Annotated in this window: 103 protein-coding genes, 1 tRNA gene and 3 pseudogenes (1 of these 107 cut by a window edge); 67 read left to right on the top strand and 40 right to left on the bottom strand. The window is 67.6% G+C overall.

Annotated elements, in window-relative coordinates:
* The 5 genes from ASC87_RS07780 to ASC87_RS07760 all read left to right on the top strand — a co-directional run.
* Positions 1-273, top strand: partial view of an IclR family transcriptional regulator C-terminal domain-containing protein gene (locus ASC87_RS07780; RefSeq protein WP_056659218.1) — the 3' portion only. 501 nt of this gene lie to the left of the window's left edge; only the last 273 of its 774 coding nucleotides appear in the window; the start codon falls outside the window, past its left edge; its stop codon occupies positions 271-273.
* Between the two features lie 68 nt (positions 274-341).
* Positions 342-1139: an IclR family transcriptional regulator gene (locus ASC87_RS07775; protein WP_056659329.1), complete on the top strand. Its 798-nt coding sequence runs from the start codon at positions 342-344 to the stop codon at positions 1137-1139.
* 16 nt (positions 1140-1155) lie between these two features.
* Positions 1156-2082, top strand: a complete 927-nt coding sequence (locus ASC87_RS07770) for a DMT family transporter (RefSeq protein ID WP_056659215.1) — start codon at positions 1156-1158, stop codon at positions 2080-2082.
* 139 nt (positions 2083-2221) lie between these two features.
* Complete coding sequence (locus ASC87_RS07765) at positions 2222-3406, top strand: ATP/GTP-binding protein (RefSeq protein WP_056659212.1); 1185 nt, start codon at positions 2222-2224, stop codon at positions 3404-3406.
* Positions 3406-3921 carry a hypothetical protein gene (locus ASC87_RS07760; RefSeq protein ID WP_056659209.1) on the top strand — a complete coding sequence of 172 codons (516 nt, stop codon included), beginning with the start codon at positions 3406-3408 and terminating at the stop codon, positions 3919-3921. The genes ASC87_RS07765 and ASC87_RS07760 overlap by 1 nt, the downstream gene beginning before the upstream one ends.
* A 1-nt stretch (position 3922) precedes the next feature.
* Here the strand turns inward: ASC87_RS07760 and ASC87_RS07755 are convergent, their stop codons facing one another.
* On the bottom strand, positions 3923-4555 hold the full coding sequence (locus ASC87_RS07755) for a YitT family protein (protein WP_056659206.1): 633 nt from the start codon (positions 4553-4555) through the stop codon (positions 3923-3925).
* Positions 4556-4703: 148 nt separating this feature from the next.
* On the opposite strand from ASC87_RS07755, the gene ASC87_RS33590 reads away from it, so the two are divergent.
* The 8 genes and pseudogenes from ASC87_RS33590 to ASC87_RS07720 all read left to right on the top strand — a co-directional run bounded on the left by ASC87_RS33590 (position 4704) and on the right by ASC87_RS07720 (position 11053).
* Entirely contained in the window at positions 4704-6245 is a 1542-nt protein-coding gene (locus ASC87_RS33590; RefSeq protein ID WP_056659203.1) for a methyl-accepting chemotaxis protein, read from the top strand.
* Positions 6246-6454: 209 nt separating this feature from the next.
* Positions 6455-6796, top strand: a complete 342-nt coding sequence (locus tag ASC87_RS07745) for a hypothetical protein (RefSeq protein ID WP_056659200.1) — start codon at positions 6455-6457, stop codon at positions 6794-6796.
* A gap of 97 nt (positions 6797-6893) precedes the next feature.
* Complete coding sequence (locus tag ASC87_RS07740) at positions 6894-7373, top strand: hypothetical protein (protein WP_056659197.1); 480 nt, start codon at positions 6894-6896, stop codon at positions 7371-7373.
* Between the two features lie 79 nt (positions 7374-7452).
* Positions 7453-7879: pseudogene (locus tag ASC87_RS30630) on the top strand (tyrosine-type recombinase/integrase).
* Positions 7880-7980: 101 nt separating this feature from the next.
* A complete protein-coding gene (locus tag ASC87_RS07735; RefSeq protein WP_056659194.1) occupies positions 7981-8565 on the top strand; it encodes a hypothetical protein in 585 nt (194 codons plus the stop codon).
* Between the two features lie 195 nt (positions 8566-8760).
* Positions 8761-9018 carry a transposase gene (locus ASC87_RS33105; RefSeq protein ID WP_369820742.1) on the top strand — a complete coding sequence of 86 codons (258 nt, stop codon included), beginning with the start codon at positions 8761-8763 and terminating at the stop codon, positions 9016-9018.
* A gap of 16 nt (positions 9019-9034) precedes the next feature.
* Positions 9035-10168, top strand: a pseudogene (locus tag ASC87_RS07725) (IS3 family transposase); the annotation flags it as partial.
* Between the two features lie 408 nt (positions 10169-10576).
* Entirely contained in the window at positions 10577-11053 is a 477-nt protein-coding gene (locus ASC87_RS07720; RefSeq protein ID WP_056659188.1) for a hypothetical protein, read from the top strand.
* Positions 11054-11157: 104 nt separating this feature from the next.
* Here the strand turns inward: ASC87_RS07720 and ASC87_RS07715 are convergent, their stop codons facing one another.
* The 3 genes from ASC87_RS07715 to ASC87_RS07705 all read right to left on the bottom strand — a co-directional run bounded on the left by ASC87_RS07715 (position 11158) and on the right by ASC87_RS07705 (position 14165).
* Positions 11158-12954, bottom strand: coding sequence for a S8 family peptidase (locus ASC87_RS07715; RefSeq protein WP_056659185.1), 1797 nt, complete (start codon positions 12952-12954; stop codon positions 11158-11160).
* 122 nt (positions 12955-13076) lie between these two features.
* A complete protein-coding gene (locus ASC87_RS07710) occupies positions 13077-13700 on the bottom strand; it encodes a PEP-CTERM sorting domain-containing protein (protein ID WP_056659182.1) in 624 nt (207 codons plus the stop codon).
* 165 nt (positions 13701-13865) lie between these two features.
* Positions 13866-14165, bottom strand: coding sequence for a flagellar basal body protein (locus ASC87_RS07705; protein ID WP_056659179.1), 300 nt, complete (start codon positions 14163-14165; stop codon positions 13866-13868).
* Positions 14166-14320: 155 nt separating this feature from the next.
* On the opposite strand from ASC87_RS07705, the gene ASC87_RS07700 reads away from it, so the two are divergent.
* From ASC87_RS07700 to ASC87_RS07670, 7 genes are all read left to right on the top strand, one after another.
* Complete coding sequence (locus ASC87_RS07700) at positions 14321-14908, top strand: TauD/TfdA family dioxygenase (RefSeq protein ID WP_200954328.1); 588 nt, start codon at positions 14321-14323, stop codon at positions 14906-14908.
* Between the two features lie 226 nt (positions 14909-15134).
* Positions 15135-16229: an ABC transporter substrate-binding protein gene (locus ASC87_RS07695; protein ID WP_056659175.1), complete on the top strand. Its 1095-nt coding sequence runs from the start codon at positions 15135-15137 to the stop codon at positions 16227-16229.
* A gap of 1 nt (position 16230) precedes the next feature.
* On the top strand, positions 16231-19398 hold the full coding sequence (locus ASC87_RS07690; protein WP_056659172.1) for a response regulator: 3168 nt from the start codon (positions 16231-16233) through the stop codon (positions 19396-19398).
* 348 nt (positions 19399-19746) lie between these two features.
* Positions 19747-20874 (top strand): ABC transporter substrate-binding protein, encoded by a 1128-nt coding sequence (locus tag ASC87_RS07685; protein ID WP_235582096.1) that lies wholly within the window; start codon positions 19747-19749, stop codon positions 20872-20874.
* 567 nt (positions 20875-21441) lie between these two features.
* On the top strand, positions 21442-22326 hold the full coding sequence (locus tag ASC87_RS07680; protein ID WP_056659169.1) for a basic amino acid ABC transporter substrate-binding protein: 885 nt from the start codon (positions 21442-21444) through the stop codon (positions 22324-22326).
* A 19-nt stretch (positions 22327-22345) separates the two neighbouring features.
* Positions 22346-23098: an amino acid ABC transporter permease gene (locus ASC87_RS07675; RefSeq protein WP_056659167.1), complete on the top strand. Its 753-nt coding sequence runs from the start codon at positions 22346-22348 to the stop codon at positions 23096-23098.
* A 229-nt stretch (positions 23099-23327) separates the two neighbouring features.
* Positions 23328-24284, top strand: coding sequence for a porin (locus ASC87_RS07670; protein ID WP_056659165.1), 957 nt, complete (start codon positions 23328-23330; stop codon positions 24282-24284).
* Between the two features lie 40 nt (positions 24285-24324).
* Here ASC87_RS07670 and ASC87_RS07665 read toward each other — a convergent pair whose 3' ends face one another.
* From ASC87_RS07665 to ASC87_RS07655, 3 genes are all read right to left on the bottom strand, one after another.
* Complete coding sequence (locus tag ASC87_RS07665; protein ID WP_082568464.1) at positions 24325-25173, bottom strand: DMT family transporter; 849 nt, start codon at positions 25171-25173, stop codon at positions 24325-24327.
* Positions 25174-25235: 62 nt separating this feature from the next.
* Positions 25236-25769 (bottom strand): methylated-DNA--[protein]-cysteine S-methyltransferase, encoded by a 534-nt coding sequence (locus ASC87_RS07660; protein ID WP_056659159.1) that lies wholly within the window; start codon positions 25767-25769, stop codon positions 25236-25238.
* Positions 25766-27253 (bottom strand): DNA-3-methyladenine glycosylase 2 family protein, encoded by a 1488-nt coding sequence (locus ASC87_RS07655; RefSeq protein ID WP_056659155.1) that lies wholly within the window; start codon positions 27251-27253, stop codon positions 25766-25768. The genes ASC87_RS07660 and ASC87_RS07655 overlap by 4 nt, the downstream gene beginning before the upstream one ends.
* Before the next feature lie 119 nt (positions 27254-27372).
* Here ASC87_RS07655 and ASC87_RS07650 point away from each other — a divergent pair, with 119 nt between their 5' ends.
* From ASC87_RS07650 to ASC87_RS07640, 3 genes are read left to right on the top strand one after another with little or no spacing between them, the layout of a single operon-like run.
* Positions 27373-28764 carry a phosphomannomutase/phosphoglucomutase gene (locus ASC87_RS07650; RefSeq protein ID WP_056659152.1) on the top strand — a complete coding sequence of 464 codons (1392 nt, stop codon included), beginning with the start codon at positions 27373-27375 and terminating at the stop codon, positions 28762-28764.
* A 56-nt stretch (positions 28765-28820) separates the two neighbouring features.
* A complete protein-coding gene (gene waaC / locus ASC87_RS07645) occupies positions 28821-29741 on the top strand; it encodes a lipopolysaccharide heptosyltransferase I (RefSeq protein ID WP_235582095.1) in 921 nt (306 codons plus the stop codon).
* On the top strand, positions 29708-31027 hold the full coding sequence (locus ASC87_RS07640; protein WP_369820741.1) for a 3-deoxy-D-manno-octulosonic acid transferase: 1320 nt from the start codon (positions 29708-29710) through the stop codon (positions 31025-31027). Before waaC ends, ASC87_RS07640 begins: the two co-directional genes overlap by 34 nt.
* Here the strand turns inward: ASC87_RS07640 and ASC87_RS07635 are convergent.
* The 6 genes from ASC87_RS07635 to ASC87_RS07610 are packed head-to-tail and all read right to left on the bottom strand — an operon-like array spanning position 31024 to position 38446.
* Positions 31024-32364: a TolC family outer membrane protein gene (locus ASC87_RS07635; protein WP_056659146.1), complete on the bottom strand. Its 1341-nt coding sequence runs from the start codon at positions 32362-32364 to the stop codon at positions 31024-31026. The genes ASC87_RS07640 and ASC87_RS07635 overlap by 4 nt on opposite strands.
* Before the next feature lie 23 nt (positions 32365-32387).
* Positions 32388-32726, bottom strand: a complete 339-nt coding sequence (locus ASC87_RS07630; protein ID WP_056659142.1) for a rhodanese-like domain-containing protein — start codon at positions 32724-32726, stop codon at positions 32388-32390.
* A 7-nt stretch (positions 32727-32733) separates the two neighbouring features.
* Positions 32734-33387: a protein-L-isoaspartate O-methyltransferase gene (locus ASC87_RS07625; protein WP_056659138.1), complete on the bottom strand. Its 654-nt coding sequence runs from the start codon at positions 33385-33387 to the stop codon at positions 32734-32736.
* Positions 33388-33432: 45 nt separating this feature from the next.
* Positions 33433-36594 carry an efflux RND transporter permease subunit gene (locus ASC87_RS07620; protein WP_056659135.1) on the bottom strand — a complete coding sequence of 1054 codons (3162 nt, stop codon included), beginning with the start codon at positions 36592-36594 and terminating at the stop codon, positions 33433-33435.
* A 14-nt stretch (positions 36595-36608) separates the two neighbouring features.
* A complete protein-coding gene (locus ASC87_RS07615; protein ID WP_235582094.1) occupies positions 36609-37763 on the bottom strand; it encodes an efflux RND transporter periplasmic adaptor subunit in 1155 nt (384 codons plus the stop codon).
* A gap of 11 nt (positions 37764-37774) precedes the next feature.
* On the bottom strand, positions 37775-38446 hold the full coding sequence (locus ASC87_RS07610) for a TetR/AcrR family transcriptional regulator (RefSeq protein ID WP_056659131.1): 672 nt from the start codon (positions 38444-38446) through the stop codon (positions 37775-37777).
* A 190-nt stretch (positions 38447-38636) separates the two neighbouring features.
* On the opposite strand from ASC87_RS07610, the gene ASC87_RS07605 reads away from it, so the two are divergent.
* Positions 38637-39494, top strand: a complete 858-nt coding sequence (locus ASC87_RS07605) for an undecaprenyl-diphosphate phosphatase (protein WP_056659128.1) — start codon at positions 38637-38639, stop codon at positions 39492-39494.
* A 424-nt stretch (positions 39495-39918) separates the two neighbouring features.
* Here ASC87_RS07605 and trmB read toward each other — a convergent pair whose 3' ends face one another.
* Entirely contained in the window at positions 39919-40686 is a 768-nt protein-coding gene (trmB, locus tag ASC87_RS07600; RefSeq protein ID WP_082568463.1) for a tRNA (guanosine(46)-N7)-methyltransferase TrmB, read from the bottom strand.
* Between the two features lie 205 nt (positions 40687-40891).
* Between trmB and ASC87_RS07595 the strand changes: the two genes are divergently transcribed.
* Genes ASC87_RS07595 through ASC87_RS07585 form a run of 3 tightly spaced genes read left to right on the top strand, consistent with a single transcriptional unit; the run spans position 40892 to position 43595 of the window.
* Positions 40892-41419, top strand: a complete 528-nt coding sequence (locus tag ASC87_RS07595; protein ID WP_235582093.1) for a hypothetical protein — start codon at positions 40892-40894, stop codon at positions 41417-41419.
* A complete protein-coding gene (locus tag ASC87_RS07590; RefSeq protein ID WP_056659121.1) occupies positions 41416-41859 on the top strand; it encodes a hypothetical protein in 444 nt (147 codons plus the stop codon). Before ASC87_RS07595 ends, ASC87_RS07590 begins: the two co-directional genes overlap by 4 nt.
* Before the next feature lie 38 nt (positions 41860-41897).
* Positions 41898-43595, top strand: coding sequence for a hypothetical protein (locus tag ASC87_RS07585; RefSeq protein ID WP_157603890.1), 1698 nt, complete (start codon positions 41898-41900; stop codon positions 43593-43595).
* A 136-nt stretch (positions 43596-43731) separates the two neighbouring features.
* Here ASC87_RS07585 and ASC87_RS07580 read toward each other — a convergent pair whose 3' ends face one another.
* The 8 genes from ASC87_RS07580 to ASC87_RS07545 form a co-directional block, all read right to left on the bottom strand.
* On the bottom strand, positions 43732-44190 hold the full coding sequence (locus ASC87_RS07580) for a chemotaxis protein CheX (RefSeq protein ID WP_056659114.1): 459 nt from the start codon (positions 44188-44190) through the stop codon (positions 43732-43734).
* 5 nt (positions 44191-44195) lie between these two features.
* On the bottom strand, positions 44196-44570 hold the full coding sequence (locus tag ASC87_RS07575) for a response regulator transcription factor (RefSeq protein ID WP_056659111.1): 375 nt from the start codon (positions 44568-44570) through the stop codon (positions 44196-44198).
* 13 nt (positions 44571-44583) lie between these two features.
* Positions 44584-46668, bottom strand: a complete 2085-nt coding sequence (locus tag ASC87_RS07570) for an ATP-binding protein (protein ID WP_056659108.1) — start codon at positions 46666-46668, stop codon at positions 44584-44586.
* Positions 46669-46775: 107 nt separating this feature from the next.
* Complete coding sequence (locus tag ASC87_RS07565; protein WP_056659106.1) at positions 46776-47576, bottom strand: ABC transporter ATP-binding protein; 801 nt, start codon at positions 47574-47576, stop codon at positions 46776-46778.
* Between the two features lie 19 nt (positions 47577-47595).
* The gene (gene ntrB / locus ASC87_RS07560) at positions 47596-48495 is read right to left on the bottom strand and encodes a nitrate ABC transporter permease (RefSeq protein WP_056659103.1); all 900 of its coding nucleotides are present in this window, start codon (positions 48493-48495) and stop codon (positions 47596-47598) included.
* Positions 48496-48526: 31 nt separating this feature from the next.
* The gene (locus ASC87_RS07555; protein WP_157603900.1) at positions 48527-49750 is read right to left on the bottom strand and encodes a CmpA/NrtA family ABC transporter substrate-binding protein; all 1224 of its coding nucleotides are present in this window, start codon (positions 49748-49750) and stop codon (positions 48527-48529) included.
* Between the two features lie 266 nt (positions 49751-50016).
* On the bottom strand, positions 50017-50664 hold the full coding sequence (locus tag ASC87_RS07550) for an ANTAR domain-containing response regulator (RefSeq protein ID WP_056659097.1): 648 nt from the start codon (positions 50662-50664) through the stop codon (positions 50017-50019).
* Between the two features lie 93 nt (positions 50665-50757).
* Entirely contained in the window at positions 50758-50964 is a 207-nt protein-coding gene (locus ASC87_RS07545; RefSeq protein ID WP_157603889.1) for a hypothetical protein, read from the bottom strand.
* A gap of 285 nt (positions 50965-51249) precedes the next feature.
* Here ASC87_RS07545 and tsaD point away from each other — a divergent pair, with 285 nt between their 5' ends.
* Positions 51250-52278, top strand: a complete 1029-nt coding sequence (gene tsaD / locus ASC87_RS07540; protein WP_056659091.1) for a tRNA (adenosine(37)-N6)-threonylcarbamoyltransferase complex transferase subunit TsaD — start codon at positions 51250-51252, stop codon at positions 52276-52278.
* A gap of 14 nt (positions 52279-52292) precedes the next feature.
* Here the strand turns inward: tsaD and ASC87_RS07535 are convergent, their stop codons facing one another.
* Positions 52293-52727: an Hsp20/alpha crystallin family protein gene (locus ASC87_RS07535; RefSeq protein WP_056659088.1), complete on the bottom strand. Its 435-nt coding sequence runs from the start codon at positions 52725-52727 to the stop codon at positions 52293-52295.
* Positions 52728-53053: 326 nt separating this feature from the next.
* On the opposite strand from ASC87_RS07535, the gene rpsO reads away from it, so the two are divergent.
* The 23 genes from rpsO to ASC87_RS07420 all read left to right on the top strand — a co-directional run bounded on the left by rpsO (position 53054) and on the right by ASC87_RS07420 (position 74271).
* Positions 53054-53320: a 30S ribosomal protein S15 gene (rpsO, locus tag ASC87_RS07530; RefSeq protein WP_056659085.1), complete on the top strand. Its 267-nt coding sequence runs from the start codon at positions 53054-53056 to the stop codon at positions 53318-53320.
* A gap of 262 nt (positions 53321-53582) precedes the next feature.
* Positions 53583-55697 carry a polyribonucleotide nucleotidyltransferase gene (gene pnp, locus ASC87_RS07525; protein ID WP_056659082.1) on the top strand — a complete coding sequence of 705 codons (2115 nt, stop codon included), beginning with the start codon at positions 53583-53585 and terminating at the stop codon, positions 55695-55697.
* A 21-nt stretch (positions 55698-55718) separates the two neighbouring features.
* A complete protein-coding gene (locus tag ASC87_RS07520) occupies positions 55719-56705 on the top strand; it encodes an NAD(P)H-quinone oxidoreductase (protein WP_056659079.1) in 987 nt (328 codons plus the stop codon).
* 31 nt (positions 56706-56736) lie between these two features.
* Positions 56737-57477 (top strand): triose-phosphate isomerase, encoded by a 741-nt coding sequence (gene tpiA, locus ASC87_RS07515; protein WP_056659076.1) that lies wholly within the window; start codon positions 56737-56739, stop codon positions 57475-57477.
* A 45-nt stretch (positions 57478-57522) separates the two neighbouring features.
* Positions 57523-57942, top strand: coding sequence for a preprotein translocase subunit SecG (gene secG / locus ASC87_RS07510; protein WP_056659073.1), 420 nt, complete (start codon positions 57523-57525; stop codon positions 57940-57942).
* A 149-nt stretch (positions 57943-58091) separates the two neighbouring features.
* A tRNA-Leu gene (locus tag ASC87_RS07505) sits at positions 58092-58176 on the top strand.
* A gap of 69 nt (positions 58177-58245) precedes the next feature.
* A complete protein-coding gene (locus ASC87_RS07500; RefSeq protein WP_056659070.1) occupies positions 58246-58605 on the top strand; it encodes an NADH-quinone oxidoreductase subunit A in 360 nt (119 codons plus the stop codon).
* Between the two features lie 15 nt (positions 58606-58620).
* Complete coding sequence (locus ASC87_RS07495) at positions 58621-59097, top strand: NADH-quinone oxidoreductase subunit B family protein (RefSeq protein WP_056659068.1); 477 nt, start codon at positions 58621-58623, stop codon at positions 59095-59097.
* 12 nt (positions 59098-59109) lie between these two features.
* The gene (locus ASC87_RS07490) at positions 59110-59706 is read left to right on the top strand and encodes an NADH-quinone oxidoreductase subunit C (RefSeq protein ID WP_056659064.1); all 597 of its coding nucleotides are present in this window, start codon (positions 59110-59112) and stop codon (positions 59704-59706) included.
* On the top strand, positions 59706-60959 hold the full coding sequence (locus ASC87_RS07485; RefSeq protein WP_056659060.1) for an NADH-quinone oxidoreductase subunit D: 1254 nt from the start codon (positions 59706-59708) through the stop codon (positions 60957-60959). Before ASC87_RS07490 ends, ASC87_RS07485 begins: the two co-directional genes overlap by 1 nt.
* A 7-nt stretch (positions 60960-60966) precedes the next feature.
* Positions 60967-61470 (top strand): NAD(P)H-dependent oxidoreductase subunit E, encoded by a 504-nt coding sequence (nuoE, locus tag ASC87_RS07480; protein ID WP_056659056.1) that lies wholly within the window; start codon positions 60967-60969, stop codon positions 61468-61470.
* Positions 61471-61484: 14 nt separating this feature from the next.
* Complete coding sequence (nuoF, locus tag ASC87_RS07475) at positions 61485-62840, top strand: NADH-quinone oxidoreductase subunit NuoF (protein ID WP_056659320.1); 1356 nt, start codon at positions 61485-61487, stop codon at positions 62838-62840.
* A 25-nt stretch (positions 62841-62865) separates the two neighbouring features.
* Positions 62866-65178: an NADH-quinone oxidoreductase subunit NuoG gene (gene nuoG, locus ASC87_RS07470; RefSeq protein ID WP_056659053.1), complete on the top strand. Its 2313-nt coding sequence runs from the start codon at positions 62866-62868 to the stop codon at positions 65176-65178.
* A gap of 13 nt (positions 65179-65191) precedes the next feature.
* Entirely contained in the window at positions 65192-66256 is a 1065-nt protein-coding gene (gene nuoH, locus ASC87_RS07465; RefSeq protein ID WP_056659050.1) for an NADH-quinone oxidoreductase subunit NuoH, read from the top strand.
* 7 nt (positions 66257-66263) lie between these two features.
* On the top strand, positions 66264-66761 hold the full coding sequence (gene nuoI / locus ASC87_RS07460) for an NADH-quinone oxidoreductase subunit NuoI (protein WP_056659047.1): 498 nt from the start codon (positions 66264-66266) through the stop codon (positions 66759-66761).
* Positions 66762-66818: 57 nt separating this feature from the next.
* Positions 66819-67466 carry an NADH-quinone oxidoreductase subunit J gene (locus tag ASC87_RS07455; protein WP_056659042.1) on the top strand — a complete coding sequence of 216 codons (648 nt, stop codon included), beginning with the start codon at positions 66819-66821 and terminating at the stop codon, positions 67464-67466.
* Complete coding sequence (gene nuoK / locus ASC87_RS07450) at positions 67463-67801, top strand: NADH-quinone oxidoreductase subunit NuoK (RefSeq protein ID WP_056659039.1); 339 nt, start codon at positions 67463-67465, stop codon at positions 67799-67801. Before ASC87_RS07455 ends, nuoK begins: the two co-directional genes overlap by 4 nt.
* A gap of 3 nt (positions 67802-67804) precedes the next feature.
* Positions 67805-69847, top strand: coding sequence for an NADH-quinone oxidoreductase subunit L (gene nuoL, locus ASC87_RS07445; RefSeq protein ID WP_056659035.1), 2043 nt, complete (start codon positions 67805-67807; stop codon positions 69845-69847).
* A gap of 21 nt (positions 69848-69868) precedes the next feature.
* Positions 69869-71362, top strand: coding sequence for an NADH-quinone oxidoreductase subunit M (locus tag ASC87_RS07440; RefSeq protein WP_056659031.1), 1494 nt, complete (start codon positions 69869-69871; stop codon positions 71360-71362).
* 21 nt (positions 71363-71383) lie between these two features.
* Positions 71384-72862: an NADH-quinone oxidoreductase subunit NuoN gene (gene nuoN / locus ASC87_RS07435; RefSeq protein ID WP_056659028.1), complete on the top strand. Its 1479-nt coding sequence runs from the start codon at positions 71384-71386 to the stop codon at positions 72860-72862.
* Positions 72863-72879: 17 nt separating this feature from the next.
* A complete protein-coding gene (locus ASC87_RS07430) occupies positions 72880-73179 on the top strand; it encodes a DUF2818 family protein (protein WP_056659025.1) in 300 nt (99 codons plus the stop codon).
* Positions 73180-73187: 8 nt separating this feature from the next.
* Positions 73188-73790, top strand: coding sequence for an NUDIX domain-containing protein (locus tag ASC87_RS07425; protein WP_056659022.1), 603 nt, complete (start codon positions 73188-73190; stop codon positions 73788-73790).
* Positions 73791-73815: 25 nt separating this feature from the next.
* Positions 73816-74271 carry a DUF1178 family protein gene (locus ASC87_RS07420; protein ID WP_056659019.1) on the top strand — a complete coding sequence of 152 codons (456 nt, stop codon included), beginning with the start codon at positions 73816-73818 and terminating at the stop codon, positions 74269-74271.
* 6 nt (positions 74272-74277) lie between these two features.
* Here the strand turns inward: ASC87_RS07420 and ASC87_RS07415 are convergent, their stop codons facing one another.
* Together ASC87_RS07415 and ASC87_RS07410 are read right to left on the bottom strand one after the other, a co-directional pair.
* Positions 74278-75684: an FAD-binding oxidoreductase gene (locus ASC87_RS07415; protein WP_056659016.1), complete on the bottom strand. Its 1407-nt coding sequence runs from the start codon at positions 75682-75684 to the stop codon at positions 74278-74280.
* The gene (locus tag ASC87_RS07410; RefSeq protein WP_056659013.1) at positions 75681-76082 is read right to left on the bottom strand and encodes a DUF2069 domain-containing protein; all 402 of its coding nucleotides are present in this window, start codon (positions 76080-76082) and stop codon (positions 75681-75683) included. Before ASC87_RS07410 ends, ASC87_RS07415 begins: the two co-directional genes overlap by 4 nt.
* A 20-nt stretch (positions 76083-76102) precedes the next feature.
* Between ASC87_RS07410 and ASC87_RS07405 the strand changes: the two genes are divergently transcribed.
* Positions 76103-77347, top strand: a complete 1245-nt coding sequence (locus tag ASC87_RS07405; protein ID WP_056659010.1) for a YihY family inner membrane protein — start codon at positions 76103-76105, stop codon at positions 77345-77347.
* Between the two features lie 122 nt (positions 77348-77469).
* Positions 77470-77910, top strand: a pseudogene (locus ASC87_RS07400) (CBS domain-containing protein); the annotation flags it as partial.
* Positions 77911-78056: 146 nt separating this feature from the next.
* Here the strand turns inward: ASC87_RS07400 and ASC87_RS07395 are convergent.
* Entirely contained in the window at positions 78057-79142 is a 1086-nt protein-coding gene (locus ASC87_RS07395; RefSeq protein ID WP_056659007.1) for a porin, read from the bottom strand.
* Between the two features lie 262 nt (positions 79143-79404).
* On the opposite strand from ASC87_RS07395, the gene aroC reads away from it, so the two are divergent.
* On the top strand, positions 79405-80514 hold the full coding sequence (gene aroC / locus ASC87_RS07390) for a chorismate synthase (protein ID WP_056659003.1): 1110 nt from the start codon (positions 79405-79407) through the stop codon (positions 80512-80514).
* A gap of 15 nt (positions 80515-80529) precedes the next feature.
* Here aroC and ASC87_RS07385 read toward each other — a convergent pair whose 3' ends face one another.
* A complete protein-coding gene (locus tag ASC87_RS07385) occupies positions 80530-81756 on the bottom strand; it encodes a polyhydroxyalkanoate depolymerase (RefSeq protein WP_056659000.1) in 1227 nt (408 codons plus the stop codon).
* Positions 81757-81868: 112 nt separating this feature from the next.
* Here ASC87_RS07385 and ASC87_RS07380 point away from each other — a divergent pair, with 112 nt between their 5' ends.
* Together ASC87_RS07380 and ASC87_RS07375 are read left to right on the top strand one after the other, a co-directional pair.
* Positions 81869-82621, top strand: a complete 753-nt coding sequence (locus ASC87_RS07380) for a glutathione S-transferase family protein (protein WP_082568461.1) — start codon at positions 81869-81871, stop codon at positions 82619-82621.
* Positions 82622-82738: 117 nt separating this feature from the next.
* A complete protein-coding gene (locus ASC87_RS07375; RefSeq protein WP_056658997.1) occupies positions 82739-85381 on the top strand; it encodes a S8 family serine peptidase in 2643 nt (880 codons plus the stop codon).
* Here the strand turns inward: ASC87_RS07375 and ASC87_RS07370 are convergent.
* The gene (locus ASC87_RS07370; RefSeq protein ID WP_056658994.1) at positions 85356-85808 is read right to left on the bottom strand and encodes a cupin domain-containing protein; all 453 of its coding nucleotides are present in this window, start codon (positions 85806-85808) and stop codon (positions 85356-85358) included. The two genes, ASC87_RS07375 and ASC87_RS07370, sit on opposite strands and share 26 nt — an antisense overlap.
* A gap of 150 nt (positions 85809-85958) precedes the next feature.
* Here ASC87_RS07370 and dsbD point away from each other — a divergent pair, with 150 nt between their 5' ends.
* The 6 genes from dsbD (at position 85959) to ASC87_RS07340 (ending at position 93447) form a co-directional block, all read left to right on the top strand.
* Positions 85959-87833 carry a protein-disulfide reductase DsbD gene (gene dsbD, locus ASC87_RS07365; protein WP_056658991.1) on the top strand — a complete coding sequence of 625 codons (1875 nt, stop codon included), beginning with the start codon at positions 85959-85961 and terminating at the stop codon, positions 87831-87833.
* Positions 87833-88555 carry a DUF1624 domain-containing protein gene (locus ASC87_RS07360; RefSeq protein WP_056658986.1) on the top strand — a complete coding sequence of 241 codons (723 nt, stop codon included), beginning with the start codon at positions 87833-87835 and terminating at the stop codon, positions 88553-88555. Before dsbD ends, ASC87_RS07360 begins: the two co-directional genes overlap by 1 nt.
* A gap of 187 nt (positions 88556-88742) precedes the next feature.
* Positions 88743-91559, top strand: a complete 2817-nt coding sequence (locus ASC87_RS07355) for a response regulator (RefSeq protein ID WP_056658983.1) — start codon at positions 88743-88745, stop codon at positions 91557-91559.
* Positions 91559-91945 carry a response regulator gene (locus tag ASC87_RS07350; RefSeq protein WP_056658980.1) on the top strand — a complete coding sequence of 129 codons (387 nt, stop codon included), beginning with the start codon at positions 91559-91561 and terminating at the stop codon, positions 91943-91945. The genes ASC87_RS07355 and ASC87_RS07350 overlap by 1 nt, the downstream gene beginning before the upstream one ends.
* Positions 91942-92688, top strand: a complete 747-nt coding sequence (gene rlmB, locus ASC87_RS07345) for a 23S rRNA (guanosine(2251)-2'-O)-methyltransferase RlmB (protein ID WP_056658977.1) — start codon at positions 91942-91944, stop codon at positions 92686-92688. Before ASC87_RS07350 ends, rlmB begins: the two co-directional genes overlap by 4 nt.
* A gap of 231 nt (positions 92689-92919) precedes the next feature.
* Positions 92920-93447 (top strand): hypothetical protein, encoded by a 528-nt coding sequence (locus ASC87_RS07340; RefSeq protein WP_056658974.1) that lies wholly within the window; start codon positions 92920-92922, stop codon positions 93445-93447.
* Here the strand turns inward: ASC87_RS07340 and ASC87_RS07335 are convergent.
* Genes ASC87_RS07335 through ASC87_RS07320 form a run of 4 tightly spaced genes read right to left on the bottom strand, consistent with a single transcriptional unit; the run spans position 93438 to position 96760 of the window.
* Positions 93438-93977, bottom strand: a complete 540-nt coding sequence (locus ASC87_RS07335; protein ID WP_255358907.1) for a chromate transporter — start codon at positions 93975-93977, stop codon at positions 93438-93440. The genes ASC87_RS07340 and ASC87_RS07335 overlap by 10 nt on opposite strands.
* Positions 93974-94558: a chromate transporter gene (locus tag ASC87_RS07330; RefSeq protein ID WP_056658971.1), complete on the bottom strand. Its 585-nt coding sequence runs from the start codon at positions 94556-94558 to the stop codon at positions 93974-93976. Before ASC87_RS07330 ends, ASC87_RS07335 begins: the two co-directional genes overlap by 4 nt.
* Positions 94542-95753, bottom strand: coding sequence for an MFS transporter (locus ASC87_RS07325; RefSeq protein ID WP_056658968.1), 1212 nt, complete (start codon positions 95751-95753; stop codon positions 94542-94544). The genes ASC87_RS07330 and ASC87_RS07325 overlap by 17 nt, the downstream gene beginning before the upstream one ends.
* Positions 95750-96760 (bottom strand): D-2-hydroxyacid dehydrogenase family protein, encoded by a 1011-nt coding sequence (locus ASC87_RS07320; RefSeq protein WP_056658965.1) that lies wholly within the window; start codon positions 96758-96760, stop codon positions 95750-95752. Before ASC87_RS07320 ends, ASC87_RS07325 begins: the two co-directional genes overlap by 4 nt.
* A 98-nt stretch (positions 96761-96858) precedes the next feature.
* On the opposite strand from ASC87_RS07320, the gene ASC87_RS07315 reads away from it, so the two are divergent.
* Complete coding sequence (locus ASC87_RS07315) at positions 96859-97368, top strand: DUF1993 family protein (protein ID WP_056658962.1); 510 nt, start codon at positions 96859-96861, stop codon at positions 97366-97368.
* On the opposite strand, the gene ASC87_RS07310 is transcribed toward ASC87_RS07315, so the two are convergent.
* Complete coding sequence (locus ASC87_RS07310; RefSeq protein WP_157603887.1) at positions 97347-97736, bottom strand: hypothetical protein; 390 nt, start codon at positions 97734-97736, stop codon at positions 97347-97349. The two genes, ASC87_RS07315 and ASC87_RS07310, sit on opposite strands and share 22 nt — an antisense overlap.
* A gap of 107 nt (positions 97737-97843) precedes the next feature.
* On the opposite strand from ASC87_RS07310, the gene ASC87_RS07305 reads away from it, so the two are divergent.
* The gene (locus tag ASC87_RS07305) at positions 97844-100255 is read left to right on the top strand and encodes a penicillin acylase family protein (RefSeq protein ID WP_056658956.1); all 2412 of its coding nucleotides are present in this window, start codon (positions 97844-97846) and stop codon (positions 100253-100255) included.
* Between the two features lie 22 nt (positions 100256-100277).
* Here the strand turns inward: ASC87_RS07305 and ASC87_RS32690 are convergent, their stop codons facing one another.
* The gene (locus ASC87_RS32690; RefSeq protein ID WP_200954324.1) at positions 100278-100736 is read right to left on the bottom strand and encodes a hypothetical protein; all 459 of its coding nucleotides are present in this window, start codon (positions 100734-100736) and stop codon (positions 100278-100280) included.
* A gap of 124 nt (positions 100737-100860) precedes the next feature.
* Complete coding sequence (locus ASC87_RS07295; protein ID WP_056658953.1) at positions 100861-101736, bottom strand: RNA polymerase sigma-70 factor; 876 nt, start codon at positions 101734-101736, stop codon at positions 100861-100863.
* 128 nt (positions 101737-101864) lie between these two features.
* Here ASC87_RS07295 and ASC87_RS07290 point away from each other — a divergent pair, with 128 nt between their 5' ends.
* The 3 genes from ASC87_RS07290 to ASC87_RS07280 are packed head-to-tail and all read left to right on the top strand — an operon-like array spanning position 101865 to position 106034.
* Positions 101865-104333: a circularly permuted type 2 ATP-grasp protein gene (locus tag ASC87_RS07290; RefSeq protein ID WP_056658950.1), complete on the top strand. Its 2469-nt coding sequence runs from the start codon at positions 101865-101867 to the stop codon at positions 104331-104333.
* On the top strand, positions 104333-105214 hold the full coding sequence (locus tag ASC87_RS07285; RefSeq protein WP_056658947.1) for a transglutaminase family protein: 882 nt from the start codon (positions 104333-104335) through the stop codon (positions 105212-105214). Before ASC87_RS07290 ends, ASC87_RS07285 begins: the two co-directional genes overlap by 1 nt.
* 22 nt (positions 105215-105236) lie before the next feature.
* Entirely contained in the window at positions 105237-106034 is a 798-nt protein-coding gene (locus tag ASC87_RS07280) for a GNAT family N-acetyltransferase (protein WP_056658944.1), read from the top strand.
* Between the two features lie 18 nt (positions 106035-106052).
* Here ASC87_RS07280 and mltB read toward each other — a convergent pair whose 3' ends face one another.
* From mltB to ASC87_RS07255, 5 genes are all read right to left on the bottom strand, one after another.
* Complete coding sequence (gene mltB, locus ASC87_RS07275; RefSeq protein WP_056658940.1) at positions 106053-107153, bottom strand: lytic murein transglycosylase B; 1101 nt, start codon at positions 107151-107153, stop codon at positions 106053-106055.
* A 7-nt stretch (positions 107154-107160) separates the two neighbouring features.
* Complete coding sequence (locus tag ASC87_RS07270; protein ID WP_235582091.1) at positions 107161-109218, bottom strand: DUF3488 and transglutaminase-like domain-containing protein; 2058 nt, start codon at positions 109216-109218, stop codon at positions 107161-107163.
* Positions 109209-110222, bottom strand: coding sequence for a DUF58 domain-containing protein (locus ASC87_RS07265; protein WP_056658937.1), 1014 nt, complete (start codon positions 110220-110222; stop codon positions 109209-109211). Before ASC87_RS07265 ends, ASC87_RS07270 begins: the two co-directional genes overlap by 10 nt.
* A gap of 133 nt (positions 110223-110355) precedes the next feature.
* Positions 110356-111693 (bottom strand): type II toxin-antitoxin system HipA family toxin, encoded by a 1338-nt coding sequence (locus ASC87_RS07260; RefSeq protein WP_056658933.1) that lies wholly within the window; start codon positions 111691-111693, stop codon positions 110356-110358.
* 3 nt (positions 111694-111696) lie between these two features.
* Complete coding sequence (locus tag ASC87_RS07255; RefSeq protein WP_056658931.1) at positions 111697-111945, bottom strand: helix-turn-helix domain-containing protein; 249 nt, start codon at positions 111943-111945, stop codon at positions 111697-111699.
* Positions 111946-112288: the final 343 nt, after the last annotated feature.

Genomic DNA, 112288 nt, shown 5'->3' with positions numbered 1-112288 from the left:
GAGTTCTCGTCGTTCACCGCCCAGACGGTGGTGGACGTGGCCCGCTTCCGCGAACACGTGGTCGCGGCACGCACCCTGGGGTTCTGGATGACCGAGCAGCAGCTGGACCCCGCGCTGCGCGGCATCGCGATCCCGATCAAGGACCGCAAGGGCGAGTGCCGCGGCAGCATCGGCATGACGCTGCAGTCGCAGTCGTACAGCCAGGACTCGATGCTCGAGAAGCTGTTGCCGGCCCTGCGCGAGGTGGCCGTGGAGCTGCGCCCGATCCTCTGAAGCGTCCTGGCGGGCGGCTGTGTTGTTCTGGAACTGTGTTCCAATGAGGGTAACCCCTGAGTTTGCCCGTGGCCACCCAACAAACTGCCCGCGCCATCGGCGCCCTGGAACTGCTTTGCGCCCATCCCGCCGGCCTGGCGCTGCAGGCCATCGCCGATGCGCTGGCAATGCCCAAGAGCGCGGCGCACCGCACGCTGGCCGACCTGGTCGAACTGGGCCATGCCCGGCAAGACCCCGGCACGTCGCGCTACCTGCTGAGCACCCGGCTGTTGTCCCTCGCCTTCGGCTTCCTCGGAGCCAGTGGCCTGGGCGACGTGTCGCAGCCGCTCCTCGATGCCCTGGCCGAGGCCACGGGTGAGCTGGTGCGCCTGGGCGTGATCGACGGCGGCCGGCAGGTGTGGGTCGCCAAGTCCCAGGGCGCCCGCAGCGGCCTGCGGTACGACCCGGACATGGGGCGCGAGGCCGCCTTGTCGTGCACGGCCTCTGGCCATGCCTGGCTCGCGGCGCTGAACGGCGACGACGCACTCGCGATGGTGGCCCGGCAGGGCATCGCCACGCACGACGGGCTCGGCCCGAACGCCCCGCGCACCTTGCAGGACGTGATGGCCTGCGTGTGCCGCGCGCGGGAGCGCGGCTACGCGTGGGTGGCCGACAGCTCGTCGCCCGGCTTGTCTGCCCTGGCCGCGGCCGTTCTCCACCCGTCCACGGGGGCCGTGCTGGGCACCGTCAGCATCGCGGGCCCGAGCCTGCGGCTCACCGAAGCCCGGCTGCCCGACGTGGCCCCGGCATTGCTTGCCACCGCCCGCGAGCTGGGCCTGGCCAGCAGCGGATCCGCTTTTTTTGCCGCGCGCGCCAGCGCGTCTTGACCCGACAACTCCCACGATGACCACCCAAGCTTCCCGGGACCACGCACTGCAGGGCGTGTTGTTCGTTGCCGCCGCCGTTGCCTGTTTCGCGGCACTCGACACCACCACCAAGCTGGTCACCACCGCGGTGCCGCTGGCGATGGCCGTGTGGTTCCGCTACACGTTCCAGGCCGTGGCCACCGCGGCCGTGCTGCTGCCACGGCGTGGCCTGTCGCTGCTGCACACCCGCCACCCGTGGCTGCAGCTGCTGCGCGGCGTGCTGCTGTTGGTGTCGAGCGTGCTGGGGTTCCTGGCGCTGAAGTTCACGCCGGTGGGCGAGTTCACGGCCATCATCATGCTGACGCCGCTGGTGGTCACGATGCTCGCGGCCACGTCGACCGACGAGCGCGTGTCGCCGCTGCGCTGGCTGCTCGTGTTCGGTGGGTTTTGCGGGGCGTTGATCGTGATCCGGCCCGGCCGCGAGATGTTCGACTGGTCGGGCGTGCTGCCGCTGGTGCTCGTCGGGGTGCTGAGCGCGTTCCAGTTCCTGACGGGTCGGCTCGCGCGCCTGGAAGACCCCGGCACCACCCATTTCATCACCGGGCTCGTGGGTGGACTGGCGTGTTCGGTGGTGCTGCCCTTCGTGTGGGCGTCGCTGTCGCCGGCGCTGTGGTTCGCGCTGCTGCTGATGGGGGTGTTCGGCAGCGTGGGACACCTGCTGCTGCTGTTCGGCTACACCCGCGCACCGGTGGCCACGCTGACACCTTTCCTGTACCTGCAGGTCGTGTTCGCCACGCTGGGCGGCTGGGTGGTGCTCGACCACGTGCCCGACGCGTGGGCGCTGATCGGCATCCTGACCATCTCGCTGTGCGGTGCCGGTGGCACCTGGCTGTCGTCGCTGGAGTCGCGGCGGAAGGCGGCGCCGGAGTCGCGGTACATGCCGCCGGAGGCGGAAGGCATTTGAGGCGTAAACCCCACCTCGAAGGGGTGTTAATTCGTTCTTTCTACAAAAATATGTAGAAAAGATGATTTAATCTCCCGAATTCTGTTGTGTGAAGTGTGGCGGATCCACATGGGTCCTCTCTTCGCACGGGTCCCTCCGCATGCTCCACCATTACGCTTTCAAGAACTTCCAGAGCTTTGCCGAACGCACAGAGGTGTCCTTGGTCTTGAACAGCAAGGTGCCTGCGCGTGGCTGGGAGGCGCATTCCCCAAGCGGGGAGCGCTTGACCACGGCGCTTGCCGTGATGGGGGCGAACGGCGCTGGGAAAACCGCGGCCCTCAAGCCGATGGCCTTCATCGCCTGGTTCCTGGCCAACTCGTTCCACGCTGAACCCGACAGCCGGATCCCCTTGCACCCGCATTTCGCGACGCCATCAGCGCCGACCGAGATCGAGTTTCAGGCGGAAGACGAGGACGGCGTCGTTTGGCGCTACGTCCTTCATGCCACGCCCACGCACGTCGTGCACGAAGCCTTGTACCGCAAGCAGTCTCGCTTCAACTATGTGTTTGCGCGTGATCTCGATGCGTCGGGCGAGGGTTATGTGGTGAAGCAGCAAGGCTTTGGCATGCCGCCCTCTGAAGCCGCCAAGGTGCGGCCCAACGCGTCGCTGATTTCGACGGGTCGGCAGTACAACGTGCCGATGGCTTTGCACCTGGGGCTCATGGACGTGCTCCACAACGTCACGTTGCAAGGGCGGGCCCCGGCGCTGGGCACGCACATGCACCGCGCAGCGAAACTCTTTGCCGAGAACGAACCTCTCCGGGCCCAGATGGCGCGGCTGCTTCGATCATGGGATTTCGGGTTGTCCGACGTGGTATTGCGCGAAGTCACGGCGGCGGCGTCCGAGAGCAAGGCAGGGTCGGTCTGGATGCCGTTTGGTGTGCATGAAACGCGGGACGGCAAGACACATGAGCTGGCCTTCTGGGACGAGTCCAGCGGCACCCAGTCCGCATTTGTGCTGTTGTGGCGCTTGCTGTCTGCGCTGTCCGGAGGCGGTGTGGCGATCATCGACGAGGCCGATTCAGACTTGCATCCGCACATGTTGGAGCCCGTGCTGGAGCTCTTCACGAACGAGGTGACGAACCCTCACCACGCGCAGTTGATCTTCAGCACGCACACGACGCACGTGCTCTCGTTCCTGCAGAAGTCACAGGTGCTGTTCGTCGAGAAGGAAGTCTGCGAGAGTTCGGCCTATCGGGCCGACACCATCAAGGGGCTGCGCTCCGATGACAACCTGTTTGCCAAGTACATGGCTGGCGCGCTGGGCGCTGTTCCGCAGATCTGATGGCGGCTCGTGCAGCGCCGTTCCGCCGCCAGGTGCGCACGACGGTGCTCCTGGTCGGCGAAGGATTTTCGGAAGTAGAACTTCTGAAACACTTGCGTTCCCTGTACACCACGAACGGGAATGGATTCACCGCGGCCGTTCGCAACGCCCACGGCAAGGGCGCCGGCAACGTCGTTGATCACGCGATTCGACAGGCAAGGCAAGCCGAGTACGACCACAAGGCCGTCCTGCTCGACACGGACGCCGACTGGACCGAAGCGGTTCGGAGACGGGCACGTTCTGAGTCGATTGTGATCATCCAGTCTGCCCCCTGTCTGGAGGCGTGGTTGCTCGACGTGCGTGGTCACGGCAGGGAGCGGGGCAGCGCCGAACACAAGCGGGAGTTTCTGGTCCGCTGTGGCTTTCCCGCTCACGATGCCAGGGTCTATCCCCAGCATTTCACGCGCGAGATTCTGGATGCAGCCCGGCCACGTGTCGCCACGCTGGATGCCTTGCTGAGGGTATTCGGGGTGTGACTCACAGCACCGCATACCGCCCCGGCCGGTGGTTCACCGCGATGAAGAGGTTCATCACCACCGCCCCGAGCACCGAGTAGGCCACGCGCGACGGTTCGATCATCGTGAGGGCGAGCGCGAGGATGCTGCAGTCGATCACCATCTGCACCGTGCCGGCGCGCCAGTTGCGCGATTGCTGCAGGTACAGCGACACCACGGTGGCGCCGCCCAGGCTCGCGCGGTGCCGCGCGAGGAACAGGCATCCCGAGCCCAGCAGCAGCCCGCCCAGCACGGCGGCGTAGGCGGGGTGCAGGCGTTCGATGGCAAAGAGCTGCGGCGACCACTCGGCCATGGCCGAGAGCAGGCTGATGGCCACGAACGTCTTCAGCGTGAACTCCCGGCCCATGCGCCGCCACGCGAACCAGTAGAAGGGCAGGTTGATCGCGAAGAACAGCTTGCCGAGGCTGATGCCGGTGGCGTAGTGCAGCACGAAGGCGGCGCCGGCCGTGCCCCCCGTCATCAGCCCCACCTGGGCGTAGAGGATCAGCGCGAGCGAGACGAACAGCGTGCCGGTGAAGATGGCCTGGGCGTCTTCGAACGGCGTGTGCACCTGGACGGCTGCTGCGGTGGCTTGGGGCGGAGAGGTCGTGGCCATGGGGACAGTGTGCCAGCGCGCATTCGGTCACGGAATCCGGCCGATCGGGGTTGATACGGATCAAGCCAAGGCGCCCTTGCGCCGACAACCGAAGGCGATCCTGTCTCCTGCGAGGAGGCGGGACGCGGGATCAACCCTGCGACCTCCTATGAAACAACTGTCTTTCTCGATCCGCCTGCGCCTGATGGCGGTGGCACTCACGGCCGCGATGCTGGGGGTGGCGGCCTACACGGCCGTCTCGTACTACAACGCGTCGATCGAGCAGCGCCTGAGCACCACCCGCGCGGTGGTGCAGCAATCGATGGCCATCGCCGAGAAACTGCACGCGGAAGAAAAGGCCGGCAAGCTCACCACGGCGGATGCCCAGGCCAAGGCCAAGGCGGCCGTGATGGCGATCCGCTACGAAGGCAACGAATACGTCTTCATCAACGACATGCACCCGCGCATGGTGGGCCATCCCATCAAGCCCGAGCTCGATGGCAAGGACCTCACCGACAACAAGGACCCGGACGGCAAGTACCTGTTCCGCGAGTTCGTTGCCGTCGTGAAGGCCAAGGGCAGCGGTTATGTCGACTACCTGTGGCCGAAGGTGGGCAGCCAGGACCCGGTCCCCAAGCGTTCCTACGTGGCCGGTTTCGCCCCGTGGGGCTGGGTGATCGGTTCGGGCATCTACATCGACGTGGTGCGTGCCGACGCGTTCCGCTTTGCCGGTGTGAGCCTCGGCGTGGGCCTGGCCGTGAGCCTGCTGATGTTCGTGTTCGTGCACCGCCTGGCCGGTTCGCTGCAACGCCGCCTGCAACAGGCCGAGTCGGCACTCGATGCCATCGCGGTGGGCAACCTGGCCGCCGACGTGGTGGTGGGCCCGGCCGACGAGATCGGGCGCCTGATGGCCTCCGTGGCCCGCACCCGGTCGAGCCTGGCCGAGGTGATGGGCCAGGTACGCCAGTCGAGCGAAGGCGTGGCCTCGGCCAGCGCGGAGATCGCGCTTGGCAACCAGGACCTCTCGGCTCGCACCGAGACGATGGCGTCGAACCTCCAGCGCACCGCGAGCTCGATGTCGCAGATGACCAGCGCGGTGGGCCAGTCCACCGACGCCGCCCGCCAGGCCAACCAGCTCGCCACCTCGGCTGCCGACGTGGCGCACCGCGGCGGCGACGTGGTGGCGCAGGTCGTCGAGACGATGCGCGAGATCCAGGACAGTTCGGGCCGCATCGCCGACATCATCGGCGTGATCGACGGCATCGCGTTCCAGACCAACATCCTCGCCCTGAACGCCGCGGTCGAGGCCGCCCGCGCGGGCGAGCAGGGCCGCGGGTTCGCGGTGGTGGCGAGCGAGGTGCGTTCGCTCGCGCAACGTTCCGCCCAGGCCGCCAAGGAAATCAAGACGCTGATCGGCACGTCGGTGGACCGCGTGGACTCGGGCTCCCGCCTCGTGAAGGAGGCCGGTTCGACGATGGCCGAGATCGTGGCCAGCGTCCAGCGGGTGACCGACATCATCGCGGAGATCTCCGCATCGTCGGTGGAGCAGCAGGGCAACATCGGCCAGATCCATGGTGCGGTGACCGAGCTCGACCAGGTGACGCAGCAGAACGCCGCGCTCGTCGAGGAATCGGCCGCCGCGGCGGAAAGCCTCAAGGAGCAGGCCGTGCAGTTGTCCGGGGTGCTGGGGCGATTTACGCTGCCGGGTTGATGGGTGGGGTTGGAGCTGGTTCCATAATTTTTTCCGCCTGGGACTGTTCAGCGCAGGACATGACGTGACGAGGTGCTTCACCCCCCTGGGCCTCCTGGCGAACAAGGGGGCCCCGGGCCGCAGGGAAGGGCCGCTTTGCAGCGGAAGCGGACACGCGGCCTTTCGGATTTAAGATCCGCCGTGTCGATCCACTTGAACCCTCCGGCCTCATGTCGAGCAAGCGCGCGTTAAAAGAGTTGTTCCACAGTTGGGTCGCATTGCAGGGCGGCATCGCCCTTTATCCGAAGGGGATCAACGAATTCCTTTTTACTGCCGGGTTCCCACGTCACTACGAAGAGCTGGAAGCCAGTCGCAAGGCGTTGGACAAGCTGGGTCTCTATGAAATTCTGCTGAATGCATTGACCCGGGCAGAGACGTTGGCGAAGGACGGCAACTACGACGACGCTGAAATGGTCGTGCTGGAGGCAGGGCGACTGCTAGGAGCTGCCTCAGGTGCTCATGACGACCTTCGTCGGCTCTACACCGCGGCGAACGATCCCAAGAAAACCTAGTGTCCGCTCCCAGCCTGAGGACAAACCTAAACTGAAGCGGCCGGTGCTCTACGCGGGAAGCAGACACGGCGCCCGTTCATAGATGATTGATTCCTACATGCAACTCACGTCCGTTAATCTCGATCAGCTCAGCGCGCTCGTCCATGACGTCAAGCTTCCTCCGACGCAGCGGTTCGCCGTTCCGGAGTTCAAAGTTCTCTCCTACAAGGGGCAATACCAAAGCCGTGCAGATGCAATCTACATTTTGGCCACTGCCAAGGCGGCGCATGAAGCTTGGTACAGCCACGGACTCGTCATTGACTTTGGTGAACTCCACTACCGAGGTGGAGATGAGATGGCCTGGGTGCTCCAGGTTGGCCAGCAGCCGCCCTTGGACTGCCCGTTCCCGCTTGCGTTCGTCGTCGGGCCAGGTTGCGAGGCCGGCCTGCGGTCGCTCTTAGAGCTCGGTCTGCAGCGGCCTGTAACGTTCAAAGAGTACTGCACTGATTCACTGGAAAGTGCGGTCAAGCTCGTCGCTGCCAAACGCACAGCGTTCCAACACTGCCGCGACCAATGGCTCAAAACTCCAAAGAATTGATCCCGGTCATGCGTCGGCTTCGCCGTCCGCTTTCAGCCTAGCGGGCGCGGCCGGGCCCGAACAGGCTTCTGCCAACCATGTGCCCTGGAACAAGGGCAAAGCTCGTCGGGCAGAAGTCCCCGCTGCGGCCCAAAGACATTTGGGCCATCCGTGTCCGGCTCCAGATCCAGCGAAAGCTCGAGGGATTCCAGTCCGGAGTGAATGGCACACGCACACTTGCGGACGGGCGATTTCCTGTTTCCCGGTCGGTGTGATGGCCGTGGGCACCTCGGAACGAGGCAGTACGCACGAATTCTTCACCGTTGGATCCAGCAGATCGGGCTCGACGCGGAAGACTTCGGCACACACTCGATCCGTCGTACGAAAGCGACCTTGATCTACAGGCGCACGAAGAACCTCCGCGCTGTCCAACTCCTGCTCTGCCACACCAAGCTCGACACACCGTTCGATACCTCGGCATCGAGGTGGAGGATGCGATCGAGCTTGCCGAGCAGACTGAGTTCTGATCGCTCCGTCCACTGGGGACGTTGCCTCCGCAGGCGGAAGATGACATGGTTCAGTTAGGCTTCGCTCTCATGCCATTCCCCTGAACGCCGGAGACCACCGAATGTTTGCCGCACTGCGCCGCGCTTGGCAGCGGTACGTTGCTTCACTTCCCGCGCCCCCGGAGGAGGAGCACGTCTCGGACACCGACGCCATGAACGAGTTTCGTCCGCCGCCTGTGGACCGCAATGTTGTCGCGGCGTTCACCGCGCTCGCCACGTGCGTCCTCTCGCACATGCCCGAGGGCGAACGCGAAGCGCAGACTCGCAAGCTGAGGTCGCGTCTGAACAGGAAGACAAGCCCCGCTGAGGCGCTCGGCGCCTGGATTCAAGCGAACAGCGGCCCGAAGTCGAAGGTGGGCGTCATTGCGGTTGACTGGAAAGCGCGTGAAGAGGTCTTGTGGCAAGCCAGGAGGCTATGTGCGGCCCATGGCGTTTCAACGGGTTGGGCGTACGACCATGGAACCGACGAAGAATGGAAAAGCTGGCAGGAACGAAAAGAGGTTCCCGTCGACAGTCCGTTACGGGGTTTCGCCATCGCATTGCAGCCCACGCGGATCGTCCTTCTTCGCTTCTCGGTCGATGACACGGTGTGCGCCTTTGCGGTCGGTCGGGACCGCGGAGACGAGGTCTGTCGTGGTTCAATCTGATCGGACAGGTCGATGAGGGCTTGTATCCCCTGAGACCGAGAAGAGCATGACAGACAAGACGCAACGCCGACCACGCCGAAGCATTGAGCCGGCGTTCAAGCTGCAAGTGGTGAAGATGATCCGAGAGCAAGGCCTGAGCGTGTCGCAGGTCTGCAAGGACCTGGAGTTGACCGACAGCGCGGTGNGGCGTTCAAGCTGCAAGTGGTGAAGATGATCCGAGAGCAAGGCCTGAGCGTGTCGCAGGTCTGCAAGGACCTGGAGTTGACCGACAGCGCGGTGCGCAATTGGCTCAAACAGTTCGGCGAAGAGGCTGCGGGCCGCCCCGGTGTCGGCAAGCCGCTGACGCCGGAGCAGCAGCGCATTCGTCAGCTCGAAGCTGAGAACCAGCAACTCAAATCAGACAACGCATTGTTAAAAAAAGCCTCGGCCTTCTTCGCCCGGGAAATGAAGTGATCCATCATTTGATGGNCTCGAAGCTGAGAACCAGCAACTCAAATCAGACAACGCATTGTTAAAAAAAGCCTCGGCCTTCTTCGCCCGGGAAATGAAGTGATCCATCATTTGATGGAGAGCTCCGTCAACGCGAAGAAGGCCTCGGTGAGCCAGTGGTGCCGGGTGCTGGGCGTGAGCCGATCGGGCGTCTACGCGGCCCGCCAGAGGCTGCGTGAGCCCAAGCAAGCGAGGCCCTTGGTCGTGCATGCCAAAGCCGCGTTCGAGGCCAGCGGCCGCAACTACGGAAGCCGCCGATTGAGCGCGGTGCTGCGAGCTAACGGCCTGATGGTAGGTCGGTACCAGGTGCGTCGGTTGATGCGCGACAACGGCCTGCTACCCCGTTGGCGGCGCAAGTTCGTTCACACCACGGACAGCCGGCACAAGCTGCCTGTGGCCGGCAACGTGCTGAATCGCCGCTTCAGCCCGGCGCGGCCCGTTGGCGGCGCAAGTTCGTTCACACCACGGACAGCCGGCACAAGCTGCCTGTGGCCGGCAACGTGCTGAATCGCCGCTTCAGCCCGGCGCGGCCCAACGAGGCGTGGGTGAGCGACATGACCTACATCCGCACTCGCAGCGGCTGGCTGTACTTGGCAGTGGTGCTGGACCTGTTCTCGCGCAAGATTGTGGGCTGGGCGATGGCCCCCAGCATGCCATCGGAGCTCGTGTGCGCCGCACTGAACCTGGCCATCATCAGCCGCAAGCCAGCGCCGGGCTTGGTGGTGCATTCGGACAGAGGCAGCCAGTACGCCAGTAAAGACCACACCGACTTGCTCGACCGCCATGGCCTGGTGTGCAGCATGAGCCGCAAGGGCAACTGCTGGGACAACGCGGTGATGGAACGCTTCTTCTTGAACCCGACTTGCTCGACCGCCATGGCCTGGTGTGCAGCATGAGCCGCAAGGGCAACTGCTGGGACAACGCGGTGATGGAACGCTTCTTCTTGAACCTGAAGATGGAGCGGGTGTGGCAAGGCGACTATGCCAACCATGCAGAAGCGCAGGCCGACATCGCCGACTACATCACCAGCTTCTACAACCCGGTGCGGCTGCATTCGACGTTGGGATATCGATCCCCCAGCCACTACGAACAGCAGCACGCCGCCGCCCAATAGAGTTCAACGTTCCCTTATCGGGCCGTCCGAAGAAGCTTGACCACGACAGGCCGCCGTATCGGCCGCCGACACCACGGATGAGTGATATCGATCCCCCAGCCACTACGAACAGCAGCACGCCGCCGCCCAATAGAGTTCAACGTTCCCTTATCGGGCCGTCCGAAGAAGCTTGACCACGACAGTCCTTGACCTTTGCCGGGTTCTTGGAATTGAGGTCGTTCTGGAACGCTAGTTTGCTGCCTGGCGCTCGGCGAGGAGCTTCACAAGGACCGCTCTCAGCCGAGGTTATGTGAAAACGCATTAGGGTCTGCGATTTCAGTGTCGCGACACCCCCTGGTCTGTTGGCGTTCGTCGATCCTGACGCGATCTGAGGGGTCGCCATTCAATCAAGCCCTTCGCAAGCGAAAAATGAGAGATTGCTTCTTCGACCCAGTTTCAACAAGTGCCGCCCTGCCGGAGGCGGTGCGGCTTGCTCGCGAGATCTATTCTCTGCACGAAGCCGGGGCCGACTATTCGACAGAACTCAAGCAGTTGGGACGAACCGTCGGCCAAATCGTTTCGCTGCAGCAAGTCCGGGGAGCCTTTGGATCAATTGCCCCAGAGACGTTCGCGCGGAAGTCCTTGGTGAACTGGCGTGAACTGCCAACCGGCGCCACCGAGGAAGAGATGCTTGAGATGCTTCAGCTTGTTTGTGTTGCCAAGGGCTCCGAGTTCCAACTCGAGTACTGGGTGCAATGCTTACGCGTCAACACAGGCGACGAACGCTTGAGCGACTTAATCTTCTGGCCCGACGCGTACTTTGGTCGACCCATTGCACAGGAACTGACGGCCGCGGAAATCCTTGATGTGGCGCTCGGCCGGACGGGGGGCCACCGTGCCCTCTAGCGTGGCACTAGACGCCGAATCGCTTCGGATCGAACTGCATGGAGCCGTCGGCAAGCAGCCGGCCGCCGTGCAGGCAGGATTGATCCGCCACCGCTCGCGAACGTCTAGTTCAAGCTCAGCGTGTACTTCCCGTCCACGCCCCCGGTCAGGCCGAGGTAGTACCGCACGCGCACGTAGTAGGTGGCCGCCGCGCCGCCCGCGTTCGTCACCAACACCGTGTCCGGTGCGCCCGTGGTGTTGATACTGCGCCCCACCTCCGTGCCGCTGGCGTTGTAGACGTACAGGTTGTAGTCCGACCAGATGTTCGATACCAGCGTGGCGGTGAGTCGCTGGCCGGCAGCCACGCTCACGCGGAAGTAGTCGTTGTCGCTGCTGCTGGCGATGGCGCCCGCGATGCTCACCGGCCTGGTCACCGCCTGCGCCGTGCCCAAGCTGTTGTCGGGCTCGACCTCCGCCACGGTGGGAGGCGGTGGCGGCGGGTTGATGCCCATGGCAGCGTCGACCGCCGCGCTCGCGTTCACGATGCCGGCGCCGCACTGCGCGCACGTGGACGGGAACGGGCGCGCAGTGGCCTTGAGCTTCGCGGCGACGTCGTCCGGTGTGAGCGACGCGTTCTTCGACAGCATCAGCGCGACGACGCCGGCCACGTGGGGCGTGGCCATCGACGTGCCCTGGCAATGCGCATAGGTGTCGGAACCCGGCGTCGTGGCGCCGGCGTTCAGCGTGGACAGGACGCCGTCGGCGGTGCCGAAGAGCATCTCGCCGCCCGGGGCCGCCACGGCCACCTTGGCGCCGTAGTTCGAGTAGTACGCCTTGCCGCCGCTGCGGGTGACGGCCGCCACGGTGACCACGCCCGCGCAGCTGGCTGGCGAATAGTTCGCCGCGTCGTCGTTCGAGTTGCCGGCCGCCACCACCACCACCGTGCCGCGGCCGCGCGCCAAGTTGATCGCGTTCTGCGACGTGATGTCGCAGGCCCCGCCGCCGCCGAGCGACATGTTGATCACACGCGCCGCGTTGGGATTGGCGGGCAGGCCGGACACGGTGCCGCCGGAGGCCCACACGATGCCGGCCGCGATGTCGGACATGTAGCCGCCGCAGCGCCCCAGCACGCGCACGGGCAGGATCTTCGCGTTGAACGCCACACCGGCCACGCCGCTCGCGTTGTTGGACACGGCGGCGATCGTGCCGGCCACGTGCGTGCCGTGCCAGCTGCTGGTCTCGTCCTGCAGGGGCAGTCCGCCACAGGCGCCGGCCAGGACATGGTCGCCGGGGTCGCGCGCATCGTTGTCGCGTGCCGTGCCGTCGCTGGCGATGAAGGTGTCCATGATCATGTCGTAACCGGGCAGCACGTTGGCCGCCAGGTCGGCATGCGGGCGGTAGCCGGTGTCGAGCACGGCCACGACCACGCCCGACCCCGTGGACTTGTCCCAAGCCTCCGGCAAGTTGATGCCGGCCGTGGCCTCGAAGTAGTGCCACTGCTGGCCGTACTGCGTGTCGTTGGGCGCGAACTGCGGATGGAGGACGCGGTCGGGCTCGGCGTATTCCACCTCGGGGTCGCTCGCCATGATGTCGCGCGCGATGGCCTGCACGTCGGCATGCGCGAGCGCGCGGTCCAGCCGCATCACGTGCGCCTCGAACACGCCGATGCGCAGAGGCGTGAGCTGCACGCCACGGCGCAGGGCGGCGTCCTGCGCCGCGCGGTGCAGCAGGCCGCGCTGCGCCGCAGCGGCGCCGGTGCCGTCGCGGTACTTGACGATGAGCCGGTCAGTGGGCGAGGCCTGTGCGACGGCAGTGGCGCCGCCCGGGCCGCCGGCGAGGACGGCCTGCGGGCCGAGCGTGGCGCCGACAAGGACGCCGAGGGCGAGGCGGTGCGCGGCCCGCCCCCACGGGGTCGATGACATGGCAGTCCTCCTTGAATGACGCCTCGCTGGATCCGGGGGGGGCGGTGCGGCGCGCCCACGAGGCGCCGCCAAACCGACTGGCGCGGGTCAGGAGCGGATCTCGGCGCAGCCAGCCGCGCCCGTCAACGCGACCGCCGCCGGCTCCCCGCCACGGCCAGTCCCAGCCCGGCGAGGGCGAGCGCCAGCGTGCCGGGTTCCGGCACCGGGGTGGCCAGGCGGGTGTTGGTCGCGCCGGTGTACGTGGACATGGCCCCGTACCAGGTGCCGCCCTCCGATCCCACCGAGCCATCCACTTCCTGGTGCCACTCCTGGTCGAGGCCGGGCGGGTGCGACGCCCAGGGCACGGTCACCGGCTGGAACCACATCCGCAGCTGGTACAGGGCGGGGTCGCCTTCGTCCGCGAACACGGCCCCCAGCGCGAACGTGACCCTGCGCCGATAGCAGGCCGGCGCCTCGAATTCGCAGGCGACCGGCGTGTTCTCGACGATGACGTCGCCGCCGGAACCGGAGAAGCCCTTGAAATTCCATTCGTCATGCGCGGTGAAGGCGAAGTCGCGCACGGCGTTCGCGTAGAACGATCGGGACGGCGACGGGTCGAGGTCGGGCCAGCCGGTCTCGTGCTGGATGTAGCCCCAACTCCATCGGTAGCCCCAGTCGATCTGGAACAGGTCGGCGCGGGCGGCGGCCGGGGCGAACCCGGCGGCGACGGCCAGCGCGGCCGCGAGGGTGCGGAACGCTGCATTCATGCGGAACCTCCCATGGGCCGCGCGTGCGGCGGCCTGCGTGTACTCTAGCGGGCGTGCGGCCGCCGCTCAAGGCGCGACCCTGTTGACGGCTCCTGGCGCGGGCGGCACGGCGGCCTGAGAGCGCACTGCATCCTGCTGGACGCCGGAGAACAGTCGGGCGTCTTGTCAGGCGTTGGTGTCGAACAGCGACCCGAGCAGGCGGTCGCTGGTGCGGAACACGGCGAGGTTGGCGAGGAACGCGTTCTTCGACTGCAGCAGGCCCACGATGTCGGTTTCCATCGCGGGGCCCACGTCTTCGGCCTGCGTGAGCGTGGTGGTCACGCCGCCCGACGGGGCTTCCGCCTGCACCACCTGCTGCCGGCGGAAGCCGTCGGTGTTCAGGTTGGCGATGTTGTGCGCCGACGTGCGCAGCCCGGCCTGTGCGGCGTTCATGCCGGAGAGGGCGAGGGCAGGGGCGGCGATCATGAGCCCAGTTTAGGCCCGCTCGCCGCCGCCACGGTGTCGGCGAGCGCGCACGATCTCACGGTCAAAGGCGGATCACCCCTGGAGGGCTGTTCGTCCACACACACGGGGCTGTTGCGAAACGGCATGCGGGCGGTGGAAGCTGCTCCGTGATCAGCATGGTTCTGGCCGACGGCCTGAAGGCCGAACACCGCTTCGGCGCCCGGGCGCGTTACCCGGCCGACAGCGCGCTCGCCAAGCGCCTGGCCGCGAACCCGCTGGTCTCGATCCACCCGGTGGTGCGTGTGCACCCGGAGACCGGTGAACGCGCGCTGTTCGTGAATCCCGGTTTCACATCCCACCTGCTCGACGTGTCACCGAGCCAGAGCGACCAGCTGCTCGACCTCTTTTTCGAGCAGGTCACGAAACCCGCCTACACCACGCGTTTTCGGTGGCACAACGGCGACATCGCGTTCTGGGACAACCGCGCCACCGCGCACCTCGCGCCGCAGGACCTGGACCACCTCGATGTGGCGCGTGTGCTGTACCGCACCACCATCACGGGCGACGTGCCGGTGGGACCGGATGGCTTCCGCTCGCAATCGGTGGAAGGGGCGTTCTTCGGTGTGGCCGAGCCGGAGGCGCTGAAGCAGTACAACGCGCAGAAGCCGGCGCGGGAAATTGGGCCCCCCACGTCGCTTCGCTCCTGCCCCCCCGTGGGGGGCGCCCGCGGTCGCCCGGGGGACCCGGGCTCGGCGGTGGCTTGATCGGACGCTTCGCTTCGCTTGCTCTCACATCCCGTGGCGGCGACGGGGTGCGGGCCTGGTCAAAATCCAGCTGGCGAGAGGTCAAATCGGCTATGCTGGGGCACGCCCGGAGGTGCATTCGGCGTGCACCTGGGGCGCCCGTTCCGTCCGTGGCATGGCGCGCGCCCGGATGCTGCCAATCCATGACTCGACGGCCACTCCTGCGTCAAGCTGCGAAGACTGTGCGATGGATCGTCGAACTGCCTTGTCTGCTGGTGCCGGCCTGCTGTGCGCGGCCCGACAGGCGCTGTCGATGCCGTCCACACCGCCGCATGTCGTCTTCCTGAATCCCGGCGAACCGGTCGAGCGCGGCAAGGGCCCACAGTGGCGCATGACCGCACGCTTCATGGCCGACGCGGCCCGTACCTTCGGCATGCAGCTCGAGGTGCTGTTCGCCGAGCGCGACCACCTGCTGATGCTGCGCCAGGCGGAGAGCGTGGCGCAGCGCCGCAATCCACCGGACTACGTCGTCATCGTCAACGAGAAGCTGGCCGCGCCACAGATGCTCGAGATGTTCACGGACACGCCGGTGAAAGTCCTGCTGATCCACAACGACCTGACGCCGGAACAGCGGCGCCTGGTCGGCAACGAGCGCGAGGGGTTCCGGCAATGGATCGGCACCGCGACGACCGACGAGGTGCGCACCGAGTACCGCCTGATGGAGGAACTCTGCCGCCAGCTCGGCGACCACGAGCCGAGGGTGATCGGCATCACCGGCGACCGCGGCACCCCGGTTTCGATGGAGCGTGCGCAGGGCGTCAGCAACTTCCTCGCCCATACCGGGCGGGGCGAGATCCTTCAACTGGCGTTCGGCGACTGGAGCGAGGCCGACGCCGAGGTCAAGGCCAGCGTGCTGCTGTCCCGTTACCCGCAGGCCAACATCCTCTGGGCGGCGAACGACTCGATGGCGCTCGGGGCGATGCGCGCCGTGAAGGCGCGCGGTGCACGGGTGCTGGTCGGCGGCACGGGGGCCTGGCCGGATGCGCTGACGAGCATGGCCGAGGCGGGGCTGGCGGCCAGCGTCGGGAGCCATTTCTTCATCGGCGCCTGGGCCATGGTGCTGCTGCACGACTACCACCACGGCGTGGACTTCGCCAGGCAGGGCGGGCCGGCGCAAAAGCTGGACTACATGTACGTCGTCAACCGCGACAACGCGAGGCAGTACGACCAGGCCGTCTACAAGCGGGATGAGGCGCTCGACTTCAGCGTCTATTCGAAGGTGCGGCATCCGAAGGCCGGAGGCTACGACTTCAAGCTGGCGCCGCTCGTGCGCAAGAGGTGACATGCAGTTGCCGATCCGCCTGCTTCCCACGTCGGCCCGCTTGCACACCAAGCTGGTGTTGGCACTGGCGATCCTGGTCGCCCTGGTGGCAGCCGGCTCGGCCTACTTGCTGATCGAGCGCGAGCGCGAACGCCGGTTCATGGAACTGGACGGCCGGGCCGCGCGCATCGCCGACCTGTTCGGGGGCTCGCTGGCCTACCCACTCTGGAATGTCGATCGCGCGGCGATCGACAGCCAGCTGGCCGCGTTGGCACCCAACCCGGAAGTTGCGCAGTTCACCGTGACGGCGGTCGCCTATGGCACGGTGTCCGAGGTGACCCGTTTGCAAGGGGCGGAGCTGGTCAATCCGATCGTGCGGGTGCAGCCGATCGAGTACACGCCGCCGGGCGCACTCAAGCCGCAGGTGATCGGGGAAGTCCGTGTCGTGCTGACCCGCGTCGTGGCTGAACAGGCCCTCGCCATGACCCGCCGCGGCATCCTGGCGCAGGCGGCCGCGATCGTGGCCGTGTTGTATGCGGCCACCTTCCTGCTGCTCAAGCGCATGGTGAGCGCGCCCATCCAGCGCATCGAGGCGATGGTCGACCGGATGGCCGAAGGCGACCTGGATGCCCGCTGCGAGGTTGAGTCCGGCGATGAACTGGGTCGGCTGGCCGCGCGCGCCAACGCGATGGCGGACCGGTTGGGAGAGTCTGCCGGCCGGTTGCGCGACAGCGAGGCGAAGTACCGGGGCATCTTCGAGAACTCGCTGGAGGGCATCTTCCGGCTGGATCGATCGGGTCGCCTGCACGAGGCCAATCCTGCGCTGGCCCGGTTGATGGGGCACGCCACGCCGGTGGCCTTGATGGCCGCGGTGAATGGCGAAGATCGGGACGGGGAAGCATCCGGCCGCTGGCGCATGTTCACGCCCGCGCAGATCGAAGCGCAGTTCTCTGCCTTGGCCCGAGACGGCGAGATCGCGGGCATGGAACTGCAACTGATCCGGGCCGATGGCCGTCCGATCTGGGTCGAGATCAACGCACGGCCCCAGTGCGACGCCCAGCCGAGGGGGGGCGAGCCGGTCGGGTTCGACGGGCTGATCACCGACATCACGTTGCGCAAGCAAGCGCTGGAAGACTTGCACCGCCATCGCGACCACCTGGAGGAGTCGGTGCGGGAGCGCACCGCGCAGCTGGGCGAAGCAATGAAACGGGCCGAGGTCGCGAACCAGGCGAAGAGCGAGTTCCTCGCCAACATGAGCCACGAGATCCGCACGCCCATGAACGCGATCCTCGGCATGTCGCAACTGGTGCTGCAGACCGGCCTGGACCCGCAGCAGCACAACTATGTCCAGAAGGTGTACCGATCGGCCGAATCGCTGCTGGGCATCATCAACGACATCCTCGACTTCTCCAAGATCGAAGCCGGCAAGCTCGACATGGAGGTCATCCCGTTCGACCTCGGCGGCGTGATGGACGACCTCGCGAACCTGGTCGGCATGAACGCCGATGAGAAGGGGCTGGAGCTGCTGTTCGCGGCGCCGCCACAGGTGCCGATGGCAATCGTGGGCGATCCCTCGCGCTTGCGCCAGGTGCTGCTGAACCTGGGCAACAACGCCGTCAAGTTCACCGAACGGGGCGAGGTTGCCGTGGGGGTCGACGTGGTCGAGCACAACGCGGTGTCGGTGTTGCTGAGGTTCAGCGTGCGTGACACCGGCATCGGCATGAGCGCCGAGCAGCAGCAACGGCTGTTGCTGCCGTTTTCGCAGGCGGACGCCTCGACCAGCCGCCGCTTCGGCGGCACCGGGCTCGGCCTGGCGATCAGCCGGCAGCTGGTGCGCCTGATGGGCGGTGAGCTGGCGGTCGAGAGCACCCTCGGGCAGGGCAGCCTCTTTCATTTCAGCGTGCGCTTTGGCCTGCCGGCGGGGCCTGGCGCGCGCGCGCCGGGCCATGAAGGGATGAGAGGCATCCGCACGCTGGTCGTGGACGACAATGCCTCCGCCCGCGAGTTGCTCGCCCGCATGGCGGCCACGCTCGGACTGGATGCCGAGACGGCCACCGATGGCCCGGATGCACTGCGCCAGGTGGCGCTTGCCGATGCGGGCGACAAGCCGTACGGCCTGGTGCTGCTCGACTGGAGGATGCCCGGCATGGACGGGGTGGCGTGCGCGCGCACGCTGAGCCAGCGCGCGGATCAACGCCATCCGACACCGACGGTGCTGATGTTGACCAGCTTCCGGCGCGACGAAGCGCTCAGGCACCTCGCCGAGCAGCAGGTCACCATCGGCGCAATGCTGACCAAGCCCATCACACCCTCGGCACTGTTCGACGCCTGCAGCACCGCGCTGGGCCTGGTGCGCCACCCCACGCGCACCGAGCAACGCCAAGAGGCCATGCTCGGCCACCAGGCCAGTCTGAGCGGCGCGCGCATCCTGTTGGTGGAGGACAACGCCGTCAACCGGGAGCTTGCGCTCGACGTCCTGAGCCGCGCCGGCATCGGCGTCAGCGTCGCCTGCGATGGACAGGAGGCGCTCGACATGCTGGGCCTGCAGCATTTCGACGGTGTCCTGATGGACTGCCAGATGCCGGTCATGGACGGCTATGCCGCGACCCGGGCCCTGCGGCAGCAGCCCCGGTTGCGAGACCTCCCGGTCATCGCCATGACCGCCAACGCGATGGTCGGCGACCGTGAGAAGGTGCTTGCCGCCGGCATGAACGACCACATCGCCAAGCCGATCCGGTTCGAAGACATGTTCGCCACGCTGGCCCGCTGGGTTCATCCTCCGGCGGCGCCGCCCGAATCGGCCGGTGTCGTGAACGACGGCGCCGGTGCCGATCCGCTCGCCGGGTTGCCCGGCATCGACATTCGCGCCGGACTGGTTAGGGCGATGGGCGACGATGCGCTGTATCGCCGGTTGCTGCGCATGTTTCGCGACGCTCAAGGCGACTTCCCGGCGCGCTTCAGTGCGGCGCGTGAGGCGGGCGATGCGGCCGAGGCCACGCGCCTGGCGCACGATCTCAAGAGCGTGGCCGCGACGCTCGGCGTGTCTGCGGTGCACCAGGAGGCCATGGCGCTGGAGCAGGCGTGCCGGCTTGGCGGGCAGAACATCGATGCACTGGGGCAGCGCGTGGCCCAACTGCTCGGCCCCGTGCTCGAGGGGCTGCAGGCGCTCGGGAGCGGGCGCACGACTTGACCATTGGCTGTGTGCATTCCGGGGCGCGAGCCCTCTGGCATCGGGCGTTGCGGCTGTCCTTGCGCGAGGTCAAGACATTTGCCTGTGCTACGTGGGCAACCGTGATGGAATACACGAATTCGCGAAATGCGGTGCGTTCATCATGAAACCGTCACGAATACCGGGTGACGCCATCTTGGACACCTCCCATAAGATCGGCTCGTCCACGCCTTGATGCCCCGACTCCCGCGATTCATCCAGGGAGTCCTGCGCCGAGGCGAGGGCTTTAGTTCAGAAAACTGTGCGGCCCGCCAACGAGGGATCCGAGGCGCATCCATGCCGTGCACCCACCGAGAAAAAACTATGCGCATGTTCTGGGCATCTTGTGCCCTCATCGGCTCCCTGAGCCTCAGCCTGCAGCCTTGCTTTGCCAATCCGCAGTCCAACGAGCCCATCGTGATAGGCCAATCGGCCCCGTTCAGTGGCCCGTCCGCGCAGCTCGGCAATGATTTCAACCTGGGCGCGCGCACCTATTTCCAGATGGTCAACGAGAACGGCGGCGTGAACGGCCGCAAGATCGAGTTGCGCGTCAAGGACGATGCCTACGATCCCAACCGGACCGTGCAGAACACCAGCGAATTCCTGGAGAAGGACAACGTGGTCGCGCTGTTCGGCTACGTGGGCACCTCCACCACGCTGGCGGCATTGCCCGTTGTCACTGCCGCCCACGTGCCGTTCTTTGCGCCGGTCACCGGTGCCGAGGCGCTGCGCCAGCCGTTCAACCGCAACGTGTTCAACATCAGGGCGAGCTATCTCGAAGAGGCGGAATACATCATCGACCAGTTGTCGATCACCGGCATCAAGAACCTGGGCGTCCTCTACCAGAACGATGCCTATGGCAAGGCCGGGCTCGAGGCCATGAACAAGGCGAAAGCCAAGCGTGGCCTGGAGATCACGGTCACGGCGACGGTCGAGCGGCACAGCACCGACGTGGCGGCTGCAGCCAAGTCGCTGGCCGCGGCGCGTCCCGGGGCCATCGTGCTGATCAGTTCCTACGGCTCCAGCGCCGCGCTGGTCAAGGAATTGAAGAAGGACGGCTACACCGGCCAGTTCGTCAGCGTGTCCTTCGTTGGCGGCAAGGCACTGGCTGACGAGTTGGGCAGCGCGGGCACTGGCGTGATGATCTCCGAAGTGGTGCCCTTTCCCTGGGGCGAGGCCACCCCCCTCCAGCGCGAGTTTGCCGCCGCCATGCGCAAGGCCGGTGTGCCGCGGTTCGGTTTCGGCGTGATGGAAGGCTTCCTGGCCGCGAAGACGCTGACCGAGGGGATTCGCCGCGCAGGGCGGGATGTCACGCGCGCCTCGTTGATCACGGCCCTGGAAACCATGGGCAGCTGGGATGCAGGCGGCTTCCGGGTGTCCTTCACCCCGGGCAACCACAACGGCTCGAAGGCCGTCGAGATGACCATGATCGGTGCCGGCGGGCGCTTCGTGCACTGAACGGCCGAGTCATCCCGTCGGGCGCCCAGTGCCGTCCGGGGAAAACTGTTGCGCCGACCGGTTGAACTCCCCGGGACTGCATCGAGAGAAGCGCTGGCGCAACGGTGCCACGAGTCATCCCTCTTTTGTCGTCCCGGCGCAGGCCGGGATCTCCAGCGGTGGACGGGAACGCTGCTGTTGAGCGAGAAGGTGGAGATCCCGGCCTGCGCCGGGAGGACGGGGTTGTGTGGGGAAACGCATTGGCGTTTGCGCAGAGTGGGGCCCTGTTGCTGATTCAGTTGGCGCTGGCCAAGCACACCGGCGCTGGCTCCGAGCCCGGGCTGAGGCCGTGCGGCCGGCGCGGCCCTGCGCGGGGCAGCCGGGTTTTCGGTGAGAATGCGTCCCCGGGTAAACCCAGGAGCGGCCGCGCACGGTCTGCGCCATGCTCTCGCCCGGGATCGGCCCGGCCCGAGCGTTCAACGAGATCCTGATCTGCCGTTCCGCCGGGCCGAAGGCCCGTGGGCACACAAACTGCTATTCCTGTCCCCGGCCCCGCAGGGGCCCGAAAAGACACCACCCGAGGATCCCATGACCCAACCCAGCACCCGTCGATTTCTCAAGTTCTCCGGCCTGATCCTGGCCGGCTTCATCCTGTCCGCTTGCGGCAAGAAGGCCGATGCACCGGCACCGGTTCCAGCGTCCGCGCCCGATGCCGCCTCGGCGGCTGCCGCGCCGCCGCCGCCGCCGGCCAAGGTGTACGTGGTGGGCACCGATGCGGCCTACGCCCCGTTCGAATCGCAGAACGAGAAGGGTGACATCGTCGGCTTCGACATCGACGTGGTCACGGCGGTGGCCCAGAAGGCGGGTGTCGAGGTCAAGTTCATCAACACGCCGTGGGAAGGCATCTTCAACACGCTGACCCAGGGCGATCGCGACCTGGTGGTCTCCGCGGTGACCATCACCGACGAGCGCAAGCAGACGATGGACTTCAGCACGCCGTACTTCGATGCGTACCAGCTGATCGCCGTGAAGGCCAACTCGAAGGTCACGAAGTTCGCCGACCTGAAGAAGCTCAAGGTGGGCGTGCAGAACGGCACCACGGGCGACGAAGTGGTCACGAAGCTGCAAGGCAAGACCAGCACGAACGTCAAGCGCTTCGAATCCACGCCGATCGCGCTGAAGGAACTCGAGGCCGGTGGCGTCGAGGCGGTGGTGGCCGACAACGGCGTGATCGTCAACTACGTGGCCAACAACGCCGGCAGCCAGTTCAAGATCGTCAGCGACAAGAGCTTCACGCCCGAGCAGTACGGCATCGCCTTCAAGAAGGGCAACACCGAACTGCAGGAGAAGTTCAACAAGGGCCTGGCCGACATCAAGGCCGACGGCACCTATGCCACGATCTACAAGAAGTACTTCGGCGAAGCCCCTGCGGCCGCCGCCGCTTCGGCACCGGCCTCGGCCGCGTCGCAATAACCAGGCGCCGGCAAACTGAATGGACTTGCGCTGGGAGATCCTGGCCGGCTACGGGCCGTTGTTCGTGGCCGGCCTCTGGACCACGGTCCAGTTGACGGTGGTGTCCATCGTGAGCGGCATGGTGCTGGGGGTGTTGCTCGGGCTGGTCAGCAGCTCGCGTGACGCACCCAGGCCGGCGTCGCTGCCACTGGCCTGGGGGCTCAAGGCCCTGCGGGGCGTCACCACCGGCTACGTCACCTTCTTTCGCGGCACGCCGCTGTTCGTGCAGATCCTGCTCGTGCACTTCGCGTTGATGCCGATGCTGATCCACGCGGACCATGGCCTGTTGTATTCGGGTGAGGGCGCGCGTGAATTCCGACAGTCCTATGGTGCGTTCTTCTCAGGCGCGCTCGCGCTGTCGCTGAACGCCGGGGCCTACATCTCGGAGATCTTCCGCGCGGGCATCCAGAGCATCCACACGGGCCAGACCCAGGCCGGCTACAGCCTCGGGCTCACCCACGGCCAGACCATGCGCCACATCGTGCTGCCCCAGGCGTTCCGGCGCATGCTGCCCGCGCTGGTGAACGAAGGCGTGACGCTGATCAAGGAATCGTCGCTCGTCTCGGCCATCGGCCTGGCTGAACTCGCGCTGGCTGCACGCACCGTGGCAGGGGCGTACTCGCGGTACTGGGAGCCGTACCTGCTGATCTCGGTGATGTACCTCGCCCTCACGATGCTGCTCAGCCTGCTCGCCAAGCGCCTCGAAGCACCGGCCCACACACGTGGCCGTTGATGACGAGGGTTGCCTGCACGCAACGTCAGCCCCTACAAAGCGCACGCTCGCACTGATCTGGCGTTAACCTTTCCGTTCTTGCCCCACCAAGAAGCTTCGTGGCCTTCTCACTGAAGGCCGTGACCTCACTCGCCCGATGCACGCCCAAAAGGCAGTTGTCGCATCGGCACATACCTTGCAGTAAAGCAGAGTTCGCAACCCTCAAACCTTGAAGACAAGGAAAACCAACATGAAGCGTACTTTCCTCCTCGCCAGCCTCGCTCTCGCCACCACCGGCACCGCGTTCGCCCAAAGCAGCGTGACCGTCTGGGGCCGCTTGAACGTTTCCGCTGAGTCCAACAAGATCGGCGACGCCAGCCGCGAGAAGAGCCTCGAGAACAACGCGTCGCGTCTCGGTTTCCGCGGCGTCGAAGACCTCGGTGGTGGACTGAAGGCAGGCTTCGCGCTCGAACACGGCTTCGACCCGACGTCCGGCACCGCCTCCGGCAACTTCTGGGGTCGTGGCAGCGAGGTCTTCCTGAGCAGCAATGCCGGCACCATCCGCATCGGCAACTTCACGAGCGAGGCGTACTACGCCACGGCCGACTACGTGAGCCTGCACAACCACGACACGGGCACCACGGCTGACCGCCTGTACGCGTACCTCCCGAACGACACGAACAAGGTTGCGTACCGCACGCCGACCTTCGGTGGTTTCGTCGCCGAAGCGGCCGTGAGCGAGTCGCAGGCCAACTTCCTGGGCATTTTCAAGAAGGGCTATGACGTCGCCGCCAACTACACGGTCGGCAACCTGGCCCTCGGCGCCGGCTACCAGAAGCTCGGCGACGCCAAGCAACTGGCCCTCCGTGGCCTCTACACGCTCGGCGACTTCACGTTCGGTGGCTACTACCAGCGCGACGAAGACGGCTTCGGCACCGGCCTCGGCACGCGGAACACGTTCCGTGCGTCCGGCATGTACGCCCTGGGCGCCAACGAGTTCCACCTGAACTACGGCCGCTCCGGCGACTACGACAACTTCGACAACACGGCCGCTTCGCAGTGGACCGCTGGCTACGGCTACAACCTGAGCAAACGCACCCGCGTGTACGCGCTGTACTCGAAACTGTCGACCGATACCAACCCAGTGCAGCAGCCTTACGGCCCGGACCGTACCACCATCGCCCTCGGCCTGCGCCACAACTTCTGATCGTCGGGGGCTTCGCCCCCTTCGCCAGATGTCCGAGAGATCAGCGGCCGGTCGTCAGACCGGCCGTTTTTCCTTGTGGCCAGCGCAGCGCACCCGTGGTCAGGGCGGTGCCGAGCAGGATGGTGGCGCAGCCAAGCACCATGTCGAGGCTCACCGGTTCCTTCAGGAACAGGAAGCCCCACAACGCAGCGAACAGCGGAATCATGAACGTGACCGAGATGGCACGAGCCGGGCCGATCTGCCCGATGAGCCGGAAGAACATCACATAGGCCACACCGGTGCACAGCACCGCCAGCAGCAGCCCTGCGCCCCACGCGTGGGGCGATGGTGGTACGGCAGGCCACCACACGATGGCCGGCCCGAGCAACACCAGGGCCGCAGCCACCTGGCTGCCTGCGGCCGACGCCACGGGCGGCACGTCGGCCAGGTACCGTTTGGTGAAACTCGCGGCAAACCCATAGCCGAGCGTGGCGCCCAGGCACGCGAGCATGGGGCTCACCGCGTGCCAGTCCAGGCCGGCAGCGAGCGCGGGCCCCGACCGGCTCCACACCAGCCACAGCACCCCGGCGAAGCCGACGCCCAGGCCCACGGCACGGGCCGCCGTCATGCGGTCCTTGAGCCACAGCCAGGCGATCATGGCACCCATCAGCGGCGTGCTCGCGTTGAACACCGACAGCAGCGCGGCAGGCATCGACAACGCGGCAAAGCTGAAGCACAGGAACGGGATCGCCGAATTGGCGAGGCCCACCACCAGCAGCGCCCGCCAATGGCGCAGCGCCACGGCGCCCTCGCGCCGCAGCAGCATCAGCGGCAGCAAGAGCACCAGCGCGCCGGTGACACGCACGGCGGCCAGGGCGATGGGGCCGAACTCGCTCGCCCCCGCGCGCATGAACAGGAACGAGGCGCCCCAGATGGCGGCGAGGGCGAGCAGTTCGGCGAATTGGACGGGGTTCAGAGCAGGCTTTCCTGTTGGGGGTGGAGTACACCTTCGAGCCGAAGCAGGGCCTGCTTGCGGTCGAGTCCGCCAGCATAGCCGGTGAGGGTGCCGTCACGGCCGATGACCCGGTGGCAAGGGACGATGATGCCCACCGGATTGCGGCCCACGGCCATGCCCACGGCGCGCACGCCCTGTGGCGAGCCCACGGCGACGGCGATGTCACCGTAGGTGCAGGTACGCCCGGGTTCGATGCGCAACAGGGCGGCCCACACCGCCTTCTGGAAGGGCGTGCCATGCAGGTCGAGTGGCAGGTCGAACACCCGGCGGCGGCCACCGAAATAGTCGTCGAGCTGGGTCGCGGCTTCCTGGATCAACGGGTCGCCGGGCCGCTCGGGGGCGTCGAAGGCGGTGGGGAACCATTTCTGTGCGTCGAACCACATGCCGGCGATGCCGGATGCGGTGCGAGCCCACAGCAGCGGGCCGAACGGCGACGGCAGCATCGCCTGGGCGGTGCAGCGGCCGTGGAGGGAGCGGGTGGTCTCGGTCATGGGGTAGGCACGGGCACGGGGGGCGGGGTCAGGCTGTTCCAGAGACGCAACACGGCGTACGCACGCCATGGTTGCCAGCGTTCGGCGAGGCGCTCGGCCTCGCGTGGGGATGTGGTGCCGTACAGCACCTTCATCGCGTTGAGCACCGCGATGTCCTTCGGCGGGAAGGCGTCGGGCCAGCCGGTGGCCCGCATGGCGATGTAGTGGGCCGTCCATGGGCCGATGCCGGGCAGGGCGCACAGGTCCTCGATCAGGCGCTCCGGGGGGCCTTCGCCGCGCAGCGGCCCGGAGAGCGCGGGCCAGACGGTGGCCAGGGCCTGGATGGCACCGGCCCGGGCGCGGATGATGCCCAGTTCGGCGATGCGGTCGAGGGGCGCTGCCGCGAGCGTGGCAGGACCGGGGAACCACCGGTCGACCTCCGGCCACGGGCTGGCCGCCGGTTCGCCGAAACGGTCGACGAGCCGCCGCGCCAGCGTGCGGGCCGCGGCGACGGTGACCTGCTGGCCCAGCACGGCCCGCACGGCCATCTCGAACGCATCGACACTGCCCGGCAGCCGCAGGCCGGGCGCGCCGGGCAGGTCGGCCAGGGCCCCGTCGATGGTGGCGGGATCGGCGTCGAGGTCGAGCCAGCGGCGCACCGTGGCGACCACCCGGCTGCTGGCCGGGGCCAGCGCCGGTGCGAACCGCAGCCGGACGAGGTTGCGGTTGGCGAGGAATTCGGCCTCGAGCCACCCGGCGGTGTCGGCCAGCACACCGGCGCGCACGCTGCGCCGCACGCTCGATCCGGCCACGTGCTCGACCCCTGGCACGGCCCGGGCGCCGAGGAATCGGAGCAAGGCCACATGGTCGTACGGCGCGCGCAGGCCGAGGTGCACGACCACGGCGCCGTCGGCCGGCGTGTCCCCGGTGGTGTCGCGCCGCAGTGCGGTGGGGCTCATGCGGTAGCTGTCGGCGAATGCCGCGTTGAAGCGGCGCACGCTCAGGAAGCCGCTCGCATGGGCCACCTCGGTCACCGCCAGGCGGGTGTCGGTCAGCAGTTGCTTGGCCAGCAGCAGCCGGCGCGTCTGCAGGTACTGCAACGGCGTGACGCCATGCTCGGCGTGGAAGATGCGGCGCAGGTGGCGGTCGCTCACGCCCAGGCGTTCGGCCAGGGCGGCAATGGACGGCACTCCACCGCTGCCGGTGTGGCCGTCGAGCCAGCGGGCTGCCTGGACGGCCAGGGTGCGCGAGGCATCCATCGTGGTCCAGGCGAGGCCGGGCCCCGGCGCGATCTCGGGCCGGCACTTCATGCAGGGCCGGAACGCCTGGGCCTCCGCCTGGGCCGGAGACCCGAAGAACCGGCAGTTTTCGCGCCTCGGTGTGCGCACCCTGCAAACGGGGCGGCAATAGATGCCGGTCGACGTGACGCCCACGAACAATCGCCCGTCGAAGCGTGCATCGCGGGCCTTGATCACTTCGTAGGCGGCATCGTCGTCGAGGTTCATGGGTGCATTATCGGCACGGCGATTGCATCGAACTCGCCGTTTCCGGACACGTCCCGATGCCCGAAAAAAAGCGCTTTGCCTCCCTACAATCCCGCAACCTTCACGGAGAACACCCCAGCATGCAAGTCACCGCGTCCAACTTCAAAGCCTACGACATCCGCGGCATCGTGGGCAAGACGATCGACGAAGCGTTTGCCGAGCACCTCGGCCGCGCATTCGGCAGCGCCGCCATCACGGCAGGCGAGAAGGCGGTGGCGGTGGGACGTGACGGCCGGCTGTCGGGCCCGTCCCTCGTGGCAGCACTCGTGCGCGGCCTGGCCTCCACCGGCCTCGACGTGGTGGACATCGGCGCCGTGACCACCCCGATGCTCTACTACGTGGCCGCCACCCGCGGCCAGCACGGCTGCAACAGCGGCATCCAGGTCACGGGCAGCCACAACCCCAAGGACTACAACGGCTTCAAGATGGTGCTGGCCGGCCGTGCCATCTATGGCGACGAAATCCAGGCGCTGCGCCAGCGCATCGAGCAGGAAGACTACCTGCAGGGCACCGGCCGGTCGGCCGGGATGGACATCGTGTCCGAGTACAGCCACCGCATCACGAGCGACTGCCGTCTCGCGCGCCGCATGAAGATCGTGGTCGACTCCGGCAACGGCATTCCCGGCGCGTCGGCGCCCGGCATCCTGCGCGCGCTGGGTTGCGACGTGACCGAGCTGTACTCCGAGGTGGACGGCGACTTCCCGAACCACCACCCCGACCCCAGCAAGCCCGAGAACCTCGCCGACCTGATCCGTGCCGTGAAAGAGGGCGACGCCGAGATCGGCCTCGCGTTCGACGGCGACGGCGACCGCCTGGGCGTGGTCACGAAGGACGGCAACATCATCTACCCGGACCGCCAGCTGATGCTGTTCGCCACCGACGTGCTCAAGCGCAACAAGGGCGCCACCATCATCTACGACGTCAAGTGCACGCAGCGCCTGGCCCCGGTGATCCGCGAGGCCGGTGGCAAGCCGCTGATGTGGAACACCGGCCACTCGCTCGTGAAGGCCAAGCTGAAGGAAACGAAGGCACCGCTCGCCGGCGAGATGAGCGGCCACATCTTCTTCAGCGAACGCTGGTACGGGTTCGACGACGCCACGTACACGGCAGCCCGGCTGCTCGAGATCCTGTCGCGCTCGGACAACCCGAGCGAGGTGCTCGACGCGTTGCCGTCCAGCTACAACACGCCCGAGCTGAACGTGGCGTGTGCCGAAGGCGAACCCCGCCAGGTCGTGCAGAAGTTGCTCGACACGGCGGAGTTTCCGGGGGCGAACGAGATCATCACGATCGACGGCCTGCGGGCAGAGTACGATGATGGTTTCGGGCTGATCCGGTCGTCGAACACGACGCCGGTGCTGGTGATGCGCTTCGAAGGCCACACCGCGGAAGCCCTCCACCGCATCGAGGGGCAGTTCATGGACGCGTTGCGCAAGGTCAAACCCGACGCCCAGGTGGCCGCTGCGGCCCACTGAGCCCTGTGCGCGTCCTCCTCGTCAAACTCTCATCGCTGGGGGACGTCGTTCACGCGATGCCCGTCGTGCACGACATCCAGGCGGCCCACCCCGGTGCGGTCGTCGACTGGGTGGTCGAGCCGGGTTTCGCGCCGCTCGTGCGGCGTGTCAAGGGCATCGGCGAGGTGTTCGAATGCGCGCAGCGCCGCTGGCGCAAGGCGTGGTGGACGCGTGCGGTGCGCACCGAATGGCGTGCGTTCAAGGCGTCGCTGCAGGCGCACCACTACGACGCGGTGATCGACCTGCAAGGCCTCACCAAGTCGGCCGTCGTGGCCCGCCTTGCCCGCGGCATGCGCTACGGCCTGGCGAATCGCACCGATGGCTCCAGCTATGAAGCCCCGGCCCGCTGGCTGGCCGATGTGGCCGTTCCGGTCACCCGGCACATCCACGCGCTGGACCGCTCGCGCGTGCTGGCCGCCAAGGCCCTCGGCTACACGGTGCAGGGGCCACCGGTGTTCGGCCTGCAATCGAACGGCGCCCGCTGCGCGGTGCCCACGCTGGTGTTCGTGCACGGCACGTCGCGCGACGACAAGCTGTGGCCCGAAGCCAATTGGGTGCAGTTCGGGCGCCGGTGTGTGTCGTCCGGCTTCTCGATCGTGCTGCCCCATGCCGGGGACGCCGAACGGGAACGGGCCGAACGCCTGGCCCGCGAGATCGGCCCGCAGGCGAGCGTGTGGCCCGCCATGTCGCTCGATGATCTGGTCGACCGCATGGGCGGCACGCAAGGCGTGATCGGTGTGGACAGCGGCCTGAGCCACATCGCCGTGGCCCTCGACCTGCCCCACGTCCAGCTCTACAACTTTCCCACCGCGTGGCGCACGGGTCCGCAGGTGTCCCACGGGCACCGCCACCAAGCCTCGCTCGAACGCGATCCCACGCCCGAGGTCGACCTCGTGTGGGCCGCGTGGCAAGTCGTGCGGCGGGCCGGCCGTTCATGAGCGGCTGGCAGGCGGGTGCCGCGCGCGGCGCGTATTCGGCGTTGTTGCGCCTCATCGCTCCGGCCTACCTGGGCAAGCTGTTGTGGCGCGGGCGTGTCGAACCCGCCTATCGCCACGCCTTGCGCGAGCGGTTCGGGTTCTATGGCCCGGCGCCGGTTGTACCCGGGGCATTGTGGTTGCACGCGGTGTCGCTCGGCGAAACGCGGGCGGCGCAGGCGCTGGCCGATGCGCTGCGGGTGCAGTATCCCGGGGTGCGGCTGCTGCTCACCAACGGCACCGCCACCGGCTTCGAGGCCGGCAAGGCCCTGCTGCGTGACGGTGACCAGCACACCTGGCTGCCGTTCGATACCCCCGGGGCCTGCCGCCGCTTTCTCGCGCATTTCCGGCCGGCCGCCGGTGTGCTGATGGAAACCGAGATCTGGCCGAACGTGCTCCACGCGGCCCGGAAGGCGGGTGTTCCCATGGTTCTGGCGAACGCCCGGCTCAGCGAGAAGAGTGCGCGCCGGGGCCAGCGTTTCAGCGCGCTGCTGGGTCCGGCCGTCCGCTCGTTGCACGTGGCGCTGGCGCAAACCCATGCCGACGCCGCCCGGTTGCGCCAGGCCGGTGTCCCTGATGTGGACGTCTGCGGCAACCTGAAGTTCGACATGCTCATCGACCCCGACCTGCTGCAGCGCGGCCAGGTGTGGCGAGCGCAGCTCGGCCGGCCGGTGATGCTGGGCACGTCCACGCGCGAGGGCGAGGAACCCGGCTTGCTGCAGGCGTGGCAGGCGCTGCCGGCCCGCCGGCGCGGGTTGCTGCTGATCGTGCCGCGGCACCCGCAGCGGTTCGACGAGGTGGCCGCCATGGTGAAGGCTGCGGGGTTGCGCCTGGCACGGCGTTCGTCGTGGACAACCATCCCCACCGACGAGGCACTGGCCGCCGACGTGTGGCTCGGCGACTCGATGCGCGAGATGCCGATGTACTACGGCCTGGCCGACGTGGCCTTGCTGGGAGGCAGTTTCGCGCCCCTCGGCGGGCAGAACCTGATCGAGGCGGCCGCGTGCGGGTGCCCCGTGGTGATGGGGCCGCACACGTTCAACTTCGCCGAGGCGGCGGAGCTGTCGCTTGCCGCCGGGGCGGCGTTGCGCGTGGCCGGCATCGACGAGGGCGTGGCCCGTGCGGCCGACCTGCTCGTGGCGGGCCAACGCGACACGTTCGCGGCCAATGCGCTCGCGTTCGCGGCGGCCCACCAGGGTGCCGCCCGGCGCATGGCCGGGCGCATCGTGCCGCTGCTGAAACCGGCTTAAGGGGCCAGCAGCTGGTTCGCGGCGCTGATGTCCGCCGGCTGCAGCTGACCGGCCGCCTGGCGCAGGCGCAGGCTGTTGACGATCACGTCGTACCGGGCCTTCGCCAGGTCGCGCTGCGTGGAGTACAGCTGGGTCTGCGCATTGAGCACGTCGAGGTTCACGCGCACGCCCACCTTGTAGCCCAGCTGCGTGGCTTCCAGCGCGAGCTGGCTCGACGATTCCGCGGCTTCGAGTGCCTTCACCTGCGCCTGGCCTGATTGCACGCCGAAGAATGCCGTGCGGGTGGCCTGCGCCACGGTGCGGCGCGCCGCATCCAGGTTGTTGCGCGACTGCTCTTCCAGTGCGAGGGTTTCCTTCACGCGGTTCTGCACGGAGAATCCCGCGAACAGCGGCACCCTCAGCGTGATGCCGATGCTCGACTGGGTGGTGGAGCCGTTGTAGTTCACGGTGCTGGGCCCGATGGCGGTGGGCGTCACCGACGTCTGGTTGGTGCGGCCGCGGCCGTACGCGGCATCGAGGTCCACGGTGGGCAGGTGGCCGGCCTGGGCCTTCTCGGTCTCGAGCTTGGCGATGTCGTAGCCCAGCTGCGCCTTGCGGATCGACGGCGCGGTGTCGGTCTGGCTTACCCAGGCCTCCACGCTGTCGGGCGCCGGCGGGGGCAGGGCCACTGGCGTGGCCAGTGGCCGCGGTTCGACGCCCGTGCGGCCCACGAGCTGGTCGAGCGCCAGGCGCTTGATGCGCAGGTCGTTCTCGGCGGCGATCTCCTGGGCCGTGCTGAGGTCGAAGCGGGCCTGGGCTTCACGCGTGTCGGTGATGGTGGCGGTGCCCACCTCGAAGTTGCGCTTGGCCGACGCGAGCTGCTCGGCGATGGCCGACTTGCCGGCCCGGGCGCTGCCCAGCGTGTCCTGCGCGGCCAGCACGTCGAAGTAGGTCTGCGCCACGCGCACGATCAGTTCCTGCTCGGCGGTCTGCAGGTCCGTCGCCGACACGTCCGCCGATCGTTCGGCCTGTTCGATCGTCACGCTCGTGCTGCGGTTGAAGAGCGGCTGCCTGCCTGAGAGGGTGGCCGACGGGCCGCGCGCGTCCACGTCCTGCAGCGCGTTCTGCTCGGTGCGCTTGTAGTCCGCCGTCAACCCCACCGACGGCCGCAGGCCTGCGCGCGCCTGGGCCACGCGGTACTGGGCCGAATCGGCCAGCGCACGTGCCGCGAGGTACGTGGCGTCGTAGCCGCGGGCCACGTCGAACAGTTCGGCGAGGCTTTGGGCCTGCACCGGCGCCACGGCGGCGAAGGCCAGGGCGCAGGCCAGGCCCAAGCGGTTGGGAGAGAAGAAGGACATGGGGGTTCCTTGGGGGACAGAAATCAGTAGAGCGGGACCGAGGCATCCACCTCGCGCGACCAGGCGTCGATGCCACCTGCGATGTTGAACACCTGCCCGAAACCCTGGCGCTCGAGGAACGCCGCCACCTGCAGGCTGCGCATGCCGTGGTGGCACAGGCTCAGCACCGGCTGGGCCACGTCCAGCTCGGCCAGCCGGCCGGGCACCTCGTTCATCGGGATGCACACGGTGGGCGCGCCGTGGAGCGCGAGCGACGCGGCCTGCACTTCCCACGGCTCGCGCACGTCGAGCACGATGGGCCGGGCGCCGGCCTCGAACGAGGCGACGAGCGCGGGCAGGTCCTTGACGCTCACTTGTTGCATGGCGCGCTCAGAACGAAAAACGCGAGGGTTCGCCGAAGCCCGACAGGCGCGGGGCCACGGTGTCGAACACCTCGACGTGGCGGAAGTCCTGCTCGCCCACGCGGGTGACGATGGTGGCGCGCATGACCGGCTCCTGGCCCACGATGGCGATCAGGCGGCCGCCCACCTTCAGTTCGGTGAGCAGGGCCTTCGGCACGGCGGCGACCGAGCCGGACAGCACGATCACGTCGAACGGCCCGGGCGTGGGCAGGCCCTTCGAGGCGTCGGCCTCGAGCACGCTGACGTTCGTGATGTCCGCGCGGCGCAGGTTGTCGAGTGCGAGCTTCACGAGGGAGGGTTCGATGTCGACCGAAACGACCTCGCGGGCCTTGTGCGACAGCAGCGCGGCCATATAGCCGGAGCCGGCGCCGATCTCCAGCACCCGCTCGTGGCGGCGCACGTCGAGTTCCTGCAGGAAGCGGCCCTCGACCTTCGGGGCCAGCATGAACTGGCCGTGGCCGAGCGGCACCTCGGTGTCGAAGAACGCCATGCCGCGGTGTTCGGCGGGCACGAAGTCCTCGCGCTTGACCACGGCCAGCAGGGACAGCACACCCTGGTCCAGGACGTCCCAGGGCCGGATCTGCTGTTCGATCATGTTGAAACGGGCTTGTTCGATGCTCATGGCTTGGATCCTTGGGGCGAAAGCAGACGGGAAAAGGCACTCATTTTATTTGGCCGGCACCGCATCCGCCGGCGCGCGGGTGCCGCGGAACTTGCGTGAGGCCCAGGCGGCCAGGTCGTCGAGGTAGCAATAGATCACCGGCACCACCACCAGCGTGAGCAGCGACGACGTGATGACCCCGCCGATCACGGCCTGGCCCATCGGCGCGCGCTGTTCCGACCCCTCGGACATCGCGAACGCGAGCGGCACCATGCCGAAGATCATGGCGAGCGTGGTCATCAGGATCGGGCGCAGCCGAACCTTCGCGGCCATCAGCAGGGCCTGCTCGCGTGGCAGCGGGGCGTCTCCGTGTTCGCCTGTGCGCGCCCGGATGGCGAAGTCGACCAGCAGGATGGCGTTCTTGGTCACGAGGCCCATCAGCATCACGATGCCGATGACGCTGAACATGTTCAGCGTGGAACGGAACACGAGGAGCGTGAGCACCACCCCGATGAGCGTGAGCGGCAGTGAACTCATCAGGGCGAGGGGCTGCAGGAAGCTCTTGAACTGGCTCGCAAGGATCATGTAGATGAACACGATGGCCAGCGCGAGCGCCCCCACCGCGTACGAGAACGACTCGTTCATGTTTTTCGTGGAGCCACCGAAGCTGTAGCGGTAGCCGGGCGGCCAGGCCACGCTGTCGAGCACCTTGCGGACGTCCGCCGAAATGTCGCCCGCGCTGCGGCCGAACGCGTTGGCGTCCACGTTGATCTCGCGGTTCATGTCGCGCCGGTTGATCTGGTTCGGTCCGGTGGAGGCGCGCACGTCGGCCACCTGCGAGAGGCGCACGGCCCGCGGGGACCCATCGCTGGCGGCGGCCACGTTGATGGGCAGGCGCTGCAGGTCGTCGATGGACACGCGGCTGCCGGGTGTCAGGCGCACGTTGACGTCGTAGTTCTCGCCGTCCGGGGCGCGCCAGTTGCCGGCGGTGGTGCCGGCCACGAGCGTGCGAAGGCTGTTGGCCAGCGCGTTCACGTTGAGGCCCACGTCGGACGCCGCGTCGCGCCGCACGTCGATGGCGACCGTGGGCTTGTTCGGCTTCATCGTGGTGTCGAGGTCCGTCAGGCCGGGGATGGCCCGCAGCTTCGGCAGGATCTGGTTCGACAGGCGCTCGAGTTCCCCGAGGTCGCTGCCCTGGATGGAAAACTGCAGGCTCTTGCCGCCGCCGAGGTCCGTGGGGCCGATGTTGGTCACCGTGATGCCGGGAATGCCGGCCATGGCCTCGCGCAGCGGCACCGTCATGGCCGTCAGGTCGCGGGTGCGCTTGGCCCGGTCCACGAGGCGCACGTACACGGCGCCGTAGATCTTGCCCGCCGACTGGCCGCTGTTGATGGTGGTCACGGTGAAGTTCACCTCGGGCATCGCCCGCAGCGCGCCGTCGATCTGCTTCGCGCGGGTTTCGGTCAATTCGAGCGCGGACCCCACCGGCGTGTAGAAGTGGATCTGCGTCTCGGAGAAGTCCGCCTTCGGAATGAATTCGGCGCCCACCAGCGGGAGCAGGAAGAAGCTGCCCACGAAGGTGGCCAGCGCGATCATCAACGTGGAGAGCTTGTGCTTCAGTGACCAGCCGAGGATGTCCTGGTACAGGCTGGCGAGCCACTCGGTGAAGCGGTCGAACATGCCGGTGACGCGGCCGATGGTGCGGTCGTACAGGGTGACCGGCGGGCCGCGGTGAACGCCGTGGGCCTGCGGGTCGTGCCACACGCTCGAGAGCATCGGGTCGAGCGTGAAGCTGACGAACATGGAGATCAGCACCGCGGCCACGATGGTGACGCCGAACTCGTGGAAGAACTTGCCCACGATGCCGCCCATGAAACCGATGGGCAGGAACACCGCCACGATGGACATGGTGGTGGCCAGCACCGCGAGGCCGATCTCGTTGGTGCCGTCGATGGCCGCCTGGTGCGCGGTCTTGCCCATCTGAACGTGGCGCACGATGTTCTCGCGCACCACGATCGCGTCGTCGATCAGCAGGCCCACGCACAGGCTCAGCGCCATCATCGTGATGGTGTTGATGGTGAAGCCGAACGCGTACATGAACAGGAAGGTGCCGATCAGCGCGATGGGCAGCGTGAGACCCGTGATGACCGTGGATCGCCACGAGTTGAGGAACAGGAACACGATCAGCACGGTGAGGAGGGCACCTTCGATCAGCGTGCGTTTCACGTTGGCGACCGACACGCGGATGGCGCGCGAGTTGTCGCGGATCACCTCGGTCTTGATGCCGGGGGGCGTCACGTTCTTCGCGCCTTCGAGGGCCTTCATCAGGCCGTCCACCACCGCGATGGTGTTTTCGCCCTGCGACTTCTGCACCGTGAGCAACACCGTGCGCTGTCCGTTGTAGAGCGCGAGGCTTTCGATCTCCTGCGGGCCGTCCACCACCTCGGCCACCTGGGAGAGGCGGATCGGGTTGCCGCCCTTGCGGGCCACGACGATGTCCCGGAAGTCTTCGGGCCGCTTCATGCGGGCGTTGATCTGGACGGTCCGCTCCTCCTCGAGCGACTGGATCGCGCCCAGGGGCAGCTCCTGGTTCTCGCTGCGCACCGCGGCAAGAACCTGGTCTACGCTGACGCCCAGCGCTTCCATGGCCGGCGGACGCAGGTACAGGTTGATCTGGCGGGCGGTGCCGCCAACGATGGTGACCGCGCCCACGCCACGCACGTTCTCCAGTCGCTTTTGCAGCACCTGCGTGCCCCAGTTGGTGAGCTCCTGGCCCGTCTTCGTGCCATCGGTGGACAGCAGGGCAACGTTGAAGATCGGCACGCTCTGCGGGTCGAAGCGCGAGATGCGCGGTTCCTTGACCTCGTCGCGCAACAGCGGACGGATGAGGCTCACCTTCTCGCGCACGTCGTCGGCGGCCTTGCGTCCGTCCACGTCGAGGTTGAATTCGACGATGACGACCGAGGTGCCTTCGTACGAACGCGATGTCAGCGCGTTGATGCCGGCCACCGTGTTGACGGCCTCCTCGACCTTCTTCGTGACTTCGCTTTCGACGATCTCGGGCGAGGCGCCCGGATAGTCCATCACGACCACGACGGTGGGGAAATCGACGTTCGGGAACTGGTCGATGGACAGGCGCTGGTAGCTGAAGAGGCCCAGCACGACAAACGCGAGCATGACCATCGTGGCCATGACGGGGTTGCCAATGGAGACGCGGGTGAACCACATGTGGCGGCTCGCGTTCAGTGGGCGGCAGAGGCCGCGGGTGCAGGCGGACTGGCCGCGGCGGCCAGGCGGGCAGGGGTGTCGGCGCGCACCAGGCCGACCGTTGCGCGCAGCACCGTGGTGCCGTCGGCCAGGCCATCGGTGATTTCGACGACGGCGTCGCGGCGGCCGGCCAGCGTGGCGTCGCCCCGGGCGCCGAGCGCCACCAGGCGCCGTGCGATCTTCCCGTCGTCGAGCACGAACACATAGGGCCGTGGCTGGTCGACCCGCACCGCGCTCAGCGGCACGGCGAGCACCTTGCGGCGTTCCAGGTCGACCGTGCCCTTGGCAAACAGGCCCTGGCGCAGGCCGGGCCGCGGCGTGACCGCGAGGTAGACCATCACCGAACGCGTGCCGGCCTGGGTGCTGGGATTGATGCGGGCCACCTTGGCCTCGACGGGGCCGGCGAGGCCATCCACCTGCAGCCGGGCCACCTGGCCCACCTGCACTGACACGACGTCTTCGGGGGCCACCGCGGCTTCGAGTTCGAGCCGCGAGAGGTCGACGATTTCGACCACGCGGCCGTCGATGGCCACACGCTCGCCTGGTTGCGACAGGCGTTGGGACACCATGCCGGTGATGGGCGCCACGAGCCGCGCGTCGGCCACGGACTTGCGGGCCAGGTCCACCGCGGCCTCGGCCGCACGATAGGACGCCTGGGCGGCCGCCTGGTTCGAGATGGATGTCTCGAGGCCGGTGGCCGAGATGAACCCCTGTGCCACGAGGGCCCGGTTGTTCTCGAGCGCGCGCTGCGTGATGTCGAGCTGGGCGCGGGACGATTCGGCCGTCTGCGCGGCCTGGCGTACGCGCAGTTCAACCTCGGTGGTGTCCAGCTGGCCGATGACCTGGCCGGCACGGACGGTGTCTCCCTCACGGACCGTGAGTGTCTTCAGTTCGGCGGCGACCTTCGCCTTCACGATGGCGGTGTTGACGGCCTTGAGGCCTCCCGACAGGTTGAGCGTGCGGGCCAGTTCGACGGGTGTGGCCACCACCACGTCGGCAGGGGTGAGTTCGAGGGCCGCCGCGGTGGGCGGCGCGTTGCTGGCGCCGCTGGCGAGCTTGCGGGCGTGCAGCGTGCGGAGCACGAACAGGCCCAGGACGAGGATGGCCACAACAGCGATCAACCAAGGCATCCGGCGTTTCATCAGTCAGGCTTTCGAGGAAGAGGGCTGTCGCGCGATTGCAGGCCGCGCAACATGATGTCGATCTGCGCCTCGATGACCTTACCCGGCTCGATGGCGTCCATGCCGATGGGGCAAGCGCCGAAAGAATGCTTGTGCAGGGCGAGGAAAATCAAGGGCGCGATCAGCACGTGGGTGACCTCGTGTGACGGAACATCGCGAAACTCGCCGCTGTCCACCCCGCGTTTCACCATCTTCGAGATCAACTCGTGGGCCGGCACGATGACCTCGCGGTTGTAGAACTCCGCGATCTCGGGGAAGTTTCGCACCTCGGCCATGATGATCTTGTGGATCCCCCCAGCCGGGGTCTCGCCCACCTGTTCCCACCAGGTGCGCAGCAGGGTCGCCAACAGTTCCGACGTCGGGCCTTCGAACCCGTCGGCGATCCCCATGCCATCGGCGAGGATGCGCGACAGGTTCTGCCGGATCACCGCCTTCAGCAATTCTTCCTTGCTCGGGTAATACAGGTACAACGTGCCCTTTGACACCCCGGCCCGCGCCGCAACTTCCTCCGATCGCGTGGCGGCGAAACCCTTCTCGACAAACAGTGCGAGGGCCGCATCCAGGAGTTCCTGGGGACGGGCTTCCTTGCGGCGCTGCCGAGCGGGCGGGGAGGACGAAGCGGATGCAGGCATGGACAATACTGACTGAACGGTCAGTAATGTAGCCTCCGGAGCGGGATGGGGTCAAGGCTGACGCCGCGCCGGCACCGGATGATGGCTCACTGGTAAAGAAGCGTGAATGGCGAGGCAGTATCGCCTGGGTACGGGCATGCTCCATGCGTCGCTATCATCCGGCGTCGAATTCTTATGTGAGGAGTTGGGTTTGGACATCGTTTTGTGGGTCAAGGCGGCGATCATGGGAATCGTCGAAGGCTTGACGGAGTTCTTGCCCATCTCCAGCACCGGTCACCTGATCCTCACGGGATCGCTGCTCGATTTCACCGGCGACACCATCAAGGTGTTCGAGATTGCCATCCAGACCGGCGCGATGATCGCAGTGGTCTGGGAGTACCGTGCGCGGCTGATCAGCACGTTCGCGGGCATCCGCTCCGAGCCGGTGGCGCAACGTTTCGCGCTCAACGTGGTGATCGCCTTCATCCCGGCCGGCATCTTCGGCTTCCTGTTCAACAAGGCCATCAAGGCGCACCTGTTCCACCCGGTGCCGGTGGCGGTGGCGTTCATCGTCGGGGGGCTCGTGATTCTGTGGGTCGAGCGCCGGCACCACCGCCTCTATGGCGAACGTGACCTGGAAGGCACGCACCATGCACGGGTTGAAACGGTGGACGACATGACCCCGCTCGACGCGCTCAAGGTGGGCCTGCTGCAGTGCCTCGCGCTGATCCCGGGCACCAGCCGTTCGGGCGCCACCATCATCGGGTCGTTGGTGCTCGGGTTCTCGCGCAAGGCGGCCACCGAGTTCAGCTTCTTCCTCGGCATCCCCACGCTCACTGCGGCCGGCGCCTACTCCGTGTGGAAGTCGCGCGACCTGCTGCACTGGGGTGACCTGCCCATCTTCCTGATCGGCACTGCGTTCGCGTTCATCAGCGCGCTGATCTGCATTCGCTGGCTGATCCGCTACGTCTCGTCGCACGACTTCACGGTGTTCGCGTGGTACCGCATCGTGTTTGGCGTGATCGTGCTGGCCACGGCGTATACGGGTACGGTGAACTGGGCGGCTTGAGTGAGGGGCTGGGCCCCGGTCGCCCCTGTTCGCTGCGGGTTGCGGTTCTTCTCTGGCGAGGCCGCGCCGGGTCTCGTCCCGGCAGCCGAGTTACCTTTCTGGTCGCCGCCCAGAAAGGTAACCCAAAGATGCGCTCGAACACCAGCTTCCCAGACCTTTGCTCGGGCGCTTCGAGTGGCCAATCCCCCGCGCGACTACTGTCTCCAGCGGCACCGTTACCTATCCCGCGCGGATGCCGTGCCGGCTCATTTCGCCTCGCTGCGCATCGGCTGAATAGCCTGGTCACCCCGACGAAAGTCGGGGCCCACCGGCCCAGTGGGTCCCGGCTTCCGCCGGAACGACGAGGTGGTGTTGGGCGAGCAAGCGAAGCGAGCAAAGCCTCGAATCGTGTGCGCCAGGGGAGCCAAGCGCAGCGAGCGACAGATCAAGCTACCGCCGAGCCCGGGTCCCCCGGGCGACCGCGGGCGCCCCCCTCGGGGGGGCAGGAGCGAAGCGACGTGGGGGGCTTCGTGAACACCAAGTCCCACACCCCGTGGCCAAGCTTCAGGCCGCGGTTCTCGAACTTGGTGAGCGGGCGGTAGGCGGGCTTCGGCGCATACCCGTCGGCGGTGTTGGCGAGGCCGGGCTCGGCCGACAGCACCTCGAGCATCTGCTCGGCGTAGGGTTGCCAGTCGGTGGCGCAGTGCAGGTAGCCGCCGGGCGCGAGGTGCGCGACGAGTTTCTGCACGAAGGGCGCCTGGATCAGCCGGCGCTTGTTGTGCTTCTTCTTGTGCCAGGGGTCCGGGAAGAAGATGTGCACGCCAGCGAGCGAGTCCGGGGCGATCATGTGTTCGAGCACTTCCACCGCATCGTGCTGCACGATGCGGATGTTGCCGATCTGGCGTTCGTCGATGTGCTTGAGCAGTGCGCCTACCCCCGGCGTGTGCACCTCGACCCCGAGGAAATCGGTGTCCGGCAGCGTCTGCGCGATGGTGGCGGTGGCGTCCCCCATGCCGAAGCCGATCTCGAGCACGAGCGGGGCGGTTCGGCCGAACAACGCCGGCGCATCGAGCGGCGCGGCGGCATACGGCAGCACGAAACGCGGCCCCAGTTGTTCCAGCGCACGCATCTGCCCCGTGCCCATGCGGCCGGCACGAACGACGAAACTGCGGATGCTGCGGGGGTGGGCAACGGGATCGGTGGGATCGGTCATGGAGACAGGCGGGCGCGAACGGGGTGAGCATTTTGCCTGACGTCGGGCGCGGCCCAAAACCGGCGCGCGATCACAGGCGCGATGGCCCGAAGTCGCCGCCGCAGGTCTCAAGCCATGGCCCCCCCTAGATCGCCGGGACGATTGGGTTCGGGTTCTCACCGGCACCTTCGTTTCAAGGGTGTCCGGATGCGGGTGGTGTCACACGATGGTCATCGAAAGAAACTCTTTCGCAACCATGGAGCAGAGACCTATGACAGACCCTCATTCCACGCCTCCGATGACGAGCGGCGGCACCACCTTGTCGCCGACACGCCGCGACAGCTTGAAGGGAGCCGCCCGGATTCTCGGTGCGGATGCCGCATCTGCGGAAGCCTTTGGCAGCACGGGCACCGCGGTGTTCAACCAAGTGCCACTGGCCATCCACGCGCTGAGCAGGCAGCCGGATGGTCCTTGGGTGGCCATTGCGCAGGTCGCTCGTCCCGAGGTGATTGAAGCGCCGGCGTGGTGCGACGCACTCCTGCTCGCCAACGCCCAAGCCATGCTGCTGGCGGACCTGGCCTTCGGGCTCGAGGACAACGGCGATGCGGTGTTGCTCATGAAGATGTCGCTCGACGATGAACATCCCGCCCTGCTGGCTGCCAGGCTCGAGGGCATGGCTGCCCTGTGCAACAGCGTGGTCGAGGGCGCTTCCCTGGTGAGCGCCGCGGCGCGACCCGAAGGAGTTCCAGCATGAGCAGCATGGCCAATGCCGGTTGCGCCACCGAGCTCGAGATGGAAGCTTCCGCGCCGATCCTGGCGCTGATCCATGACGCGGCGCTGCACCTGGGAAGTACACCAGCGCTTGCGCTGGAGGCTGCGCGCACAGGTGGGATCGAGGTGTCAGGGCAGCGCATCGCCATGGCCTGCGGATTGGATGAAGACGCGCTCGTGGCCTGCATCGAGTTGGGCGAGGGCTTCCTGGACGATCCGGAAATCCGCCGCACGGCACTGAGTGCATCCACGCACCTGATGCTGCAGTTCGGCATCACCGTCGCCCGCGGTCTTCGAGCGCCGCAGTTGATGGGGCGCTGGGCCGTGCCTGGGCGCACGGCTGAAGAGTTCGCCGTCTGGCTGCGAGATTTCGCGATCCTCGCGGAAGCCATGCGTGCCAACGCCAAACCGTCTGCCGACTGATCGGTACGCCACCTCTCAACACGACCGAGGACATTCCCATGGACTTCTCTCGCCTGAACACACCGCGGGTTGCAACACCGCTCCCCCAGCCCGCCGAAGTGCACATCGACATTCCCCCGGCGCAGCCGGAATTCAATCATCGCCGCCCGGACCTGCAGCACAACGTGCTCAGGGCGCGTTCCGACGCCTCATCGAGCCTTGTGGGCGGCCCGCCACCTCGGACCGTCCTTGTGGGTTCGCCTGAGGTCACCGCCTCGGGTCGACGGAGGGCGGTTGATGAATCGACCCTTCTTCCAGCCGATGGCGAACGTTCCGACTACTTGAGCGTGAGCTCGTCGTTTCGCTCCGAGATCGAATTAGCCCACAACCATGGCAGCATGAGGTTCTCGGATCAGATGCCGCCCGACGCCATCGCCGAAACGTTCACGCCTCCGCCGCCAGGGCGCAGTTGGCGGCAGACACTGGCAGCCGCGAGGGACTCGCTGGCGAACGTGGCCGCGCCGGTGCTCGGTGCGCTGGGCGCCGCCGCTGCGAGTGGCGGGGGCGCGCTGGCGGCGGGGTTGGGGCATGCAGGCGCGATGGGCCTGACTGTCGCAGGCCATGCAGGCCAATCGCTCAGGGAACTGCCGCAGGCCTTCGGACTGCTGGCACCGAACATGCGCCTCGCGGGTGCGGCTGCGGGCCACGTCATGCATCAGACCGTCACCGTGGGCCTCCCCACGCTGGGGCGCGAGATGATGGCCGAGGCCATGTTGCTGTCCTTGCGGCACATGCCGCCTGACCACGTGGTGCTCATGCAGGTGGGCATGGGCGCCGTCAACATATTGGCGCAGGGCTTGCGCGAGGCGCGCGAGCGCCGGGACCCGGATGCCGCGGCGTGCGGCTTTCACGCGTTGTCGGCCGAAGAATGGGCGGCCAAGACGCCGGAGGAACAGGCCGGGCTGCGCGCCATTCAAGTCAAGCACTCCCGAATGGTGATGTTCATGGCATGTGCGTGCACGATAACGAACGTGGGCATGGGGATCCTTGGCTCAAAGACCGGTCGCCCGGAGTTGGCGAACAACGCGTTGGTCGCCGACGTGAAGACGCTGGTGTACTCGTCCATGCGCGATGGCTTGCAGGCGAGCTTCGGGCTGGTGGGCTTCGAGGGGGCCACGAAGAATGGCGTCAGCGGTGAGTACATGACCTCGTCGGCGGTCTTCTATGGGGCGGCCAACATCAGCGGCAACTTCGCATGGGGCGCGTTGCCGCCCCTGGCTGGCGATGCTGCCGAAGCCAGAAGCGCATTGCGGGGGGACAGTTCCAGCATGAGTTCGGCAGACGCCTGGAAAGTCCTGGCTGCCGTGTCTTCGGTGAAGGCCGCGATCAACACCGCTGTCGAAGCGTCGGATTGGTTTTCCGTCACCCAGCACGAAGCCACGCAGGCGGGTACGGCCCAGAAGTTCGAGCCGGCGCTGAAGGGCAGGGCGCAGGACTACGGACGGCTGCTGGATCAGACCCCGGCGCGCATGGTGGCGATCGGTGCCGGCAACGCATCCGGCGCACTGATCGCTTACCTGACCCGCGACTTGCCGGCGTCCGTGTCCAGCCTGATCGGGAATGTTGCCACGGGCGCCCTGGCCGGCATCGGGTACAAGACGATCGGTGGGACCTGGCAGGCGGCGGGCGCCGTCCGGGCCGCGACCTCCGAGGGACATGCCGACCTGGAGGTGTCCCGACCGACCATGCGGCGCTGAGCGGACCCGAAGAGAAAAAATCCCCCCGGGCCCGTGAGGACCCGAGGGGTGCACAAAGGGCCGCGAGCCCCTACTGAGGAGACAGTCGACACGAACGTCATCTGCCGGCTGAACTACAGCAAGCGCTGTGCCAGCGTCAGACGGCCGGCGCGAGGTCGACGCACACCATTCCGGGGTAGGTGTTCCACCGGAACGTGATGACGTAGGGGTGGCGGCGTGCACGTTCGGCCGCGATGTGGGCACCGCGCACCGCCGTGGGGACGGAGATGTCGAGGTCGCGTCCCAGGTTGCGCCGGGCATTGCCGGCGAGCGTGTTGGCGATCTCGCCCACCGCGTCCAGCAGGTTGGCCTCGGTGAGCCGGGTCTCGTGCTGGATCAGCAGCAGCTCGCGCACCGCGCGCATGGGCAGCGACACGGTGACCTGGCCGGTGAGCGGCCCGGAGAACTTCACGATGCCGTTGTATTCGTGGCCTTCCAGTGCACCCACGCCGAGGAACGCGGAAGTGATCTCCGGGGTCACCTTGCTCGTGACCTCGAAGTAGCGGCGCACCGAGTCGATGAACAGGCGCAGGTCGGATTCCTTGAGCGACACCATGTGCGTCAGGCCTTGTGTTGGACCAGGCCGTGCAGCGCAAGCTGCAGGGCTTCGTCGGTGAATGGTTTTGGCAGGAACCCGTGGGCCCCGAGGCGCAGCGCCCGGATGGCGGTGCTCTTGTCGTCGAGCGCGCTGATCACGAGGATGCGGGTGCGCGGGTGGGCGGCCAGCAACGCGGGGATGCAGGCGAGGCCGTCCATCTCGGGCATCGTCAGGTCCATCGTGACCACGTCGGGGCTCACCTGGCTCGCCGCGCGCAGCGCCTCCACGCCGTCGCGGGCCATGCCCACGAGCGTGACGGAGCCGAGCGTGCCGCCCTGCACGATGCGGGCGATGCGCGAGCGCACCATGTTAGAGTCGTCGACCACCAGCAGTTTCATGCGTGTGTCTCCCTCAGGCCGACAGGCGCACGCGGAACGTGGTGCCGTGGTCGGGTTTCGTCGACACCAGCAGGCGGGCGCCCAGGCGCCGAACCTCGGCCGACACGATGTCGAGCCCCACGCCGCGTCCCGCGTGTTCGCCGGCCGACGTGGCCGTCGAGAACCCGGGCCGGAAGATCTGCGCCAGCACCTGCGCCGTGCTCATCTCGTCGAGTTGGGACGCCTTGAACCAGCCGAGTGCCTGCAGCCGGGCGCGCACGCGCACCACGTCGAGGCCGGCGCCGTCGTCGCGCACCACCAGTTCCACCTGGTTGGTGTCGTTGCGGTGCAGTGTGACGTCCACGGTGGCCGTGGCCGGCTTGCCGAGGGCGGCGCGGGTGCGGCCGTCCTCGACACCGTGCACGACGGCATTGCGCACGAGCTGCACCGCCACCTTCTGCAGCGCCTCGTGCGACGCGGTGGGCAGCGCGGTCAGCGGGGCGAGGGACGTGGTCAGCTGGGTGGGCTTGCCCATTTCCTGGGCGATGCGTGCCACGAGTGCCGTCATGGGCACGGAAAAGTCCGCCGCGGGCGGTGACGCCGCTCGGTCGCGCAGCACCGACCGTTTCAGCGCCTGCAGGCGTGTCAGCAGTTCTTCGAGCGGCAGGGGCAGGGAGAGCAACGCGTCGCCGGCAAACGTGCCGGCTTCGCGCAACGTCTGGATCTGCGATTCGAACTGGTGCGCGGTGGCGGTCAGCAGGTCGAGCGACAGCATCGACGCCTCGCCCTTGACCGCGTGCACGTGCCGGTACACCGCGTCGACGATGCGGCGCAGCTGCTTTGCATCCGACCCGGCTTCCACCTGGCGCAGCAGGTCGTTCACCTCGAGCAGCGATGCCTCCGAACGGTCCACGAAGCCGCGCAGCGCCCCGGGGTCGGTCTCGAAGGCCCGGACCAGCAGGTCGAATTCGCGTTGCGCGCGCTGCTGTTCGCCCTGCAGCTTCTGCTCCAGCTCGATGCGCGACGACACGTCCTGCACCGTCACCAGCAGGTGGCGGATCTCGCCGTCGGCGGTGACGCGGTTGAAGCGCATCGACAGGTGCCGCTGGTGCTTGTGCCCCAGGGCGTCGGTGGTGGTGATGGCCATCTCGGTGAGCGGGTTGATGCTCTGGACCAGGTCTTCCTTGATGTGAGGGAGGAACAGCAGGTCCGTGTAGCCGCGCGCGTCGTCGAGCGTGCGGGCCGACACCATCGGGGCCAGCAGGGTCAGGAAGTGGTCACCGGGCCGAACGGCCCGGCCGAGGATGGTGGACACCGACTGCGAGAGCTGCGTGCCGAGCGTGTACTGGGGTGTCAGCAGGAACAGCCCCTCGCGCACGACGGACAGGATCTCGCGGGTTTCCTCGGTGGCCTGTTCGATGGCATCGTCGGACTGCCGCAGGCGCCGGATGAACTTGAACAGGATGAACAGGAAGTTCAGCAGCGCGAGCGCGATGCCGCCCGTCTGCACCATCCGAAGTTGCGATGCCCGCTGGTTCGCGGCGGACTCGAGGTCGGTGGTCAGCTCGTTCATCAGCCCGAGCAGCGCGAGGTTGTGGGTGCGTGCATAGGCCGCGGCCGCACGCACGTCGTCGGGGGTGAGGGTGGCGTGCGACAGCAATTGGCGCCACGGGTTCCACAGCGCGACGCTGCGGGCCAGGATGTCGGCGCTTTTCGGGCCCGAGGCCGCCACGAGTTGCACCGCCTTGCCGTCGCCGCCGGTGACGGCGCCGCCCTGGCGGAAGCCGGTGAGCGTCTCGTCGAACAGTCGGGTGGCCAGGCGCAGTTCGTCGGCGAGCGGGGCGGGCAGCGGCCCGTTGGCCACGGCGAGTTCCGACGCGAAGAGCCCCTTCGACAGCCGCTGCGTCAGCATGCGCTGGCGCCCGGACAGGTTGATCGAGACGGCGTCCTCGGAGATCTGGAACGACACGTAGAAGTTCAACACCAGCACGGCCAGGTCGAACAGCAGGAAGAAGGCGACCGCGATCAGGATCTCGCGGTACTTGCCGAGCGTGAAGCCGAGCGTGGGACGGCGGAGCGACGGCGTGGCGTCAGGTTGGGCCACCTGTGCCGCGTTCATCGCCGAGCCGGAAGTGGCAGACGAACTCAATGGAAACCCCCAACGTTGTTGTTTTGATCGATCGCAAGGGCAGGGGGCGCAGGCAGGCCCCCGCCAGGTTCGGCCGTTCAGGCGGCCTTGTCGACGTGACCGTGGCGTGTGTACAGGAAGTCGAGCACCTCCTTGCGGTAGTGCACGTACCGGGTGTCCTCGGCCAATTCCACCCGGTTGCGCGGGCGTGCGAGCTCGACCGACAGGATCTCGCCGATGGTGGCGGCCGGGCCGTTGGTCATCATCACGATGCGGTCGCTCAGCAGCACGGCTTCGTCCACGTCGTGCGTCACCATCACCACGGTGCTGTGGGTGCGGGCCACGATCTTGAGCAGTTCGTCCTGCAGGTGGGCGCGGGTGAGGGCATCGAGCGCGCCGAACGGCTCGTCCATCAGCAGCACCTTCGGCTCCATCGCCAGTGCCCGGGCGATGCCCACGCGCTGCTTCATGCCGCCGGAGATCTCGTGCGGGCGTTTGGTGGCGGCATGCCCCATGTTGACGAGGTCGAGTGCCGCGAGCGAACGGGCCTTCAGCTTCGCGCCCGATTCGGTGGCGCCGAACACCCGCTCCACCGCGAGGTGCACGTTTTCCTCGCAGGTGAGCCATGGCAGCAGCGAGTGGTTCTGGAACACCACGGCGCGCTCGGGGCCCGGGGCGGCGATTTCACGGTTGTCGCAGATCAGGCCACCGCCGCTGGGCAGCGTGAGGCCGGCGATCAGGTTCAGCAGCGTGGACTTGCCGCAGCCCGAGTGCCCGATCAGCGTGACGAACTCGCCCTTGGCGACGTTGAGGTTGATCTCGCGCAGCGCATGGAAGCGGCCCTTCCTCGTGTGGAAGACCATCTCGGCGTTCTGGACCTGGATGAAGTTCTTGGTCATGATGTGAGGCTCCTGGAGGTCAGACTTCGTCGTAGGTGAACCGCTTGGCGATCGAGACCAGCGCCCATTCGAGCAGCATGCCCACGATGCCGATCACGAAGATCGCGATGAGGATGTGCGTGACGTTCAAGTTGTTCCACTCGTCCCACACCCAGAAGCCGATGCCCACGCCGCCGGTCAGCATCTCGGCTGCCACGATCACGAGCCAGGCGGTGCCCACGCTCAGGCGAACGCCGGTCAGCATGTAGGGCAACACGGCGGGGAACAGGATCTTCGTGATGACCTTCCACTCGGACAGGTTCAGCACGCGGGCCACGTTGAGGTAGTCGGCCGGCACACGCTGCACCCCCACGGCGGTGTTGATGATCATGGGCCAGATGGAGCAGATGAAGATGGTCCAGATGGCGGCCGGGTTGGCGGCCTTGAACACCAGCAGGCCGATGGGCAGCCACGCGAGCGGCGACACCGGGCGCAGCAGGCTGATCAGCGGCGAGAACATGCGATTCAGGAACCCGAAGCGCCCGATCATGAAACCGAACGGGATGCCGACGAGCGCCGCGAGGCCGAAGCCCACCGCCACCCGCTGCAGCGAGAACAGGATGTTCCAGCCGAGGCCCTGGTCATTGGGCCCGTTGCTGTAGAACGGGTCCGAGAACAGCACGATCGCTTCCTTCAGCGTGGCCGCCGGGGTCGGGAACGTGGTGCTCTTCATCGTGAGCAGCGCCCAGATGCCGACGAGCACGGCCATGCCCACCACCGGGGGGATCACCTTGAGGAACAGGCCCCGCCAGTCGTACGGTGCACGGGCCGGGCGGGCTGGCGCGGGTTGGGCTGTAGCGACGGCGCGGGGCTTGTCCGCGGCGGCCGCGCGGGCCTCGTTCGCGGCGTCGAGGGGAGAGTGAAAGACTGCACTGACCATGGTGATCTCCTTCGGTGGCGGCGGGGGCGGCTCAGGCCTTGACGGTGAAGCTGTCGGCGTACTTCTTCGGGTCCTTGCCGTCCCACGTCACGCCGTCGACGAGCTTGCTGGTGCGCATCGCATCCTTCGGCACGGCGATCTTCATGGCGGAGGCGGCTTCCTTGTAGAGGTCGATCTGGTTGATCTGCTTGGCCACGCCCAGGTAGTCGGGGTGGTCCTTCAGCAGGCCCCAGCGCTTGTGCTGGGTCAGGAACCACATGCCGTCCGACAGGTACGGGAAGTTCACCGCGCCGTCGTTGAAGAACTTCATGTGGTTCGGGTCGTCCCAGGTCTTGCCGAGGCCGTTCTGGTAACGGCCCAGGATGCGCTGGTTGATCGCGTCGACGCCCGTATTGACGTAGGCCTTGTCGGCCACGGTCTCGGCCATCTTCAGCTTGTTCTGCAGGTTCGCGTCGATCCAGCGGCTGGCCTCGAGGATGGCCATCATCACGGCGCGCGCGGTGTTCGGGTTCGCCTTGACGAACTCCGACGTGGTGCCCAGCACCTTCTCGGGGTGGTCCTTCCAGATGTCCTGGGTGGTGACACCGGTGATGCCGATGCCGTCCATGATGGCGCGGTGGCCCCATGGTTCGCCCACGCAGTAGCCGTCCATGTTGCCGACGCGCATGTTCGCCACCATCTGCGGCGGCGGCACGGTGATGACCTTCGCGTCCTTCATCGGGTTGATGCCGTAGGCGGCCATCCAGTAGTAGAGCCACATCGCGTGGGTGCCGGTGGGGAAGGTCTGCGCGAACGTGTACTCGCGCTTCTCGGCCTTCATCAGCTTCGCGAGGCTCGGGCCGTCCACCGCGCCCTTGTCGGCGAGCTTCTTCGACAGCGTGATGGCCTGGCCGTTGTTGTTCAGGGTCATCAGCACGGCCATGTCCTTCTTCGGGCCGCCGACACCGAGGTGCACGCCATAGATCAGGCCGTACAGCACATGGGCCATGTCGAGTTCACCGTTGACGAGCTTGTCGCGCACACCGGCCCAGGACGCTTCCTTCGTCGGGATGATCTTGATGCCGTACTTCTTGTCGAAGCCGAGCACGGAGGCCATCACCACGGAGGCGCAGTCGGTGAGCGGGATGAAGCCGATGCGGACCTCGGTCTTCTCCGGCTTGTCGGAGCCCGCGGCGTACACGGCGGATTGCAGGCCGGGCACCATGCCGGCGGCGCTGGTGGCAGCAGCGGCTTTGATCAGGGTTCGGCGGCTCATGAGGTTCTTTCGATCGTCGGTGTGGGCGGTCATGGCGGGTTCTCTGTGGTCAAACGCGGAGGACAAAAACAAAAAGGCGTCCGCACGGTTCCTGGGCAAAGCCCGGGAGCGTGGGGACGCCGTCGTCCCACCACGCAGCACCGCCTTTGGTGCTGCCTGGTGTCAAAGTCGAGGATCGCCGTTGATCCTCTGCCGGAGTATTTGCAAGCGCTGTGCCAGCCCGTTTTGCCGCCCGCTGCACCCGTTCGGTGCCGCGGTGCACGGAATCAGGCGAGCAGGTCGCTCACGTCGATCAGGCGCTGCGCCACCTCGGCGAGGCGCATGCCCTTGTCCATCGCGGTCTTGCGCAGGCGCGCGTACGCGTCCTGTTCGGTGAGGCCGTGCTGCCGGATGAGGATGCCCTTCGCGCGGTCGATCACCTTGCGGTCGGACAGCTCGGTGCGTGCGTCCGCCAGCTCGCGGCGCAGGCCTTCCTCGTGCTGGAAGCGGGCAAGGGCCACCTCGAGCACCGGCTTGACGCGGTCGGGGGCCATGCCGGCCACCACGTAGGCGGTGACCCCGGCCGCGATGGCTGCACCGACATGGGATGTGTCTTCGTCTTCCGTGAACAGCACGATGGGGCGGCGCGCCTCGCGGGTGGCCATCACGACGTGTTCCAGCGTGTCGCGCGCCTGGCTTTCGGCGTCGACGATGATCATGTCGGGGGCGATCTGGGCAAGCCGGTCGGGGAGGAACACGTCCGCCGGCAGCACCGCCACGATGTTGTACCCGTTCTCCAGCAGCCCGATGCGCAGCGTGCGCGACCGCTCGGCCTCGGTGAACGCCCGGGTGTCGCTCCCGTCGGCCAGCAGCGAGTCCGGCGCGACGATCACGATGCGCAGCGGCGAGGCGGAGGAGGGGCGCGGCGAGTTCATGCGCGGGAAGCGAGCAACATCTGCGCCAGAACGGGGCGCCGAACGTGAAAAAACCCGCGCGCAGCGGGCTTCATTTGCGAGGGCAGGGGGGCGTCAGCGGCTGCCGTGCGACAGGTTGAACTTGCGGCGGATCCAGTTGCCCAGGGGGCGCACCGAATCGAGCAGGGTGTCGGAGACGAACAGCTCGCGCTCGGCCAGCAGGCCTCGCGACTCGAGCGAGTCGAGGAACTGGCGCACTTCCTGGCGGCGCACGCCGCTGCTCGTCATCAGCTGCGACAACGACACGTACCGATGCGACATGTCGCTCAGCATCCGCCGGTAGGCGGAACCTTGATAGGGGGCCGGTAGGTCCGGCCAGGATGTGAGGCGATATTCCTTCATGGGGTTCCCCAACGACAAAGCGTGATCTAGTTTTGGGGGAGCATCTGCATCGAAACAGAAGCTCCGGGTCCTCAGCGTAAGCCATCGCCCGAGATGTACGATGAGTCCCCCCTAGATTCTCTGGAAAACACCTGTTCAGTAGTGTGACAAAATGAAACCGCGTTCGGCAAAATCCACGCTTTCCCTGCTTGTTACACTGAACCGATGAAGGTACTAGGCATCGAATCGTCGTGTGACGAAACCGGGGTGGCCGTGGTCGAGGCCCGATCGTCGGGTGTTCCCACGCTGCTGGCGCACGCATTGCACAGCCAGATCGACATGCACCAGGCCTACGGTGGCGTGGTGCCGGAGCTCGCCTCGCGCGACCACATCCGCCGGGTCGTGCCGCTCGCCCGCCAGGTGCTGGCCGAGGCGAAGCTCGACCTGGCCGGCATCGACGTCGTGGCCTACACCAAGGGGCCGGGGCTTGCCGGTGCGCTGCTCGTGGGCGCAGGCGTGGCCTGTTCTCTCGCCGCGGCCCTCGGCAAACCGGTGCTGGGGGTGCACCACCTCGAAGGCCACCTGCTCTCGCCGTTCCTGGCAACCGACCCGCCGGAATTCCCGTTCGTGGCGCTGCTGGTCTCCGGCGGGCACACCCAGCTGATGCGGGTGGACGACGTGGGGTGCTACGAGCTCCTCGGGGAAACCATCGACGATGCGGCCGGCGAGGCCTTCGACAAATCCGCCAAGCTGATGGGGCTCGGCTACCCGGGCGGCCCGGCGCTGTCGCGCCTGGCCGCGTTCGGTGACCCCTCGGCGTTTTCGCTGCCGCGGCCGCTGCTGCACAGTGGCAACCTCGATTTTTCGTTCGCCGGCCTGAAGACGGCGGTGCGCACCCAGGTGCTCAAGCTGGGCGGAAACGTGTGCGAGCAGGACAAGGCCAACCTCGCGGCCGCCACGCAGGAGGCCATCGTCGAGGTGCTGGTGCGCAAGTCGGTGGCGGCGCTCCAGCAGACGGGCCTGAAGCGGCTCGTCGTGGCCGGCGGGGTAGGGGCCAACACGATGTTGCGCGAGCAGTTGAACACCCAATGCGCGAAGCGCCAGGTCCGGGTGCACTACCCGGAACTGGCGCTCTGCACTGACAACGGCGCGATGATCGCGCTGGCTGCGGCCATGCGCCTGCAGCGGGGCGCCGTGCCCGGGTTCGACCAGGGCTTCGACGTGCGCCCGCGCTGGGCGCTGTCGGCCGCCTGACGGCCCTCGGCCTCTCAGCCGATGGCGACCTGCGTGGCGCCGGTGGGCACCTTCTTGGTCAGCGCCAGCGTCAGCACGCCGTTGTCGAACTTCGCCGACGCGCTGGCGGCGTCCACCTCGGACGGCAGCGCCACGGTGCGGGCATAACGGGCCTGGGTGCGCTCGCGGTACAGCACGCGTTGGCCTTCCTCGGCCGGCGCCTCCGCGGCGTCCGCCGTCTCGAGCACCACGCGGCGCCCTTGCACGGACACCTTCAGCTGTTCGCGGGTGACCCCCGGTACGTCGAAGGCGAGGGTGTAGGCGGTGTCGCTTTCGGTGACGTCCATCGCCGGCACGCGCGAGGTGCTGGCCGGGGCGCTCACGCGCTCGGAGAACAGCTGGTCGAGCAGCCGGGCCGAGGCAAAGCGGCGGGGGGCGGAAACGGAGACCGGGGCGGGGAACACAAACATGGGAGACTCCTGGGTGGTTCGGTGAAGCCGCTGCACCGTTGCAGCACGCCATGGTTCCGAATTTGGAGCGCGCGAAGGCAATTCAAGGGACTTGAAATCCGCGGGTCCGACCCCGTGCCGAAAGATTTTTGACGGCACCCCTGCGGAGCGGGCGCTCCGCCTTCCGCTATAATCATCGGGCTTTGCGCTCCCAGGGGGCGTGAGCGGCCACCGAACGTGGTCTTTCGCACGGCGCGGGGAGGTTTCCCCCGCTACCGCAAGTCAACCCACCCGAAACCGCGACCCCATCCAGTGGGCAGCGACCGGGTATTTCTGGAAACACACAGATGTCCACCGTCGAACAAAAAGCCGAGATCGTCAAGTCGAACGCACGCAGCGCCAACGACACCGGGTCCCCCGAAGTCCAGGTCGCCCTGCTGACCGCCCGCATCAACGAGCTGACCCCCCACTTCAAGACCCACCTGAAGGACCACCACGGCCGCCGCGGTCTCCTGAAGATGGTCAACACCCGCAAGAGCCTGCTGGCCTACCTGAAGGCCCGTGACGCTGACCGCTACACGGCCCTGATCCAGAAGCTGGGTCTGCGCAAGTAATCGCACGGGAACTCGTGAACCCCACGTCGCGAGCAGTTCCGGCGAATCTGTCCGGTTCATGAGTTCCAAAAAGAGCCTGTCTGGGATCGCCAGCACAGGCTCTTTGTTTTGGAGTCCAGGCGTCCACCGATGACGATGTGTCATTCCACCAGCGTTCGATGCGCTTCCGCACCGAGCGCTCATGGAATGGCATCGCGCCAGGATGCTGCAACTCCAGGGTCGAGGCGCCACCCTCCAGGCGTCGCACACTGAGGAGAGACACATGAGCATGTTCAACAAAGTCACCAAGACCTTCCAATGGGGTCAACACAAAGTCACGCTCGAAACCGGTGAGATCGCGCGCCAATCTGGCGGCGCCGTGCTGGTCGACATCGAAGACACCGTGATCCTGGCCACCGTGGTCGGTGCCAAGAACCCGAAGCCGGGGCAAGACTTCTTCCCGCTGACCGTCGACTACATCGAGAAGACCTACGCCGCCGGCAAGATCCCCGGCAGCTTCTTCAAGCGCGAAGGCCGCCCGAGCGAACTCGAGACGCTCACGTCGCGCCTGATCGACCGCCCGCTGCGCCCGCTGTTCCCTGAAGGCTTCTACAACGAAGTCCAGGTCGTCATCCACGTGCTGTCGCTGAACCCCGAGGTCTCGGCCGACATCGCCGCCCTGATCGGCTCCAGCGCTGCGCTCGCCATCTCCGGCATCCCGTTCAACGGCCCCATCGGCGCTGCACGCGTGGGCTACATCAACGGCGAGTACGTGCTGAACCCGGGCAAGACCCAGCTGCTCGACTCGACGATGGACCTCGTCGTCGCCGGCACCGAAGCCGCCGTGCTGATGGTGGAATCCGAAGCACGGCAACTGAGCGAAGAAGTGATGCTCGGCGGCGTGGTGTTCGGCCACCAGCAAGGCAACATCGCCATCGCGGCCATCAACGAACTCGTGCGCGACGCCGGCAAGCCGGCCTGGGACTGGCAGCCGCCCGCCAAGGACGAGGCCTTCATCGGCCAGGTCACCGCGCTGGCCGAAGAGAAGCTCCGCGCCGCCTACCAGATCCGTTCCAAGCAAGCCCGCACGCAAGCCACGCGTGAAGTCACCGCTGGCGTGGTGGCTGCCCTGACCGCCGACGCCATCGCGTTCGACAAGGTCAAGGTCGACAACGTGCTGTTCGACATCGAAGCCCGCATCGTGCGCAGCCAGATCCTGTCGGGCGAGCCGCGCATCGACGGCCGCGACACCCGCACCGTGCGCCAGATCGAGATCCGCAACGGCGTGCTGCCGCGCGTGCACGGCTCGGCGCTGTTCACCCGTGGTGAAACGCAGGCGCTGGTGGCTGCCACGCTCGGCACCGACCGTGATTCGCAGAAGATCGACGCCCTCGCCGGCGAGTTCAGCGAACACTTCATGCTGCACTACAACATGCCTCCGTTCGCCACCGGCGAAACCGGCCGCGTGGGCACGCCGAAGCGCCGCGAAATCGGCCACGGCCGCCTGGCCAAGCGCGCGCTCGTCGCCGTGCTGCCGGACCGCACCGAGTTCCCGTACTCGATGCGTGTCGTGTCGGAAATCACCGAATCGAACGGTTCGTCGTCGATGGCCTCGGTGTGCGGCGGCTGCCTCGCACTGATGGACGCTGGCGTGCCGCTGAAGGCGCACGTCGCCGGCATCGCCATGGGCCTGATCAAGGACGGCAACCGCTTCGCCGTGCTGACCGACATCCTGGGTGACGAAGATCACCTCGGCGACATGGACTTCAAGGTGGCAGGCACCACCGCCGGCATCACCGCGCTGCAGATGGACATCAAGATCCAGGGCATCACGAAGGAAATCATGCAGGTCGCGCTGGCGCAGGCCAAGGAAGCCCGCCTGCACATCCTCGGCGAGATGACGAGCGCCCTGGGCGAAGCGAAGACCGAGGTCTCGCAGTTCGCGCCGCGCCTGTACACGATGAAGATCAACCCGGAAAAGATCCGTGACGTGATCGGCAAGGGCGGCGCCACCATCCGTGCGCTGACCGAAGAAACCGGCACCACGATCGACATCGGCGAAGACGGCACCATCACCATCGCCTCGGCCGACGCCGACAAGGCCGCGTACGCCAAGAAGCGCATCGAAGAGATCACCGCCGAAGTGGAAGTGGGCAAGGTCTACGAAGGCCCCATCACGAAGCTGCTCGAGTTCGGCGCGCTCGTGAACCTGCTCCCGGGCAAGGACGGTCTGCTGCACATCAGCCAGATCGCCCACCAGCGCGTGGAGAAGGTCACCGACTTCCTGAAGGAAGGCCAGATCGTCAAGGTCAAGGTGCTCGAGACCGACGAAAAGGGCCGCATCAAGCTGTCGATGAAGGCGCTGATCGAGCGCGACCAGCAACCCGCTGGCGAGTGATCGGCCAAAGGCCCTGACGCCATGAAAGCCATCGAGATCTCCACGTACGGGGCGCCTGAGGTGCTCCGCCTGGCCGACCGCCCGGACCCCGTTCCGGGCGCAGGCGAGGTGTTGATCCGTGTGGCGGCGTCGGGCGTGAACCGCCCCGATGTCCTGCAGCGCAAGGGCTTCTACCCGGTGCCCCCGGGTGCGTCCGACCTGCCGGGCCTCGAGGTGGCGGGTGTCATCGTGGGTGGTGACGCCGCGGCGATGGCCGCTGCCGGCCTGAAGGCGGGCGACCGCGTTTGCGCGCTGGTGGCCGGTGGCGGGTATGCCGAACTGTGTGTCGCGCCGGTGGGCCAGTGCCTGCCGGTGCCGCAAGGCTTCAGCGACATCGAGGCGGCCAGCCTGCCGGAAACGTTTTTCACGGTGTGGTCGAACGTGTTCGACCGCGCGCGCCTGCAGCCGGGTGAGGTGTTCCTGGTGCAGGGCGGCACGAGCGGCATCGGTGTCACGGCCATCCAGCTTGCCAAGGCGTGGGGCGCCACGGTGATCGCCACCGCGGGCAGCGACGACAAGTGCCGCGCGTGTGCCGACCTGGGTGCCGACCACGCCATCAACTACCGCACGCACGATTTCGTGGCCGAGGCCAAGCGCATCACCGAAGGGCGCGGCGTCGACGTCGTGCTCGACATGGTGGCGGGCGACTACGTGGCGCGCGAGATCCAGTGCCTGGCCGAGGATGGCCGCATCGTGATCATCGCGGTGCAGGGTGGGGTGGACGCCAAGATCGACGCGGGCCTCGTGCTGCGCCGTCGCCTGGTGATCACCGGTTCCACGCTGCGGCCGCGTCCGTTGGCCTTCAAGGCGGCCATTGCCGCGTCGTTGCGCCAAACCGTGTGGCCCTGGCTCGAGGCGGGCCGCATCAAGCCTGTGATCCACCAGACGTTCGCCGCGGCCGATGCCGGCCAGTCGCACGCGCTGATGGAATCGAACCAGCACATCGGCAAGCTGGTTCTCACCTGGTGAACCTGACCGAACCCGAACAAGGAAGATGACGATGCGTCGCAAGCTCGTGGTGGGCAATTGGAAGATGAACGGCAGCCGTGCGGCCAACGCCGAACTGCTGGCCGGCCTCAATGCCGCCGGGCCGTGGGATGCCGCGGTGGCGGTGTGCTCGCCGTTCCCGTACCTGGGCGACGTGGCCCTGTCGCTGCAGGGCAGCCGCATCCAGTGGGGTGCCCAGGATTGCTCGGCCCACGAGTCGGGTGCGTTCACCGGCGAGGTGTCGGCGTCCATGCTGGCCGAGTTCGGTTGCCATTTCGTGATCGTGGGCCACTCGGAGCGCCGCGCGCTGCACGGCGAGTCCGACCAGCTGGTGGCCGACAAGGCCAAGGCGGCGCTGGCCCACAAGCTCACCCCCATCGTCTGCGTGGGCGAAACGCTGGCCGAACGCGAGGCCGGTGAAACGGACCATGTGGTCAAGCGCCAGTTGTCGGCGGTCATCCACACGCTTGGCCACTGCATCTCGCAGGTCGTGGTGGCCTACGAGCCCGTGTGGGCCATCGGCACCGGCAAGACCGCCTCGCCGGAGCAGGCCCAGGCCGTGCACGCGCTGCTGCGCGCGCAACTGCATGCGGCCACCACCAAGTCGGACGAGATGCTGATCCTCTACGGGGGCAGCATGAAGCCCGACAACGCGGTGCAGCTGCTCGGCCAGGCTGACATCGACGGCGGCCTGATCGGCGGCGCGTCACTCAAGGCGGCGGATTTCGCCGCCATCTGCAAGGCGGCCGGCTGATCGCCGCCGTTCCTTGCCCTCAGAATCTTCCGGAGCTAAAAGAAAATGCAAATGCTGTTGAACGTGGTGCTGGCCGTCCAGATGTTGTCGGCCCTGGTGATGATCGGCCTGGTGCTCATCCAGCACGGCAAGGGCGCCGACATGGGGGCGTCGTTCGGCAGTGGTTCGTCGGGCAGCCTCTTCGGCGCCACGGGCAGCGCGAACTTCCTGTCGCGCTCCACGGCCATTGCGGCCGCGGTCTTCTTCTGCTGCACGCTGGCCCTGGTGTACTTCTCCAGCTCGTCCCGCGGCACCCCCGCCACGAGCGACAGCGTGCTCGACCGTGCTGCCGGCCCGGCCGCCAGCGCGCCGGTGCAGATCCCGAGTGCCATGCAGGCGCCGGCATCGGGCGCGGCGGTGCCCGCTCCGGTGGTGCAGGCCAGTGCGCCTGAAGCTGCCGCATCGGCAGCTTCCACCACGAAGTAAGAGGTCTTGGAAGGGGTGGACAGAATGTCCTCCTAAATTGGTGTGCTGCAACGCAGCGTACCCCTGTGAAAATCAAGGGAATCAGGTTAGAATAAGTGGCTGTTCGGTGAGCAAACCTCAAGCGATCCGAACACTATGAAAAGTGCACCGCCGACGTGGTGAAATTGGTAGACACGCTATCTTGAGGGGGTAGTGGCGAAAGCTGTGCGAGTTCGAGTCTCGCCGTCGGCACCAGATCTTTCGACGGAGCGCGCTGATGTGCGCTCCGTCTTTGTCCTTAAGAAGACCTGAAGCAGGCCCACCATGAACCTGGCTCCCTACCTGCCCGTCATCCTGTTCATCCTGGTCGGCGTGGCGGTCGGTGTGGCGCCCCAGGTGCTGGGTTTCCTGCTCGGCCCGCGTCGCCCCGACACGGCAAAAAACTCTCCGTATGAATGTGGGTTCGAGGCGTTCGAAGACGCCCGGATGAAATTCGATGTGCGGTATTACCTCGTCGCCATCCTGTTCATCCTGTTCGACCTGGAAATTGCCTTCCTCTTCCCGTGGGCAGTTTCGCTGAAGGAAATCGGTGCCGTCGGCTTCTGGGCCATGATGGTGTTCCTGGGTGTCCTCGTCGTAGGTTTTGCCTACGAGTGGAAAAAGGGCGCATTGGACTGGGAATGATCAAGGGGTAGCAGTATGGGCATCGAAGGCGTACTCAAAGAGGGTTTTGTCACCACCAGCCTGGACACGGTGATCAACTGGTCCAAGACCGGCTCGCTGTGGCCCATGACGTTCGGTCTTGCTTGCTGTGCCGTCGAAATGATGCACGCGGGTGCGGCCCGCTACGACATCGACCGCTTCGGCATGTTGTTCAGGCCCAGCCCGCGCCAGAGCGACCTGATGATCGTCGCCGGCACGCTGTGCAACAAGATGGCACCCGCGCTGCGCAAGGTCTACGACCAGATGGCCGAGCCCCGCTGGGTGCTCTCCATGGGCTCGTGCGCCAACGGCGGCGGGTACTACCACTACAGCTACTCCGTCGTGCGCGGCTGCGATCGCATCGTGCCGGTGGACGTCTACGTGCCGGGCTGTCCGCCCACGGCCGAGGCGCTGCTCTACGGCATCCTGCAACTGCAGGCAAAGATCCGCCGCGAAAACACCATTGCTCGTTGAGGACCTGCAGCGATGAGCAAAATCGAAACGTTGAAGGCCCTCCTGGAGGCCGAACTCGGTCCGTCGATCAAAGCCCTGGTGCTCGATCGCGGTGAACTGACGCTGACCGTCAAGGCGGCCGACTACCTCGCCACCGCGCAGTTGTTGCGCGATCACCCCTCGCTCAAGTTCGAGCAGCTGCTCGACCTCTGCGGTGTCGACTACTCCAGCTACAAGGACCAGCCCTGGGATGGCCTGCGCTTCTGCGCCGTCTCCCACCTGCTGTCCATCACGAACAACTGGCGCCTTCGCCTGAAGGTGTTCTGCCCGGAAGACGACCTGCCGTCGGTGGCGTCCGTCACGCCCGTCTGGAACTCGGCCAACTGGTTCGAGCGCGAGGCGTTCGACCTGTACGGCATCCTGTTCGACGGGCACGAGGACCTGCGCCGCATCCTCACCGACTACGGTTTCATCGGCCACCCGTTCCGCAAGGATTTCCCCACGTCCGGCCACGTCGAGATGCGCTACGACGCGGAGCAGAAGCGCGTGATCTACCAACCGGTCACGATCGAGCCGCGCGAAATCACCCCCCGCATCATCCGTGAAGACAACTACGGTGGTCTGCATTAATGGCTGAGATCAAGAACTACACGCTGAACTTCGGTCCCCAGCACCCCGCCGCGCACGGGGTGTTGCGCCTCGTGCTCGAACTCGACGGCGAAGTGATCCAGCGTGCCGACCCGCACATCGGCCTGCTGCACCGCGCCACCGAAAAGCTGGCCGAAAGCAAGACGTACATCCAGAGCCTGCCGTACATGGACCGCCTCGACTACGTGTCGATGATGTCCAACGAGCAGGCGTACTGCATGGCCATCGAGAAGCTGATGGGCATCGACGTGCCGCTGCGCGCGCAGTACATCCGCGTCATGTTCGCCGAGATCACCCGGCTGCTGAACCACCTGATGTGGCTCGGCGCGCACGGCCTCGACTGCGGCGCCATGAACGTGCTGATCTACTGCTTCCGCGAGCGGGAAGACCTGTTCGACATGTACGAGGCGGTGTCGGGTGCGCGCATGCACGCGGCCTACTTCCGGCCGGGCGGCGTGTACCGCGACCTGCCCGAGGAGATGCCGCAGTACAAGGCCTCGAAGATCCGCAACGCGAAGGCCATCAACGCACTCAACGAGAACCGGCAAGGCTCGCTCCTCGACTTCATCGAGGACTTCTGCCGCCGCTTCCCGAAAAACGTCGACGACTACGAAACGCTGCTCACCGAGAACCGCATCTGGAAGCAGCGCACCGTGGGCATCGGCGTGGTCACGCCCGAGCGTGCCCTGAACCTGGGCTTCAGCGGCCCCATGCTGCGCGGCTCGGGCATCGCCTGGGACCTGCGCAAGAAGCAGCCGTACGACGCCTACGCGCACGTCGACTTCGACGTGCCGGTGGGCACCAACGGCGACACCTACGACCGCTACCTCGTGCGCATCGCCGAGATGCGCGAGTCGAACCGCATCATCCAGCAGTGCGTGACCTGGCTGCGTGCGAACCCTGGTCCGGTCATCACCGACAACCACAAGGTGGCGCCGCCGTCGCGCGTGGACATGAAGTCCAGCATGGAAGAGCTGATCCACCACTTCAAGCTGTTCACCGAAGGCTTCCGCGTGCCGGAAGGCGAGGTCTATGCCGCGGTCGAACACCCGAAGGGCGAGTTCGGCATCTACATCGTCAGTGACGGCGCCAACAAACCCTATCGCCTGAAGATCCGCCCGCCCGGTTTTGCCCACCTCGCGGCCATGGATGAAATGTCACGGGGTCACATGATTGCCGACGCCGTGGCGGTCATCGGCACCATGGACATCGTGTTCGGCGAGATTGACAGGTAATACCCCGATGAGCTCAACCGACGCCACCCCCTCGGCAGCAACGCTGGCACGTTTCGCCCGCGAAGTCGCGAAGTACCCGGCCGACCAGCGTCAGTCGGCCGTGATGGCCTGCCTCGCCATCGTCCAGCAGGAGCAGGGCCACGTGTCCGCCGAAGCCGAGCGGCAGATTGCCGATGTGCTGGGCATGCCGCCGATCGCGGTGCACGAGGTCACCACGTTCTACAACATGTACAACCAGGCGCCGCGTGGCACGTTCAAGCTGAACGTCTGCGCGAACCTGCCGTGCCAGCTGCGTGATGGCCAGAAGGCCCTGAACCACCTCTGCGAGAAGCTGGGTGTGGAGCAGGGTGGCACCACCGCCGACGGCCTGTTCACCGTGCAGAAGAGCGAATGCCTCGGTGCGTGCGCCGACGCGCCGGTGATGCTCGTCAACGACCGCCAGATGTGCAGCTTCATGACCCCCGAGCGCCTCGACGAACTCGTCGACACGCTGCGCGCGGCGATCAAGTGACCGAGGGCCCCGAGATGCAACCCCAGCTCGACCTCTCCAAGTTCCAGGCCAAGGGCCTCGAAACCTGCTTCCACGGCCGCCACATCGGCGCGCAGATCTACGCCGACCTCGACGGCAAGAACTGGTCCATCAAGGACTACGAAGCCCGCGGCGGCTACCAGGCCCTGCGCAAGATCCTCACCGGCGGCAACGGCGGCGAACCCATGACCCCTGACCAGGTCATCGCGGAAGTGAAGTCGTCGGGCCTGCGCGGCCGCGGCGGCGCCGGGTTCCCCACGGGCCTGAAGTGGAGCTTCATGCCCCGCCAGTTCCCGGGCCAGAAGTTCCTCGTCTGCAACTCCGACGAAGGGGAGCCGGGCACGTGCAAGGACCGCGACATCCTGATGTACAACCCGCACATCGTCATCGAAGGCATGGCCATTGCCGCCTTCGCGATGGGCATCAACGTGGGCTACAACTACATCCACGGCGAGATCTTCGAGGTGTACGAGCGCTTCGAGGCTGCGCTCGAGGAGGCCCGCGCCGCGGGGTTCCTGGGTGACAAGATCCTCGGCTCCGCGTTCAGCTTCCAGCTGCACGGCGCCCACGGCTTCGGCGCATACATCTGCGGTGAAGAGACCGCGCTGCTCGAATCGCTCGAAGGCAAGAAGGGCCAGCCCCGCTTCAAGCCGCCGTTCCCGGCCAGCTACGGCTTGTACGGCAAGCCCACCACGATCAACAACACCGAGACGTTCGCCGCGGTGCCGTGGATCATCCGCAACGGCGGCCAGCCGTACCTCGAGATCGGCAAGCCCAACAACGGTGGCACGAAGATCTTCTCGGTGGTGGGTGACGTGGAGCAACCCGGCAACTTCGAGATCCCGCTCGGCACGCCGTTTTCCAAGCTGCTCGAACTCGCCGGCGGCGTGCGCAAGGGCCGCAAGCTCAAGGCCGTGATCCCCGGCGGCTCGTCGTCACCGGTGCTGCCCGGCGGCATCATGATGGACCTGACGATGGACTACGATTCCATCGCCAAGGCCGGCTCCATGCTGGGGTCGGGCGCCGTCATCGTGATGGACGACTCCCGTTGCATGGTGCAAAGCCTGCTGCGCCTGTCGTACTTCTACATGCACGAAAGCTGCGGCCAGTGCACGCCGTGCCGCGAAGGCACGGGCTGGCTGTACCGCATGGTGGACCGCATCGCGAACGGCCAGGGCCGCCTGGAAGACATCGACCTGCTGAACTCGGTGGCCGACAACATCCAGGGCCGCACCATCTGCGCGCTGGGCGACGCCGCGGCGATGCCGGTGCGCGCCATGATCAAACACTTCCGCGACGAATTCGTGCACCTGATCGAGCACAAGACGTCCACGGTTCCCGCTTACGTCTGAGCGGACCCGCAAGGCGACAAACGACATGATCGAAATCGAACTCGACGGCAAGAAGGTGGAGGTGTTGGAGGGCAGCATGGTGATGCATGCCGCCGACAAGGCCGGCACCTACATCCCGCATTTCTGCTACCACAAGAAGCTGTCCATCGCGGCCAACTGCCGCATGTGCCTGGTCGACGTCGAAAAGTCGCCGAAGCCCATGCCGGCCTGCGCCACGCCCGTCACGCAGGGCATGATCGTCCGCACCAAGAGCGAGAAGGCACTGAAGGCCCAGCAGGGCGTGATGGAATTCCTGCTGATCAACCACCCGCTCGACTGCCCCATCTGCGACCAGGGCGGCGAATGCCAGCTCCAGGATCTGGCCGTGGGCTACGGTGCCTCGGCCTCGCGCTACAGCGAAGAAAAGCGCGTGGTGTTCCACAAGGACGTGGGCCCGCTGATCTCGATGGAAGAGATGAGCCGCTGCATCCATTGCACGCGTTGCGTCCGGTTCGGCCAGGAAGTGGCCGGCCAGATGGAACTCGGCATGATCCACCGCGGCGAGCACTCCGAGATCACCACGGTGGCCGGTGACACGATCGACTCCGAACTCTCCGGCAACATGATCGACATCTGCCCGGTGGGCGCGTTGACCAGCAAGCCGTTCCGCTACAGCGCCCGCACCTGGGAACTGTCGCGCCGCAAGAGCGTGAGCCCGCACGACAGCACCGGTGCCAACCTGATCGTCCAGGTCAAGTCGAACCGTGTGATGCGCGTGGTGCCGCTCGAGAACGAAGACGTCAACGAATGCTGGATCGCCGACCGCGACCGCTTCTCGTACGAATCGATCAACAGCGACGACCGGCTGACGCAGCCGATGGTCAAGCAGAACGGTGAGTGGCAAACCACCGACTGGACCACCGCGCTCGAGTACGTCTCGCGCAGCCTGACCGAAATCAAGCAGCAGCACGGTGCGCAAAGCCTCGGTGCCATTGGCTCGGCCCACAGCACGGTGGAAGAACTCCACCTGCTGGCCAAGCTCGTGCGTGGCCTAGGCAGCCAGAACATCGACCACCGCGTGCGCCATGCCGACTTCACCGCGCCGGAAGGCGTGCGCTGGCTCGGCACGTCCATCGCGTCGCTGTCGAACCTGCAGCGTGTGCTGGTCGTGGGCTCGTTCCTGCGCAAGGACCACCCGCTGTTCGCCTCCCGCCTGCGCCAGGCCACCCGCAAGGGCGCCAAGGTGCACAGCCTGCACGCCGTGCAGGACGACTGGCTGATGCCCGTTGCCAGCACGCTGACCGTGGCCCCGAGCGGCTGGGTGCAGACGCTCGCCGAGATCGCCGCCGCCGTGGCCGCCGAGAAGGGCGCATCCGCCCCCCTGAGCGCCAACGTGACCGATGCCGCCAAGGCGGTAGCCGTGTCGCTGCTGTCGGGCGAACGCAAGGCCGTGCTGCTGGGCAACGCTGCCGCACAACACCCGCAGGCAAGCGGCTTGCTGTCGCTGGCCAACTGGATCGGCGAACAGACCGGTGCCAGCGTGGGTTACCTGACCGAAGCGGCCAACACCGTGGGTGCGCAGCTCGTCAACGTGCTGCCGGGGCAGGGCGGCCTGAACGCCCAGCAGATGCTCACCGGTTCGCTCAAGGCGTGCGTGCTGCTGAACACCGAACCCGCGTTCGACGCGGCCAACCCGGCAGCCGCCGTGCGTGGCCTGCAAGGCGCGGCACTGGTGGTGGCACTCACGCCATTCAAGAACGCCGCGCTCGACGTGGCCGACGTGCTGCTGCCCATCGCCCCGTTCACCGAAACCTCGGGCACGTTCGTCAATGCCGAAGGCCGTGTGCAGAGCTTCCACGGCGTCGTCAAACCCCTGGGCGACGCGCGTCCGGCCTGGAAGGTGCTGCGTGTGCTCGGCAACCTGATGGGCCTGGAAGGGTTCGCGCAGGAAACCTCGGAAGAAGTGCGAGCCGAAGCGTTGGGCGATGTGTCGGCCGTGCCGGCCCGCCTGAGCAACAAGACCTCGGCCGTGGCAAAGCCCGCAGCGGCCACCACGGCGCTCGAGCGTGTGTCCGACGTGATGATCTACGCCACCGATTCGATGGTTCGCCGCGCCACGTCGTTGCAGCTCACGAAGGACGCGCGTCCGCCGGTCGCCGGCCTGTCGTCATCGCTGTGGGCCGAACTGGGCCTGAATGGCACCTCCGCCGTGCGCCTGTCGCAGGGTGAGGCCATCGCCGTGCTGACCGCGCAGCTCGACCCCACGCTGGCCGTCAACGCCGTGCGTGTACCGGCAGGCCACCCGGCCACCGCCGGCCTGGGTGCGATGTTCGGCCCGATCACCGTCGAGAAAGCCTGAGGACCACCCCGACATGCTCGACACGATCACCTCTTTTGGCAGCGCGACGCTCGGTGGGTTCTGGCCGGTCGTCTGGACGCTGATCAAGATCATCGCGGTGGTGGCACCGCTGATGCTCTGCGTGGCCTACCTCACGCTGTGGGAACGCAAGGCCATTGGCTGGACGCAGATCCGTCCGGGCCCGAACCGCGTGGGCCCCATGGGCCTGCTGACCCCCATCGCCGACGCGGTCAAGCTGATCTTCAAGGAGATCATCATGCCCACGGCAGCGAACAAGAGCCTGTTCCTGCTGGGCCCCGTGATGACCATCATGCCGGCGCTGGCCGCCTGGGCCGTGGTGCCGTTCGGCCCCGACGTGGTGCTGGCCAACGTCAACGCCGGCCTGCTGCTGCTGCTGGCCATCACGTCCGTCGAGGTGTACGGCGTGATCATCGCCGGCTGGGCATCGAACTCGAAGTACGCCTTCCTGGGCGCGCTGCGTGCTTCGGCCCAGATGGTGAGCTACGAGATCGCCATGGGCTTCTGCATGGTCGTGGTGCTGATGGTCTCGGGCACGCTGAACATGAGCGAGATCGTGCTGCAGCAAGGCCGCGGCCAGTTTGCCAGCATGGGCCTCGGGTTCCTGTCGTGGAACTGGCTGCCGCTGCTGCCCATCTTCGTTGTCTTCTTCATCTCGGGCCTCGCCGAAACCAACCGCCATCCGTTCGACGTGGTGGAAGGTGAATCGGAAATCGTGGCCGGCCACATGATCGAGTACTCGGGCATGGCCTTCGCCATGTTCTTCCTGGCCGAGTACGCCAACATGATCCTGGTGTCGATCATCACCGCCACGCTGTTCCTGGGCGGCTGGTTGTCACCGTTCGATTTTGCGCCGTTCAACTGGATCCCGGGCTGGATCTGGCTCGGCCTCAAGACCTTCGTCGTCGTGACCGTCTTCCTGTGGGTGCGCGCCTCGTTCCCGCGCTACCGCTACGACCAGATCATGCGTCTGGGTTGGAAGATCTTCATTCCGGTCACGCTGGTGTGGCTGCTGGTGGTGGGTCTCTGGATCCAGTCGCCGTACAACATCTGGAAGTGAGCTCCCCATGGCTGCCGTTGCCTCCATCAAGGATCTCTTCTCGAGTTTCCTTCTCATCGAGCTGTTCAAGGGCCTGGCCCTGACCGGCCGGCATTTCTTCTCGCGCAACATCACGGTGCAATTCCCCGAGGAAAAGACACCGCTGAGCCCGCGCTTCCGAGGCCTGCACGCCCTGCGCCGCTATGAAAACGGCGAAGAGCGCTGCATCGCCTGCAAGCTGTGCGAAGCCGTGTGCCCGGCGATGGCCATCACCATCGAATCGGAAGTGCGCGACGACGGTTCGCGCCGCACCACGCGCTACGACATCGACCTCACGAAGTGCATCTTCTGCGGCTTCTGCGAAGAAAGCTGCCCGGTCGACTCCATCGTCGAGACGCACGTGTTCGAGTACCACGGCGAAAAGCGCGGCGACCTGTATTTCACGAAGGACATGCTCCTCGCGGTGGGTGACCGCTACGAGGCCGAGATCGCCGCCAACAAGGAGGCTGACGCCCGCTACCGCTGACCGACAGGTCGGCGGATCAGGCCACCCGGTCAGGGCGGCCAGGCGCCTTCGAACCCCATGGACATGACCACTGCGCTTTTCTACGTTTTCTCTGCCGTGCTGCTGGGCGCTGCGTTCCGTGTGATCACGGCCCGCAGCCCGGTGCATGCGGCGCTGTTCCTCGTGCTGGCCTTTGCCTCCGCCGCGTGCGTGTGGATGCTGCTGCAGGCCGAGTTCCTCGCCATCTCGCTCGTGCTCGTCTACGTCGGCGCCGTGATGGTGCTGTTCCTGTTCGTCGTGATGATGCTCGACATCAACGTCGACGGGCTGCGTGCCGGTTTCTGGAAGCACTTCCCGCTCGCGGGCCTCGTGGGCGTGGTGATCGCGCTCGAGATGGCCGCGGTGCTGCTGGGCGGCTTCCGCCTCAGCGAGGCACCGCAGGCCACGGCCGCTGAAGTGGCACAAGGCAACACGAAGCTGCTCGGCATCGAGATCTACACCCAGTACCTGTACCCGCTGCAGCTCGCCGCCGTGCTGCTGCTGGTCGCCATCATCGCCGCCATCGCGCTGACGCTGCGCCCGCGCCGCGACACCAAGTCGATGAACCCGTCCGACCAGGTGCGTGTGAAGGCGCGTGACCGCCTGCGCATGGTCAAGATGGACGCCGTGGTGGAAGCGCCTGCCGCACCCGCCGGCGACCAGCCGGCCGCGGGAGAAACCAAATGACCAGTCTCGCGTTGGGCCCCATCACCCTCGGGCATTTCCTGTCCGTGGGCGCCATCCTGTTCGCCTTGTCGGTGATCGGGATCTTCCTGAACCGCAAGAACCTCATCGTGCTGCTGATGTGCATCGAGCTGATGCTGCTGGCGGTGAACCTGAACTTCATCGCGTTCTCGCACTACCTCCCGGTGGTCGCCGACCGCATGGCCGGCCAGGTGTTCGTGTTCTTCATCCTGACCGTGGCCGCCGCCGAGTCGGCCATCGGCCTCGCCATCCTGGTCGTGCTGTTCCGCAACCGCGCCACCATCAATGTCGACGAACTCGACGAGTTGAAGGGCTGATCGATGTCTGCACAACTCTCGCAGAACCTGTTGCTCGCGGTGCCGCTGGCACCGCTCGCCGGCGCCGTGATCGCCGGCTTCTTCGGCAAGGCGGTGGGCCGCCGCGGCTCGCACATCGCCACCATCCTGGGCGTGGCCATCGCCTTCATCCTGTCGGCCATGGTGCTGAAGGACGTGATCGCCGACGGCGCGCGCTTCAACGCCACCGTGTACGAATGGATGGTGCTGGGCAACCTGAAGATGGAAGTGGGCTTCATGGTGGACGGCCTCACGGCCATGATGATGTGCGTGGTGACGTTCGTGTCGCTGATGGTGCACATCTACACCATCGGCTACATGGAAGAGGACGCCGGTTACCAGCGCTTCTTCTCGTACATCTCGCTGTTCACGTTCTCGATGCTGATGCTCGTGATGAGCAACAATCTGCTGCAGCTGTTCTTCGGCTGGGAAGCGGTGGGCCTCGTGTCGTACCTGCTGATCGGTTTCTGGTACACGAAACCCTCGGCCATCTTCGCGAACATGAAGGCTTTCATCGTGAACCGGGTGGGCGACTTCGGCTTCATCCTCGGCATCGGCCTGATCGTGGCCTACGGCGACACGCTGAGCTACACCGAGGTGTTCGCCAAGGCGGGTGACCTCGCCAAGCTCGGGTTCCCGGGCACCGACTGGCTGCTCATCACCGTTATCTGCATCTGCCTCTTCATCGGCGCGATGGGCAAGAGCGCCCAGTTCCCGCTGCACGTGTGGCTGCCGGACTCGATGGAAGGCCCCACGCCCATCTCGGCACTGATCCACGCCGCCACGATGGTGACGGCCGGCATCTTCATGGTGGCGCGCATGTCGCCGCTGTTCGAGTTGTCCGACACGGCGCTGAACTTCGTGATGGTGATCGGCGCCATCACCGCGCTGTTCATGGGCTTCCTGGGCATCATCCAGAACGACATCAAGCGGGTGGTGGCGTACTCGACGCTCTCGCAGCTCGGTTACATGACCGTGGCCCTCGGCGCGTCGGCCTACTCGGTGGCCGTGTTCCACCTGATGACGCATGCGTTCTTCAAGGCGCTGCTGTTCCTCGGCGCCGGTTCGGTCATCATCGGCATGCACCACGACCAGGACATCCGCAACATGGGCGGCCTGCGCAAGTACATGCCCATCACCTGGATCACGTCGCTGCTGGGCTCGCTCGCGCTGATCGGCACGCCGCTGTTCTCGGGCTTCTATTCGAAGGACAGCATCATCGAGGCCGTGCACCTGAGCCACCTGCCGGCCGCCGGTTTCGCGAACTTCGCGGTGCTGGCCGGTGTTTTCGTGACCGCCTTCTATTCGTTCCGGATGTACTTCCTCGTCTTCCACGGCAAGGAACACTTCCACCACAAGCCGTTCCCGGGCGAACACGACCACCACGATGATGACCATGGCGGCCACGGTGACCACCACCACGCGCACACGCCGCACGAGTCCAAGTGGGTCGTCACGCTGCCGCTCGTGCTGCTGGCCATCCCCTCGGTGGTGATCGGCTACATGACCATCCAGCCCATGCTGTACGGCGACTTCTTCAAGGACGCCATCTTCATCAACCACGAGTTGCACCCGGCCATGAAGGAACTCGGCGAAGAGTTCCACGGCGCGCTCGCGATGGCGCTGCACAGCCTGAGCACCGCACCGCTGTGGCTCGCGCTGGCCGGTGTCGCGTCCGCGTACTTCTTCTACATGGTCAAGCCCGAGATCCCGGCGGCCATCAAGGCCCGCACCGGTTTCATCAACCGCATCCTCGAGAACAAGTACTACTTCGACTGGTTCAACGAAAACGTGCTCGCCGCCGGCGCCCGCCTGCTGGGCCGTGGCCTGTGGAAGGGTGGGGATGCGGCGTTGATCGACGGCGCCCTCGTCAACGGTTCGGCCCGCCTCGTTGGCGGCCTGGCCTCGGTGGTGCGTCTCGTGCAGACGGGTTACCTCTACTGGTATGCGCTGGTCATGATCCTCGGTGTCGTGGGCCTGATGACCTGGCAGTTGTGGCCCTACCTCAGCAACCCGCTGGGCAGATAAGCGGTCACGGAGAACAAGAACATGGGTTTGTTGAGTCTCGCCATCTGGCTGCCGGTCTTCTCCGGCGTGCTCCTCCTGGCTTTCGGCCGTGACCGCTACGCGGGCGCGGTGCGCTGGTTCGCGCTGGCCGCGGCCATCGTCAGTTTCCTCGTCACGATCCCGCTCTACACCGGGTTCGACCTCACCACGGCGGCCATGCAGTTCGTCGAGAACTCGGCCAACCCGGACAAGCAGTTCTGGATCGAACGCTTCAAGGCGCACTACCACCTCGGCGTCGACGGCATCTCGGTGTGGTTCGTGCTGCTCACTGCGTTCATCAACGTGATCGTGGTGATCTCCGCGTGGGAGGTCATCACCGACCGCGTGAACCAGTACATGGGCGCGTTCCTGATCCTGTCGGGCCTGATGATCGGCGTGTTCTCCGCGCTCGACGGCCTGCTGTTCTATGTGTTCTTCGAGGCCACGCTGATCCCGATGTACATCATCATCGGCGTGTGGGGTGGCCCGCGCCGGGTGTACGCGGCCTTCAAGTTCTTCCTCTACACGCTGGCCGGCTCGCTGCTGATGCTGGTGGCGCTGATCTACCTGTACTACAAGTCGGGCAGCAGCTTCGAGATCCTGACGTGGCACACGCTGCCGCTGTCGTTGCCGGCGCAGACCCTGCTGTTCTTCGCGTTTTTCGCGGCGTTTGCGGTCAAGGTGCCGATGTGGCCGGTGCACACGTGGTTGCCCGACGCCCACGTGGAAGCGCCCACCGGCGGTTCGGTGGTGCTGGCGGCCATCATGCTGAAGCTCGGCGGCTACGGTTTCCTGCGGTTCTCGCTGCCCATCGCCCCCGATGCCAGCCACGAGTACGCCTGGTTCATCATCGCGCTGTCGCTGATCGCCGTGATCTACGTGGGCCTCGTGGCCCTCGTGCAGCAGGACATGAAAAAGCTCGTCGCCTACTCATCGGTGGCGCACATGGGTTTCGTCACCCTCGGCTTTTTCCTGTTCAACGAACTCGGCGTGTCGGGTGCGCTGGTGCAGATGGTGTCGCACGGCTTCGTGTCGGGTGCCATGTTCCTGTGCATCGGCGTGCTGTACGACCGCGTGCACTCGCGTGAGATCGCCAGCTACGGCGGCGTGGTCAACACCATGCCCAAGTTCACCGCGTTCGCCGTGTTCTTCGGCATGGCCAACTGCGGCCTGCCGGCCACCGCTGGCTTCGTGGGCGAGTGGATGGTGATCCTTGGCACCGTGAAGGTGAACTTCTGGCTGGGCGCGCTGTCGGCCACCGCGCTGATCTTCGGCGCCGCCTACACGCTGTGGATGATCAAGCGCGTGTACTTCGGCTCGGTCGTCAACGACGACGTGCGTGGGCTGACCGACATCAACGCCCGCGAGTTCCTGATGCTGGCCGTGCTCGCGGTGGCAACGTTGTACATGGGTGTGTATCCGAAGCCCTTCACCGATGTGATGCACGTCAGCGTCAACGAACTGCTCCGCCACGTGGCCGTCTCGAAGCTGAACTGATCGGACCTCGGGAACGAAACAATGAATGACATGAACTGGTTGGCGATCTACCCCGAGCTCGTGCTGCTGACCATGGCCCTCGTGGTGTCCATGGTCGACCTGTGGGTCAAGAGCCCGCGCCGCACCCCCACGTACTGGCTGACGCAGCTCACGCTCGCCGTCGTGGCCGCCATGCACTACGCCTACATCGACGCCGATGCCATCTACGCGATGCAGGGCATGGTGGTGAGCGATTCGCTCGGCCACCTGCTGGGGTTCTTCTCCGCGCTGGCCGTGATGATCTCGCTCGTGTATGCACGGCCGTATGCCGCCGAACGCGAGATGCTCAAGGGTGAGCTGTTCACGCTGAGCCTGTTCTCGCTGCTGGGCATCAGCGTGATGCTGTCGGCCAACAACTTCCTCGTGATGTACCTCGGCCTCGAGCTGATGTCGCTGTCGCTGTACGCATTGACCGCGCTGCGCCGCGACCACGCGGCGGCCACCGAAGCGGCCATGAAGTACTTCGTGCTGGGGGCGCTCGCCAGCGGTTTCCTCCTGTACGGCCTGTCGATGATGTACGGCGCCACCGGGTCGCTCGAGATCCCGCGTGTGTTCGAGGCCATCGTGGCCGGCCAGATCAACCAGGCCGTGCTGGCCCTGGGCCTCGTGTTCGTGGTGTCGGGCGTGGCCTTCAAGCTGGGTGCGGTGCCGTTCCACATGTGGGTGCCCGACGTGTACCACGGCGCCCCCACGGCCGTGACGCTGCTGATCGCCGGCGCGCCCAAGCTGGCCGCGTTCGCGATGACGTTCCGCCTGCTGGTGGAAGGCCTGCTGGGTCTCGCGGTCGACTGGCAGCAGATGATCGTGGTGCTGTCGGTGGGGTCGATGTTCATCGGCAACGTGGTGGCCATCGCGCAGAGCAACCTGAAGCGGATGCTGGCGTACTCCACCATCAGCAACATCGGGTTCATGCTGCTCGGGTTCGCGCCCACGGTGATCGCCAACAACACGCTGTCGGCGCCCAACGGCTATGGCTCGGCGCTGTTCTACATCGTCACCTACGTGTTCACCACGCTCGGCACCTTCGGCATGGTGATGCTGCTGTCGCGCCAGGGGTTCGAGGCTGACCAGATCGACGATTTCAAGGGCCTGGCCAAGCGCAGCCCCTTCTTTGCCGCCGTGATGGCCGTGTTCATGTTCTCGCTCGCCGGCATTCCGCCCACCGTGGGCTTCTTCGCGAAGCTGTCGGTGCTGCAGGCCATCGTCACCACGAACGAAACCTCGTACATCGTGCTGGCCGTGATCGCGGTGGTGCTGTCGCTGGTGGGGGCGTACTACTACCTGCGCCTGGTCAAGGTCATGTACTTCGACGAACCCACCGACACCGCCCCCATCGCCGCCACGTTCGACGTGCGCGCCGTGCTGGCCGTGAACGGCCTGGCTGCGCTGGCCTTCGGCCTCGTGCCGGGTGGCTTGATGGAGCTGTGCGCCGGGGCCGTGCTGAACGCGCTCAAGAGCTGAGAGACTGAGGATTACCCATGAGCGGGCAGGCCGCCGTCTGGCTCGTGCTGCTCGTGGCCGTGGTGGCCGCGAACCTGCCGTTCGTCAATGAACGGCTGGGCATCGTGGGTCCCCGGCTGGCGCAGCGCAAGCACTGGGCGCTCCGGCTGGTGGAGTTGTTCGTGGCGTGTGGCCTGACCATCGGCCTCGGGCGGTGGCTGGAATCCCGCCTTGGCCAGGGCCAGCCGCAGGGCTGGGAGTTCTATGCTGCCATGGTGTTCCTCTTCCTGACGCTGGCGTTCCCCGGGTTCGTCTGGCGTTACCTCCGACGTTCCTGAGTCCCCCCATGCCTTCCCACACCCCCACGCCTGCCGACACCGACGCCCACCTGGTCGAGCACCGGGTGTCGACCGAGCAGGTCTACCAGGGCAATTTCCTCGACATCCGGCGCGACACCGTGCGCTTGCCCGACGGCCGGCACGCCACGCGTGAATGGGTGCTGCACCCGGGGGCGGTGATGATCGTGCCGCTGCTGGATGATGGCCGGGTCGTGATCGAGCGGCAGTTCCGCTACCCCATGGGCCGCGTGATGATCGAGTTCCCGGCGGGCAAGCTGGATCCGGGCGAGCCGGCCATGGCTTGCGCCATCCGCGAGCTGGTCGAGGAAACGGGTTACACCGCGGCCGAGTGGGCCCGCGCTGGCATCCTGCACAACGCCATCGCGTATTCCAACGAAGGCATCGAGGTGTGGTTCGCGCGCGGCCTCACCGCCGGGACCCGCCGGCTCGACGAAGGCGAGTTCCTGGAAGTGGGTGCGGCCACCACGGACGAGCTGCTCGAACAGTCCCGGAGGGGCGACCTGACCGACGCCAAGACGCTGACGGGGCTGCTGTGGTTGCAGAATTGGCAGTCTGGCCGTTGGGAATTGGACTGGCACCGCGTACCTTGAGGTCGTATTTGCCGATAATCGCGGCATGAAAGTCCTCAACCTGCGCTGCGCTCACGACCACACCTTCGAAGGTTGGTTCGGCTCGGAAGGCGATTTCCAGTCCCAACTGGAACGCGGGCTGGTGGCTTGCCCCCTCTGCAACAACACCGCGGTGTCGAAGCTGCCCAGCGCGCCCCGCATCAGCATGTCGCGCGCCCGCGACTTGGCGGAACCGTCCGGCCACGATGGCGCCCAACCGGTGTCGCCCGAGGCCGTGACGATGCAGAACCTCTGGATGCGTGCGGTGCAGCATGTGCTGGCCCACACCGATGACGTGGGTGAGCGGTTCGCGGAAGAGGCGCGCCGCATGCACTACGGCGAAGCCGAGGAACGCGCCATCCGGGGCCGCGCCACGCCGGAAGACCGGCAGGCGCTGCAGGAAGAGGGCATCGACGTGCTGGCCATCGCGCTCCCCGAGTCCTCCAACGGCCCCCTCCAGTAGGTCGCCTTACAGCATCCGTCCCGGGTTCATCAGCCCGGCCGGGTCCAGCGCCTGCTTGACCGCCCGCATCAGCTGCAGCGCCACCGGCGACTTGCGCTGGGCCAGGTCGTCCCGCTTGAGCGCCCCGATGCCGTGTTCGGCCGAGAACGAGCCGCCGTGTGCGCCCACCGCGTCGTACACGACGGCGTTCACGGCGTGTTCGTGGTCGCGCAGGAATTCGGCTGCCTCCTGGCCCTCGGGCGCTTGCACGTTGTAGTGGAGGTTGCCGTCACCGAGGTGGCCGAAGTTCACCAGACGCAGTCCGGGCCAGCGGGCCGACAGCAGGGCGTCCGTTTCGGCCACGAATGCGGGAATGCTGGAGACGGGCAGCGAGATGTCGTGCTTGATGTTCAGGCCTTCCTCGGCCTGGGCGAGCGGGATGGATTCCCGCAGGTGCCACATCGTGTGCGACTGGTCGAGGCTTTCCGCCACGGCGGCGTCGGTGATGGTGCCGGCCTCGAGTGCGGCTTCCAGCAACCCCTCGAAGAGGGCGCGGGCGTGGGCCTCGCCTTCGGTGTCGGACTGCTCCAGCAGCACCGTCCAGTCCGACGGCGGCAGCGGCTGGCGCAGCTGCGGGAAATGCTTGCGCACGAGCCCCAGCGAAAACCCGTTCATCACCTCGAACCCGGTGAGCCCCGGGCCGAGCCGCGCCTGGGCCAGTTGCAGCAGCGCCACGGCCTGGTCCATGGACGGCACGGTGGCCAGTGCCGTCATCACCGCTGCGGGGGCCGGGTACAGCTTCAGCGTGGCGGCCGTGATGATGCCGAGCGTGCCTTCGCTGCCGATGTACAGGTCACGGAGGTCGTAGCCGGTGTTGTCCTTGCGCAGGCCGGCGAGGCCGTCCCATACCTCGCCCTGGGCGGTGACCACCTCGAGGCCGAGGCACAGTTCGCGCGCGTTGCCGTACCGCAGCACCTGGGTGCCGCCGGCATTGCTGGCCAGGTTGCCGCCGATGGTGCAGCTGCCTTCGGCCGCGAGGCTCAGCGGAAAGAGGAGGCCAGCCGCTTCGGCCGTCTCTTGCACGGTCTGCAGGATGCAGCCGGCCTCGACGGTGAGCGTGAGGTTCGCCGCATCGAGGCCGCGCATGCGGTTCAGGCGCGACAGGCTCAGCAGCACCTGCGTGCCGGAACTGTCGGGCACCGAACCGCCCACGAGGCCGGTGTTGCCCCCCTGGGGCACGAGGCTGGCACCGTGGGCTGCGCAGGCCCGCACGACGGCAGCCACTTCGGCGGTGTTGCCCGGACGCACGACGGCCAGGGCCTTGCCGCGGTAGCGCTTGCGCCAGTCCTGTTCCCAGCCGGCGAGGTCGCCGTCGGTCAGCACATGGGTGGCGCCGACGGCGGCGGTGAGGGCTTCGAGGAGGAGGGTGGTCATGGGGCGGATTCCATCGGGGCTGCCGCGGCCTCGACCCGCGGCGAATGTTTCAGGCGCCAGCGCACGTGCAAGGCACAGGCGACGAAGAGCACCACGCAGAGCAACACCTCGACGCCAGCCAGTGCGGCGCTGGTGCGGTTGGGGTCGCTGGCGGCGCGGACGACACCTTCGGTGAAATAGAGCCAGATCATCAGGCTCACCCAGCGGTAGGTGTACATGCGTTTTTTCAGCAGGCCGGCGAGCGGCCACGCCAGGGGCAGGACCTTCAGTGCCAGCCAGGAGCCCCCCGGGTGCAGCGGGGCCAGCCAGAGTTCCCACAACAGGCCGAGCACGATCAGGCCCAGCAGGCTCCCGACGGCGAGGCGGCGGGTCCAATCGACAACAGAGACATGGTTCATCGCTGGCTATGATGCCACCAATGAACGTTCCTACTTCCCTCAAGGCCAGTTGGCAGGCGCAGCTGTCCCAGGGACTGGTCGAGCTCCAGCAGTGGCCCTGGCTCGAGACCCTGCACACGCTGCGCCAGCGATTTCGCGAGGACCGCCTCGGGGTGACGGCCAGCAGCCTGACCTTCACCACGCTGATCTCGCTGGTGCCACTCGTCACCGTGATGCTCGCGCTGTTCACGGCGTTCCCGATGTTCGCGAAGTTCCAGGACTCGCTGCAGAAGTACTTCCTGCAGAGCCTCGTGCCCGACAACATCGCGCGCCCGGTGCTCGGCGCGCTGACGCAGTTCGCCACCAAGGCCAACCGCCTCGGCACCTTCGGGCTCGTGTTGCTCGTGTTCACCGCGGTGGCGCTGATGTTGACGATCGACCGCGCCCTGAACGCCATCTGGCGCGTGCCCAAGCCCCGCCCCATTGCCCAGCGGGTGCTGGTGTACTGGGCTTGCGTGACGCTCGGGCCGCTGCTGCTGGGTGTGAGCTTGTCCATGACGTCGTACGCGATCTCGGCGTCGAAAGGGTTTGTCGGCGCGATGCCCGGCGGGGTCTCGGTGCTGCTCAACGTGCTCGAGTTCTTCCTGCTGGCCGCGGCCATGGCGGGGCTGTTCCACTACGTGCCCAACACCCACGTCCGATGGCGCCATGCGCTGTTCGGTGGCCTGTTCGTGTCCGTCGGATTCGAGGCCGCCAAGAAGGGCCTTGCGCTGTACCTCAGCAACGTGCCGAGCTTTGCCAACATCTACGGCGCGTTTGCCACGGTGCCGATCCTGCTGATCTGGATCTACCTCGGCTGGGTGATCGTGCTGCTGGGCGCGGTGGTCACCGCGTACGCGCCGAGCCTGCAAATGCGCGTGGTGCGCCGCGCCGAGGTGCCGGGGTACCGGTTCGAACTGGCGCTGTCGGTGTTGCGCGAGCTGGCGGCGGCGCGTGGCGGCGACCAGCACGGCGTGGGCGCCGCCCAGCTGTCCGAGACGCTGCGCACCGATCCACTGCAGATCGAGCCGCTGCTCGACACGCTGGTGGGGCTGGACTGGGTGGGCCGGCTCGACGAGGCGGGCATGGCCCGCTACGTCCTGTTGTGCGACCCGGCCCGCACGCTGGCCGAGCCGCTGTTCTCGCACGTGCTGCTGGGGCAGTCGGCCACGGTGACGGGGTTCTGGCAGCAGGCGGGTCTCGACCGGATCCTGCTGCGGGACATCCTGAGCGAAGGGGCGGACTGATCCGCGTCGCATCCGGGAATCCCCTCCCGCGCGGATACCATCCCGAGGTTGCAAGGGGTGTTGCCCGCCCGGGTTTCGGGCTATATTGATCCGAACCTGTCAGAGCCCCAAGGAGAGCCACCATGAAAGTCGCCGATATCCTGCGTGTCAAAGGCGGCACGCTGTTCACCGTGTCACCGGAGCAGTCGCTGGCCGATGCGCTCAAGACCATGGCTGAACGCGATATCGGTTCGCTGGTCGTGATGGACCACGGCGACCTGATCGGCATGCTCACGTTCCGTGAAGTCATCGTGGCGGTGGTGGGCAACGGCGGCAACGTCGGTGCATCCACCGTGCGCGGCGTGATGGACGACCACCCGCTCACCTGCACCCCCGACACCGAGATCGACGAAGTGCGCCGCATGATGCTCGAGCGCCATGCCCGCTACATGCCGGTGCTGACCCAGCGCACGCTCATGGGCGTGATCTCGTTCTACGACGTGGCCAAGGCCGTCGTGGACAGCCAGGACTTCGAGAACCGGATGTTGAAGGCTTACATCCGCGATTGGCCTGCGGGTGAGGAACCCCACGTCGCTTTGCTCCTGCCCCCCCGAGGGGGGCGCCCGCGGTCGCCCGGGGGACCCGGGCTCGGCGGTAGCTTGATCTGGCGCTTCGCTTCGCTCGCTTGCCCCGCGGTCGGGCCCCGGCCTTCGCCGGGGCCGTCTCACGCTTAGAACGAGTGGCGAATGCCGGCCACGAACTCGGTGACCTTGCGATCGTCGCCGGTCAGCAGGCCGTCCGGGATCGAAGCGTTCCAGCGGTTCGTGTAGGTGCTGCCTTCGTTCTTGAAGTGCGTCAGCGACGAGTACAGCGCGGTGCGCTTCGACAGGTCGTACTGGTAGCCCACGCCCAACGCCTTCGTCGTGCCCACGTCCACGTTGCGGGCCTTGTTCTCGAGGTACTGCGCGCGCACGAGGTGCTCGCCGAAGCGGTAGTCGCCGCCCACCCAGTAGCCACGGCCGTCGGCGTCGGTGGCGCTGCGGTTGTCCACCGAGATGATGCCGCCGGTCACGCGGGCCGGGCCGAACGTGTAGGCCGCGGCGGCCGACGTGGTGCGCACGCTCAGGCCGGTCACATCGGCCTTGTCGTCCACGAAGGACAACATGGCATCGAACGGGCCGCCGGTGTAGCGCGCGTACACGTCGGCGATGCGGTTGTCGTTGGTGGCGCCGGCCACTTCACCGGCACCGTACACGAAGCCGCCGCGGAAGCCGCCGTAAGAGGCAGTCTCGACCTTCACCGAGTTGTTGATGCGCGCCGGACCACCATTGCCCGTGGCCGAGGCGGTGGCGCCGCCACGCACGGGCTCGTAGCCGCCGAAGCCGCCGATCACGGCGGTGCTCGGGCCGGTGGGGGTGTTGCCGAAGGCGCTGAAGTCGTTCGACAGCGTGTAGATGCTGCCGTACTGGCGGCCGAGGGTCACCTGGCCGTAGGACGAACCGAGGCCCACGAAAGCCTGGCGACCCCAGAAGGCGTTCTGGCCGCTGGTGCCGTCGTCGAGGTTGATGCCGCTTTCGATGGCGAACAGGGCCTTCAGGCCATTGCCCAGGTCTTCGGTGCCGCGGAACCCGATGCGCGAGCCGTTCAGGCCGCCCGACTGCACGCGGTTGACAGTGCTGCTGCCGTGGGCGGACTGCACATAGGCGTCGACCACGCCGTAGATCGTGACGTTGCTGGTGCTCGGTGCGGTCTGGGCGCTGGCGGCAAAACTGGCGGCAAGGGCGATGGCGCCGAAAGCAAACGGGATGGACTTCATTGTTGAATTTCTCCAGACAGTAGGGACCCCCTCATCCGGCAGGCACGGCGGGAGGTAGTCCTCCGTGACCGCGGCGCCACCGACCGGTGGCGCGTCTTGGATTCAATGTAGGGTTACCCCTGAGCCAAACCAAGAGACCCGGACTCAACACGGTGTTGCCGGCGCCGCAACAATCTTTGCCCTTGAACCTCAGGCGTTGATCCCCATCGCGCGATTGGCGCGGGCGTAAAATGCAGCGCTTGTCCCTCGGCCCTGATTCCCCATGTCCGGCAGCACCTTCGGCACCCTGTTCCGCGTCACCAACTTCGGCGAATCCCATGGCCCGGCCATCGGCTGCGTGATCGACGGATGCCCTCCCGGCATGCCGCTGTCCGAGGCCGACATCCAGCCCGAACTCGACCGGCGCCGTCCTGGCACCTCGCGCCACGTGACGCAGCGCAATGAACCGGACGCGGTCGAGATCCTGTCGGGTGTGTACGAAGGGCGCACCACCGGCACCCCCATCTGCCTGCTGATCCGCAACACCGACCAGCGCAGCAAGGACTACGGCAACATCCTGCAGACATTCCGCCCGGGACACGCCGACTACACCTACTGGCACAAGTACGGCATCCGCGACCCGCGCGGCGGCGGACGCTCGTCGGCCCGCCTCACGGCGCCCATGGTGGCCGCCGGCGCGGTGGCGAAGAAGTGGCTGCGCGAGCGCCACGGCACCACGTTCGATGGCCACATGACCCACATCGGCGAGATCGAGATCCCGTTCGAATCGCTCGACCACGTGCCGAACAACCCGTTTTTCGCGGCCAACGCCACCGACATCCCGCGCCTGGAGGCCTACATGGACCAGCTGCGCAAGGATGGCGACAGCTGCGGCGCCCGCATTGCCGTGGCCGCGCGCCACGTGCCGGTGGGTTGGGGTGCACCGTTGTTCGACAAGCTCGACGCCGACATCGCCTACGCGATGATGGGCATCAACGCGGTGAAGGGGGTCGAGATCGGCGCCGGCTTCGCGAGCGTCGCGCAGCGCGGCACCACGCATGGTGACGCGCTGTCGCCCGACGGATTCCGCGGCAACAACGCGGGCGGCGTGCTCGGAGGCATCTCCACCGGCCAGGACGTCACCGTCCAGATCGCCATCAAGCCCACCAGTTCCATCCGCAGCCCGCGTGAGTCCATCGACCTGGCTGGTGCGCCGGCCACGGTGGAAACGTTCGGCCGCCACGACCCCTGCGTGGGCATCCGCGCCACGCCCATCGCCGAAGCCATGCTCGCCCTCGTGCTGATCGACCACGCGCTGCGTCACCGTGCGCAGTGTGGCGACGTGCACCTGGATGTGCCGCCCATCGCGGCTGGCCAAGGTTCAGCCGGCTGAACCCGGCCAGGGGCATCAGCCGGCCGCGTGGATGGTGTCGCGCACCAGCGGGTAGATGTGCCTTTTCCAGCGGCTGCCGCTGAACACACCGTAGTGGCCCGCGCCGGGCTGCACATGGTGCGTGCGCAGGTAGGGGCGCAGCTTGCTGCACAGGTCCTGGGCAGCCAGGGTCTGGCCCACGGCGCAGATGTCGTCGCGTTCGCCTTCCACGGTCAGCAGCGCCGTCCGCCGGATCGCCGACGGGTCGATGCGGCGTCCCCGGAACATCAATTCACCCTTCGGCAGTGCGTACTCCTGGAACACCAGGCGCACCGTCTCGAGGTAGAAATCGGCCGGCAGGTCGGAGACGGCGAAGTACTCCTCGTAGAACGTGCGGGTGTGTTCCACGTCACCCGCCCGCTCGGCATCGGCCATGGCGAGGTTGGCGTAGTAGTCCTTGAATGCGGCCACGTGCCGGTCGCGGTTCATGCTCACGAACGCGGTGAGCTGCATGAACCCGGGGTACACACGCCGGCCGCCGCCGGCAAACCGCCACGGCACCACGCTCACGAGGTTCTTCTCGAACCAGTCGATGGGACGGGTCACGGCAAGTTCGTTGACCGCGGTGGGATTGATGCGGCAGTCGATGGGGCCGGCCATGAGCGTGAGGCTGGCGGGCGTGGCCGGATGGTCGTCCTCTGACATCAGGGCCACCGCGCTCAGCGCGGAGACACACGGCTGGCAGATGGCCATCAGGTGGGCGCCCGGGCCCATCACGGCGAGGAAGTCGATCAGGTAGGCGGTGTACTCGTCGAGGCCGAACCGGCCGGCGGACAACGGCACGTCGCGCGCGTTGTGCCAGTCGGTGATGTAGACGTCGTGGTCCACCAACATGGTGCGCACCGTGTCGCGCAGCAAGGTGGCGAAATGGCCCGACATCGGTGCGACGACCAGCACGCGAGGCTGTGCCGGTGCGCCCGGTTTGGCAAAACGCAGCAGTGTCGCGAACGGCGCCACGTGAACGGCTTCCTCCACCACCTCGACGGTCTTGCCGTCCACCTCGATCTGGCCGATGCCGAACGCCGGGCGCTTGTGAGTGATCTCGGAGAGCGACAGCGTGTGCAATGCGGCAACCAGCTTGCGGTGCATGCCGAGGCCCGACCACACGTGGCCGGGGTGCTGGAGCATGGGCAGGGCGGTCCTGGCCAAGGCTCTCAGCGGCCACATCAGATCGCTGTGGGCCTGGTAGGCCTGGTACATCATGAGGTCTCCTGGCACTTGGCGATGGCTGTCCACTTGCAACTAGCGCGCCATGCCGCGTGTGGCACATCCCTTGCGAGACCGGTCCGCCCACGATGCCGATGGAGTCCTGCCCATGCCCCCAGCCGCAACCCAGGCTCGCCCCAAGTCTGCCGCCAAGCCCGCAGCCAAGACCGTGGCGTCGCGAACGCCCTCGAAGAAGGCACCGCCGAAGCCGGCCTCCACGCTGAGCCTGTCGAGCAAGAACTATTCGTCCTGGTCCTTGCGGGGGTGGCTGATGGCCCGGCTGGCCGGGCTCGATTTCGAGGAGGTCATCGTGCCGCCCGACGATGCCGACGCCCGGCAGGAGATCCTGCTGCTGTCGCCGTCCATCCTCGTGCCGTGCCTCACGCACGACGGCATCAAGGTGTGGGACACGCTGGCCATCGGTGAATACCTCGCCGAACGGTACCCCGAGAGCGGCTTGCTGCCAGAAGACCGTGCGGCCCGCGCGCACTGCCGCGCCATCTGCGGTGAGATGCACTCCGGGTTCAGCAGCCTGAGGTCGGCGTTGCCCATGAACCTGAAGGGCGACTTCCCGGGCCACAAGGTGTGGTCGCGTGCGGAGGGGGACATCGCCCGCATCACCGCGATCTGGCGCGAATGCCTGGCCACGTATGGCGGGCCGTTCCTCTTCGGCACCAGGCCGTGCATGGCTGATGCCATGTACGCGCCGGTGGTGACCCGGTTCCGCACTTACCACGTCAAGCTCGACCGCACCGGCATCGCGTACTGCCAGCACATCATGGCGATGCCGGACATGAAGGCCTGGGTGGCGGCGGCCCGCCAGGAGCCGGACGACATCGAGGAACTCGACATGGAATTCTGACGGCACCGGGCTCGTTCCTCGCGCTTTGTCGAGGCGTTCTCCGACAGTGGGGTTACACGCCAAGGGCTACGATTTGGGTTCTCACCCAAGAGGCGGCCGTCGAGCGGTCGTGGTCCTATGCGCAAACAGATCCTGAACGCGTGGTGCGCCGGTGCTGTGCTGCTGCTCGCCAGTTGCGGTGGGGGCGGCGGGGGGGACGGCAGCGTCACGCTGTCGGGCACCCTCTCATTGCCCGAACACGCGGCGGTCGACTCCGACACCAACGACCCCAACCAGGCCGGGCGCGCGCCCAACAACACGTTCGCGGGCTCGCAGGCGCTGGTGTCGCCCGTCTACCTGATCGGCTCGGTCAACGTGCCGCAGGCGGGGGCTGCCGGGGCCAACTACCAGGCCGGCGACCCGATCGACGGCTATGTGGCCGACCTGCAGCCCGGCCAGGTGATCGAGCTGGAGTTCACCGCCAACCCGCTCGTGAACGACCTCGACCTGTACGTGTACGCGGAAGGCGCCTCCGCCAATTCGCCGCCCATCGGGCAATCGTCCGGGGTGAACGCGTTCGAATGCCTGCGCATCCAGACCGCCGGCCGGTACCACGTCGCCGTCAATGCGTACGCCGGGGCGTCCATCTACAACCTGCGCATCGGAGCCCCCACCGACAGCAGCACCTGTGCCAACACGGTCAGCAGCACGTCCGGTGTGGTGGCGGGCGAGGTGGTGGCGCGGGCCCTGTCCAGCGACCCCGCCGCCAACCGCCTGCGGGCCAAGGCGCTCGGGGCAGGCGCGTTGTCCACGGCCGCACCCGAAGCCACCTCGGCACCGGTGCTGTTGCACATGCCCACGGGCGCGGCCGAGCGCGAGGCTGCCCTCGACCAGCTGCAGGCCCTTGGACAGGGCACGGCCGACAGCCGCCAGGCATCGGCACGCGTGCTGTCGGCCGCCGCCCCCGACCTGCCCCCCGCGCTGCGCGAGGTGATCGACACCGTGCACTACGCCAAGCACCTGCAGCGCACCGGCCTGTACGCGTATGCCGAGCCCAACTACCGCGTGGCGTTGCAGTCCGACCTGGTGGGGGCCTACCCGCCGGCCGACCGCCTCTATTCGAACCAGCGCTGGCACTTCGAGATGATCGGCATGCCGGGGGCCATGGCCACGCTCGTGCCGCTGCGCCAGCAGTTCACGCGCCGGCCCATCGTGGCGGTCATCGACACCGGGATCGTCTCCGACCACCCCGACTTCACGGGCCAGGTCGCCTACGAGGCGAGCTTCACCGGCGGCGGCACCTGGTCCGCCAGCGCCGACGACCCCAGCAGCCCCGGCGTGGCCACCGCGTTCCATGGCACCCACGTGGCCGGCATCGTGGCCGCCACCACGTTCGAATCCACCGGGGTGGCTGGCGTGGCGCCCATGGCGCGCCTGATGCCCATCCGCGTGTTCGCGAAGGACGCCACGGGCAGTACCACGGCCGACGTGGCCCAGGCCATCCTGTATGCCGCCGGGCTGGCCAACGCGTCGGGGCAGATCCCCGGCGAACGGGCCGACGTCATCAACCTGAGCCTCGGCAGCACCCGCGCTTGCCCCGCCGCCTATGCCGATGCGGTCACGCGGGCACGGGCTGCCGGGGTGATCGTGGTGGCGGCCTCGGGCAATGACGCGCTGACGGCGCGCGATGCACCGGCCAACTGTGCCGGGGTGGTCTCCGTGGGCGCGCTCGACGCCCGGCGGCAGACGGCGTCCTACTCCAACACCGACCCGCAGCTCAGCCTGGCCGCGCCCGGCGGCGACCCGCGACAGTCCACCACCGGCACGGGCCTGCCCGACCTGATCTACAGCACGCTCGGCGACTTCAGTGGCACCACCCGCGTGCCCAGCTATGGCGGCAAGGCCGGCACGTCCATGGCGGCGCCCCACGTGGCGGGTGTGATGGCGTTGATGCGCTACGCGAACCCCGGCATCACCGTGGCCCAGGTCGACGCGTTGCTCGGCGCAGGACTCCTCACCGACGACCTGGGCGCCGCCGGCCGCGACAGCGGCACCGGCTTCGGCCTCGTCAATGCCAGCAAGGCGGTCGACGAGGCCTTGAAGCTGGCCGGCACCAACCCCACGCCGGTGCCGGGCACGGTCGTCGCGCTGCCGTCGAGCCTCGATTTCGGGTCGGTGCGCACGTCGGCCGAACTCCAGGTGGTGCTCCAGGGCGGGGCGAGCACCGAGACGGTGACCTCCGTGGTCAGCAGCACAGCGGCGGTGACGGTGGGGCCCCAGGCGGTGGACGCCAGCGGCCTCGGCACGTACACGGTGACGGTGTCGCGCGACACCCTCCCGCTGGGCAGCACGTTCGCCACGCTGCGCGTCACCACCTCGGCGCGCCAGTTCGACGTGCAGGTGATCGTCACGAAGACGGCGGCCGGGGCCACGTCCACCGCCGACTTCGGGCGGGTGTACGTGCTCGTGGTGGACGCCAGCACCGGCAACCCCATCCACCAGGTGGCGGTGAATGCCACGAACGGTGTGTACCCGTGGCGCATCGCCGGCGTGACGGCCACGCAGGTGCAGATCTTCGCCGGCTCCGACATCGACAACGACACGCTGCTTTGCCAGCGCGGCGAAGCGTGCGGCGGGTTCCCGCAGTTCGATGCAGCCAAGACGGTGATCGAGCTCTCCGGCGACCGCAACGACCTGAACTTCGACCTGGTGCCCTATGGCGGGGTCAACACCGGCGAAACGCGGTCACAGGGGCTCAAGGCGCTCCCGGCGGGGCCGTGACGGCGGGCCACGGCGTGAAGGGCGGCACCTCGCACGGGGCCGGGGCGTCCACCGTCTTGAAGTCGGCGGGGCCCACGATCTCGAGGTACTCCATGTCGGGGGAGTAGTCGAACAGGTAGTGCACGATGCCCGGGCGCTGGTGCACGCAGTCGCCGGCCGACACCAGCGTTTCCTGGTCGCCGTACATGAACCGGGCCCAGCCCTTGGTCATGATGACGATCTGGAAGTCCGCCTCGTGGCGGTGCCAGCCGGTGCCTTTCTCGGGCGCCAGGTTGGCCTTCACGAGATGGCAGATCACCTTGCCGTTCGTGGCCTCCGCCACGCCCAGGTCGCGGTACAGGAAAAAATCGCGCAGGCCGTCGCTGCGCCAGCCGTCGTTGCCGGCCTTCACATGGGAAAACCGGGTGGGAGTCGAGTCGTCAGGCATGCCGGGCACCTCCTCGCTGGGTGGAGGCGTTCATGCAGGAAATGTTCCCGCAGCGCGCACAAATACGGGCTGTCACGGGGAACATCCTGGAGTTCCTACAATCCCATGTTGACCGCGGCGATGGGCGCCCGGGCCGGAAAGTAGCGACGCATGGGCATCCGATCGATTTCGACACGCTTCCTCGGGGTGGCTTTGCTGTTCCTGGCCGCCGGCACGGCGGTGTCCCGTGCCGACGAGGCGTTCCTGGATCCGGTGAAGGCGTTTGCGCTGTCGGCCCGCCAGGTGGATGCCGGCCACCTCGAGATCCGCTTCGACGTCGCGCCCGGCTACTACCTGTACCGCGACAAGCTCAACGCCATCCCCGATCCCGCGTCCATCGCGCTCGGTGACCTCGAGGTGCCACGCGGCAAGGTCAAGTTCGACGAGAACTTCGGCAAGGACGTGGAAACCCTGCGCGACACCGTCACGCTCGTGCTGGCCGTGCCGCCGCAGGCCGCGGGCACCACGTTCCAGCTCAACGTGGGCAACCAGGGGTGTGCGGACAAGGGCCTGTGTTATCCGCCGCAGCAGCGCCCGGTGCGGGTGGAGGCCGGCCCGGACGGATTGATGCAGGTGGTGGCCGCGCCGCCCGCGGAGCCCCGCCGCACCGGCGGCCTGCTGTCGGGTCTCGTGTCGTCGAGCCCGGCGCCGGCGGCGGCCGATGCCCCACCCGCGCCAGCCGGCAGCGGTGACGTGTTCGGCAACGCGTTGCAGTCGCGCAGCCTGCTGACGATCGCCGGGGTGTTCGTGGTGGCAGGCCTGCTGCTGTCGTTCACGCCGTGTGTGCTGCCCATGCTGCCCATCCTGTCGTCCATCATCGTGGGGCAGTCGCAGCGGGTGTCGCGCACCCGCGGGTTTTCGCTGGCGCTCGCATACTCGCTCGGCATGGCCATCGTCTATACGCTGTTCGGCATCGCCGCGGCGCTGCTTGGCAAGAGTCTCGGCGCGGCCCTGCAGAACGCCTGGGTGCTTGGCGCGTTCGCACTGCTGCTGGCCGGCCTGTCGCTCTCCATGTTCGGCGCCTATGAGTTGCAGATGCCCGCGGGCCTGCAGGCGAGGTTCACGAGCTGGTCCAACCGCTTCAAGGGCGGCCAGTTCGTGGGGGTGTTCGTGATGGGCGGGCTGTCTGCCGTGATCGTGGGGCCGTGCGTGGCCGCTCCGCTGGCCGGCGCGCTGGTCTACATCGGCCAGACCCGCGATGCGCTGCTCGGTGGCGTGGCCCTGTTCGCGATGGCCGCGGGCATGAGCGTGCCGCTGCTCCTCGTGGGCCTGTCGGCCGGCACCTTGCTGCCACGCACCGGGGCCTGGATGAAGCAGGTGAAGCACTTCTTCGGCTTCCTGCTGCTCGGCGTGGCCCTGTGGATGGTGACGCCCGTGCTGCCCGTGTGGGTGGTGATGCTCGCGGCGGCCGTGCTGATGCTGGCGGGCGGCGTGTACCTCGGTGCGTTCGAACCGCTTCATGCCCACACGTCGCACCCCGGGCGCACGCTGACCAAGGGCCTCGGCATCGCGCTCGCGCTGCTCGCCGCCGTGCAGCTCGTGGGGGTGTCCTCGGGCGGCCGCAGCCTCCTGCAGCCGCTGCAGCACCTGGGCGGTGGCGGGCGCGTCGAGGCCGGCGTGGCCTTCGCGCCGGTGACCAGCGTCGCGGCGCTCGATGAAGCCGTGCGCACGTCCACCAGGCCGGTCATGCTGGACGTGTACGCCGACTGGTGCGTGTCGTGCAAGGAATTCGAGGCGTTCACGCTGACCGACCCGCAAGTGCGCAGCAAGTTGGCCGGCATGAACCTGCTGCGCATCGACGTCACCGCCAACAACGAGGCCGACCAGGCCCTGCTGCGCCGGCATGGCCTGTTCGGCCCCCCGGCGATGCTGTTCTTCCCGCCGGCTGGTGCCGAGATCCCGCAGGCGAGGGTGATCGGGTACCAGTCCGCGTCCACCTTCCTCGAACACCTCGCGCGCATCGAGCCGCTGACCCGCGCGCAGTGATGGCTGCCCATCGCTTTGACAGGCTCGACGCCCTGCGGGGGGCGGCCGTGGTGTGGATGGTGGCGTTCCACTTCGCGTTCGACCTGAACCACTTCCGGTTCATCCGCCAGAACTTCTACCACGACCCATTCTGGACCTGGCAGCGCACCTGCATCGTCTCCACCTTCCTCTTCTGCGCCGGCCTCGGGCAGGCCGTGGCGTACACACAAGGGCAGCGCTGGCCGCGGTTCTGGCGCCGGTGGGCGCAAGTGGCGGGCTGTGCGTTGCTGGTCACGGCGGGGTCCTGGTTCATCTTCCCCAAGAGCTTCATCACGTTTGGCGTGCTGCACGGCATTGCGGTGATGCTCGTGGTCGTGCGCCTGACGGCGCCGGCGGGACGGGTCCTGTGGCTCATGGGGCTGGTGGCCGTGCTGTTGCCGCAGTTCATCCAGCACCCGCTGTTCGACGGGCGCGCGCTGAACTGGCTGGGCCTCGTGACCCGCAAACCGGTGACGGAAGACTACGTGCCGGTGCTGCCGTGGCTCGGGATCATGTGGTGGGGCATGGCCGCCGGGCAGTGGATGCTGGCGCGCCGGCCGCACTGGTTGAGCGGCCCGGTGGTGTCCCCTGCACGCGGGCTGGCCGTGATCGGGCGCTGGTCCCTCACGGTGTACATGCTCCACCAGCCGTTCTTTTTTGCCATCCTGGCAGGGGTGGTCGCGCTGAAGCGGGCCCTCGTGTAGGCATTGATCACGCGGGCGGCGGGAGGGGATTAGCGCGGATGCGGTAGGCGGGTTCATGTCGCTGTGTTACACCCTGTATCAGCTTTGGTCCGCAGCGGGAGCTGACGCAGCCATACCGACACGGTAGGCAGCGCCAGGAGTGGACTGGGCACACAGCGTCTCGGTCTGTCATCCTGGGAGCGCGGCCATGGGGCAACTGTCTGTTCGGCAATGGGCAATCGCCGGGCTGTCCGCCGGTGCGGTGCTGATCCTCGCGCTGGCTGGCTTCTCCTGGAACTCCGCACAGGAATCCCTCGAGGCTTCCAAGTTCGTCAACCACACCCACCTGGTCATTGGCGAGGTCGCCCGCCTGCAGTCGAACCTCGATCGGGCCGAGGCCGACCACCGCGCCTTCATGATGTCGCGGCGCGAGGCGTTTGCCGAAGGGCGTGACCAGTGGATGGCGAAGTTCGATGCCAGCGTGGGCACTGTCTCTCGCCTCACCTTGGACAACCCCGCGCAGCAGGACCGGCTCGCCGAGCTGCGCCGCATTGTGATGACCCGCATCAACGTGATCCGCGACACGGAACAGATGATGCGGTCGAACGGTTCGTCCGTGGACCTGGTGCAGCGCCTGGACGAAGGTGTCCGCGTGCTGCATGGCGCCCGCGGCGTGCTCGACGAGATGGCGGGGGAGGAGCAGCGGCTCCTCGCCGAGCGGGAGAAGGTGGAGACCGACCGCGCCGCGGTGACAGAGGCCACATTCGCCACGTTGATCGTCGTGATACTGCTGATGCTGCCCGTGGTTTACTGGCGCGTCCGGCGCGACCTGGTGGCGCGCCAGGAGGCCGAGCGGCGCGTGGCGCAGAACGCGCGCTACGAGGAACTGCACGCGCAGGCGCTCACGCTCTACAACAGCCAGCCCGACCGCCATGCCGTGGTCGACGGCACGCTGCAGGTGCTGGCAGGCAACCCGCAGTTCCTCTGCTCGGCCTTCTACGCCCATGAGGAGATCGGCGGCATGCTGCGCCTGGCGGCCACCCACGCGGCACCCAGCGATGCCCAGCCGCTGGTGCGGCTGGGGGACGGCCCGCTCGGCCTGGCCGGCCGCACCATGCTGCCGGTCGAGATCAACGGCGTGGGCCAGGAGGGCGGGTTCCGCATCGAAACGGGCCTGGCCGCGCTGTCGCCGGCCACCGTGCTGTTTTCGCCCGTGATGTTCCAGGGGCACCTCAGCGGGGTGCTGGTGCTGGCAGCCGCCACGCGGCTCGATGACGGCGACCGCCGCTTCCTCGAACGCCTGTGCGCGCAATGGGGCGTGGCCTTGCACAACCTGTCGCAGATGACCGAACTCGGCATGCTGGCCGACCAGCTGCGCGCACGTGGCGAGGACATCCAGCAGAAGAACGCGGAACTCAGCAAGGCCGACCGCATGAAGAGCGAGTTCCTCGCGAACATGTCGCACGAATTGCGCACGCCGCTCAATGCCGTGATCGGGTTCTCCGAGATCCTGAAGGACGGCATGGTGGGCGACCTGACGCCGGAGCAGAGGGAGTACATCACCGACATCTTCACGAGCGGCAAGCACCTGCTCTCGCTGATCAACGACATCCTCGACTTGTCGAAGGTGGAGTCCGGCCATTCACCGCTCGAGCTGGAGGCGCTCGAGCCCATCCAGCTCTCGGGCAGCGGCATGTCGGTGATGCGTGAGAAGGCCAGCACCCAGCACGTGCGGCTGCGCGCGGTGTGCGAGCCCGACCAGGGCAGTTTGATGGTGGACCTGCGCAAGTCCAAGCAGATCGTCTACAACCTGCTGGCCAATGCCGTGAAGTTCACGCCCGAGGGCGGGCACGTGACCTTGTCCCTCCAGCGTGCCACCGCGGCCGAGGTGAAGGCGGCCTGCAACCAGCGGTATGCCCGCGCGTTCCCGCCCGCGAACATCGATGCCTTTTCCGCCTACCTGGCCATCAGCGTGACCGACACGGGCATCGGCATCGCCCGCAAGGACCTCGAACGGCTGTTCCAGCCGTTCGTGCAGATCGACTCATCGCTGTCACGCAAGTACGCCGGCACCGGCCTCGGGCTCATGATGGTCAAGCGGCTGGCCGAACTGCATGGCGGCGGCATGCTGGTGACCAGCGAGCCGGAGCAGGGCTCCACCTTCACCGTGTGGCTGCCCTGGCGCGAGGCCACGGCCGAGCAGATCCGCCTGGCACCCGACGTGACGGGCCGGGCCGTGGTGGCGGCGTTGCCGCCGTCGAAGGATGCCCCGGTGGTGCTGGTCGTCGAGGACGACGCGCGGGCGGCCAGCATGATCGTGAGTCACCTCGAAGGGGCAGGCTACCGGGTGGAACTCGCCAGGTCGGCCGAGGAGGGGCTGCACCTGGCGAGCCACGAACGTCCGTCGGTGATCGTGCTGGACATCATCCTGCCGGGCATCGACGGCTGGGACATGCTGCTGCGCATGAAGGACCGCGAGGAAACGCGCAACATCCCGGTGGTCATCGTGTCGGTGACGGACGAGCGGCGGCGCGGATTCGCCCTGGGGGCCTCGCAGGTGCTGGCCAAGCCGGTCGATCCCGATGACCTGCTGGCCGCGGTGGCATCGGTCGACCTCGGCAACGGCCGCAAGGGCGCCCGCGTGCTGGTCGTGGACGACGATCCGAAGGCCGTCACCCTCGTGAGCAAGCACCTGGAAGTGGCAGGGTTCATGCCGGTGGGGGCCTATGGCGGGGCGGAGGCGCTGGCCCTCGCGCGCGACGGGTCCACGGCCCTCATCATCCTGGACCTGATGATGCCGGCCGTGTCCGGCTTCGATGTAGTGCGGGCGCTGCGTGCCGACCCCGCCACGGCGGACATTCCGATCATCGTGTTGACTGCCAAGCTCCTGAACAACGAGGACCGCACCACGCTGCACGGACAGGTCCAGCAGGTGCTCGAGAAGGCGGAGTTCCTGCCGGCAAGCCTGCTGGCCGAGGTGCGGCGTGCGCTGGCACGGCACCGCCACGTGGAGGAGAACGTCTGATGGCCCGCGTGCTCGTGATCGAAGACAACCCCCAGAACCTGAAGCTCGCGCAGCTGCTGCTGCAGCGCGCGGGCCACGTGGTGCTGACGGCGCCGGACGGGGAAGCCGGCCTCGATCGTGCGCGCGCCGACCCGCCCGACCTGATCCTGATGGACGTGCAGATGCCCGGCATCGACGGACTGTCGGTGACCCGGCTGCTGAAATCCGAGGCTGCCACCGCCGGCATCAAGGTGGTGGCGTTGACGGCGCTGGCGATGAAGGGCGATGCCGAGCGCATCCTCGCGGCCGGTTGCGACGCGTACCTCGCCAAGCCGTTCCAGTACAACGAGCTCGTGGCGGTGGTGGATCAGGTGCTGGCAGCCAGGGCGGCTACCATTCGCGGATGAGCAACAAGATCCTCTTCGGCTTCCACGCCGTCACGGTGCGCCTGAAGACTGCACCGAAGTCCGTTTCCGAAATCCACTTCGACGCCAGCCGCCGCGACCCGCGGATGCGCCAGTTCCTCGAACGCGCGCGCGAGGCCGGTGTGCGCCTGATCGACAGCGACGACGACCGCCTGCAGAAGTTCTGCGGCTCGCCGCGCCACCAGGGGGTGGCGGCACGGGTGGAAGCCGCCGCCATGAGCCATTCGCTCGACGACACGCTCGACGCGGTCGATGCCGTGCCGCTGCTGCTGGTGCTGGACGGCATCACCGACCCGCACAACCTGGGCGCCTGCCTGCGGGTGGCCGACGGGGCCGGTGCGCACGCCGTGATCGCGCCGAAGGACCACGCCGTGGGGGTCAACGCCACCGTGGCCAAGGTGGCCTCGGGAGCGGCCGAGACCGTGCCGTACTTCATGGTCACGAACCTCGCGCGCACGCTCAACGAGCTGAAGGAGCGGGACATCCGCATCATCGGCACGTCTGACCAGGCCACCCAGTCCCTCTACGACCTGGACCTCACGGGACCGGTGGCGCTGGTGCTGGGCGCCGAAGGTGCCGGCATGCGCCAGCTCACCACGAAGACGTGCGACGAGCTCGTCCGCTTGCCCATGGCGGGCGCGGTGGAAAGCCTGAACGTGTCCGTCGCGAGCGGCATCTGCCTCTACGAAGCCGTGCGCCAGCGCCGAGGCACCGAGAAGGTGTGAACCTGCCGGGCGCAATTCCCGAGTGCGATGAAGGGCCTGCCGCGCCGCGCGCGCGGCACGTCCCGAATGCGGTGTTGCGACGCAGCAGGAGAGGGCCCCCGGCTGCTTAAAAAACGGGCACTCCCTCCCCGTCTCCCTAGGAAACAATTTATTACGTTTCTACCGTTTGGAAGCGCTTGATCGGGGCGCCGCCGGGTCGTATGGTCCGTACCTCTGCGCGAAGGAGCTCTCATGAAGAATCCGTTTCGCTTCTGGATGACAGGCGGTGCAGCGATGATCCTCGCGGCACTGAGCGGTGGCACCCGAGCGATGGGCACCGACGACCGGCCCGTGCACAGCCGCGTGAGCCGATACAGTGTCCAGGACACCGTCACCCGCATCGAGGCTTCCGCCTTGCGCCATGGCCTGACGATCATGGCCCGTCTCCAGCAGGCCGCGCCACACGGCCGGGCCGAGCGAGAGACCTTCGAACCCCGCCTCATCATCGTGCTGGAATCGTCCCAGGGCGGCACGCCAGTGTCCATGGACGGGCCCAACGAAATGCCTGCGCTGCTGTTGAGCGTCACGGTGCACCAGGGCGAAGGGGGCACCACCGAGGTCTGGTTTTCCGACGGCACGTTCGATGAACTGCCCGACGGCATGACCCCCGAGGTGCGTCACGACCTGGCCGACCTGCCCAGCTTGGTGGATGAAGCCCTGGCCTTCGAGAGCGACACCGAAGTGCCCGAGGTCACGCGCCAGCTGGTCCTTCAGGCGTAACCTGCCGCTCCTGCCACGGCACCGAGCGCCACCAGCCACATCGGGCTCAGCCTGGTGCGGGCCATCACCACGGTCGACAACCCCACCAGCAGCATCGCGCCGGGGATCTGGCGCGAGGGTTCCGCAAGCACCCAGCCAGTGGACAGCAGCAGCCCGAGCGTGAGGGGGGCCATGCCCAGGGTGAAGGCGCGAACGCCCCGGGTCTCCCGGCGCGAGCGGCCCCAGCGCGTGGCCCACAGGGCCAGCGTGGTGGACGGGAGCATGATGCCGGCCATGGCGGCCATCGCCCCGGGCAGGCCGGCCACGTTGTAGCCCAGCACCGCGACGAACAGCACGTTCGGCCCCGGGGCCGCCTGCGCCAGCGCCACCGATGCGGTGAACTGGGCGTCCGTCAGCCAGTGCTGTTCGGCCACCAGGTAGCGGTGCATGTCGGGCGCGGTGGTGATGGCGCCGCCCACGGCCAGCAGGCTGAGCATCGTGAAGTGCGCGAACAGCGCGAACAGGTCGGCGGCGTGCAGCGTGGCGGTCACGGGCGCAACCTCCACCAGGCCAGCCCCACCGCGATCCCCCCGAGGCTCGCGATCACCCAGGCGAGCGGCACACGCAGCACGGCCACCAGCACGACCGTGGCGGCGCCGAACGCGAGGCAGGTGGGCAGGCCGAGCGGGTTCTTGCGCAGGCCGCCCAGCAGCTTCCACGCGGTGGCAAGCACGAGGCCGGCCGAGACCGCACCCATGCCGCGCAGCGCGCCGGCCACCCGCGGGTTGTCGGCATGGTGCCCATACAGCACCGCCAGGCCGAGCATCAGCACGAGCGGCACCAGCAGCATGCCGGCGAGCGCCGACGCCGCGCCACGCAGGCCGAAGAAACGGTCGCCGATCATCAGCGACAGGTTCACCACGTTGGGCCCCGGCAGCACCTGGCCCACCGACAGCAGTTCCAGGAACTCGTCCCGCGAGAGCCAGCGTTCCCGTTCCACCAGCTCGTGCTGTGCCACGGCCAGCACACCGCCGAAACCCTGGAGCGCCATGCGGGTGAACACCCAGAACAGGTGGGCGCACGAGCGGGGTTCGCGCAGGGGTTCGAGAGCGGTTTCAGGCACGGCCGCCATTCCTTTGCAACGCGCGATGGGCCCACGTGCTCAACCCGAGGGCCACGACGATCCAGGTGAACCCGATCCAGTGGAGGTGGTCGTAGGCCTGGGCCGGACTGGCACCGTGGGCGACATTGGCGGCCACGACGGCGCCGCCACCGGCGGCCCCCACGGCTTGGCCGAGGTAGATCGCCGAGGTGTTCAGGGCCATGAGGGCCGAACCCAGTTCGGGTGCCGCGCCGCCGAGACGGGCCTGCTGGGCGGAATTGGAGGCGAAACCACCGAGGCCCCAGGGCACCATGATGAGCGCCATGGCCACGACCCCGGCGGCCAGCGGCCACAGCAGCAGGCTCAACGCCATCAGCGCGAGCGACCCGGCGACGATGCGGGCGGCCCCGAGCCGGTCGATGTAGCGCGACAGCAGCAGGTTGCCGGTCAGGCCGAACGCACCGAACCAGAAGAAGAGGGCGCTGGTCTCGGCCGCGTTGGCATGCAGCACCTGGCGGTAGTAGGGAGCGAGGTACGCGAACACCGTGAACTGGCCCGCACCGGTGAGTGCCGTCACCAGCACGATGGCCATCAGGATGGGGTGCGTGAACACGCCGCGCCAGGCGGCCAGCCGCATGGCCGGCAACTGGATGCCGGCGGGCATCACGTGCCACAGCCACCAGGCGGCACCCACCGACAGCCCCGCCACCAGGCCGAATGCCCAGCGCCAGCCGAAGGCCTCGCCGATGAAGCTGTGGATGGGCATGCCCACCACCGATGCCACCGACCAGCCGAGGAAGATGAAGATGATGGAGCGCCCGCGTTCGTCGGGCGGCGCCACGTGCCCCATCACCGCGGCCGCCTGCGGGGTGAACACCGCGGCGGACAGCACGCTCAGCGTGCGCAGCGGCAGCAGCGTGGCGTAGTTGGGGGCGATGGCGCACAGCGCGTGCCCGGCGGCATACCAGCCGAGCGACCACACCAGCAGCTTGCGGCGGTCCCAGCCGCCCACGAGGCCCGCCATCAGCGGGGCGCCGATGGACATCACGATGGCGGCGGCCGCGATGAGCTGCCCGCCGAGCGCGACGCTCACGTCCAGCGAGCGGATCAGGTCGTTCAACGAACCCGCCACCACCATCACGCCACAACCGATGGTGAAATTGCCGAACATCAGAGCCCACCGCGCCTGGGCCACCCGCTGGTGGGCCGAGTGGGCAGGACTCATCCGCGCATCACCTTCAAGGCCTCCGGATTGACGATGTTGGCGGGCTGGCCGTGGATGAAGTTCACGACGTTCTCGAACGCGGCGTTGAAGTACAGCTCGTAGCTGTCCTGCTCGACGTAGCCGATGTGGGGCGTGCAGACGGCGTTTTCCAGGCGCAGCAGCGGGTGGCCCTGCAGGATGGGTTCGCTCTCGAACACGTCGACCGCGGCCATGCCGGGGCGCCCGCGGTTCAGGGCCGACACCAGCGCGCCTTCCTCGACCAGCTCGGCCCGCGAGGTGTTCACCAGCAACGCGGTGGGTTTCATGCGGGAGAGGTCTTCGGGCTTGACGATGCCGCGGCTGTTGTCGGTCAGGCGCAGGTGCAGCGACAGCACGTCGCACGTCTCGAAGAACGATTCGCGGGAATCGGCCGCCACGTGGCCGTCGGCGGCGGCACGCGAGCGCGAGGCCTCGGAGCCCCACACCGTCACCTGCATGCCGAACGCCTTGCCATACGACGCCACGATCTGGCCGATGCGGCCGTAGCCCCAGATGCCCAGTGTCTTGCCCCGCAGCACGGCGCCGATGCCGAAGTTGGGCGGCATGGAGGCCGCCTTCAGGCCAGACTGCTGCCAGGCGCCGTGTTTCAGGTTGCCGATGTACTGCGGCAGCCGGCGCATCGAGGCCATGATCAGGGCCCAGGTCAGCTCGGCCGGGGCTACCGGCGAACCCACCCCCTCGGCCACGGCGATGCCGAGGCGGGTGCACGTCTCGATGTCGATGTGCGGGCCCACGCGCCCCGTCTGGGCGATCAGCTTGAGCTTGGGGAGTTTTTCGAGCAGCTGGCGCGGGAACTGGGTGCGCTCACGGATCAGCACGAGCACTTCGGCGTCGCGCAGGCGCACGGACAATTGGCCGATGCCTTTCACGGTGTTCGTGAAGACCTTCGCGTTCAGGTGTTCCAGGTGGGCGGCGCATTTGAGCTTGCGGACGGCGTCCTGGTAGTCGTCGAGGATGATGATGTTCACGGGCACTTCGGGCGTTGGGCGTCTGCCGCGATTGTGCACGCTGTGCAGCCTCGGGCGTGTCGCAGTAGCATCGCCCCTCACCTCAAATCGGAGAACCCATGCCCATCTCGATGTACTCTGCGAGCGTGCCCATCTTCAAGGCCATGCTCGGTAACCTCGCCAATTGGCTCGACCGGGCCGAGGTCTACGCCGCAGAGAAGAAGTTCGACCCGGTGGTGCTGCTGGGCACCCGGCTCGCCCCCGACATGCTGCCGTTCACCCGGCAGGTGCAGATCGCGTGTGACGCGGCCAAGTTCTGCGTGGCCCGGCTGGCCGGCATCGAAGCGCCTCGTTTCGAGGACAACGAGGGGTCGATGGCCGATCTGAAGGCCCGCATCGCGAAGACGCTCGAGTTCGTGTCCTCGGTCACGGCGGCGCAGGTCGACGGCAGCGAGGACAAGGACATCACCATCCCGCGCCGCGAGGGCAACACCGTGATGAAGGGTGAACCCTACCTGAAGCACGTGGTGCTGCCGAACCTGTTCTTCCACACCACCACGGCCTACGCGCTGCTGCGGCACAACGGCGTGCCGCTGGGCAAGAGCGATTACCTCGGCCAGGGAGGCTGAGAGCCTCCTCTGACGTCCTGGCGGTGGGTTTCCCACGTGAGCGGCAGGCTGGCGCTGCCGGCCGGGAACGCGCTGTCGAGGTGGCACTGGAGTTCCTGGCGGTGCGCGGCAACCACCGGGTCGAGTGCCGGCAGGCTGTGGAGCAGCGAGTCGCTCAGCCGCCACAGTTCCGCCACTTCGGTGGCCGAACGCACCTTGCGCTGCAGCATCGGGCCTTCGGAACCTCGCACGAGGGCCGCAGCTCGCATGAAGCTGATCTTCATCTCCACGAAAGCCCGCCGGGCTGCCACCCGGGCGAGGCGTTCGTCGCTCACGGTGGCCAGGAAGGCGAGGTAGGACACTGCCGGGTCGATCTGGGGTGTAGTCATGGCAATCGGGTACTGCGGTGGATCTGTAAACAATTGTGCTGAAGCCGGTGGGTGCCAAAACGATGAACAGCACGGGATTCGCCGCCACTTCCGGAAGGAGAACTGCAATGCGGAACGGGCTGCGCCGGGTGGCGTGGGGGATCCTCGGCCTGGTGGCGGTTGCTGCCGCGGGCCTCGGGGCGTACGTGTGGAGGGTGCTGCCTGACACCGACGGCGCGCTGTCCGTGCCGGGCGTGACGGCCCAGGTGCGCATCGAACGCGACGCCGACGGCATCCCCACCATCCGGGCCGGCAGCCGTGACGACGCGCTGTTCGGGCTCGGTTTCGTGCATGCCCAGGACCGCCTGTGGCAGCTCGAGACCCACCGGCGCATCGGGTCTGGCCGCCTGGCCGAGGCCTTCGGTGAACCCGCCATCGACACCGACCGGTTCCTGCGCGCCCTCGGCGTGCGCCGTGCGGCCGAGGCCCAGTGGGCGCATTCCGGGCCCGACGCCCGCGCGGCCATCCTGGCCTACACCGCGGGCATCAACGCCTACGTGCAGCGGGTCATGTCGGCCCGGCCGCCCGAGTTCGTGGTGCTGGGCCTCGTGTTCGAACCCTGGACCCCGCAGGACACCATCGCCTGGACCACGATGATGGCGTGGGACCTCGGTGGCAACTGGGGCGCCGAGCTGCTGCGCCTGCGCCTGGCGATGAACCTGCCGGTCGAACGCATCAACGAACTGCTGCCGCCGTACCCCGGCGCGTCGCCGCTGCCCACCGCCGACTACACGGCGCTGTTCCGGGGCCTGAAACTGCAGGGCGCCGTCTCGCAGGTGGCGCAACTGGCGCCGCCGGAGTCTGGCGTGGAAGGCGTGGGGTCGAACAACTGGGTGGTCCACGGATCGCACACCACCACCGGCCACCCGCTGCTGGCAAACGACCCGCACCTGAAGCTCAGCGCACCGGCGCTCTGGTACTTCGCGCGGCTGGAAGCCCCCGGGCTCCGCGTCGCCGGGGCCACGATGCCGGGCCTGCCCATCGTGGTGCTGGGGCAGAACGCGCACATCGCCTGGGGTTTCACGAACACGGCGCCCGACGTGCAGGACCTGTACCTCGAACAGGTGCACCCGGACGATCCGATGCAGTACCGCACCCCGGACGGCTGGGCCCGGTTCGAGACCTTCGCGGAGACGATCCGCGTGCGCGGCAAGCCCGACATCCCATTCCTCGCGCGCGGCACCCGGCACGGCCCGGTCATCTCGGACGCGGGTGGGCCCACCGACGGGGCCACCGGCCCGGGGCACGTGCTCGCGATGCGCTGGACCGCGCTCGACGCGGACGTGGGGGCCGTGGACGCGGGCCTCGAGATCAACCGGGCCCGCTCGGCCGCCGACTTCGTCGACAAGCTCCGCCGCTACGTGGCGCCCATGCAGAACATGGTGGTGGCCGACACGGCCGGCCACATCGCGATGGTGTCGGCCGGGCGCGTGCCGCTGCGCCGCGCCGACAACGACCTGAAGGGCCTCGTGCCCGCGCCGGGTTGGGATGCGCGGTATGACTGGGCGGGGTTCCTCGACCCCACGCTCACACCGCGCGAGATCGACCCCGGGCGTGGGTTCATCGCCACCGCGAACCAGCGGGTGCATGGCCCCGACTACCCGCACTTCATCACCAGCGAGTGGACGGTGCCCTACCGGCACGACCGCATCGTCGAACTGTTGGCCGCCCGCCCGAAACACGACCTCGCGAGCCTTCGGGCCATCCAGGCCGACGAGTACTCCGGCGCCACGGCCCGGCTGCTGCCGGTGATCCGCGGGGCCCGCAGCGCCCACCCGCTGGCCTGGGCGGCACAGCGCGAACTGGTGGCGGCCGGCGCCACCATGTCGGCCGACAAGGCCGGGCCCCTGATTTTCTGGGCCTGGGCCCGTCACCTGACCGAGGCCGTGTTCGCTGACGAGGTGGGCCCGGCGCTGTTCGAGGCGCAGCTCGGAAGCCGCAATTTCCGCGAGGCCCTCGAAGGGGTGCTGCAGCGGCACGACGGCTGGTGGTGTGACAACAAGGCCACGCTCGAGACCGAGACCTGCGAGGCGCAGGTGGACCGCGCCTTCACGCAGGCGCTCGACGAGCTGCAGGCGCGCCACGGCAACGACGTGTCGCGCTGGCGGTGGGGCGATGCGCACATCGCGCGGTCCGAGCACCGCCCGTTCAGTAAGGTGGGCGCGCTGGCGCGGTGGTTCGAGGCCCGGGTGCCCGTGGGGGGTGACACCTACACGGTCAACGTGTCGAAGGTGAACTACCGGGCCGATCCGCTGACGGGCGAGCGGTACCTGTCGGAGCACGGCCCGTCTTTTCGGGGGCTGTACGACCTGGCGGATCCGTCGCAGTCGCGGGTGATGCACTCGACGGGGCAGTCGGGCATCGTGTTTTCACCGCTGTACCACCGCTTCGTGGCGCCGTGGGCGGGCGTGCGCGACGTGCCGTTGTGGGCCGCCGGGCCGCCCGCGCACACGTTGGTGCTGGCGCCCGGCGCGCCGTGACGCCGTGGCGGGCGCCAGCGGGTCAGCGGTAGCCGGACTCGTCGGCGTTGTGGATGATGCGGATCAGCTTGCTGTTGCCATAGTTGCCGAAGCTGCCGCCGGCGAAGACCAGCCGGCCCACGCCCTTGTACAGCAGCTCGTGACGGTAGGTGTCGCCGCCGAAATGGAACGGAATGAACGCCTTGCCGGTGACGTAGGCGCCCTGGTCGGTGGGTTGGCCGACCAGGTCGGTGACCTGTTTCATGCCCATGCCGAACTGCACCTTGTTGAACTTGCTGCCCGGGGCTGGCGTGCCGACAACCTCGCCTTGCGGCTTTTTCTTGTCTTCCTTGGTGGCCGGGGCCGGTGCGGGAGCCGGGGCCGCGGCGCCGGACTGCGCGGGGGCCTGGCTGTCCGGCGAGGCCGGGTTGGTCTTGCAGCCGGTGATCAGCAGCATCGATGTGAAGGCACAGGCGGCCAGGGTCAGTCTTGCAGACGTCATGGGGAGGGGTTCCTGGATGAAGTTGACAACAGCTTGATTTTCCATGGCACAGGGGCATGTGCCGGTCGCAGGACTGTCCCGCATGTGCGGTAGTTTGCGAACCCCCTCCAGGGAGGGGGGGTAGTCAAGTCAAAGCGACGACCGAGCGGAGCTTCGCCGGGTTGCGCACCGCGTAGATGGCCCGGATGCCCTCCGGCGACGTGACGATGGAAAACACCGATTCGAGCCGCCCGTCGACGTAGCGCACCAGGCCGGGCACGCCGTTGACCAGGGCGAGCTTGTGGTCCATCAGGTTGCCGTAGCGGCGGGCCACCACGTGGAAGAGGCGTGCCACGCGGTCGGCACCCACGAGCGTCTTCGGCACCGAGGCCACCACCCCGCCGCCGTCACCCGTGAGGGTGACGTCCGGTGCGAACAGGGCGCGCAGCGTGTCGAGGTGGCCGGAGCGGGACGCGGCGGCGAACTTCATCAGCTGGTCGCGGTGTTCGGCGTCGGACACGGTGAACCGGGGCTGCTCCTGGCGCACCCGGGTCGTGGCCCGGTGCACCAGCTGGCGGCACGCGGCCTCGGACTTGCCCAGCACCTCGGCGATGTCGGGGTAGTCCTGGTCGAACACCTGGCGCATCAGGAACGCCGCCCGCTCCTCGGGCGCGAGGCGCTCGAGCACCACCAGCAGCGCCATCGACAGGTCGTCGGCACGTTCGGCGGCCAGGTCGGGCTGGTCGTCGAGGGGGGCCACCAGCGGCTCGGGCAGCCACATGCCCACGTAGGCCTCACGCTGCACCTTGGCCGTTCGCAGGCGGTCGATGCTGGCGCGGGTGGTCACGGACACCAGCCAGGCCTCATCGTTCGCTATGGTGCCGTGGTCGGCCTCGCACCAGCGCAGCCAGACGTCCTGCACGATGTCCTCGGCGTCGCTGCGGGTGCCGAGCATGCGGTAGGCCACGGCGGTCAGCCGCCGGCGGTGGGATTCGAAGCGGTTCGTGATGTCGGGATTCATGACGGAACAGACGTTCGGGCGCACTGGATTGTGACGAATCCCCCGAGAAGGGGGCGGCACTTTCGTTGCAATGCGTCCATTCTTGCGTTGCAGGCAGGCGCCTGCTGCCAATCAAGGAGAATTCAGGCATGAGAAAACTCCTCGACGGCTACCCGATCCCGGACGGCCGCTACGACGAACTGCTGAGCGGCCCCGGGGCGCCGCGTCCCCACTGGGAGGCTTTCCTGTCGTCGCTGGCGGCACGCCAGGGGCCCGAGGTCAGCGACACCTTGTCGCTGACCGAACGCGAAATCCGCGAAAACGGCATCACCTACAACGTCTACGCCGACCCGCAGGGCGCCGACCGCCCGTGGGAGGTCGACCCCTTGCCGCTGCTGCTGTCCGCCACTGAATGGGACGAGATCGAGACCGGCATCGCCCAGCGTGCCGACCTGCTCAACCGGGTGTTGACCGACATCTACGGCCCGCAGGAGTTGCTGAAGGGCGGCGACATCCCGCCGTCGGTGGTGTTCGGGCACAGCGGCTACCTCCACCAGGTGCAATCCATCCGGCCACCGGGGGGCGCGCACCTGTTCCAGTACGCGGCCGACCTGGCCCGCTCGCCGGATGGCCGCTGGTGGGTGGTCAACGACCGCACCCAGGCGCCGTCAGGGGCGGGGTATGCGCTCGAGAACCGGCTTGTCGTGTCGCGGGTGTTCCCGCAGCTGTACCGTGACCTGCGCGTGCAGCACCTGGCCTCGTTTTTCGCGAACCTGCGCGAGTCGGTGCTCCGCTGGGCGCCCAAGGGCGACGGCCCGCCGCTGATCGTGCTGCTGACGCCCGGGCCCTACAACGAAACCTACTTCGAGCACGCGCTGCTCGCGCGCTACCTCGGCTTCACGCTCGTCGAGGGCAGTGACCTGACGGTGCGCGACGGCAAGGTGTGGCTGAAGACCGTCGAAGGCCTGCGCCGGGTGCATGCGCTGCTGCGCCGCCTCGACGACGACTACTGCGACCCGCTCGAACTCCGGTCCGACTCGGCCCTCGGCATCGCCGGGCTCACCGACTGCGCCCGCCGCGGCACGGTGATGATCGCCAACGCGCTCGGCTCCGGCGTGATCGAGTCGGGGGCGCTGCTCGGTTACCTGCCCAAGCTCAGCGAACGGCTGCTCGGTGAACCGCTGCGCCTGCCGTCGGTGGCCACGTGGTGGCTCGGCGAACCCGCGGCGTTCAAGGACGCCTGGGAGCGGCTCGACCACCTGATCATCAAGCCGATCGACCGCAGCACGCCCGAGCCCGCGGTGTTCGGGGCCGACCTGTCTTCGGCCGAACGCGAGCAACTGCGCCGCCGCGTGGCCGCGCGGCCCCAGCGGTACGTGGCGCAGGAATGGGTGCACGTGTCGCAGGCCCCGGTGCTCGAACGCGCCCACTCGCACGTGCGGGTGGACCGGTTGAGCGCCCGGTCGGTGGGGCTGCGCGTGTTCGCGGTGGCCACGCCCAACGGCTACCGCGTGATGCCGGGCGGCCTCACGCGTGTGGCCGGCGACGGCGATTCCCGGGTCATCGCGATGCAGCGGGGCGGCCGCTCGAAAGACACCTGGGTGCTGTCCGAAGGCCCCGTCAACGCGTCGTTCACGCTGCTGTCCACCACCGTCACCGCCGACGACCTGGTCACCTCGCGTGGCAACGTGCCGTCGCGTGCGGCGGAGAACCTGTACTGGTTCGGCCGCTACGGTGAACGCTGCGACGCCGCGGCGCGCACGCTGCGCGTGGCCATCGCCACGGTGCTGGGCAACAACGAGACGCGGGTGGACGACGCCGACGACGACCTCGTGCCGGTGCTGGCGCTGGCCGAACAGATGTCGCTGATCGAGGCGTCCGACCACCCGGGCACCGAGTTGCTGCGTGCCGCCACCCACCCCGAGGAAGGCCTGGCCCAGCGGCTGCGCCAGCTGTCCCGCGTGGCGTTCAACCTGCGCGACCGCATGTCCGCCGACAACTGGCGCACGCTCAACCAGCTCACCACCGATCCGGTGTTCCAGCGTGGCAGCTCGCTGCCGCTCGCGCTGGCCTGGCTCGACCGCGCGGTGAGCACCACCACCACGCTGTCCGGCTACGTGCTCGACGGCATGACCCGCGGCACCGCGTGGCGCTTCCTGTCGATCGGGCGGCGCGTGGAGCGGCTGTCGAACCTGTGCCTCGCGTTGCAGGTGGCCACCAACGAAGGGCGCGACAGCGGCCTCGAGTGGCTGATCGAGTGGGCCGATTCGTCGGTGACCTACCGGTCCCGGTACCTCGTGGCCCCCGAGTGGCTGCCGGTGCTCGACCTGCTGCTGCGAGATGACACGAACCCGCGGTCGGTGGCGTTCCAGATGAAGGGCCTCGTCGAGTACGTGGCCAAGCTCGAACGGGCCCATGGGCGCTTCGCAAGCGACGTGCTGATGCCCGTGCACCAGGCGCTCCTGCAGCTGGCCCCGGCCGACCTGCACCCCGAAAGCGAGGTGTTGCGCACGCTGCTGGCCCAGACGCTCGCCGTGGCGCGCACCGTGTCCGACGAACTCACCCTCAAATTCTTCTCGCACGCCGGCTCCCGCAGCGTGCTGTCGCTGGTGGCCTGATGCACGACACCCGTTACCGCGTCGAACACGACACCCGCTACGTGTACGCCGCCCCCGTCTCCCAATCCTGGCAGCTCGCCCGGCTGACCCCGCGCGTGCTGCCGTGGCAGCAGCTGCGGGCCTGTTCGATCCAGATCGAACCGCCGCCGGACGAACGCCACGAGGCCCCCGACAGCTTCGGCAACACGGTCACCCATTTCGGCCTGCTGCGCGCACACCGTGTGCTGCGGGTGCGGATGTTGTGCGACGTGGACGTGGGCGCGCGGCCCGATCCCGCGCTGGCCGAACGTTTGTCGTGGGAGGCCGTGCGTGATGCGGTGGGGTTTCACCGGCCGCCGGCCGACCTGATGGCGTCGCGCATGTGCCAGCCCACGCGGCTGCTGCCGCTGTCGGAGGCGGCCCACCGGTACGCCCAGGCGTCGCTGAGTCCCGGGCGCGATTGGTTCGCGGGCCTGACGCACCTGACCGACCGCATCCACACCGATTTCGAGTTCGACCCCGATGCCACCACCGTGAGCACGTCGGTCGACGAGGTACTGGCCCAGCGCCGCGGCGTGTGCCAGGACTTCGCGCACCTGATGATCGCGTGCCTGCGTGCGCTGGGCCTGCCGGCCCGGTACGTGTCGGGCTACCTGCTGACCGATCCGCCGCCGGGGTCGCCACGCCTGATGGGCGTGGACGCCTCGCACGCGTGGGTGGCCGCATTCGCGCCCGGCTACGGCTGGGTCGAATTCGATCCCACCAACAACCAATTGGCCGACCCCCGCTACATCACGCTCGGCTGGGGGGCCGACTTCGCCGATGCCGGCCCGCTGCGGGGAGTGATCCTCGGCAGCGGCCAGCAGGAGATGAACGTGTCGGTCAGTGTCATTCCCGTGTGAGCGTGGCCTGAGGGAGCCTGCCATGAAGAACCTGCCCGCCCGGTTGATCGAGGATGCCGCGGACGCGAACCTGATCGCGTCGTACCGCGCCCACCTCGCGTGGCAGCAGCCGTGCGAGAGCGTGGAGGCGGGCGGGTTGCTGGCCGTGGCCGGTGGCAACCGGTTCCCGGGGCCCTACAAGAACGTGGCCGTGCGGATCGACGGCACGCTGGCGCCAAAGGCGTTCGTGGAGCGGGCGCAGGCCTTTTTCGGTCCGCGCGACCGCAAGTTTTCGGTGATCACCCGCGGCCGCTACGACGCCGACCTGGAATCCTGGTTGTTGTCGGCCGGATACGAGCGGAAGTCGGAATCGCCGTGCCTGCTGGTGGAGCAGCCGGTGGCGGTGCGTGCGGTGGACGACCACGTGCGAATCGAGCGGTTTGCCGACCTGGGCCACGTGCGCGACGCGGTGACCGTGAGTGCCGGTGCGTTCGAGACGCTGGGGTTGCCGGTCGAGGAAGCGCACACGATGCTCGCTCGCCACGACCGCCTGCTCGACCCGGACGTGGCCGGGTTCGTGGCGTACGTCGACGGGGTGCCCGCCGCCACGGCGCTGACCCTCTACAGCGACGGTGCGGCCGGGGTGTACTGGGTGGCCACGTTGCCCGCGTCGCGCGGGCGTGGCCTGGGCGAGGTGTGCACGGCGCTGGCCACGAACGCCGGGTTCGAGCGGGGGGCCGGTGTGGTCACGCTGCAGGCGAGCCCGATGGGGCTGCCCATCTACAGCCGCATGGGCTACCGCAGGTGCGACCAGTTGCGCCGTTACCGTCAACCGGGCTGACCTCTGGGAGCAGGGCGGTCAGGGCTGGGCGCGGTGGATGCGCCCCACGGCCTCGCCCAGTTCGATCACGGCCATCGCGTAGTAGCTGGACCAGTTGTAGCGCGTGACGGCGTAGAAGTTGGCCGTGCCGGCGATGTAGCTGGGTGCGGCGGCGCCGTTCTGCAGTTCCACCAGGGCCAGCAGGCCCTCATGACCCGTGGCCTTCTCGTCGAGCACGGCGCCGCGTTCGGCGAACTGCTGCACGGTGAACGACGGGAGGATGTCGGGGGCGAGGAGGGCTGCGCGATCGGCGGCGTCCACCGGCGGGTTCACCGCAAAGCGGGTGGGCTGGTCGCGTTGCCAGCCGGACTCGGCAAGGAAATGCGCCACGCTGCCGATCACGTCGGCGGGGCTGCGGTTCATGTCGATGTGGCCGTCGCCGTCGAAGTCCACCGCGAACTTGTTCCAGCTGCTCGGCATGAACTGGCCCATGCCCATGGCCCCGGCGTAGCTGCCCTTCGGCGCGAGCGGGCTCAGCCCCTCGCTGTGGGCCATCACGAAAAACTGCTCCAGCTCGTCGCGGAAGAACGCGCTGCGGTCCTTGCGGCCGGTGGGGAAGTCGAACGACAGCGTGGCGAGCGCGTCGATGACGCGGAAGTTGCCCATCTGCTGCCCGTAGATGCTTTCCACGCCGATCACGCCCACCACGATCTCGGCCGGCACGCCGTACATCGCCTGGGCGCGCACCAGCCACTTCTCGTGTTCGCGCCAGAACGCCACGCCGGCGCGGATGCGGATGGGCTCGACGAACCGCGAGCGGTACAGCGCCCAGTTCTTCGCGGTGCCGGCCGGCGGCGGCATGATGAACTTGGCCACGTTGGGGACGAACCGCGACTCGGCCAGGTGCTGCTGCACCCAGGCCGGGTCGAGCCCGCGGCGGGCGGCGAGTTCGGCGCCGAAGCGCATCACGTCGTCGCGCTGGCCGTAGGTCACCACGTCGGGCGCACTGTCGTCACGTGCGACCGCGGAGGCGCTGCGCGCCTTGGGCGGTTTGGCGCAGGCGGTCAGCGAGAGGGATGCGAGCAGCAACGCGCAGGTCAGTGCCTGGCAGGCGGTGCGGGAGCGGGTCAGGAAGGGCATCGGCGGATTATCGAGTCTCAGCGGCGAGTGTGCGAGCAGCGGAACGCAGGCGGCGTGTTTCGGTCCTCACGTCGGCGAACCACGCGGCGGACGGCCGCGGCCGCGCACCCCGCCCATAGCGCTCGCGTTCGAGCACCAGCAACAAGGCGGCGAGCGGGGCACCCGGCGTGCCGAAACGGTCGTGCACGGCAGCCGCCAGCTGGCGCGGGGGGGCGTGCCGGGGCGCGTCGAGCCCGAGCTTGGCGAGCTGCCGCGCGAGCGCGGCCGCCTGGCGTTGCCAGGGGTCCTGCCGTTGCCGGTTCCACCAGGCCCAGGCAGCCCCCAGCAGCGCCAGGGTGGCGAGTGTCAGCACGAGCAGCTTGGCCAGGTCTTGCCAGCTGGGGGATTCGAACCCGAGCTGCGACAGCAGGTCGAACTGCTGGCCGCGGGAGTAGTTGAGCACCCACTGGTTCCAGCGGTTGTCGAGGGTCTCCCACAGTGCCCGCAACTGCGTGACGAACCGAGGGCTCATGGTGTCGAGCGCGTTGTTCAGCAGGCCCGGGGCGGGCCGCAGGTTGCGGCTGTTGAAGATGCGTTCCGGGGCCACCGCGGCGGTGGGATCGGCCCGCACCCAGCCCCGTCCTTCCTGCCAGTACTCGGCCCACGCGTGGGCCTGGCTCTGGCGCACCACGTGGTAGCCGTCGACAAGCGCGGTGTCGGTGCCCTGGAAGCCCGTGACGATGCGCGCCGGGATGCCGAGTTCGCGGAAGATCAGGACGAACGTGGCGGCGAAGTGCTCGCAGAACCCCTCGCGGCGGTCGAGCCAGAACTCATCGAACGCGGCACGGCGGTCGGTTTCACCGTAGGCGCCCGGTGCCAGCGTGTAGGTGTAGCCAGCCGTGCGGATGTGGTTCATCACGGCCGTGGCGAGGGCGGCGGGATTGTTTCCGCCCACGCGCTCGCCGAGCGCGCGGGCCCACGCGCGGGTGCGGGGTGCCACGTCGGCCGGCAGGCGCAGCGACTCGGCCCGCACGCTGCTGGCCAGCTCCTCTGCGGCGAGGCGGTAGCCGGTGTGGGCGGTGGCGGTGAAACGCAGCCGCTCGCGCACCGGCCGGATGGTGGCCCAGGTCATGTCGTCGCGGCGGCGGGTCCACAGCCCCTCGACGGGCGGCAGCTGCGGCGTGGCTTCCAGCATCGCGAGCACCGGCAGCCGCAACGGCTCCACGGTGACCTCGTACCGCACCGCGCGGCCGCGCACCTCGAGGGTGTCCCGTGCCATCGGCAGCGGGAAGTCGGTGGTGATGGGGGTCCACTCGTTGCCGTCGAACCGGGTCAGCACCGGGCCGCGGAAGTACATCGACTCGGCCGGCGGTGGTGCGTCGAGGAAGCGGATGCGCATCGCGATGCGGTCGTCGACCGCGAGTTCGGCCACCGAGCCGAAGCTGAGCGAGTTGGACAGGCCGGTGGAGGCCAGGCCGTCCTGCGGCACCCCCCACAGCGGCCCGATGCGCGGGAACATCACGAACAGCAACACCATGATGGGCGCGCCGAGGGCGGCGGTGCGCAAGGCCAGCCCGCCGGCCTGGCGCAGGCTCGGCTGGCCCACCGGCATGTGCGCGAGCACCAGGGCGGTGAGCAGTCCCCACACCGAGCCGAGCATCGCGGCCGCGACGGCGATCGATTGCGAATAGAAGAAGTGCGTGAGCACCAGGAAAAAGCCCAGGAAAAACACCACGAACGCGTCGCGCCGGGCACGCAGTTCGAGGGTCTTGAGCGCCATCAGCACCACCAGCAGCGTCACGCCCGGCTCCTTGCCGAGCAGCGTGCGGAACGACACCAGCGTGAGGACGATGGCCACCGCGAGCACGGCGATGGGCAGCCAGCGGCCGGGGAGTGGCGCGTTGGTGAAGGCGAGGTGGGTGCGCCACAGCAGCACCATGCCCGTCAGCAGCGCACACCAGACGGGCAGGTGGCCGGCGTGGGGCAGCACGGTCCAGGCGATCACGCCCAGCAGGAACAGCGTGTCGCGCGCATCGCGCGGGAGGTGGCGCCAGCCGCGCCACGGGAGGATGGGGGTCAGTGCCACAGCGCGAGGGTCTCCAGGCAACGGCGCAGGTGCAGTTCGCCATGGTCGGGCGGGATGTCGATGCCCGGCAGGCGCAGGCCGTGCCGGGCGTGGGCGCGGTCGGCCACCTGCAACCAGGCGGTGAGGCGCGAGAGCCGGTCCTCGGGGGCCAGGCCCGCGCACTGCTGCCAATCGAGCCACAGCGATTGGGCCGTGGTGGCGCTGGTGTCGCGGATCACCAGGTCACCACCCGTCTCCAGGTTGCGGGCCGCCTTTTTCCAGACGACGAGTTTCAGCGGGTCGCCCCGGCGGTAGCCTCGGATGCCTTCCACCTCGCCGCTGTCCCGCGTGCGCCGCGTCGTGGCCGGCCCGGCCGGGGCCGCCTGAGCGGCCGGCAGCGGAGCGGCGGGTTGTTCTGGGCGTGGGTACACGAGCACCCGGGCCGCGGGACGCCAGATGGCCCAGGCACGGAACAGCCCGAGTGGGAACCGGGTCTCGGCGCGCACCGCAGGCATGTCGTGCCAGCCCCGCGTGGCGGGCACGAAGCTGACCTGGGCCTGGGCGTGGCCGCCGGCCTCCACGTCCGTCCAGGTTGGCACGGCGGCCGGGGTGTCGTCCGCGCGCAGCCCGATGCCGAACCGGGCCTTGCCGGAACTGCCGAGGGTGATGTCCAACAGCACCGGTGTGCCCGCATGGCCCGACTTCGGCGGTCGCAGCTGCAGCGTGAGGCCCCTCAGCGTGTTGTGGGTCAGGTGCATGGACACGACTCCGCTGCCTGCGAGCAGGAACGTCAGCACGTAGCCGAGGTTGAGCTGGTAGTTGATGGACGCGAGCAGCAGCACCGCCAGCGTGGCCCCGAACATCAACCCGGCTCGCGTGGGCACGATGTAGACGTTGCGCTGCGTGAGCAGCAGCGTGTCGGTGCGGGGCAACCGCTGGTGCCACCAGGCCCGCAGGCGTTGCCGCGCGGCGGTGATGGGGTGGATGAATGGCAGGAAACGGGCACGCGAGGCGACGGACAACATCCCCGCATACTAGAACATTGGCCCCCCAGTCGCTTCGCTCCTGCCCCCGAGGGGCGCCCGCGGTCGCCCGGGGGACCCGGGCTCGGCGGTAGCTTGATTTGGCGCTTTGCTTCGCTCGCTTGTTCCTGCCCTGTCAGGCTTTGGGCATGCGCTGCAGTTCGTTGGCGGACCAGCGCAGGCCGTTGAAGATGGACGTGGCGACCTGGTCGGGGAAGGCCTTGGGCAGCTTTCTGGCCACGTCGTCGATGGCGGCTGGCGTTCGCTGCAGCACGTCTTCGATCAGGTCTTCAGCGTCTGGCCGCTGGAAGCACCTGGCGGCGGTGCTGTTGAAGTGGCGGCGCTGGACGTCCTTGAAGAGGTAGTGCCGGTTCTTGCCGAGCAGGGCCATGGCGAGCTTGGCCTTGTGGCGCGAGAACTGGCTGGCGCCGTTGCCCTCCACGGGCCAGATAGACATCACGTCGTACAGAGGGGTCAGCGCGTAGCGGCCCTCGGGCAGCACGCGCAGGCTGAAGTTCTTGGCATGGCCGTCGGGGGCGGCCAGCATCCAGAAGAGGATCTGGGTCTTCAGGAGCGTGGCCAGGTCCTGCGGCGCATGCACGGCGCCGGCCAGCACACCCGCGAGGTCGGCGAGGCCGGGGCCGCCGTCGCTCTCGTACTTCAGGTGGGACGGCACGCCCTTGACCTGGCAGAAGTCTTCCTGCGGCAGGCGCATCCACCAGGTGCCGGACGAATGGCGCTGGCGGTCGAAACGCTCCACGCCCAGGGCCTTCTGGTCGCCGAACCGCAGCAGGGCGGTGTTTGCCACCGGCAGGCCATAGGCGGCCAGCAGGTTCATGCAGAGCCACTCGTTTTCCACCGACGTGCTGAAGTCGGCCCGGCGGTGGCCCACGAGGCCCAGCGGCAGCTTCAGGATGTGGGTGGTGGGCGTGGAGCCGTGGGGGCGCATCCAGCCGCCGTCGTGCCAGAGCAGGGCGGTCTTTTCCTGGGCACCGGCGAGCGAGATGCGCAGGTCGTCGTCTCCGTCGGCGTTCGCAAGCGGGCCGGCCTGGGTGGCCTGGCGCAACAGCCGTTCGACGTCGTCCTCGGACATCGGCGTGCCCGTGATGCGCGTCACGTCGGCCGGGACCTCGTCCACGCCCAGCAGCTGCACGGCACCCACGCAATCGCGGCCGATGGCCTGCAGCAGGTCGAACGTGCCGGTGGTATCGGTCTTGAAACGGGTGGCGATGCGCTTGCGGATGGGCTCGCTGTCGGGCAGCAGGTTGTCGAAGAAGTTGCCCACGCGGTCGCCCTGGAGGGGGCGGTCGCCGGTGTAGGGCAGTGAGAGTGACAGGGGGCGCCCGCCGGGCGAGGCCATCCATGCGGGGTCGTAGGTGAAGGCGGTGTCACCGCGGGCGGGCAGGGACCAGGTGCCCACGCGTTGGCCGTTGGTCCAGACGGACAGCGCGCGGGTGTGGGAGCGGCGGCCCATGGGTCACCACTCCGGGGCGCGGTGGTCCGCGGTGCGGGCCTTGGCCAGCACCTGCAGCTCGAGGTTCAGCGCACCACAGAGGGCCAGCAACTGAGCGAGGCTGATGGAGGCGGGGTTCAGCTCCATCGCGGACAGCCGGCTCTGGCTGATGCCCAGCCGCTCGGCCAACGCCGTCTGGGACAGGCCGGCCGACTTGCGGGCGGCCTGCAGCAGCGGGCCCACCTGGTCGGGGACGGAGAGGATCTGCTTCATGAGGGCCTCACGTGGCGTGGGTCAATCGGGCAGCGGAAGGCTACCCGTGGCACGCGTAGAAGGACTTTACCTCTTTGGGGCGTATTTCTCAAATACCCGTTTGGCGAGTATTCTGTCGTGCCCACGGTCATCCCGGCGAAGGCCCACTGCGAGTCATCCCTCTTTTGTCATCCCGGCGCAGGCCGGGATCTCCAGCGGTGGACGGGAACGCCGCTGTTCAGCGAGAGGGTGGAGATCCCGGCCTGCGCCCACTACTGTCCGGAATAAATTGGACCGAGGTCACGTAAGTTGTTGCGAGCACTCGCTGTTTGGGATAAATCCCAGAGCGCCAACTCAAAACAAC

It is taken from the genome of Rhizobacter sp. Root1221, assembly GCF_001425785.1.
In the GTDB taxonomy this organism is placed as follows: Bacteria; Pseudomonadota; Gammaproteobacteria; order Burkholderiales; family Burkholderiaceae_C; genus Rhizobacter.
Note: the sequence above shows the minus strand (reverse complement) of the source record. Positions and strands in the feature narration are given on the sequence as shown.

Coding starts and splice junctions, on each gene's coding strand:
- tpiA (WP_056659076.1), top strand. CDS start 56,737: ATGCGTCGCAAGCTCGTGGTGGGCAATTGGAAGATGAACGGCAGCCGT.
- ASC87_RS07740 (WP_056659197.1), top strand. CDS start 6,894: ATGCAACTCACGTCCGTTAATCTCGATCAGCTCAGCGCGCTCGTCCAT.
- ASC87_RS07385 (WP_056659000.1), bottom strand. CDS start 81,756: ATGATGTACCAGGCCTACCAGGCCCACAGCGATCTGATGTGGCCGCTG.
- ASC87_RS07295 (WP_056658953.1), bottom strand. CDS start 101,736: ATGAATCCCGACATCACGAACCGCTTCGAATCCCACCGCCGGCGGCTG.
- ASC87_RS07310 (WP_157603887.1), bottom strand. CDS start 97,736: ATGACTACACCCCAGATCGACCCGGCAGTGTCCTACCTCGCCTTCCTG.
- ASC87_RS07590 (WP_056659121.1), top strand. CDS start 41,416: ATGAGCAGCATGGCCAATGCCGGTTGCGCCACCGAGCTCGAGATGGAA.
- ASC87_RS07745 (WP_056659200.1), top strand. CDS start 6,455: ATGTCGAGCAAGCGCGCGTTAAAAGAGTTGTTCCACAGTTGGGTCGCA.
- ASC87_RS07330 (WP_056658971.1), bottom strand. CDS start 94,558: ATGGCGGCCGTGCCTGAAACCGCTCTCGAACCCCTGCGCGAACCCCGC.
- ASC87_RS07760 (WP_056659209.1), top strand. CDS start 3,406: ATGGCGGCTCGTGCAGCGCCGTTCCGCCGCCAGGTGCGCACGACGGTG.
- ASC87_RS07700 (WP_200954328.1), top strand. CDS start 14,321: ATGGTTCTGGCCGACGGCCTGAAGGCCGAACACCGCTTCGGCGCCCGG.
- ASC87_RS07520 (WP_056659079.1), top strand. CDS start 55,719: ATGAAAGCCATCGAGATCTCCACGTACGGGGCGCCTGAGGTGCTCCGC.
- ASC87_RS07580 (WP_056659114.1), bottom strand. CDS start 44,190: ATGGTGTCGCTCAAGGAATCCGACCTGCGCCTGTTCATCGACTCGGTG.
- ASC87_RS07360 (WP_056658986.1), top strand. CDS start 87,833: ATGGCTGCCCATCGCTTTGACAGGCTCGACGCCCTGCGGGGGGCGGCC.
- ASC87_RS07720 (WP_056659188.1), top strand. CDS start 10,577: ATGAGAGATTGCTTCTTCGACCCAGTTTCAACAAGTGCCGCCCTGCCG.
- ASC87_RS07495 (WP_056659068.1), top strand. CDS start 58,621: ATGGGCATCGAAGGCGTACTCAAAGAGGGTTTTGTCACCACCAGCCTG.
- ASC87_RS07410 (WP_056659013.1), bottom strand. CDS start 76,082: ATGAACCATGTCTCTGTTGTCGATTGGACCCGCCGCCTCGCCGTCGGG.
- ASC87_RS07545 (WP_157603889.1), bottom strand. CDS start 50,964: ATGTCGCATCGGTACGTGTCGTTGTCGCAGCTGATGACGAGCAGCGGC.
- ASC87_RS07715 (WP_056659185.1), bottom strand. CDS start 12,954: ATGTCATCGACCCCGTGGGGGCGGGCCGCGCACCGCCTCGCCCTCGGC.
- ASC87_RS07325 (WP_056658968.1), bottom strand. CDS start 95,753: ATGAGTCCTGCCCACTCGGCCCACCAGCGGGTGGCCCAGGCGCGGTGG.
- ASC87_RS07690 (WP_056659172.1), top strand. CDS start 16,231: ATGCAGTTGCCGATCCGCCTGCTTCCCACGTCGGCCCGCTTGCACACC.
- ASC87_RS07455 (WP_056659042.1), top strand. CDS start 66,819: ATGGACATGACCACTGCGCTTTTCTACGTTTTCTCTGCCGTGCTGCTG.
- ASC87_RS07430 (WP_056659025.1), top strand. CDS start 72,880: ATGAGCGGGCAGGCCGCCGTCTGGCTCGTGCTGCTCGTGGCCGTGGTG.
- ASC87_RS07735 (WP_056659194.1), top strand. CDS start 7,981: ATGTTTGCCGCACTGCGCCGCGCTTGGCAGCGGTACGTTGCTTCACTT.
- ASC87_RS07680 (WP_056659169.1), top strand. CDS start 21,442: ATGACCCAACCCAGCACCCGTCGATTTCTCAAGTTCTCCGGCCTGATC.
- ASC87_RS07675 (WP_056659167.1), top strand. CDS start 22,346: ATGGACTTGCGCTGGGAGATCCTGGCCGGCTACGGGCCGTTGTTCGTG.
- ASC87_RS07670 (WP_056659165.1), top strand. CDS start 23,328: ATGAAGCGTACTTTCCTCCTCGCCAGCCTCGCTCTCGCCACCACCGGC.
- nuoL (WP_056659035.1), top strand. CDS start 67,805: ATGTCTGCACAACTCTCGCAGAACCTGTTGCTCGCGGTGCCGCTGGCA.
- aroC (WP_056659003.1), top strand. CDS start 79,405: ATGTCCGGCAGCACCTTCGGCACCCTGTTCCGCGTCACCAACTTCGGC.
- dsbD (WP_056658991.1), top strand. CDS start 85,959: ATGGGCATCCGATCGATTTCGACACGCTTCCTCGGGGTGGCTTTGCTG.
- ASC87_RS07570 (WP_056659108.1), bottom strand. CDS start 46,668: ATGAACGCGGCACAGGTGGCCCAACCTGACGCCACGCCGTCGCTCCGC.
- ASC87_RS07350 (WP_056658980.1), top strand. CDS start 91,559: ATGGCCCGCGTGCTCGTGATCGAAGACAACCCCCAGAACCTGAAGCTC.
- ASC87_RS07415 (WP_056659016.1), bottom strand. CDS start 75,684: ATGACCACCCTCCTCCTCGAAGCCCTCACCGCCGCCGTCGGCGCCACC.
- ASC87_RS07610 (WP_056659131.1), bottom strand. CDS start 38,446: ATGCCTGCATCCGCTTCGTCCTCCCCGCCCGCTCGGCAGCGCCGCAAG.
- ASC87_RS07770 (WP_056659215.1), top strand. CDS start 1,156: ATGACCACCCAAGCTTCCCGGGACCACGCACTGCAGGGCGTGTTGTTC.
- nuoK (WP_056659039.1), top strand. CDS start 67,463: ATGACCAGTCTCGCGTTGGGCCCCATCACCCTCGGGCATTTCCTGTCC.
- ASC87_RS07710 (WP_056659182.1), bottom strand. CDS start 13,700: ATGAATGCAGCGTTCCGCACCCTCGCGGCCGCGCTGGCCGTCGCCGCC.
- nuoH (WP_056659050.1), top strand. CDS start 65,192: ATGCTCGACACGATCACCTCTTTTGGCAGCGCGACGCTCGGTGGGTTC.
- ASC87_RS07565 (WP_056659106.1), bottom strand. CDS start 47,576: ATGACCAAGAACTTCATCCAGGTCCAGAACGCCGAGATGGTCTTCCAC.
- ASC87_RS07290 (WP_056658950.1), top strand. CDS start 101,865: ATGAGAAAACTCCTCGACGGCTACCCGATCCCGGACGGCCGCTACGAC.
- ASC87_RS07265 (WP_056658937.1), bottom strand. CDS start 110,222: ATGTTGTCCGTCGCCTCGCGTGCCCGTTTCCTGCCATTCATCCACCCC.
- ASC87_RS07405 (WP_056659010.1), top strand. CDS start 76,103: ATGAACGTTCCTACTTCCCTCAAGGCCAGTTGGCAGGCGCAGCTGTCC.
- ASC87_RS07655 (WP_056659155.1), bottom strand. CDS start 27,253: ATGAACCTCGACGACGATGCCGCCTACGAAGTGATCAAGGCCCGCGAT.
- ASC87_RS07380 (WP_082568461.1), top strand. CDS start 81,869: ATGCCCCCAGCCGCAACCCAGGCTCGCCCCAAGTCTGCCGCCAAGCCC.
- ASC87_RS07440 (WP_056659031.1), top strand. CDS start 69,869: ATGGGTTTGTTGAGTCTCGCCATCTGGCTGCCGGTCTTCTCCGGCGTG.
- ASC87_RS07355 (WP_056658983.1), top strand. CDS start 88,743: ATGGGGCAACTGTCTGTTCGGCAATGGGCAATCGCCGGGCTGTCCGCC.
- ASC87_RS32690 (WP_200954324.1), bottom strand. CDS start 100,736: ATGACGTCTGCAAGACTGACCCTGGCCGCCTGTGCCTTCACATCGATG.
- ASC87_RS07705 (WP_056659179.1), bottom strand. CDS start 14,165: ATGATCGCCGCCCCTGCCCTCGCCCTCTCCGGCATGAACGCCGCACAG.
- nuoG (WP_056659053.1), top strand. CDS start 62,866: ATGATCGAAATCGAACTCGACGGCAAGAAGGTGGAGGTGTTGGAGGGC.
- rlmB (WP_056658977.1), top strand. CDS start 91,942: ATGAGCAACAAGATCCTCTTCGGCTTCCACGCCGTCACGGTGCGCCTG.
- mltB (WP_056658940.1), bottom strand. CDS start 107,153: ATGCCCTTCCTGACCCGCTCCCGCACCGCCTGCCAGGCACTGACCTGC.
- ASC87_RS07625 (WP_056659138.1), bottom strand. CDS start 33,387: ATGAGCATCGAACAAGCCCGTTTCAACATGATCGAACAGCAGATCCGG.
- ASC87_RS07650 (WP_056659152.1), top strand. CDS start 27,373: ATGCAAGTCACCGCGTCCAACTTCAAAGCCTACGACATCCGCGGCATC.
- nuoN (WP_056659028.1), top strand. CDS start 71,384: ATGAATGACATGAACTGGTTGGCGATCTACCCCGAGCTCGTGCTGCTG.
- ASC87_RS07260 (WP_056658933.1), bottom strand. CDS start 111,693: ATGGGCCGCCGCTCCCACACCCGCGCGCTGTCCGTCTGGACCAACGGC.
- pnp (WP_056659082.1), top strand. CDS start 53,583: ATGAGCATGTTCAACAAAGTCACCAAGACCTTCCAATGGGGTCAACAC.
- ASC87_RS07620 (WP_056659135.1), bottom strand. CDS start 36,594: ATGTGGTTCACCCGCGTCTCCATTGGCAACCCCGTCATGGCCACGATG.
- waaC (WP_235582095.1), top strand. CDS start 28,821: ATGCCCGTCGTGCACGACATCCAGGCGGCCCACCCCGGTGCGGTCGTC.
- secG (WP_056659073.1), top strand. CDS start 57,523: ATGCAAATGCTGTTGAACGTGGTGCTGGCCGTCCAGATGTTGTCGGCC.
- nuoI (WP_056659047.1), top strand. CDS start 66,264: ATGGCTGCCGTTGCCTCCATCAAGGATCTCTTCTCGAGTTTCCTTCTC.
- ASC87_RS07615 (WP_235582094.1), bottom strand. CDS start 37,763: ATGCCTTGGTTGATCGCTGTTGTGGCCATCCTCGTCCTGGGCCTGTTC.
- ASC87_RS07660 (WP_056659159.1), bottom strand. CDS start 25,769: ATGACCGAGACCACCCGCTCCCTCCACGGCCGCTGCACCGCCCAGGCG.
- rpsO (WP_056659085.1), top strand. CDS start 53,054: ATGTCCACCGTCGAACAAAAAGCCGAGATCGTCAAGTCGAACGCACGC.
- ASC87_RS07485 (WP_056659060.1), top strand. CDS start 59,706: ATGGCTGAGATCAAGAACTACACGCTGAACTTCGGTCCCCAGCACCCC.
- ASC87_RS07305 (WP_056658956.1), top strand. CDS start 97,844: ATGCGGAACGGGCTGCGCCGGGTGGCGTGGGGGATCCTCGGCCTGGTG.
- ASC87_RS07375 (WP_056658997.1), top strand. CDS start 82,739: ATGCGCAAACAGATCCTGAACGCGTGGTGCGCCGGTGCTGTGCTGCTG.
- ASC87_RS07630 (WP_056659142.1), bottom strand. CDS start 32,726: ATGCAACAAGTGAGCGTCAAGGACCTGCCCGCGCTCGTCGCCTCGTTC.
- trmB (WP_082568463.1), bottom strand. CDS start 40,686: ATGACCGATCCCACCGATCCCGTTGCCCACCCCCGCAGCATCCGCAGT.
- ntrB (WP_056659103.1), bottom strand. CDS start 48,495: ATGGTCAGTGCAGTCTTTCACTCTCCCCTCGACGCCGCGAACGAGGCC.
- ASC87_RS07695 (WP_056659175.1), top strand. CDS start 15,135: ATGGATCGTCGAACTGCCTTGTCTGCTGGTGCCGGCCTGCTGTGCGCG.
- ASC87_RS07575 (WP_056659111.1), bottom strand. CDS start 44,570: ATGAAACTGCTGGTGGTCGACGACTCTAACATGGTGCGCTCGCGCATC.
- ASC87_RS07255 (WP_056658931.1), bottom strand. CDS start 111,945: ATGAAGCAGATCCTCTCCGTCCCCGACCAGGTGGGCCCGCTGCTGCAG.
- ASC87_RS07340 (WP_056658974.1), top strand. CDS start 92,920: ATGAAGAATCCGTTTCGCTTCTGGATGACAGGCGGTGCAGCGATGATC.
- ASC87_RS07370 (WP_056658994.1), bottom strand. CDS start 85,808: ATGCCTGACGACTCGACTCCCACCCGGTTTTCCCATGTGAAGGCCGGC.
- ASC87_RS07635 (WP_056659146.1), bottom strand. CDS start 32,364: ATGTCCTTCTTCTCTCCCAACCGCTTGGGCCTGGCCTGCGCCCTGGCC.
- ASC87_RS07555 (WP_157603900.1), bottom strand. CDS start 49,750: ATGAGCCGCCGAACCCTGATCAAAGCCGCTGCTGCCACCAGCGCCGCC.
- ASC87_RS33590 (WP_056659203.1), top strand. CDS start 4,704: ATGAAACAACTGTCTTTCTCGATCCGCCTGCGCCTGATGGCGGTGGCA.
- ASC87_RS07315 (WP_056658962.1), top strand. CDS start 96,859: ATGCCCATCTCGATGTACTCTGCGAGCGTGCCCATCTTCAAGGCCATG.
- ASC87_RS07685 (WP_235582096.1), top strand. CDS start 19,747: ATGTTCTGGGCATCTTGTGCCCTCATCGGCTCCCTGAGCCTCAGCCTG.
- tsaD (WP_056659091.1), top strand. CDS start 51,250: ATGAAGGTACTAGGCATCGAATCGTCGTGTGACGAAACCGGGGTGGCC.
- ASC87_RS07550 (WP_056659097.1), bottom strand. CDS start 50,664: ATGAACTCGCCGCGCCCCTCCTCCGCCTCGCCGCTGCGCATCGTGATC.
- ASC87_RS07665 (WP_082568464.1), bottom strand. CDS start 25,173: ATGCGCGCGGGGGCGAGCGAGTTCGGCCCCATCGCCCTGGCCGCCGTG.
- nuoF (WP_056659320.1), top strand. CDS start 61,485: ATGCAACCCCAGCTCGACCTCTCCAAGTTCCAGGCCAAGGGCCTCGAA.
- ASC87_RS07285 (WP_056658947.1), top strand. CDS start 104,333: ATGCACGACACCCGTTACCGCGTCGAACACGACACCCGCTACGTGTAC.
- ASC87_RS07490 (WP_056659064.1), top strand. CDS start 59,110: ATGAGCAAAATCGAAACGTTGAAGGCCCTCCTGGAGGCCGAACTCGGT.
- ASC87_RS07755 (WP_056659206.1), bottom strand. CDS start 4,555: ATGGCCACGACCTCTCCGCCCCAAGCCACCGCAGCAGCCGTCCAGGTG.
- ASC87_RS07595 (WP_235582093.1), top strand. CDS start 40,892: ATGGTCATCGAAAGAAACTCTTTCGCAACCATGGAGCAGAGACCTATG.
- ASC87_RS07425 (WP_056659022.1), top strand. CDS start 73,188: ATGCCTTCCCACACCCCCACGCCTGCCGACACCGACGCCCACCTGGTC.
- ASC87_RS07395 (WP_056659007.1), bottom strand. CDS start 79,142: ATGAAGTCCATCCCGTTTGCTTTCGGCGCCATCGCCCTTGCCGCCAGT.
- ASC87_RS07280 (WP_056658944.1), top strand. CDS start 105,237: ATGAAGAACCTGCCCGCCCGGTTGATCGAGGATGCCGCGGACGCGAAC.
- ASC87_RS07420 (WP_056659019.1), top strand. CDS start 73,816: ATGAAAGTCCTCAACCTGCGCTGCGCTCACGACCACACCTTCGAAGGT.
- ASC87_RS07500 (WP_056659070.1), top strand. CDS start 58,246: ATGAACCTGGCTCCCTACCTGCCCGTCATCCTGTTCATCCTGGTCGGC.
- ASC87_RS07585 (WP_157603890.1), top strand. CDS start 41,898: ATGGACTTCTCTCGCCTGAACACACCGCGGGTTGCAACACCGCTCCCC.
- nuoE (WP_056659056.1), top strand. CDS start 60,967: ATGAGCTCAACCGACGCCACCCCCTCGGCAGCAACGCTGGCACGTTTC.
- ASC87_RS07535 (WP_056659088.1), bottom strand. CDS start 52,727: ATGTTTGTGTTCCCCGCCCCGGTCTCCGTTTCCGCCCCCCGCCGCTTT.
- ASC87_RS07765 (WP_056659212.1), top strand. CDS start 2,222: ATGCTCCACCATTACGCTTTCAAGAACTTCCAGAGCTTTGCCGAACGC.